The sequence below is a fragment of the Micromonospora sp. CA-269861 genome, from assembly GCF_050948505.1.
In the GTDB taxonomy this organism is placed as follows: Bacteria; Actinomycetota; Actinomycetes; order Mycobacteriales; family Micromonosporaceae; genus Micromonospora.
In genome coordinates this window covers 2,168,688-2,284,030 of sequence record NZ_CP192014.1, presented here as the reverse complement: position 1 = coordinate 2,284,030, position 115,343 = coordinate 2,168,688, and the positions used below count along the sequence as shown (strand labels likewise).

Sequence of the window (115,343 nt, the reverse complement as noted above, 5' to 3'; positions counted from 1 at the left end):
CCCAGAAGAAGAGCTGGACCACCGGGTCCCAGCCGTTGACCGCGTACAGCAGGATGACCAGCAGGCCGAGGATGCTCTGCGCCACCGAGGCGGCCCGCGGCGCCCCGGTACGGGCCGAGGTCTGCCCGAACACCGCCGGCAGCACCCGCTCCCGACCGAGCGCGAACGTGTAGCGGGCCGTGGTGTTGTGGAACGAGATCATCGCGGCCAGCACCGAGGTCAGGAAGAGCACCTGCCCGATGGTGACCGCGGTGTCGCCGAGCTGCGCGGCGGCCAGGTTGAAGATGAGCCCGACACTCTGCTCGCCGGCCTCGGCGACGATCTGGTCCTGCCCGACGGCGACAGTCATGGTCCAGGACGACAACGCGTACAGCCCGGCGATGATCGCGACCGAGAGGTAGGTGGCCAGCGGCACCGTCCGCTTCGGGTCCTTGCTCTCCTCGCTGAAGACCACCGCCGACTCGAAGCCGACGAAGCCGAGGACGGCCAGCACCAGCACCGCGCCGACGCCCGGCACGAAGAGGTTGTCGGGCGAGAACGAGGCGAAGCTGACCTCGCCGCCGGCCGGGTTGCCGATCTGGCCCAGGTCGAAGATGAGGACCACCACGATCTCGGCGACCAGCAGCGCGGCCAGGACCATGCCGTTGAGGTCGACCCGGAGCAGGCCGAGCAGGCCGACCAACGCCCACGCCACCAGGGCCACGACGGCCCAGTGCGGGTGCCCACCGAAGAGCCGGTCGAGCACCGGCTCGGCCGCCACACCGATGGTGCCGTACAGCCCGACCTGCAGCGCGTTGTAGGCGATCAGCGCGACCCAGGCGGCGCCCACGCCGGCCGGTCGGCCGAGGCCCCGGGAGATGTAGGCGTAGAAGGCGCCGGCGTTCTCCACCCGGCGGGACATCGCCACGTAGCCCACCGAGAACAGGGCGAGCACCGCGGCGATCAGCAGGAAGGCCAGCGGGATTCCGGTCACCCCGATGACGCCGTAGCCGGTGGTGACGACGCCGGCCACCACGGTCAGCGGCGCGGCGGCGGAGAGGACGAAGAAGATCACCGAGGGGATGCCGAGACGGCCTCGGGCCAGGGCTTCGGAGACGTTGCTGGGTCGGTCGACTGTCGATGTCGGGGGCATACGACTACTCCGATTGTCGAGGGGAGGGTTGGGGGTTACCGGGGGATCAGGGGATACCGCGGAGCACGGCGGCGCCGACGGCGGCCTCGGTGTGCCCGACGAGTTCCTTGAGGGGTGCCGGCAGCGCGGGGATGAGGACGTTCAGCCGGTGGTGGGCGCGGGGGCCGGCGCTCCACAGCACCTCGCGGGTCAGCCCCGCGGCCACGACCAGACCGAGCAGCAGCGCGTCCGGCACGCCTGGCGGATCCGGCCGCTCCAGCAGTGCCCGCAGCCGGGTGGCAGGCCACGCCACCGCGTTCAGGTCGATCGGCAGGTAGCTGACAGTGGTACGCAGCAGCCGGCGACTCTCCTGGCGGCGCAGCACACCGGCGCGGGCCAGCCGCTCCCCGACCGAGGCTGTCGCGCTCTGCGCCAGGAAGCTCAGCCAGGTGCGCAATTCCCGGTGCTGGGACTCGCCTACCAACTGGTCAAGCACTGTGTGCGCCAGCGCGTCGGCGGGTGGACGCCTGTCGATGACGCTGACCTGCCCGGCCATGACCGTGATGTGTCCATAGAGGATCAGTTCGCCGAGGAGCCCACCGGCGAGCCCGAGCCCGGTCGCCGCCGGGTGCAGCTTGGCCTTTCCACGACTGTCGTTGTGTGCGATCAGGAAGAACTCGTCGGCGATGAGCAACGGTCCTCCCGCACAGGTGTGTCCACAGTGATCGCGACCGGGAAAGGATGCACCGACAGCTACTGCAACGCAACTCCCAGATTTGAAAGTTGCACTCCGTGCAGGCGCGACCTGCGGATCTTGTCGTGGCAGACTCGGACGGTGACCGCCACCCCCACCATCCGACCCGCCGCCAGCCCGACCGTTCGGCGACGCCGCATCGCACGGGAGCTCCGCCAACTCCGGGAACGCGCGGGCATGACCCTCGATGTGGCCGCCCGTCAGCTCGACATGTCGAAGAGCAACCTCTCCCGGATCGAGACCGCGCAGATCGGGATCAAACCGCGCGACGTCCGGGCCGCTCTCGCGCTGTACGAGGTCACGGGTTCGGATGCCGAAGCGCTCATCGAGATCGCCCGGGGGGCCCAGCAGCGCGGTTGGTGGCAGAACTACAGCGACGTGCTCCCCGAGTGGTTCGAGTTCTACGTCGGTCTGGAGGCCGAGGCGGCTGCGCTGCGCACGTACGAGGCCGAGTCGGTGCCCGGGCTGTTGCAGACCGAGGCGTACGCCCGGGAAATCTTCCGGCGCACCGCCGGCGAGGACGGCCTGGAGCGCAAGATCGCCGCCCGGCTGCGCCGGCAGGAGGTGCTGCGCCGCGACAACCCGGTCGACCTGTTCGTGGTGATCAATGAGGCCGTGCTCCTGCGCCCGGTCGGCGGGGCCGCGGTGATGGCCGAACAACTGGTCCACATGAGCCGGATCGCGCAACTACCCAACGTGACAATTCAGGTACTTCCGTTCGCGGCCGGCGGGCACCCGGCGATGAGCACCCCGTACGTGATCCTCAACTTCGCCGATGCCGCCGACGCCTCCGTGGTTTACCTGGATAACCTCACGATGGGGCTGGCTCTGGAGGAAGCCGATCATGTGCTCGGGTATAGCCTTCTGCACGAGGAGCTGTGCCGGATGGCGCTCGATCCGACGGCGTCGTTGACCCGTCTTGAGCATGCTTCTCGTAACTTTGCGTGACCGCTTCTGCGGCACGCCGACGCAGACGAGAGGTACCGCGGATGACGGCGTACGACCTGACCCGAGCGGACTGGCGCACCAGCACGCGCAGCAGCGGCAACGGCAACTGCGTGGAGGTCGCGACAGTCGACGGTCAGGTCGCCGTCCGGGACAGCAAGGACCGCTCCGGCCCGGTGCTCGCCTTCGGCGCAACGGCCTGGCGGGCCTTCGTGCTCGGCGTCGGCGAGGTCCGTCGCTCCTGACGCACCCGCGCCGGTGCGAGACTGGGCCGTGCTCTCCGACGTAACACTTGACCTGCCGGTCCGTCCGGTGCTGCCGGCGCTGGTCGCGGAACTCGACGCGGCCGGCGCCGGTGTCCTGGTGGCCCCGCCGGGCACCGGCAAGACCACCCTCGCGCCGCTGGCCGTGGCCGACCGGGTGACCGGTCGAGTGGTGATCGCCCAACCCCGCCGGGTGGCGGCCCGTGCCGCTGCCCGGCGAATGGCCGAACTGCTCGGCGAGCGGGTCGGTGAGCGGGTCGGCTACGCGGTGCGCGGCGAGCGTCGGGTCGGCCCGGCCACCCGGATCGAGGTGGTCACCACCGGCCTGCTGGTCCGACGGCTGCACCACGACCCGGAGCTGCCCGGCACGGGCGCCGTGCTGCTCGACGAGTGCCACGAACGCCAACTCGACGCCGACCTCGCGCTGGCCTTCACCGTGGAGGCGCGCGCCACCCTGCGGCCGGACCTGTGGCTGCTGGCGATGTCGGCGACCCCGGACACCGACCGGTTCGCCGCGCTGCTGGGCGGGCCGAGCCCGGCCCCGGTGGTGCGGGCCGACTCGGCGTTGCACCCGGTGCAGCGGATCTGGACGCCCCGGCACGCCCGATCGCCCCACCCGGGGCCGGCCCGGTGGACCGGGCCCTGCTCGACCACGTGGCCGCCACCGTCCGGCGGGCGCTGCGCGAGCACGACGGCGACGTGCTCGTCTTCCTGCCCGGGGCCGGCGAGATCGCGGCGGTCACCGGCCGCCTGACCGACCTGCGGGACGCTGTCGCGCTGCTGCCGCTGCACGGCCGTCAACGCGGCACCGAGCAGGACGCCGCGCTGCGTCGCGCGGACCGACGGCGGGTGGTGCTGGCCACCGCGCTCGCCGAGACCAGTCTGACCGTCCCGGGCGTGCGGATCGTGGTGGACGCCGGGCTCTCCCGGGTGCCCCGGATCGACCTGGCCCGCGGGCTGGGCGCGCTGGTCACCGTGCCGGTCTCCCGCGCCGCCGCCACCCAGCGGGCCGGCCGGGCCGGCCGGGAGGCCCCGGGTACGTCTACCGCTGCTGGTCGGCGGCCACCCACGAGCGGTTGCCCGCCCGCGCCGAGCCGGAGATCGCCACCGCCGACCTGACCGGTTTCGCGCTGGAACTGGCCGCCTGGGGCCGACCGGACGGCGTCGGGCTCGCGTTGCCCGACGCGCCGCCGGCCGCCGCGATGACAGTGGCCCGGGACACCCTGGAGACCCTGGGCGCTGTCGACGCCGACGGTCGGATCACGGCGCGGGGGCGGTCGATCGCCGCCGCCGGGGCGCACCCACGGCTGGCCCGGGCCCTGCTCGACGGCGCTGGCCGGGTCGGCGCCGACCGGGCCGCCGAGGTGGTCGCCCTGCTCGCCGAGGAGAGCGCGGCCGGCCCCGGTGACGATCTGGTCGCCGGCTGGCGTCGGCTGCGCACCGGCGTGGACGCGGGCGCGACCGCCCGCTGGCGCACCGAGGTACGCCGGCTGCGGGCCGCGCTGCCGACCGGCGCACCACCGAAGGGCAGCGCCGACGCCACCGGCCGCACCGGTTCGGGTGGGCTGAGCGACGATCTCGCCGCCGGGCTGCTCGTCGGTCTGGCGTACCCGGAACGGTTGGCCCGGGTGCGGCGGCCGGGCGGTTCGGCGTACCTGATGACCGGCGGGACCGCCGCGGAGCTGGCCGCCGGCTCGGGGCTGGCCGGTTCCGACTGGCTGGCGGTCGCTGTCGCGGACCGCACCCCGGCGCGCCGTCGGCCCGGATCCGCCGGGCCTCCCCGGTGGACGAGGCGACGGCCCGGAGGCGGCCGGTCCGTTGCTGCGCACCGGCCGCGAGGTCGGCTGGTCCGACGGGGACGTGGTGGCCCGGGAGGTGACCCGGCTGGGCGCGATCGAGCTGGTCCAGCGGCGACTGGACCGGCCGGACCGGGCGGAGGTGACCGCCGCGTTGCTGACCGGCCTGCGGCAGGACGGGCTGGGACTGCTGCCCTGGACGCCAGCGGCACGGGCGCTGCGCGAGCGGCTCGCGTTCCTCCGGCACCACCTGGGCGATCCGTGGCCGGAGGTCGGCGACGGCCCGTTGCTCGACGCCGCGCCGAGCTGGCTGGGCCCGGAGCTGGCCGCCGCGCGACGCCGGGCCGACCTGGCGCGGGTGGACGTCTCGTCGGCGCTGCGTCGGCTGCTGCCCTGGGCGCAGGCCGCCCGCCTCGACGAGCTAGCCCCGGAGCGGATCGAGGTGCCGAGTGGTTCGCGGATCCGGCTGGACTACAGCGACCCGGGCGCGCCGGTGCTCGCCGTGAAGCTCCAGGAGACCTTCGGCTGGTCGGCGGCCCCGCGCATCGCCGACGGCCGGGTTCCGGTGCTGCTGCACCTGCTCTCCCCCGCCGGCCGGCCGGTGGCGGTCACCGCCGACCTGGCGTCGTTCTGGCGTACCGGCTATCCGCAGGTCCGCTCCGAGCTGCGGGGGCGCTATCCCCGGCACCCGTGGCCGGAGGATCCGGGAACGGCGACACCCACCCGGCACGCCACGCCGCGTCGGCGCTGAGCGCCGGGCCTACTCCTCGACGACGTCGGCCACGACGACTGTGACGTTGTCCGGCCCGCCGGCGTGCAGCGCCAGGTCGATCAGCTTGCCGGCGCAGGCGTCCCGGTCCGGATAGCCGCTGAGCACCTCGGTGAGGGTGTCCGGTCGGACCACGTTGGAGAGGCCGTCGCTGCACAGCAGCCAGCGGTCGCCGGCCCGGGGCACCATCGTCGCGTACGACGGGGAGACCTCGTCACCCTGCAACGCCTGGGTGACCACGGCGCGGCGCGGATGGCTGCTGGCCTGGTCCGCGGTGATCACGCCCTGATCCACCAACATCTGGACGAACGTGTCGTCCCGGGTCACCTGCTTGAGCACGCCCTCGCGGAACAGGTAGGCCCGGGAGTCGCCGACGTGCGCGAGGGCCAGGCAACTGCCGGTACGGGCGAAGAGCAGGGCGGTCAGTGTGGTGCCCATGCCCTGGCGCTCGGGATCCTCGGCGACCGCCTGTCGGATCCGGGAGGTGGCCAGCGCGATGCCACCCTCGAGTGCGGCCACCAGAGCGTCCTCGGGTGTCTCCAGGTCCAGCGGGGCGACCGCGTCGATGGTGAGGGCGCTGGCCAGGTCGCCGGCGGCCATCCCGCCCATGCCGTCGGCGACGGCGACGAGCCAGGTGCCGGCGTGCAGGGCGTCCTGGTTTCCGCTGCGGATCAGCCCACGGTCGCTCGTTCCCACGGAACGCAGCTTCAGGGTCATGGGAGGCAGCCTGCCAGGCGAAGGGCGCAGTTGTCTCTAGGAGATCAGGACGACGGCGCGTGGCGCGGCCAATCTCACGTCCGGGGGGCGGCGCGCCGGAACGCGCCCGTCGGACCGACCGCCCTCGTCGGACGCCAGAACCCATCCAACCAGATCAATTGACATGGCGTACCGGCACTGGAAACATCGAGCCGATACCTGGGAGCGCTCCCAGCATGTGCTGCCACCACCGTCCCCATTCCCGTCCCGGAAGGACTCCCCGTGACGCCATCCCGACGCCGCCTCCTGTTGGCTGCGGCGACCACTCTGGCCCTCACCGGCGCGGGCGCCGGCGCGGCCCACGCCGACCCGCCACCGGACGCCCCCGAGCAGATCGACAACGGCGACTTCAGCGCCGGGGTGAGCCCCTGGTTCTCCTTCGGCACCGGCCCGCTGGCGGTCACCGACGGCCAGCTCTGCACCACAGTCCCCGGTACGCTGGCCAACCCGTGGGACGCCGGCATCGGCCAGGACGGCGTGCCGCTGATCGCCGGCGCCGAATACACCCTCGGCTTCGCGGTCTCCGCCACTCCCGGCGCCGCGGTCAAGGCCGTCCTGCAGCTCGGCAGCGCCCCGTACACCACGTACGCGGCCGTGGACGCCGCCGCGACCGGCACCCTCCAGCGGGTCGAGCAGACCTTCACCGTCCCGGACGACAACCCCAACGCCCAACTGATCTTCCAGGTCGGTGGTTCCGCCCAGGCGCAGACCATCTGCCTGGACGACGTCTCGCTGCGCGGCGGCGAACCACCCGAGCCGTACGTGCCGGACACCGGGCCACGGGTGCGCGTCAACCAGGTCGGCTACCTTCCCGGCGGCCCGAAGAACGCCACCGTCGTCACCGAGGCCACCACCGCGCTGCCCTGGCAGCTGCGCAACGCCGCCGGCGTCGTCGTGGCCAGTGGCACCACCACCGCTCGCGGTGTCGACGCCGCCTCCGGGCAGAACGTGCAGACCGTCGACTTCTCCGGCTACCGCACCCCCGGCACCGGGCTCACGCTCACAGTGGACGGCGAGACCAGCCACCCGTTCACCATCTCCGGGTCGCTCTACAACCAGCTGCGCTCCGACTCGTTGCAGTTCTTCTACGCCCAGCGCAGCGGCATCGCCATCGACGGCGACCTGATCGGCGACGAGTACGCCCGACCCGCCGGCCACCTCGGCGTCGCACCCAACCAGGGCGACACCAACGTGCCCTGCCAGCCGGGTGTCTGCGACTACTCCCTCGACGTGCGCGGCGGCTGGTACGACGCCGGCGACCACGGCAAGTACGTGGTCAACGGCGGCATCGCCACCTACCAGCTGTTGAACACCTTCGAGCGCACCAAGACGGCGGCCACCGCCGGCGGCGGCGCCGGGCTCGCCGACGGCACGCTGCGGGTGCCCGAGCGCGACAACGGGGTGCCGGACATCCTCGACGAGGCCCGCTGGGAGTTGGAGTTCCTGCTGCGTATGCAGGTGCCCGCCGGCAAGCCGCTCGCCGGCATGGTCCACCACAAGATCCACGATCAGAACTGGACCGGGCTGCCGCTCGCCCCGCAGGACGACCCGCAGCCGCGTGAGCTGCACCCACCGTCGACCGCGGCCACCCTCAACCTCGCCGCCACCGCCGCCCAGTGCGCCCGCCTCTTCGCCCCCTACGACGCGGCGTTCGCGGCCCGCTGCGGCACTGCCGCGAAGACGGCCTACACCGCGGCCAAGGCCCACCCAGCGGTGTACGCCAGCCCGACCGACGGCACCGGCGGCGGCGCGTACGACGACAGCAACGTCACCGACGAGTTCTACTGGGCGGCGGCCGAGCTGTACCTGACCACCGGGGCGCAGAACTACCTGGCCGACCTGACCGCGTCGCCGCACCACACCGGGAACGTGTTCGAGGCACGGGGCTTCGGCTGGCAGAGCGTCGCCGCGCTGGGCCGCCTCGACCTGGCCACCGTGCCGAACGGGCTGCCGGCCGCCGATCTGACCCGGGTCCGCGCCTCGGTCACCGCCGCCGCCGACACGTACCTCGCCGAGCTGCGCCGGCAGGCGTACGGGCTGCCGATGCCCGGTGACGCCAACAGCTACTTCTGGGGTGGCAACAGCAACGTCATCAACAACGCCGTGGTGCTTGCCACCGCGTTCGACCTGACCCGCAACCCCGTCTACCGCGACGGCGCCGTGCAGGCAATGGACTACATCTTCGGCCGCAACGCCCTGAACATCTCCTACGTCACCGGGTGGGGAGAGCACGCCGCGCAGAACCAGCACAGCCGGATCTTCGGCCACCAGCTCGACCCGAGCCTGCCCCGCCCGCCGGCCGGATCGATCGCCGGTGGCCCGAACGCGGCCCTCCAGGACCCGTTCGCGGCGCAGTTGCTGGCCGGCTGCGCGCCGATGTTCTGCTACGTCGACGACATCAACTCGTACGCGACGAACGAGGTGGCGATCAACTGGAACTCGGCGTTGGCCTGGATCTCCTCGTTCCTGGCCGACCAGGGTGACTCCGGCGCGGTGCCGGCCACCACCTGCTCGGTGAGCTACACCAACTACGGCGCCTGGCAGGGCGGCACCGGGTTCACCGCGCAACTGACCATCCGGAACACGGGTGCCGCGGCCGTCAACGGCTGGAGCGTGCGCTTCGCGTTCACCGGTGACCAGCGGGTACGCGACGCGTGGCTGGCGAAGGTCACCCAGTCCGGCGCGACGGTGACCGCGCGCAACGAGTCGCACAACGCCAAGATCGCACCCGGCGGCACGGTGATGTTCGGCTTCAACGCGACGACAGCCGGCGGCGCCAACCCGAGCCCCGGCCTGGTCACCGTCAACGGAGCGGCCTGCTCACTGGCCTGACCAACCCTCGTCGAGGTGGTGGCCTCCCGCAAGGGAGACCACCACCTCGGCTGGACCCGCGCGCCTACCATCGCGAGCATGAACGGTCCGATGTGGATCCTGGTTGGCGCGGCGGTTGTACTGCCCGCCACGCTGTTGGTCCTCGCACGGCGACGACGTCGTATCCGCGCCATCGGGGCTGACGAGACGATGCGCCGAGCCCGCCAGGCGATCAGGGAAAGCGGGCACCAACAGCACCGTCAGCGCCGCGGCAGCTTGCGCGGCAAGGGGTACGGCGGGAACGAGGGCCAGGCCAGCGATGCCGGCGTCACCAGCGACTCCGGCGGCATGCCCTGACGTCCGGTAACCACGACGCCGACCAGTGCTCACGCTGGCGACGCTCAGGTCTGCTCCGCGCTGCTGGGAAGCTGGCCACCTGCCGCGTTGTGCTTCGCGACAAGGCTCGGAAGTTCGTCCAGCGAGTCGATCCGAAACAGGCACCGCTCGGCCACGGTGGAGGGGTCGAGGATGTGCCCCCACGGGCCACGCCGGATCAGACACGTCTTCATGCCAGCCTCCAGGGCTGGCCGTACGTCGTTGTCGGGTCGGTCACCGACGTACAGGATGGACGACGCGACACCACCGCCAGCCTCGACGACCCGCTCGAAGAACGCCGGTGCCGGCTTCGCCACGCCCCAGCCGTGCGACGTGCCGATCACGTCCACGGGGAGGTCGAGAGCGTGCAGGGTCGCCTCGGCATGAGCCGGCTGGTTGCCGGCCAGGCCCACGAACAGGCCCTGGTCCTTCAAGGACTCCAGGCAGCCTCGCGCGTCCGGGTAGAGATCCTCCTCGGCGAAGGACTCCGGCTGGCCAGCGGCCACCCGACGCTCCAACTCGGCCGCGAGATCGAAATCTGGCCGGAAGACCCGGAACGTCTCCTGATAGTCCAGACCCCTGGCGATCACCGCGCCGAAGACCGCCGAGAACGTGTGCCGGGGAACGCCGAGCCAGTCGGCCCAGGCCGCGAACTCGTGAGATTCGTCGAGGATGGTCCCACCGACATCGAAGATGACCGTGTCAATCATGCCCGTCCCCCGTGACGCCGACGGTCAGCCGATCTCCTCGTCGACGAAGCACCAGCGCCAGGCCTCGCCCGGCTGCGCCGAGCGGATGACCGGGTGGCCGGTGGACGCGAAGTGCTTGCTGGCGTGCTGGTTCGGCGACGAGTCACAGCAGCCGACCTGCCCGCAGCTCAGGCAGGTACGCAGGTGCACCCAGTAGGTGTCGCCGATGGCGACGCAGTCCGCGCACTCGTCGGGGGTGCGGGGCTCGGCGGCACCGGCCTCGGTCAGGTGCTGACAGCTCACTTCTCTACCTCTCGCAGCAACGACTCTTCCAGGTCCAGGTCACGATAGGCCTGCACCAACACCTCTTCGGGAATCCGACCGGAGTCCCGGGCCGCCCGGAAAACATCCCGCTCGGCGTCGATCATCTCCTGTCGCAGCCGACCGTACGCCTGCGACGGGGTCTCCCGCTCGTCGCCGCCGAGCCGTTCCCACGCCATGTTGGTGCGGTCCTCCACCGCTCGGCGCAACCGGTCCACCACCGCGTCCGGGGCGCTGTCGGCCAACTCGTCGAGGCGGTCCTGGGCGGCCTTGCTGGCCTGCTGTTGCACGCCGGCCGCGGAGAGCGCGTCCTGCACCGGGTCGTCCTGCGGCAGCTTCAACCAGCGGGCGACCAGGGGCAGGGTGGCGCCCTGGCCGACCAGGGTGAACACGATCACGGCGAAGGCCAGCCAGATGAACAACGCCCTGGGGTACGGCTCGTCGCCGGCCAGGGTGAGCGGCAGGGCCAGCGCGGCGGCCAGGGTCACCACGCCCCGCATGCCGGCCCAGCCGATGATGATCGGGAACTTCGGTGACGGCCGGGCGTCACGGCGGCGGACCCGGGGGACCAACCGGGCCAGATAGGTGGCCGGGAAGAGCCAGACGAACCGGGTCAGGAAGACGGTGGCGAGCACCGCGAAGGTGATCAGGACGAGCGAGCCGATCGGCTCGTCGAGGTCGCGCAGCACCTCCCGCAGTTGAAGCCCGACCAGCAGGAAGACCAGGCCCTCCAGGAGGAACCGGACAAGCCGCCAGAACGCGCCGACCTGCAACCGGGACGCCGCCGACAGCAACTGGGGCAGCTTGTGCCCGAGCACCAGACCGGTGACGACCACCGCGACCACCCCGGAGGCGTGCAGGTGCTCGGCGGTGAACACCACAGCGAAAGGGATGATCAACGACAGCGCGTTGTCCAGCAGCGGGTCGCTGATCCGACGGTGCAGGAAGCCGAACACCACCGCCCCGAGCGCCCCGATCAGGATGCCGCCGCCGGTGGACCGCAGCACCTCGATCGCGATCTCGCCCGTGCCGACGGCGGAGCCGATGGTGGCCATCGTCGCGACCCGCAGCAGCACCAGCGCGGTCGCGTCGTTGACCAGGCTCTCGCCCTCCAGGATGGTGACGACCCGGCGGGGCAGCCCGACCCGGCGGGCGACGGCGGTGGCGGCCACGGCGTCGGGTGGGGCGACCACCGCCCCGAGGGCCAGGCAGATCGCGAACGGCAGCTGCGGCAACAGCAGGTGCAGCACCAACCCGACCACGAACGCGGTAAACAACACCAGGCCGACCGCGAGCAGCAGGATCGGCCGGATGTTGTTCTTGAACGCTGGCACCGAGGTCTCCAGCGCGGCCACGTAGAGCAGCGGCGGCAGGATGCCGACCAGCACCAACTCCGGGTCGAGTTCCACCTGCGGGAAGCCCGGCACGAACGAGAGCGCCAGGCCGAGGACGACCAGCACGATCGGCGCGAGCAGGCCGAGCCGGCGGGCCAACGCGGCGCCCAGGGTGGCGATCGCCAGGAAGACGACGACCGGAAACAGGCTTTCCATGGGGTACGAGCCTAGGGGTACGCCTGTCCGGCCTCGATCACCCGCCCGGGCGCAGCTTCGGCAGCACCTCCGCGCCGAACGCGTCGATGAAGCCGCGCTGCTCCTGCCCGACGTGGTGCAGGGCGATCTGGTCGAAGCCGAGCTGCGCGTACCCCTCCAGCCAGCCGACGTGCCGGCCCAGGTCCGCCGACACGTTCACCACCTCGGCGACCCGCTGTGCCGGCACGTCGGCGGAGACCGCGTCGAAGTGTTCGACGGTCTCCAGGTCCCAGCAGACCGGAGGGGCGAAGACGTTGCTGCGCCACTGGTCGTGGGCGATCGCCTCGGCCTGCGCCTGCTCCGGCGCCCAGGAGACGTGCACCTGGAGGTGCAGCGGCCCACGCCCGCCGGCGTCCCGGTACGCGTCGATCATCTCGCGGAGGTGGGCCACCGGGGCGTTCACGGTGATCAGCCCGTCCGCCCACTCGGCGCACCAGCGGGCGGTGGCCACGCTGACGGCGGCGCCGACAAGCGCCGGCGGCTGCTCGGGGCGGGTCCACAGCCGGGCGCGGTCGACCCGGACCAGGCCGTCGTGGCTGACCTCCTCGCCGGCCAGCAGGGCGCGGATCACGTCCACGGACTCGCGCAGCCGGGCGGCGCGGACGTCCTTGCGCGGCCACGGGTCGCCGGTGATGTGCTCGTTGCTGGCCTCGCCGGTGCCCAGGGCAGCCCAGAACCGGCCCGGGTACATCGCGCCGAGGGTGCCGATGGCCTGCGCGATGATCGCCGGGTGGTATCGCTGACCGGGCGCGTTGACCACACCGAACGGCATGCCGGTGGCCTGCAACGCCGAGCCCAGCCAGGACCAGGCGAAGCCGGACTCGCCCTGCCGGGCGCTCCACGGGGAGAAGTGGTCGGAGCACATGGCGGCGTCGAAGCCGGCCCGTTCGGCGTGGATCACCGCCTCCAACAGGGCGCGCGGACCGATCTGCTCGTGCGATGCGTGAAATCCGAACGACGTCATGGGCACACTTCCTACCCACGACGGCACCGGCTGACGCGTACCGCGCCCCGAACTACTCGGCGTGTGCGCCGGCGCCGGCCGAGGCGGCGCCCTCGCCCACCCAGACCGTCTTGGTGTTGCAGAACTCCCGCATGCCCAGCGCCGACAACTCCCGCCCGTAGCCGGAGTTCTTCACACCGCCGAACGGCAACTCCGGGTAGGAGGTGGTCATCCCGTTGACGAAGACGTTGCCGGCGTCCAGGTCGGTGGCGAAGCGCTCCTGCTCGGCCGGGTCCCGGGTCCAGGCATTCGAGCCGAGCCCGAAGCTGGTGCCATTGGCGATCTCGATGGCCTCCTCGTACGACGAGACCCGGAACAGGCCGGCGACCGGGCCGAAGACCTCCTCGGACCACATCCGCATCTGCGGGGTCAGGTCGGTGACCACTGTCGGCGGGTAGAACCAGCCGTCGCCGGTCGGTGGCTCGCCGCCGCACAGCACTGTCGCGCCGTTGTCCACCGCGTCGCGGACCTGGGCGTGCACCTCGTCGCGGCCACGTTCGCTGGCCAGCGGCCCGACGTCGGTGTTCGGGTCCATCGGGTCGCCGACGCGCAGCGCGGCCATGTTGGCGGCGAACTTCTCGGCGAAGGCGTCGAACACGTCGGTGTGCACGATGAACCGCTTAGCGGCGATGCAGGACTGGCCGTTGTTCTGGCAGCGGGCGGTGGTGGCCACCTCGGCGGCCCGGTCCACGTCCGCCGAGGGCATCACCACGAAGGGGTCGCTGCCGCCGAGTTCGAGGACTGTCTTCTTCAGCTCCCGTCCGGCGATCTGCGCGATGGACCGGCCGGCCGGCTCGCTGCCGGTGAGCGTCGCGGCGCGGACCCGGGGGTCGCTGAGGATGTGGTCGACAGCCTCGGAGTCGACAAGCACTGTGGTGAAGGCGCCCTCGGGGAAGCCGGCTCGCCGGAACACGTCCTCCAGCAGCAACGCGGTCTGCGGCACGTTCGAGGCGTGCTTGAGCAGGCCGGTGTTGCCGGCCATCAGCGCCGGGGCGGCGAAGCGCATCACCTGCCAGAGCGGGAAGTTCCACGGCATCACCGCGAGCACCACGCCGATCGGCTGGTACCGGATGAACGCCCGGGTCGCCTTCACGGCGTCGGCGTCGGCCGGCTCGTCGGCGAGGAACGCGGGGGCCTTGTCGGCGTAGAAGCGGGCGGCCGTGGCGCACTTGGTCACCTCGGCCTGCGCCGCGACGTACGTCTTGCCCATCTCCGTGGTCATGATCCGCGCGATCTCGTCGCGCTCGGCGTCCAGCAGGTCGGCCGCGGCGTTCATCCACCGGGCGCGCTCGTCGACAGTCGTCTCCCGCAGCTGCCGGAACGCGAGGTCGGTGCGCTCGATGGCATCGTCGAGTTGCTCGGTGGACATCGCCTCATAGGTCTTGAGCACCTGTCCGGTGGCGGGGTTGGTGGTGGCGATGTGGGGCATCTCGTCCTCCTGTCACTCGAACAACGAGTGTCGTACGCCCGGCTCCTCGCGGCGCCGGGCGGCGCGGCGGCGCTGGATCACGACCAGGTCGACCACGGCGACCACGGCGAAGATCGCGCAGACCACGCCGAGCCAGGCGATGCCGGCCCAGAACGCCAGCACCGCGAAGAGCACCATGATCACCAGCCCGAAGCCGGCGAGAGTGAGCCGGAGGTTCAGCGCGCTGTTGGCGTGGCCGACCGTGCCACGGGCGCGCCGGGGCTGCGATCTCGTCATACCCACCGACCTACCCCCGATCGGCCGGGTTAACCGGTGCTGCGCGCCTCCACACCCGCGGGCCGGTGTGCTCCGGCACATCCGTTCGCGCTGCGGCCCCGCTCGACCGCAGGATGGGCGCATGTCAATGACCCTCGCCGTGCCGGTGACCGTCTCCATCGCCCGCCGCGTCGACCCCGGCCGGGCCAGCGAGATGGTGGCGTGGATGCGGGCCGGCACCGCGCTGGCCGAGGCGTTCCCCGGGTTCCTCGGTGCCGGCTGGGTGCAGAGCGGCCCCGGTTCGCCGGAGTGGCACATGCTCTACCGCTTCGCCGACGCCGAGACGCTGCGCCGGTGGGAGGAGTCCCCGCAGCGGCACTGGTGGCTCAGCTCGGCGCAGGGCATCGTCGAGCACGCCCGGGTCGAGCGGCGTACCGGGATCGAGGGCTGGTTCGACAGGCCGCTGGAGCACTCGGTGGACCCGGTGGAGCCGGTCCCGCCCGCGTCGCCGCCCCGGTGGAAGCAGGCGGTGACCATCTGGCTGGCGTTCTTCCCACTGAGTCTGACCGCCACCCTGCTGACGAGCCGCTTCCTCGACGCGGTGCCGCTGGCGGCCCGGGTGCTGCTGATGACGCTCTGCCTGACCCCGCTGATGACCTATCTGGTGCTGCCCCGGATCACCCGGGCGTTGCACTGGTGGCTGCACGGCCAGCCGGCACCCTGGCGGGGCGGTCAGCCGGCCCTCCGGCGGGACGCATAGCACCCCGACGGCCCTTGTGTCGGCGCTCTGCCGCATACCCGACAGCAACTTCCCGGTAAACCACGTCCTGCGCATAGAGTTACCGCGCTGTCGCTCTGTGCTGCGGGAACGGGAGACGTCATGCCTCGACGCTGGGTCGCCGCCCTGGCCTGTCTCGCGGCGCTCGTCGCGCTGGCCTGCGAGGGCGGCAACTCAGCGACACCCCGCCCCACCACGAGCGCCCCGCCGTCGAGCGGGCCCGGTGGCATCGCCGCCCTCGGCGACTCGATCAGCACCGGCTTCGCCTCCTGCCTGGTGCTCACCTCCTGCGAGCGCAACTCCTGGTCGACCGGGGACGGGCTGCGGGTGCAGAGCCACTACCGGCGGCTGCTCGAACAGAACACGGCGATCCGCGACCGGACGTACAACCACGCCCGTCCCGGCGCCCGCGCCGACGCCCTGGAGGGTCAGGCCCAGGCGGCGGTACGCGACCGCCCCGACTACGTCACAGTGCTGATCGGCGCCAACGACGTCTGCCGGGGCGGGCTGGACGCGATGACACCAGTGGCGCAGTTCCGTTCCGACGTCGACCGGGGGCTGCGGGTCCTGCGGACCGGCCGGCCGAAGGCCCGGGTGCTGGTGGTGAGCATCCCGGACCTGTACCGGCTCTGGGAGGTCGGGCACGACGACGCGCGGGCGACCCGCGCGTGGCGGCGGGGCGTCTGCCCGGCCCTGCTGGCCGACGCGACCTCGACCGCGCCCGCCGACCGGGCGCGTCGGGCGGCCGTCCGGGACCGGATCGGCGCGTACAACGCCGAGTTGAAGGCGGCCTGCCGGGCGTACGGGTCACGGTGCCGCCACGACGGCGGCGCGTTGCACAAGGTCCGGTTCACCCTGGACCTGCTCAACCCGCTGGACTGGTTCCACCCGAACGCCACCGGCCAGGGCCGCATCGCCGAGGTGACCTGGCGCTCCTCGGGCCTGGCCACCTGATCCGGCCTGGCCGACCGGCGACCCCGGACGGGTGGACCGTCAGGGCTGGCGTGGCTCCGGGACGGCGTTGCCGCGGGAGCGGTAGAGGGCCCGGGACCGCTGGGCGAGGTCCTTTGTAGCCGACGAGTTGGCCCAGGTGCCGAGCACGATGGCCGCACCGGGGACGATCTTGGCGACCATCCGCTTCGCGGCCCGGACGCCGGCCATCTGGGCCAGCCGGATGCCGAGTTGCAGCATGACCCGACCGAGCGGACGCTGGCCACCCAGGCCGAAGAGCGCGTCGGCGCGTTCCCGGCCGGCGGCCACGCCGAGCGCCAACCGGGCGCTCTCGGCGACCTTGTGCACCCGCTGGAGCACCAACAGGTCGGTGGCCCGGTCGTGGTGCAGGGGGTCGACGTCGTACGCGGCGGCGATGTGCAGCACCATCCGCGCCTGGGTCCAGGCCAGCACGCCCACGTCGATCACGGCGCCGGGCAGCCCGGCCGCGCCGGAGACCGCGCCGGACAGCCGGGCCAGGTTGACGAACTTGCGGGCCGCCTGGTCGGCCAGCACGTCGGCGGAGACCCCGGGCTGCTCGGCCCGGGCGCGACCGACCCACTGCACGGCCTCCGGCCCGAGGCGGCGCACCGCCTCCAGGGCGAGGTGCTCCGGCGCGTACTGCGGGTCGTCACGCATCCGGTCCCAGAGCCGGGCCGGCGGACCCTCGGGGGCGTCCGCCGGCCCGGCCGGCAGGTCGACGGACGGCTGCGGAGTAGGTGCGGCGGGCTGACCGCCGACGGGCGGGGTGTCGGTCACCAGGTCTCCCCAGGTGTGGGAACGGTGGACAGGGCGGCCGATGGAGCGGTCAGCGGCGGCGGTTGGACAGTCGGGCCGCCAACCCCTTCAGCTTCTGCTGGTTGCCCGGCTTGGCCATCTCGCGACGACCTCGCTCGACCAACTGCTGCCCCTTCGGTGATCTCAGGAACGTGGTGATCCGCTGCATCAGTGACATGGCGTCCTCCTGTCGATGATCCCTTAGTCATGTGTACCCCGAACCCGCAACACATGTACCCGGGATGCGACAGCCTCAACCCTGACCGTCCATAGTGGGCGGTAGGTTACCGCCCCGCCGGCACGATGGCGTCGACGACCCGGGTGGCCCGCCACTCGTGCTGCTGGTAGTGCTCGGGGTACGCGGAGACCTGCACCGCCTGGGCGGCATCGGTGAGCCGCATCCGCTGCCAGCCGGGCACCTGCTCCAGCGCGGTGAGGAACTGCCGGGTGGCGAACTCGGGGTCCATCAGCCGCCCCACCGGGCCCCAGCCGCTGCTGGAACGCTGCTGGAACAACCCGACCGAGTCATGGTCCCAGCCGACGCCCTGGTGCGGATAGTCCTGCGACTCGGGCAGCACGCCGCTGGCGACGTTGTAGAGATTGCTCTCCTGCATGGCGGTGGCCACCGCGATCACCAGGCCCCTGCGCGGCACCCCCATCTTGCGGCCGGCGCGGACGATCGCCTCGGCGTTCTCCATCTGGTCCTCGTCCAGCCCGGCGACGGGCGCCGGGTCGGTCGGGCGAGCCGGGGCGACCTTGCGGGCCGACGCGGTGGTGTCCGGATCGCTCGGGCGCGCGGACGGGGCAGCGGTGGAGGTGCTCGGGGCCGCCGTGCGGTCGAGGGATCGGGAGGCGCGCTGCTGCTCGGCGCGCTGGGCCAACTCGGAGCTGGAGAGCGAACCACCCCGGGTCGCCGCGTCGGCGTCCCCGTTGCGAACCTGGACGACGGCGGTCAGACCGAGGCAGCACACCACACCGGTGGCCAGCGCCACCTGCGCCCGGCGTCGACCGGTCAGGTCCCGGGCGTACGCCCGGAGCCGGCTCGCGGCAGTTGTCCGTTCGGTTGAGGTGCCATCCTCCGTATCGGCAGTGGGGCTGCTCGGGGCGTACGGGTCGTCGAGGGTGCCGTCGTCACGCATCAACCGAGGCTAGGCAGGTGAAAACCCTGATCACGCACGGTGATCACGTGGTGCTCGACACAGATCGGCCCCGTACTGGTGGACGACCCGGTCGGGTCGACCCGCCCGGGGAACGGACCTCGCGTACCGGATGAAGCTGGCGTCGCACGCGGACCGGCACGGCCCGTGACAGGGCCGGACATCCGACCTCCGAGCCTGACATGATCGACAAACTCGGCCTTTGGGCCGAACCACCCCTCGGCCGATCGGCCAATCGGCTCGGCCTGGTGGCGTAAACAGGCGATTAGTCCGGTCACGCCCACCACCCGGCCAACGGATCGCCCGACGCAGGAATGCACCAGGATGGCGGGTACGTTGCCCGAACGGGTGCCCTCCGTCGCGACGGCACCCCGCAGGCACATTTCAGGGAGGTCCGCACCGGTGCTCGACCCACACGAGCTCTACGAGCTCACCGACGATCTGCCCGACCTCGGGCAGCCGGTCCTCATCCAGGCCCTCACCGGGTTCGTGGACGCCGGAAACGCCAGCCGACTGGCGCGTGAGCAGCTACTCACCTCGCTGGAGGGTCGGCCGATCGCCACCTTCGACGTCGACCAGCTGTTCGACTACCGATCGCGACGACCGGTGATGACCTTCGTCGAGGACCACTGGGAGAGCGTCGACGCGCCCAAGCTGGAGCTGCACCTGCTGCGCGACGACGACGAGACGCCGTTCCTGCTGCTCACCGGCCCCGAACCGGACCTGCAGTGGGAGCGTTTCGTGGCCGCCGTCGCCGGGCTCGCCGCCCGGCTGGACGTCCGGCTCACAGTGGGGCTCAACTCGATCCCGATGGCGGTCCCGCACACCCGACCGACCGGGGTGACCGCGCACGCCACCCGCCCCGAGCTGATCGGCGGCTACGAGCCCTGGCTGCAACGCGTCCAGGTGCCCGGCAGCGTCGGCCACCTGCTGGAGTTCCGCCTGGGCGAGCAGGGCCGCGACGCGCTGGGCTTCGCCGCCCACGTGCCGCACTACGTGGCGCAGACCGAGTACCCGGCCGCCGCCGAGGTGCTGCTCACCTCGGTGTCGCGCAGCACCGGCCTGCTGCTGCCCGGCGACGGGCTGCGCTCGGCCGCCGAGGTGGTCCGGGTGGAGATCGACAGGCAGGTCGCCCAGACCGAGGATGCCGCCGCCCTGGTCCAGGCCCTGGAGGAGCAGTACGACGCGTTCGCCCGGGGTCGGGGCGAGAAGAGCCTGCTCGCCCCGGACGCCGGCCCGCTGCCCACGGCCGACGAACTCGGCGCGGAACTGGAACGGTTCCTGGCCGAACAGACCCGTCCCGGCGACACCCCGGGCAGCTGACCCGACGTCACGGCGGCGGATGCGGCAGGCTGGGGGCATGCGCCTGGCGACCTGGAACGTCAACTCGGTGAAGGCCCGCCTACCCCGGCTGCTCGAGTGGCTGGCCGACACCGGGCCGGACGTCGTCTGCCTGCAGGAGACCAAGTGCCCGGACGGCGCCTTCCCGGTGACCGAGGTGGGCGAGCTGGGCTACACCGTGGCCAGCCACAGCGACGGCCGGTGGAACGGGGTCGCCATCCTGTCCCGGGTCGGGCTGGGCGACGTCCGGGTCGGGTTCGCCGACGAGCCCGGCTTCCCCGAACCCGAGGCCCGGGCCATCTCCGCCACCTGCGACGGGGTGCGGGTCTGGTCGGTGTACGTGCCCAACGGCCGGACGCCCGACGACCCGCACTACGCGTACAAGTTGGCCTGGTTCGCGGCGCTGCGCGACGCGCTGGACACCGAGCTGGCCGGCGGGTTGCCCCTGGCGGTCTGCGGCGACTTCAACGTCGCCCCGACCGACGCCGACGTCTGGGACCCGGCGGTCTTCACCCACTCCACCCACGTCACCCCGGCCGAGCGGGCGGCCCTCGCGGCGCTGCGCGACCTGGGGCTCAGCGACGTCGTGCCCACCCCGATGAAGGGCCCGCACCCCTTCACCTACTGGGACTACCGGGCCGGCATGTTCCACCAGAACAAGGGCATGAGAATCGACCTGGTGTACGCGTCCGCGCCGTTCGCCCGAGCGGTCCGCTCCGCGTACGTGGACCGCGAGGCCCGCAAGGGCAAGGGCCCCTCCGACCACGCGCCGATCGTGGTCGACGCGGACCTGGTCCCGGCGGTCGAGACGTTCTGAGTGGCTAGGGTGGGCAGATGGCAGTCGTGAAGATCAACGCAATTGAGGTCCCGCCCGGTGGCGGCGCGGAGCTGGAGAAGCGGTTCGCCGCACGGGCCGGCACGGTGGAGAACTCCCCCGGCTTCCTCGGCTTCGAACTGCTCCGCCCGGTGGCCGGCGAGACCCGCTACTTCGTCTACACCAAGTGGGAGAGCGAAGACGCCTTCCAGGCGTGGGCCGCCGGCCCGTCGCGCGCCGCCCACGCCGCAGCCCCCGGCGACAAGCCCCGCCCGCCGGTCTCCAGCGGAGCCAGCCTGCTGGAGTTCGAGGTGGCGCTACACGTCCCTCAGCCCTAGCCACCTCCCCGCCGCGTCGAGGCGGGTGTGGAGCGGCAGCCCGCGCCTTGATCGTGCTCGATCCATGATGTAGTCCCCTCCGGGCGGCGCGAGGCCACTACATCCTGGATCGAGCACGACCTTGATCCGGGGCCGGACGCGGCGCGGCGGGGCGCGCCAGGGGCAGGGGGCGTGATGTGCCGAGGATGCCGCACCACAGCCGAATCGCACCCGGGCCGGATGTCTCCGTTGATAGCGTCGAGACGGGCCGAGCGGTAGCCGGTCACCAGTCGCCCTACCTGCCATTCCAGGCCGTTCGCTCGGGCGCAGCCCAAGGTGCGGGGGGATTCTGGCCATGTTCGACGGCTTCGAAGAGTTCGACATCGAGACGCCCGGCGCGACGATCCACGGACGCCGAGGCGGAAGCGGGCCGCCCGTCCTGCTGCTGCACGGCATCCCCGAGACGCACCTCATGTGGCACCAGGTCGCGCCACGGCTCGCCGAGAACTACACAGTCGTCGCCACCGACCTGCGGGGCTGGGGCGACAGTGGCAAACCGCCGAGCACAGCGGATCACGAGCCGTACAGCATGCGCGCCATCGCCCGCGACCAAATCGCGGTGATGCGGAGTCTGGGTCACGAGCAGTTCCGACTCGTCGGCCACGATCGTGGGGCCCGCTGCGCGTACCGTCTCGCGCTTGACGAACCGGACGCCGTCACCCGACTGGCCGTCATGGACGTGGTGCCCATCGGGGACGTCTACAACCGCGCCGACAAGACATTCAGCCTCTCCTACTGGGTCTGGTCCTTCCTGGCGGCGCCGGCTCCGGTGCCCGAGCAGTTCATCAAGGCGGCGCCCGCGGTGCTCGTCGACTTCATGCTCGACACCTGGCCCAAGGTCAAGGACGCCTTCCCCGCGGAGGTGCGGGCGGCGTACGTCAAGCAGTTCAGCGACCCCGACACGGTGCACGCGATCTGTGAGGAGTTCCGCGCCGCCGCGACGCTCGACTACCAGCAGGACGAGGCGGACCGGGGGAAACGGAAGATCGCCTGCCCGGTGCTGTTCCTCTGGAGCCAGGAGGGCCAGGTCGCGAAGCTCTACGACGAGCCGCTCGCGATCTGGCGGGAGTGGGCCGACGACGTACGCGGCGAGCCGGTCCCGGTCGGGCACTTCATCCCGGAGGAGGCCCCCGACGAGACCACCCGCCAGCTCCTGTCCTTCCTGAGCTGACGCCGGGCGGGCGAGAGCTGCCGCCGGGCGAGAGCTGCCGCCGGGCGAGGTCGGTTTCAGGGCTTGCGGGAGGACTGGAGGGTGGCGAAGGCGATGACGTTGTCGGCGTAGCCGGTGCGGCCTCCGATGAACTGGCCACCGCAGGTGATCAGTCGCAGCCCGGGTGGCCCGTCATGGCCGTAGATCCGCTCGGCGGGCAACTGGTCCTTCGGGAAGTGTTCGACGGTGTCGACCCGGAACACCACCACCGACTTGTCCGCCCGGGCCACCTCGATCAGGTCGCCGGGGTGCAGCTTGCCCAGGTCGTAGAAGACCGACGGACCGGTCTTGGTGTCCACGTGCCCGACGATCACCGCCGGGCCGGGCTCACCGGGTGTGGGCCCGCGGTCGTACCAGCCGGTCTCGTTGTGCCGTTCCAGCGGCGGTACGGCGATCGAGCCGTCCCGGGCCTGCCCGACGGGCGCCACCGGCGCGGCCACCTTGATCGCCGGCACCGAGAGGCGCACCGGACGGCTGGCCGACAACCCGACCGACTCACTGCGGGCCGGTCGGTCACCGCCGGTCGGGGCCAGGTCGAACGGGCCGACCGAGCGGCCCAGCCCCGCCCCGGTGGCGAAGACCCCGGCCAACACCAACACCACGGCCAACGGTACGGACCAGGGGCTGCGGCCGGACGGACGACGACTACGCCGAGGGGCGACGGCGGTCGGCGGGCGCGCCGCGACCGACGGGCGCTCGGGATCCGGCCGGCGCTGGGGATCCGGCGGGCGGTCGGAGCCCGGCCAGTCGTCGTCCAGTCGCGCATCATCTGGCGGCGACGCGGGACGGCCGGCGAACGGCTGGCGGGAACCGGGCGGCGGTGGCGTGGGGCGGAAGATCTCCATGGCGGGCTCAGCGACGCGCGGCGGCTCGGGGACGGCGCAGCGCCATCACGGCGAGGATCAGGCCGGTGATGGTCAGTGCCGCGCCGCCGGGCACCAGCAGCTTGCCCGTCATCCCGCCGCTGCCTCCGCCGAAGCCGGTCGCCGGACCCCGACTCGGCTGGTTGGGGACCTTCTTGACCACCTGGAGCATTGTCGAGGCGGTCTCGCCGTCGCGGCACTCCAGCTTGACCCGGTAGTTGCCGGGGCGGGTGCGCTCGCGCACCATCGGCGCGGCGGTGAGCACGCCGCGCTGCGGCTGCACGCCGACCTCTCCGAAGGCGTCGGAGACCACGGTTGCGCCGACTGAGTTGTCCCGACAACTGGCCCGGATGCCGACCAGGTAGCCGGGCTGCACCGTGCTGGGGCTCACCTCGACGAAGATGTCCACCGACGGCGCCGGTTGGGGCGCGCCACCGGGCGGCCCTCCCGGCTGCGGCGCCGGTGCGGCAAGGGCAACGGCGGCACCCTCGGGCGCGGCGAGGGCGGGCGTGGCGGCCAGCAGGGGGCCGGCGAACACTGTCACCAGGGACAGGGCCACGACGCCGCGGGTCACTCTCACGATGCCCCCTCTCCGACGCCGTGCGGCCGTGTCGGGCAGTGGAGCAACCGACCTGCCGTACCAGTTGGATCCTCTCATTTCCGGTCGCACATCACATCCGATCCGTCGGCGGCGTCGCGTAGGCTCGGGTCGCTGTGACCGCCACCGACCATGACCCCGCCGTCCCGCCCGCGAGCCGGCCGATCCGCACGTTCCACCCCCGCCGGGGTCGGATGAGCGACCGGCAGACCGACGCGCTGAGCCGGCTCTGGCCCGCGTACGGCCTGGACGTGCCGGACGGACCTGTCGTGCCCGTCGACCTGGCCGACCTGTTCGGTCGCCGGGCGCCCGTCGTGCTGGAGATCGGCTCGGGCATGGGCGACAGCACCGCCGCGATGGCTGCCGCCGACCCGGATCGAGATTATCTGGCGGTCGAGGTGCACACGCCGGGAATCGCCAACCTGCTCGACCTGGTGGAGCGCGGCGGCCTGCGCAACGTCCGGGTGGCGGAGGGCGACGCGTTGTCCCTGGTCAGCGGCCTGCCCGAGGGTGTGCTGGATGCCGTGCACGTCTTCTTCCCGGACCCGTGGCCGAAGTCCCGCCACCACAAGCGGCGGATCATCCAGCCGACGCACGTGGCGCTGCTGCGGTCCCGGCTGCGGCCCGGCGGCATGCTGCACTGCGCGACCGACTGGGCCGAGTACGCCGAGGCGATGCGGGTGACCCTGGAGTCGGACCCGGAGCTGGTGGACGCGTACGGCGGCTTCGCGCCGCGTCCGGCGCACCGGCCGGTGACGAAGTTCGAACGGCGGGCGATCACGGCCGGTCGCCCGGTCGCGGACCTGTTGTACCGCCGACGGTGACCGGCGAAACGCCCGAACCGGCACGCGGCGGGGCGTTCGGGATGCCCGGACGGGGGTCCGGTGCGGGCCGGGTTGGCGTACCGGGGCATGATCCAGGCACCATGGACAGGCTATGACGCTCACCGCCGCGCTGCCGACAAGCGCCGACCCCGACACCCTCTTCGACGCGTTCGCCGGCTGGGCGAAGGAGCGCGGCCTCGACCTCTACCCGCATCAGGAAGAGGCGGTCATCGAGATCGTCTCCGGCGCCAACCTGATCATGAACACGCCGACCGGCTCGGGTAAAAGCCTGGTCGCGATCGCCGCGCACTTCGCGGCCCTCGCCGACAGCCGGACGACCTTCTACACCGCGCCGATCAAGGCGCTGGTGTCGGAGAAGTTCTTCGCGCTCTGCGAGGTCTTCGGCGCCGAGAACGTCGGCATGCTCACCGGCGACGCCAGCGTCAACGCCGACGCCCCGATCATCTGCTGCACCGCGGAGATCCTGGCCAACCTGGCGCTGCGCGAGGGCACGAAGGCCGACGTCGGCCAGGTCATCATGGACGAGTTCCACTTCTACGCCGAACCCGACCGGGGCTGGGCGTGGCAGGTGCCGATCATCGAGCTGCCGCAGGCCCAGTTCATCCTGATGTCCGCCACCCTGGGGGACACCACCCGCTTCGTCGACGACCTGACCCGGCGCACCGGGCGGCCGACCGCCGTCGTGCGCACGGCGGAGCGGCCGGTCCCGCTCATCTTCTCGTACGCGATGACTCCGCTGCACGAGACGCTCGAGGAGCTGCTGGAGACCAAGCAGGCCCCGGTGTACGTGGTGCACTTCACCCAGGCCGCCGCGCTGGAACGCGCCCAGGCGCTGACCAGCGTCAACGTGTGCACCCGCGCTGAGAAGGACATGATCGCCGAGGCGATCGGTGGTTTCCGGTTCACCGCCGGCTTCGGCAAGACGCTCTCCCGGCTGGTCCGGCACGGCATCGGCGTGCACCACGCCGGCATGCTTCCCAAGTACCGCCGCCTGGTGGAGACCCTCGCCCAGGCCGGCCTGCTCAAGGTCATCTGCGGCACCGACACCCTCGGCGTCGGCATCAACGTGCCGATCCGCACCGTGCTGTTCACCGGCCTGTCCAAGTACGACGGGGTTCGTACCCGGCTGTTGAAGAACCGGGAGTTCCACCAGATCGCCGGGCGGGCCGGCCGGGCCGGCTACGACACCATCGGCCGGGTCGTCGTGCAGGCCCCCGAACACGTCATCGACAACGAGAAGGCCCTCGCGAAGGCCGGCGACGACCCGAAGAAGCGACGCAAGGTGGTCCGCAAGAAGCCACCGGAGGGCTCGATCGGCTGGGGCCAGCCCACCTTCGACCGACTCGTCGACGCCGAGCCGGAGCCGCTGACCTCCAGCTTCCAGGTAAGCCACTCGATGCTGCTCAACGTCATCGGCCGGCCCGGGGACGCGTTCACAGCGATGCGGCACCTGCTCACCGACAACCACGAGGAGCCCGCCGCGCAGCGCCGGCACATCCGCCGGGCGATCGCCATCTACCGGGCGCTGCGGGCCGGCGGGGTCGTCGAGGAGCTGCCCGAGCCGGACGAGACCGGCCGGCGGATCCGGCTCACCGTCGACCTCCAACTCGACTTCGCCCTCAACCAGCCGCTCTCCCCGCTGGCCCTGGCCACCATCGAGCTGCTCGACGCCGAGTCCCCGTCGTACGCCCTGGACGTCCTCTCGGTCATCGAGTCGATCCTCGACGACCCCCGGCAGATCCTCTCCGCGCAGCAGTTCAAGGCGCGCGGCGAGGCGGTCGCCGCCATGAAGGCCGAGGGCATCGAGTACGAGGCACGCATCGAACTGCTCGACGAGGTGACCCACCCGAAGCCCCTGGCCGAGCTGCTGGAGGCCGCGTACGAGATGTACCGGCAGGGGCACCCCTGGGTCGCCGACCACCAGCTCTCCCCCAAGGCCGTCGTCCGCGACATGTACGAGCGGGCCATGACCTTCACCGAGTACGTGCAGTTCTACGGGCTGACCCGCTCGGAGGGCCTCGTCCTGCGCTACCTGGCCGACGCGTACAAGACGCTGCGGCAGACCGTGCCCGAGGACGCCAAGACCGAGGAGCTGATCGACCTCATCGAGTGGTTGGGCGAGCTGGTCCGCCAGGTCGACTCCAGCCTCATCGACGAGTGGGAGCGACTGCGCAACCCGTCCGACGTGGCCGAGGTGGCCCAGGCGCACGCCGCTCTGACGGATCGGCCACCGGCGGTGACCCGCAACGCGCGGGCGTTCCGGGTGCTTGTGCGCAACGCCCTGTTCCGCCGCGTCGAGCTGGCCGCGCTACGCCGCTGGGACCTGCTCGCCGAGCTGGACGCCGAGGACGGCTGGGACTACGACGCGTGGGCCGACGCCCTCGGGCCGTACTTCGAGGCGTACGACTCGATCGGGGTCGGGCCGGACGCCCGCGGCCCGGCGCTTCTCATGATCGAGCAGGGCCGGGAACGGTGGACCGTACGGCAGATCTTCGACGACCCGGACGGCGACCACGACTGGGGAATCAGCGCCGAGATCGACCTGGCGGCCTCGGACGAGGTCGGCGCCGCGGTCGTGCGGATCACCGACGTCGGCCAGCTCTGACCTGCCGGTCGGCGCGGTGCCGACCGGCAGCGCCCGGCCGCAGGCCCAACAGCGTCGGAGCACGCCGGGCGGCCACGTCCTCGATCCAGCCGAACAGCAGCACCGCCCCGGCGGTCAGGAGGCACACCCCCGCCAGCCGCAGCGCGATCGAGGCCACCGAGTTGTACGGGAGCACCGGCGCGAGCAGCAGGAACACCCCGAGGCTGGCCGGGATGTGCCACAGGTAGATGGTGACCGCCCGCGCGTTGACCACCTGGAGCGTGCGGCCCAGCGGCACCCGGCCGACGAGCCGGGGCTGCACTCTCAGCAGCACGGCGACGAGGGCCATCGACCACAGCGTGGTGCCACCCGCGATGTGGTTGAGGTCGACGGCCCGGCCGGTCACCATGGCGGCCACCACCCACGTCCCGCCCGCCCCGGCGAGCCCGGCGACGAGACAGCCGTACCAGCGCCACGGGACGCGGCGCAGCAGCCGGTCGTGGTGGGCGAAGCCCAGCAGCCAGCAGGACAGGTAGGCGGCGACGAAGTAGCCGGCGCGCACACCGGCGAGGTGCATCCCGATGGGCAGCGCGGTGGCGACGCCGAGGCTGGGCCATGGCCAGCGGCGGAACAGCCACAGCAGGACCGGCGAGAACAGCACCAACCACAGATAGGTGACGACGTACCAGAGCCCGATGTGGAACGCCCACCCCCAGGACTGCCCACCCACCGGCGGCACCCGAAGGGGCAGGACCCACCAGAGCAGTTCACCCCAGCCGGCCACGCCGTTCGGCAGCGGACGCCACCCGACGGACAGCACCGCCAGGGCGATCGCGCCGAACGCCCAGAACGGCAGCAGCAGCCGGCGCAGCCGCCGGAGCACTGCCGACGGACCCTGCCGGTCCAGTGACGCCGCCATCAACGAACCGGCGATGCCGAACATCAGACCCATCGCCGGCACCAGCAGGCTCAGCCAGATCCAACCGGTGACGTGGAAGAGCACGACGCGGACAAGTGCGATCGTCCGCAGCAGGTCCAGGTAGCGGTCACGGTCGGTTGCGGCGTCGACGGACCGGACGGCCCGCACCGCCGCACTCCGGTCAGGGGTGGTGACCCTGGACGCCGCATCAATGACCACAAGGCACAATAACGCCACAAGTTCGACAATTTGCCAGCATCGCGAACGCGAGCCGGGGAGCGGCCGAGCCCCCAGGCGGCTGTCTCCCCGATCAGCCAGCTTCCTCGACAAGCGAGCCGGCGGCAGTGGCAATGACACCCGCCCGACCGAGCGAATCGTCCGGCCGCCGGGACGTGGTCCAGCCCCCGACTTCGCTGGGCAATGTCAGACCTGTCGATTAGAATGTATGTACTAATCAAGATCCTGACCTGGGAGGACGCCCGTGACCGCGCCCGCCTCCACGCCCCTCACCCCCTACGCCACACTGCTCGGTTTCACCCGCTACGTCGACCGCACCGGCCCCACCAAGGCGACCTTCGTCGGCGGGCTGCGCAAGCAGCGCGCCAGCCGGTCCGGCTTCAACCCGCACGGCCAGTTCGTCAAGGCGCTCAAGGCCGACATCGCCTTCCACACCGGCGGCACCCACCTGGCCGGGGTGGTCGACATCGTCAAGCCGCGATGGCGCCCGCTCTACCAGTCGCTCGTCCCCGGCGCCACGACCTGGCTGCACTCCCTCGGCGAGCCGGCCGCCGTCGACCTCGCCCAGACCCGCGACGCCCTGGCCATGCTGGGCGACCTGCCCGTCAAGATCAACCCCCACTTCGGGGTACGCCACGCCGACGGCCGCGCCGAAGCGGTCCGCCTGCACTTCGACGAGGCTCCACCGAGCGAGGAATCGGTGCTCGCCACACTGCACCTGATGGCCCGACACATGGACGCGGTGCTCCCGCACGCCGAGCCGGTCCTGGTCGACGTCCGCCGCGGCCTGGCCCACCGCATGCCCACCGACGCCAAGCCCGACCAAATCGAACGATGGCTCTCCGGCGAAGCCGCCGCCTTCCGCGCCATCTGGTCCACCGCCGCCTAACCCACCACCCCCCCCACCCCCTCGACGCCCCTCCACCCTCCATCCTCTCCGCGCCTCCGCCCTGTCCGCGCCTCCGCCCTCTCCGCGCCTCCGCCCTCCCTCCCCGCCCTCTCCCTCCCCACCCCCACACCTCATCCGCCTACCCAACCCACCCGCCCGCGCTCCAACCGCCCAAGATCCGCGCAACTTCAGGGATGCTGCTGTCTCGCATGGCGAGGAGGCAGCAAGAACACCGGAGTTGCGCGGATCTTGGCGTTCCGGCCCTGTCACAGGGTTATCCACAGGGGCTGCGGGCGAAGGCGAACGCCGGTCATCGTGGCTGTCATGCCTGTTTCCCCACGACGGCCGACGAGTCTGCAGGGACGCGTCTTTCGTGGTTCCCGTGTCGTTGCCCAGGGTCTGCTGACCCGGGCGGAGCTGCGCAGCACGGCATGGCGTCCGCTATTTCGGGATGTCTACGTCGATGCCAGGCTGGCGGTCACTCACCGCACTCGATGTGCCGCCGCAGCGCGGTGGGTTCTGCCAACAGGGGCAGCAATCGCTGGCCGCAGTGCGGCGGCGCTCTACGGCGCGGCGGCGGTCGCCGATCACGAGCCCATCGACGTGCTCGTGCCCGCTGGCCAGCGGTTCGGTCCGGTTTCGGGGCTCGTTGTGCACACCGGCGCGATCGCCACGACCGACGTTGCGGTACGTCAGGGCATCCCGCTGACCACGCCGACGCGCACCTGTTGGGACCTGGCCCAGTGGCTGCCAACGGAGGACGCCGTCGCCGTCGTAGATCGCCTCGCCAGCCAACGGCTGGTGGCGCTTTCTCGACTGCGCGCAGCCACCCGAGCCTCGATCGGCAACCGAGGTTGGAAACGAATGGCACGTGTGGCTGAGCTGGCCGATGCGGGTGCGGAGTCGGTCCCAGAGTCCCGGCTCCGCGTGCGGATAGTGCTCGCCGGGGTGCCGACGCCCGTGACGCAGTTCGTGGTCGAGCGTGATGGGAGGTTCATTGCCCGTCTCGATCTGGCGTGGCCGCATCTCAAGGTCGCCGTCGAGTACGACGGGTTGTGGCATGACGACCCCGAGCAGTTCCACCGAGACCGACGCCGCCTCAACCGACTGCTCGGTGAGGACTGGATCGTCCTGCACGTGACCGCGAAGCGGTTCCGCGAGGACTTCGACGGCTTCCTCGCCGAACTTCGTCACGCCCTCCGGTCCCGCTCCCGCTGACGCTGTCTCGGCGCCAGGCCCACATGCGCCAAGATCCGCGCAACTTCAGGGATGCTGCTGCCTCACGAACTGTTGAAGCAGCAGTTTCCCCGAAGTTGCGCGGATCTTGGGACGTTGGTGCCCCGGTGCGCGGGAGGCGCGCCCGGTGCGCGGGAGGCGCGGGGTCAGGCTGCGGGGAGGTACTTGGTCAGGTCGTCGAGGATCTTGTTGGCGGCGCCGACGCCGATGCCGGTCATCCAGACCTCGTCGGAGACCGGGTACGCCTTGCCGGCCTTGACCGCGCCGAGGCCCTTCCACAGCGTCCCGCCGGCGACCTTGGTCTGCTCGGCGGCGGCCTTGTCGCCGTACGCGGTCACGAAGATGACGTCACCGTCGACCTCGTTGATCCGCTCGGGGCTGACGAGGTCGAAGCGCTTGTCCTCCTTGTTGGCGAGCAACTGCCGCTCGGGGCGGCCCAGGCCGGTGTCGCCGATGACGATGCCGGAGAACGAGTCCGGGCCGTACACCCGGATGTTGCCGGGCAGGAACCGCACGATGGAGACCTTGCGCGCGGCGGCGTCGCCGAGCGTCGCGCCGAAGTCCTTGGCCCGCTTCTCGTACGTGGCGAGCAGATCCTTGGCCTGCTGCTCGCGGCCGAGCGCCTTACCGTCGAGGAGGAGGTTCTCCTTCCAGGTGATGCCCACCTTGTCGGTGAACACGGTCGGCGCGATGGCGGCCAGCTCGTCGTAGAACTTCTCCTGGCGGAACTTGCTGCCGAGGATGAGGTCCGGCTTCAGCGCGTTGATCGCCTCCAGGTCGGGCTCGGTGAGCACCCCGACCTCCTTGATGCCGGCGAGCTTGTCCGCGCCGAAGTACGTGGGCCAGCTCTTCGCCTCACCGGCGGTGGCGGCGCCGACGGGCGTGATGCCCAGCGAGAGCGCCGTGTCGATCTTGTCGGTGTCGAGAACGACGACGCGCTTGGGCTCGGCCGGGACCTTGGTGGTGCCCATGGCGTGGGTGATCTCCCGGGTTTCCCCGGTGGTGGAGCCGGCGACCGGGTCGCTCTCACCGCAGGCGGTGAGTCCGACGCCGAGGGCGGCGGCCGCGGCGAGTACTGCGACGAGACGACGCATCAGAGTCCTTTCGAGGGGTGCGAACCGGCGAGCGGGTTGGCCGCGTCGCCGGTGGAGGGTCGGGCGTCCGGCACGGACACCGTCGACGACGAGGGGTCTCCCGCGCCAGCGGACGCGTCGACCGGGCCACCCGGCGAAGCGACCGGGCCGGCAGCGGCAGCGAGTGGGGCGGCGTTGCCGCCGGTGTACGCGGGCACCACCAGCGGTGCGCCGGTCACCGGGCAGGGCACGACCACGCAGGCCAGCCCGAAGACGTCGCGGACCAGGTCGGCGGTGAGGATCTCCCGGGGTGGTCCGGCGGCGACCACGGCACCGGCGCGCATGGCGACCAGGTGGTCGGCGTAGCGGGCGGCCTGGTTCAGGTCGTGCAGCACGGCGACCACGGTGCGGCCCCGCTCGGAGCGCAGCCGGTGCAGGAGGTCCAGCACCTCCACCTGGTGAGCCAGGTCGAGGAAGGTGGTCGGCTCGTCCAGCAGCAGGGCGTCGGTGTCCTGGGCGAGTGTCATGGCGATCCACACCCGTTGCCGCTGACCGCCGGAGAGGCTGTCCACCGGCCGGTCGGCCAGGTCGGTGACGTCGGCGAGGGCCATCGCCTGGTCCACCGCCGCGCCGTCCTCGGACGACCACTGCCGCCACCACCGCTGGTAGGGCTGCCGGCCACGCCCGACCAGGTCTGCCACCGTGACGCCCTCGGGCACCAGCGGGCTCTGCGGCAGGACGCCGAGGCGGCGGGCGACCTCCCGGGTCGGCAAATCGCGGATGGCGGTGCCGTCCAGCAGCACCGTGCCTCGGCGGGGGGTGAGCAGGCGGGCCATCGTGCGCAGCAGGGTGGACTTGCCGCACGCGTTGGGTCCGACGATCACGGTGAACGCGTCGGTGGGCAGGTCGAGATCGAGCCCGTCGAGCACGGTCCGCTCGTCGTAGCCGGCGACCAGGTCGCGGGTGGAGAGCATCACACGACTCCTTGTGGCGTCACGACGACCGCCGCCGGCCGCGCAGCAGCAGGAAGATCAGGTACGGGCCGCCGATCGCGGCGGTCAGCACACCGGCGGGGAGCTGGGTGGGTGCGAACAGTCGCCGGCCGGCCAGGTCGGCCAGCACCAGCAGGAGTGCGCCGAGCAGCGCCGCGCAGACCAGCGGTGGTCGTTCGGCGCGGACCAGTCGACGGGCCACCTGCGGGGCGACCAGCGCCACGAAGTCGACGGCGCCGACCTGGGCGGTGACCATCGCGGCGACGAGTACGCCGGTGCCGGCGAGGCCGATCCGGCGGGCCACCGGGCGCAGCCCGACGCCCCGGGCGGTGTCGTCGTCCAGGGCGGTGCTGTTCAGCGCCCAGCCGGCCCACGCCAGCACCGGCAGCAGCACCAGCAGCGTGCCGGCGATCCACGCGGCCTCGGTCCAGCCCTTGCCGGCCAGGGTGCCGATCAGCCAGATCTGCGCGCGCAGCCCGTCGATCGGGTCGGCGGTGAGCATGACCACCTCGGTGAGCGCCCGGAAGCCGAACGCGACGGCCACCCCGGCGAGCACGAAGCGCTGTGCGGCCAGACCGTGCCGGGCACCGAGGGCGAACAGCAGCACCGCCGCGAGCAGCCCGCCCACCAGCGCGGTGGGCGCCACCAGCACGGCGGCCATTCCGCTGGTCAGGGCCACTGTCGCGGCGAGGCCGGCGCCCTGGGTGATGCCGATGACGTCCGGGCTGGCGAGCGGGTTGCGGGCCACGCTCTGGATCAGCGTGCCGGCCACGCCGAAGGCGGCACCGGCCACGGCCGCCAGCACGACCCGCGGCAACCGAAGATCAAAAACCACGAGGTCGTACGGGGTGCCGGCACCGGAGAGGGCGCGCAGCACGTCGGCCGGGGCGACGTACGGGGTGCCCAGCGAGAGGCTGAGCACAACGGCCAGCAGGAGCAGCACGGTCAGCGCGGCGGCCACCAGCACCGCGCGTCGGCGGATCAGCAGGCTGACCGGGCCGATCCGCAGCAGCGAGCGCCCCGCAAGCCGGGCCTGCCCGGCCGGCTCGCCCAGCCCAGCCAGGCCGGAAGCACCAGTCGCGCCAGCCGCACTGGTCGAGCCGGTCGCGCCGGTCGCGCCGGTCGCGCCGGCCGCGCCGGCCGCGCCGGTCGCGCCGGTCGCGCCGGAGGAACCTGGGGGGCGGTGCGCGGTGGTCACGCGGTCACCACCCGGGCGCGGCGGACCAGCACGGCCAGCAGCGGCGCGCCGATCAGCGCGGTGACGATCCCGGCGGGGATCTCGCCGGGCGGGGCGACGAGCCGACCGACGATGTCGGCGGCGAGCAGCAGCGCCGGACCGAGCAGCGCGGAGACGGCGAGGGTCCAGCGGTGGTCCGCCCCGACCAGGGCGCGCGCCAGGTGCGGCACTGCCAGCCCGACGAACGCGACCGGGCCGGCGGCGGCCACGGCGGCACCGGTCAGCAGCACGGCGGCGAGGCCACCACCGAGGCGGACCAGGCCGATCCGGTGGCCGAGACCACGGGCCACGTCGTCCCCGAGGGCCAGCGCGTCCAGACCCCGGGCCACCAGGGCGGCCAGCACCAGCCCGGCGAGGACGAAGGGCAGCACCTGCGCGGCGACCGACAGGTCCCGGCCGGCCAGCCCGCCGACCACCCAGAAGCGGTACTCCTCGAAGGTGCGGGCGTCGATGCTGAGCAGCGCGTACACCCCGGAGGCCAGGCTGGCGTCGAGCGCCGCGCCGACAAGCGCGAGGGTGACCGGGCTGGCGCCCTCGCGGGCGCGGGTGGCGATGGCGAAGACCAGCAGCCCGGCGATCAGGGCGCCGGCGATGCCGAACCAGACGTACCCGGCGAGCGTGCCGACGCCGAAGACGGAGATCGCAAGCACCACTCCGAACGACGCGCCCGCGCTGATGCCCAGGATGCGCGGCTCGGCGAGGGGGTTGCGGGTGAGCGCCTGGAACAGCACCCCCGCCACCGCGAGCGCGAGCCCGACGGCGAGGCCGAGCGCGGTCCGCGGCATCCGCAGCTCACGGACGATGGTGCTGGCGTCGCCGCCGTCGGGGGCGACGAGCGCGTGCCACACCTGGTCGACGCCGAGTTGTCGGCTGCCGAGCGCGAAGCTGGCCAGCACGGTGAGCAGCAGCACCAGCGCGGCCCCGACGGTGACGGCCACCCGGCGGCCGGTGTGGGTGCCGGACCGGCTGCGGGCCGGGGTCGGCCGGGTGGCGAGGGTGGTCACGAGTCTCCTGCACGTTCACGCTTAGGTTCGCCTAACCTTAGCCGAGCTGCGGAAAGAGGCCTAACCGGCGTCTGTCGATGCCGTACCGGGCTCCACCGGCCCGCCCGAAGCGCCACCGTCCGCGGCCGACGCCCCACCGCGCGGCAGCACGTTCAGCGGTCGCATCATCTCGTTGTCCTCGTGCTCCAGCAGGTGGCAGTGCCAGGCGTACCGACCCGGCAGGTCGAAGTGCGCCTTGATCCGGGTCACCTCCCACGGGTACGCGAGCACCGTGTCCATCCACCCCCGCTCCCCCGGGTCGGGCTGCGTTCTGCCCGAGTGCCCCCGGCCGAGCAGCTCGAACTGGACCTGGTGCAGGTGGACCGGATGTACGTGGCGGGTGAAGTTGCGCACCTCCCAGACCTCGGTGTCGCCGAGGGTGGGCTGCTCGGTCACCGGGTCGCTCCAGCGCAACGGCAGACCCCGACCACGCTCGTCGAGGACGCCGAGCAGCATGATCATCGACCCGCCGGACCTCCGCTCGTTGAGCGACAGCCGGCGTACCCGCTGGGCCGGTCCGAGCCGACGGTGTGACGGCAGCCGCAGCTGCTCCGGTGGGACGCTCGGGTCGACGCCGGCCGCGTCGGTGACCACGAAGCGCAGAACCTGCCCGGTGGTGTGCGGGTCGGCGGGGTCGAAGTCCACCCCGGGCCGACCGCCGCCGTACATCCCGTCCGGCCCTTCGTTGACGAGGTACAGCTCGGTACCGACCGGAACGTCGGTGAAGTCGACTATCGCGTCGACCCGCTGGGCGGGGCCGAGTGCCACCCGTTCGTGCGGCACCGGCTCCGGCAGGAAGCCGCCGTCGCTGCCGATCTGCCAGACCGGCAGCACCGGCCGGGCCGGCCGGGCGGTGGCGTTCGCGGCCACGCTGAGCAGCAGGAACCGACTGTTGCAGCCGTTGAGCAGCCGGAACCTGTAGCGCCGGCGCCGCACTGTCAGCGTGGGCCAGGTGCGGCCGTTGACCACGATGGTGGAGCCGGAGAACCCGGGTACCCAGGTCGGCGGCCCGTCGCCGCCGGTGGAGTACCGCTCCGGGTAGCGCAGCTCCCCGTCGGCGGTGAAGCTGCGATCCTGGATCATCAGCGGAATGTCGTGGTACGAGGTGTTCGGCCGATCATCGCGGCTCGGTGCCGGCCCGGGCAGCACTGCCTCCGGCAGCTCGTCCCCACCGCCGAGCAGGTAGAACCCGGCGGGTCCGGCGTACACGTTCTCACGGGTGAGCCCGAGCGTGTGGTCGTGGTACCAGAGGGTGCACGGCCGCTGGTCGTTGGCGTACTCGAAGGTGGCCGAACCCGGCGCCCAGCGCAGGCCGGACCGCTCTGCGAACCGGGACCGGAACTCGCGGTACGCGCTGCCGGACACGGCGAAGTCGGGCGGCAGGTCCCGGGCCGCCGGCAGGTACCACGCTTCGGAGTGCCCATCGCTCTCCTGGGAGCTGTGTGCACCGTGCAGATGCACCACCTGGGGCACCGGCCCGCGATACCCCTGCGGACTGCCGTCCCACTGCCCATGGTGGTCCCGGTGCTCGATGCCACCGGCCGGGTTGGCCCAGTGCAGGGTCGGGTCCACCGGCAGCAGGTGCGGGAGGTAGTCGCCCCGATCGTCGACGAGCTGATTGATCCAGGTCACCCGGACCGGTCGACCCACCCGCGCCACGATGGTGGGCGCCGGACAGCCGAAGCTGCCGGGGTGGGCGGTGGAGCCGTAACCCCACACGGTGGTGCGCGGCCACGGTGGCGGCAGGATCTGCTGGCGGAACTGTCGCACCGCGATCGCGTACGTGTCGCGCTCGGGATCGGTCGCCACTGTCGGCATGGCCGGGGGGATCCGCAGCGGGGTGACGTACTTCGGGATGTCACGGGCGTCCACCGGCGCTGCCGCGGCGAGCGCCCGGCCCGGTACCGCCCAGCCCGCCGGGATCAGCGCCGCCGCGCTGCCGGTGGCACCGGCCGCGAGCAGTCGACGTCTGGTGACCATGCCGCACCCCCGATCGCTGTGAACCTCGGTATGAGAATGAGATTCGCGAACGACCACACGACGGGCAGATGGCCGATGACACCCAGAAGAGGGACATTCGCGCCATAGGGTGTGGACATGCGATTCGACCAGCACACGGTCGTCCTGCTGACCCGACCGTCGGATCCGCCGGAGTTGCCGCAGGACGCGATCGACAGGTTGCAGAACGCGCACCTGGCCCACCAGGCGGGTCTCGTGCAGCAGGGGCTGGTGCTCGCGGCCGGGCCGTTCCTGCACCCCGACGACGGGCACCTGCGGGGCTTCGTGGTGTTGTCCATCGCCCCGGACGAGGCACGCGCGCTCTTCGCCAACGACCCCGCCGTACGGGCCGGTCGCCTGGTCGCGCGGGTCACGACGTGGCTGCTGCCGGAGGGCAATCTGCGGTTCGAGGGCGTAGCGGTGCCGCAGTCGATGCTGGAGGCGGCCGCCGGCGACTGACGCGCCCGGTCAGTCGGCCGAGGCGGTCCCGGCCTCCGCCGGCAACTCCCCGAGTGGAACCACCCGCAGGTCGTCCATCGGGCCGACGATCACTCGCAGCTCCGGAAAGTAGTCCCGCAGCACCTGCCGGCAGCTGTCACAGGGCGCGACGACCTCGCGGCCCCGGTCGGCGACCGTGACGATCGTCTCCAGCGCCGTGATGCCCTGCGTGGCGGCCGTGCCGATCACGACCAGCTCGGCGCAGGCCCCTCCGGTGGCGTGCTGGACGTTCACGCCCGTGAAGACCCGCCCGTCCGCGGTCCGGGCCGCCGACGCGACAGTGTGGTGCGGGCTGCGGCAGCGCAGCTTGGAGACCGCCGTGGCGGCCTGCACCAACGCGCGGTCGGTGTCGCGCATCTCCATCCCGGCTCCCCCAGCGCTCGACGTCGGCCGCCAACTCTAGGTCCCGCTTTTTGCCGTCAAGAGACCGGAGGTGGCCCTTCGCAGAGCCGGCCGCCGGGTAACCCAGGGGCGGTGGGCGGCCGGGCTGCCTATCCTTGGGCACGACATGCAGAATCCAGACGCCTCCGTCGCGACCGATCCCGTTCGCGAGCTGCACCGCCGCCTCACACCCCTGATGTTCCGCGACCAGCGCCGGCTCCAGCGGCGGCTGGACGGTGCCCGCAAGCTGCGCGACCCGCAGCGCCGGGAGGCGGCGCTGACCGAGATCACCGCCGACCTGGTCCGGGCCGAACAGCGGCTCGCCGCCCGCCAGGCGGCGGTGCCCGTGATCACGTACCCGGTGGGTCTGCCGGTCAGTGAGCGCAAGGACGACATCGCCGCCGCCATCCGCGATCACCAGGTGGTGATCGTGGCGGGCGAGACCGGCTCCGGCAAGACCACCCAGATCCCCAAGATCTGTCTGGAGTTGGGGCGCGGGGTGCACGGCCTGATCGGGCACACCCAGCCCCGGCGGTTGGCCGCCCGGACGGTGGCCGACCGGATCGCCGACGAGCTGGGCACCGAGTTGGGTGACGTGGTCGGCTACAAGGTGCGCTTCACCGACCAGGTGAGCGAGCGCAGCCTGGTGAAGTTGATGACCGACGGCATCCTGCTGGCCGAGTTGCAGACCGACAGGATGCTGCGCCAGTACGACACGCTGATCATCGACGAGGCGCACGAGCGCAGCCTCAACATCGACTTCATCCTCGGGTACCTGCGGGAACTGCTGCCCCGACGACCCGACCTCAAGGTGATCATCACCTCGGCGACCATCGAGACCGACAGGTTCGCCCGGCACTTCGCCGGGCCACCCACGGCCGACGAGCCGGAGGGCGTGCCCGCGCCGGTGGTCGAGGTGTCGGGCCGCACCTACCCGGTGGAGGTGCGCTACCGGCCCCTCGTCGAGCTGGCCGAGGGCGAGGAGGACGCCGACGAGGAGAACGTCCGCGACCAGGTCCAGGCGATCGGCGACGCCGTCGAAGAGTTGGCCGCCGAGGGCCCGGGCGACATCCTGGTCTTCCTCAGCGGCGAGCGGGAGATCCGGGACACCGCCGACGCGCTGGGCAAGCTTGTACAGACGAAGCGCTCGCTGCTCGGCACCGAGATCCTGCCGCTGTACGCGCGGCTGTCCAGCGCCGAGCAGCACCGGGTCTTCGCCGCGCACACCTCGCGCCGGGTGGTGCTCGCCACCAACGTCGCGGAGACCTCGCTGACCGTGCCGGGGATCAAGTACGTGGTGGACCCGGGCACCGCCCGCATCTCCCGCTACTCCAGTCGGCTCAAGGTGCAGCGGCTGCCGATCGAGCCGGTCTCCCAGGCGTCGGCGAACCAGCGCAAGGGCCGCTGCGGTCGTACCTCGGACGGCATCTGCATACGCCTCTACGACGAGCAGGACTTCCTCGCCCGGCCCGAGTTCACCGACCCGGAGATCCTGCGGACCAACCTGGCGTCGGTCATCCTCCAGATGACCGCGATCGGGCTCGGCGACCTCGCCGCGTTCCCGTTCATCGACCCGCCGGACAAGCGCAACATCACCGACGGCGTCAACCTGCTGCACGAGCTCGGCGCGTTGGACCCGACCGAGGCCGACCCGGCGAAGCGGCTCACCGCGCTGGGCCGGCGGCTGGCCCAACTGCCTGTCGACCCACGGCTGGCCCGGATGGTGGTCGAGGGCGAACGCAACGGCTGCGCCACCGAGGTGCTGGTGATCGCCGCGGCGCTCTCCATCCAGGACCCCCGGGAACGGCCGGCGGAGAAGCAGGCCCAGGCGGACCAGGCGCACGCCCGGTTCGCCGACAAGGAGTCGGACTTCGTCGCCTTCCTCAACCTGTGGCGTTACTTGCGCGAGCAGCAACGGGAGCTGTCCTCCAGCGCGTTCCGCCGGATGTGCAAGGCGGAGTACCTGAACTACCTGCGGATCCGCGAGTGGCAGGACATCGTCAGCCAACTGCGGCAGGTGCTGCGTACCCCACAGGAGGGCGACCGGCGTGGCGGGCGGCCGGCGCGCGACACCTCGGCCGACGCGGACGCCGGCCGGGGTGCGGGCCGCCGTGGTGGCGCGGACCTGCCGGAGGAGATCGACACCCCGAAGGTGCACCAGTCGCTGCTGCCGGGTCTGTTGTCGCACATCGGCCTGAAGGACGCCCAGAAACACGAGTACCTGGGGGCGCGGGGCGCGAAGTTCGCGCTCTTTCCCGGGTCGGCGTTGTTCAAGAAGCCGCCGCGCTGGGTGATGGCCGCCGAACTGGTGGAGACCTCCCGGCTGTGGGGTCGCATCGCCGGCCGGGTCGAGCCGGAGTGGGTCGAACCGCTGGCGCAGCACCTGGTCAAGCGCAGCTACAGCGAGCCGCACTGGGAGAAGAAGCAGGCCGCGGTGATGGCCTACGAGAAGGTGACCCTGTACGGCGTCCCGCTGGTCAGCTCCCGCACTGTCAACTTCGGGCGGATCGACCCGACGCTGAGCCGGGAGCTGTTCATCCGGCACGCCCTCGTCGAGGGCGACTGGCAGACCCACCACCAGTTCTGGGCGGACAACAAGCGGTTGCTCGCCGAGATCGAGGAGTTGGAGAGCCGGGCCCGACGCCGGGACATCCTCGTCGACGACGAGACCATCTTCGGCTTCTACGACCAGCGGATCCCGGCCGACGTGTCCTCCGGCCGGCACTTCGACAGCTGGTGGAAGAAGACCCGCCGCGAGCAACCCGACCTGCTCACCTTCACCCGTGACCTGCTGGTCAACGACGGTCGACCGGGGGTGGACGAGGACGACTACCCGGACGAGTGGCAGGCGCACGGGGTGAGCCTCCCGCTGACCTACCGCTTCGAGCCGGGCACGCCGGACGACGGCGTCACAGTGGACATCCCGTTGCCGCTGCTCAACCAGGTGCCGGCGGAGAGCTTCGACTGGCAGGTGCCGGGGCTGCGCGAGGAGACGGTTGTCGCGCTGATCCGGTCGCTGCCCAAGGCGATCCGCCGCAACTTCGTCCCGGTGCCGGACTACGCCCGGGCCGCCCTGGCGGCGATCACTCCCGGCGAGGAGTCGCTGCTGGACGCGCTCACCCGGCAGCTGCGCCGGATGACAGGTGTGACGGTGCCCCGCGACGCCTGGGAGCCGGACAAGCTCCCGGCACACCTGCGGGTGACCTTCCGGGTCCTCGGCGACGACGAGAAGCCGGTCGCCGAGGGTAAGAACCTGCCGGCGCTGCAACGCCAGCTCCGCCAGGAGGTACGCCAGGTGGTGGCGGCCGCCGCGCCGGAGGTGGCCCGCACCGGGCTGCGCGAGTGGAGCATCGGCACGCTGCCCCGAACGATCGAGCAGGTCCGCGCGGGGTACGCGGTCACCGCGTACCCGGCGCTGGTCGACGAGGGCGCCACGGTCGGGGTGAAGGTGTTCGACTCCCCCGCCGAGGCGGAGGCGGCGCACTGGGCCGGTACCCGCCGGCTGCTACGGCTCACCGTGCCGTCCCCGGCGCGGTTCCTGCAGGGGCGGCTCGACAACGCCGCGAAGCTCGCGCTGAGCCGCAACCCGCACGGCGGCGTACAGGAGTTGATCGAGGACGCGGCGGGCGCGGCCATCGACCGGCTGATCGGCGCGGCCGGCGGGCCGGCATGGGACGCCGACGGCTTCGCGGCCCTGCGCGAGAAGGTCCGCGCCGACCTGGTCGACACCGTCGTCGAGGTGATGGACCGGGCCCGCCGGGTCCTCGCCGCCGCGTACGCCGTCGAGCAGCGGCTCGGCGCGACCCGCAACCTCGCCGTGGTGGCGGCGCTTGCCGACATCCGCAACCAGCTCGCCGGGCTGGTGCACGCCGGTTTCATCACCGAGGCCGGGTACGCGCGCCTGCCCGACCTGCTGCGCTACCTCACCGCCATCGAACGTCGCCTGGAGCGGCTGGGCGGCAACCCGCAGCGGGACCGCCAGCAGCAGGACCGGATCGCGGTGGTGCAGAAGGAGTACGCCGACCTGCTCGCCAACCTGCCGCCGGCCCGCCGGCAGGAGACGGCCGTCCGGCAGATCCGCTGGATGATCGAGGAGCTGCGGGTGAACGTCTTCGCCCAGGCGTTGGGCACCCCGTACCCCGTCTCCGAGCAGCGGATCTACCGCGCGATGGACGACGCCGAGGGCCGCTGAGCCCGACCCGGGCCGGTCGCGAAGGCGGCCGGCCCGGCCTCGGTCGGGTCAGGTGAGTGGCTCGACGCCGGGGGGCAGTTCGCCGAGGTTGATCGCCGACTGGATGTAGTCGAGCAGGATGCGCCGCAGCTCCCGACCGGCGTGGGTGGGTACGACGTCACGCCGACGGGCCACCGCGATGGTCCGCCGCACCCCGGGCGGGGCGAGGGGGGTGATCCGCACGCCCGGCCGGCGAGCCAGCACGATGCCCGGCACGAGCGCGATGCCGAGCCCCGCCTCGACGAAGCTGAGCACCGCGTCCATCTCGCCGCCGTCCACAGCGAAGGTGGGTTCGAAGCCCGCCTCCCGACACGCCTGGATGGTCGCGTCGCGCAGGTCGTAGCCCTCCCGGAACATCACCATCGGCTGGTCCCGCAGGTCGGTGATGCGCAGTTCCCCGGTCGCCGACGCGGTCGCCACCTCCCCCACCGAGGCCACCACCAGGCTCTCCCGCAGGATCGGGTCGACCCGCAGCCCCGGGTCGGCCCCCTGCGCCGGCATGATGATCAGGGCCAGGTCGAGGTCGCCGCGGAGCAGGTCGCGGACGAGGTCCTGGGAGCCGCCCTCCTCGACGCGCAGATCGATGGTGGGGTGCGCGTCGCGGAACCGGCGCAGCACCGGCGGGGCGAGTGAGGTGGCCAGGCTGGGGGTGGCCCCGAGCCGGACCCGGCCCCGGCGCAGCCCGACCAACTCCTGGACCTCCCGGGTCGCGGTCTCCACGTCGGCGAGGATCCGGGTGGCCAACGGCAGCAGCACCTCACCCGCTGCGGTGAGCGCGATGTTGCCCCTTACCCGCTCGAACAGCGGTGCTCCCAGGTCGGCCTCCAGAGCGTGAATTTGCTTACTGAGCGAGGGCTGCGTGATGCCCACGATGTCGGCGGCTTGGGTGAAATGTCGTACTTCGGCCACCGCGACGAAGTACCGGAGCTGATGGAGCTGCATCTAAATAGCCTACGGCAATCAACACTGCGAGTTTGATGCATTGGACGACTGATCGAAGTGCTCCTAGCGTCGGTCGTGTGGTAATCACGAAAACTCGGTCGCCCATCCGCTCGAACGTCGGCCTCAAGGCCGTCATGGCGGTGACGGGCATCCTGCTGGCGCTGTTCCTGATCGCCCACATGCTCGGGAACCTGAAGGTGTTCACGGGGGAGACCTCGTTCGACCACTACGCGCACTGGCTGCGCGACATCGGCAAGCCACTGCTGCCCGGCGTCTGGTTCCTGTGGATCCTGCGCACCGTGCTGGTGGTGGCGGTCGTCGCCCACATCGTGGCCGCCACCGTGCTGGCCCGGCGTGCCCGCGCTGCCCGCCCGGTCAAGTACGCCCACCGCAAGAAGGTCAACGGCAGCTACGCGGCCCGCACGATGCGCTGGGGCGGCGTGATCATCCTGCTCTTCGTGATCTACCACCTCCTGGACCTGACCACCGGCACGCTGAACCCGGTGGGCGACGAGAGCAAGCCGTACGGCAACGTCGTCGCCGACTTCGCGCCCGAGCGCTGGTACGTCACGCTCTTCTACACGCTGGCCATCCTCGCGGTGGGCTTCCACCTGCGCCACGGCGCGTTCAGCGCGTTCCGCAGCCTCGGCCAGCAGACGCCGCGCGGCGAGCGCAGGGCGCGTACCGCAGCTCTGATCTTCGCCGTGCTGCTCTGCGCCGGGTACCTGGTGGTCCCGTTCGCCGTACTCACCGGATTGGTGTCCTGACATGGAACTCTTCACCGAGGGCGACCCGATCGCCGACACCAAGGCTCCCGCCGGCCCGGTCGAGAAGCGTTGGGAGACCCGGCGCTTCGAGGCCAAGCTGGTCAACCCCGCCAACCGCCGCAAGATGACGGTGATCGTGGTCGGCACCGGCCTGGCCGGCGGCTCTGCCGCCGCGACCCTGGCCGAGCAGGGCTACCACGTCAAGTCCTACTGCTACCAGGACAGCCCGCGCCGCGCGCACTCCATCGCGGCGCAGGGCGGTATCAACGCCGCGAAGAACTACCGCAACGACGGCGACTCCGTGCACCGGCTCTTCTACGACACCGTCAAGGGCGGCGACTTCCGCTCCCGCGAGTCGAACGTGCACCGGCTCGCCGAGGTGTCGGTCAACATCATCGACCAGTGCGTCGCCCAGGGGGTGCCGTTCGCCCGCGAGTACGGCGGCCTGCTGGACACCCGCTCCTTCGGTGGCGCCCAGGTGCAGCGCACCTTCTACGCCCGGGGCCAGACCGGCCAGCAACTGCTGCTCGGCGCGTACCAGGCCCTCGAACGGCAGATCGGCCTGGGCAACGTGGAGATGAACGCCCGGCACGAGATGCTGGAACTGGTCCTGGTGGACGGCAAGGCCCGGGGCATCGTCGTCCGGGACCTGGTCACCGGCGAGATCAGCACCGAGATGGCCGACGCCGTGGTGCTCGCCTCCGGCGGCTACGGCAACGTCTTCTACCTCTCCACGAACGCCAAGGGCTGCAACGTCACCGCCACCTGGCGCGCGCACCGCAAGGGCGCGTACTTCGCCAACCCGTGCTACACGCAGATCCACCCGACCTGCATCCCGGTCTCCGGCGACCACCAGTCGAAGCTGACCCTGATGAGCGAGTCGCTGCGCAACGACGGCCGGGTCTGGGTGCCGAAGACCAAGGGTGACGACCGCAGCCCGAAGGACATTCCGGAGGACGAGCGGGACTACTACCTGGAGCGGATCTACCCCTCCTTCGGCAACCTGGTCCCCCGCGACATCGCCTCCCGCGCCGCGAAGAACGTGTGCGACGAGGGTCGGGGCGTCGGGCCGACGAAGCTCGGCGTCTACCTCGACTTCGCCGACGCGATCAACCGGCTGGGCCGCAAGGCCATCGAGGGCAAGTACGGCAACCTCTTCGAGATGTACGAGCGGATCACCGGCGAGGACCCGTACGAGGTGCCGATGCGCATCTACCCCGCCGTGCACTACACGATGGGCGGCCTCTGGGTCGACTACGACCTCCAGTCGAACATCCCCGGCCTGTTCGTGATCGGTGAGGCGAACTTCTCCGACCACGGCGCGAACCGGCTCGGCGCCTCGGCGCTCATGCAGGGCCTCGCCGACGGCTACTTCGTGCTGCCCACCACCATCGCCAACTACCTGGCCTCCGGTCCGCTGGAGAAGGTCGACGCCAGCCACCCGGCGGCGGTCGAGGCGCGCACCGACGTCGAGGACCGCGTCCAGCGACTGCTCGCGGTCAACGGCGACCGGACCGTGGACTCGTTCCACCGGGAACTGGGCCAGATCATGTGGGAACACTGCGGCATGGAGCGCAGCGAGGCCGGGCTGCGCAAGGCGATCGGCGAGATCCGCGACCTGCGCGACGCGTTCTGGCAGCGGGTCAAGGTGTCCGGCACCGGCGAGGAGCTCAACCAGTCGCTGGAGAAGGCCGGCCGGGTGGCCGACTTCTTCGAACTGGCCGAGCTGATGTGCATCGACGCCCTGCACCGCGAGGAGTCCTGCGGTGGCCACTTCCGGGCCGAGCACCAGACCCCCGACGGTGAGGCGCAGCGCGACGACGACCGGTTCGCGTACGTGGCGGCCTGGGAGTTCACCGCCACCGGTGAGCCCTCGGTGCTGCACAAGGAAGACCTGAATTTCGAATACGTCCACCCCACGCAGCGGAGCTACAAGTGAACCTGACCCTGCGCATCTGGCGCCAGAAGGGCCCTGAGGACAAGGGTCGGATGGTGACCTACCCGGTCGACGACGTGTCCCCGGACATGTCGTTCCTGGAGATGCTCGACGTACTCAACGAGCGGCTGATCCTCGCGGGCGAGGACCCGGTGGCGTTCGACCACGACTGCCGCGAGGGCATCTGCGGCATGTGCGGCCTGATGATCAACGGCGACGCGCACGGGCCGCAGCGCGGCACCACCGCCTGCCAGCTGCACATGCGGCAGTTCAAGGACGGCGAGACGATCGACATCGAGCCGTGGCGGGCCAGCGCGTTCCCGGTCGTCAAGGACCTGGTCGTCAACCGCAGCGCCTTCGACAAGATCATCGCAGCCGGCGGCTACGTCACCGCCCCGACCGGCAGCGCGCCCGAAGCCCACTCCACCCCGGTGGCCAAGGCCAACGCCGACGCCGCCTTCGAGTCGGCGGCCTGCATCGGCTGCGGCGCCTGCGTGGCGGCCTGCCCGAACGGCTCCGGCATGCTCTTCACCGCCGCCAAGCTCACCCAGCTCTCGCTCCTGCCGCAGGGCCAGCCCGAGCGCTACACCCGGGTGATCGGCATGGTCGACGCGCACGACGAGGCTGGCTTCGGCGGCTGCACCAACGCCGGCGAATGCACCCCGGCCTGCCCGAAGGGCATCCCGCTGAACACCATCGGCCGCCTCAACCGTGACTACCTCACGGCCACCGCGAAGGGCGCCAACAACACCCCCGGTTCCTGACGTCCACCAAGACCGCCGTATCCCGCGTTCCGGGGTACGGCGGTCTTGGCGTTTGCCCTCCTGGCGGTCTGGTCTCTGGTCGCAGCGACAGGCCCGAGGCAGGAGCACGAGACAAGGCCGAGAGGCAACAGCGAGACGGACAGGCAGCCGGTTCAAGTGCCCGTGCCCGGGTAGCAGTCTTGCGAGACGGCAGTGAGAGGGGACGAGGGACATGAAGGCGCTCACCTGGCAGGGCAAGCGAGACGTACGGGTCGAGGACGTCCCGGATCCCCGGATCGAGGAGCCGACCGACGCGATCGTGAAGATCACCTCGACCGCGATCTGCGGGTCCGATCTGCACCTGTACGAGGTGCTCGGGCCGTACCTGAAGCCGGGTGACGTCCTGGGCCACGAACCGATGGGCATCGTCGAGGAGGTCGGGTCCGAGGTGACCGGGCTCAAGCCCGGCGATCGGGTGGTGGTGCCGTTCAACATCGCCTGCGGCAGTTGCTGGATGTGCGAGCGGCAGCTCTACGCCCAGTGTGAGACCACCCAGGTCACCAGCGAGGGCAAGGGCGCTGCCCTGTTCGGCTACACCTCGCTCTACGGTTCGGTGCCGGGCGGGCAGGCCGAGTTCCTGCGCGTCCCGCAGGCCCACTTCGGGCCGATCAAGATCCCGCAGACCGGCGCTGACGAGCGCTACCTCTACCTGTCCGACATTCTGCCCACCGCCTGGCAGGCGGTGAAGTACGCGGACACCCCACCGGGCGGCACCCTGGCCGTCTTCGGGCTGGGCCCGGTGGGGCAGTTCTGCGCACGGATCGGCCGTCATCTCGGCGCGGGCCGGGTGATCGGGCTGGACCTGGTGCCCGAGCGGCTGGAGCTGGCCCGCCGGCACGGCATCGAGGTGCTCGACGTCAGCAAGCTGTCCGATGTGCCGAACGCGCTCATCGACCTGGTCGACGGGCGCGGCCCGGACGCGGTGATCGACGCGGTCGGGATGGAGGCGCACGGTTCACCGGTGGGCAAGCTCGCCCACGCTGCGGTCGGGCTGCTGCCGGACAAGCTGGCCCAGACGATGACCGACCGGGCGGGCATGGACCGGCTGTCGGTCCTGCACGCCGCGGTCAAGGGGGTCCGCCGCGGCGGCACCGTCTCGGTCTCCGGGGTGTACGGCGGCGAGGCCGACCCGATGCCGCTGATGGAGATGTTCGACAGGGGCATCCAGCTGCGGATGGGGCAGTGTCACGTGCGCCGGTGGACCGACGAGATCCTGCCGCTGCTCGCCGGTGACGACGATCCGCTGGGCGTGGAGGACCTGCGTACCCACCGGGTGCCGCTGGCCCGGGCGCCGCAGGCGTACGAGATGTTCCAGAAGAAGGACGACGGCTGCATCAAGGTCGTGCTCGAACCATGAGCGCCGCGAGCCGGGTGGTCGTGATCGTCGGCGCGAGCAGCGGGATCGGCCGGGCGGCGGCCCGGGCGTTCGCCGAACGCGGCGACCGCCTGGTCCTCGCCGCCCGCGCCACCACGACCCTGGCCGAGGTACGCGCGGAGTGCGCCGACGTCGACGTGCTGACCGTGCCGACCGACGTGACCGAGCCGGGTGCGCTGGACGCGCTCGCGGGCGCGGCGATCGACCGTTTCGGCCGCATCGACGTGTGGGTGCACACGGCGGCGGTGATGGCCTACGGGCGCTTCGACGAGCTGCCCGGGCGGGTCTTCGACCAGGTGGTACGCACGGATCTGCTCGGCGCGGCCGGCTCGGTGCGGGTGGCGCTGCGGCACTTCCGGGCCGTCGGGGCCGGCACGGTGATCCTCACCGGTTCGTTGCTCGGCCACGTCACCGCGCCCTACATGGGCGCGTACGTGGCGAGCAAGTGGGGATTGCAGGGGCTGGTCCGGACGGTGCAGCAGGAGTTGCGCGACAGCCCGGAGATCCGGCTGTGTCTGGTCAACCCGGGCAGCGTGGACACTCCGGTGTACCAGCAGGCGGCCAACTATCTGGGCCGGATCGGGCGACCTCCGCCGCCGGTCACCACTCCGCAGCGGGTGGCCCGGGCCATCGTGGACTGTGTGGACCGGCCCCGCCGGGAGGTCTCGGTGGGCCGGCTCAACGTGGTGCTGCGCGCCGGCTTCACCGTCCTGCCGGGGGTCTACGACGTCCTCGTCGGACCGTTGATGCGGCTCGCCGGCCTGAGTGGACGCTCAGTAGCCGCGCACGACGGCAGCGTCTTCGCTGCGAACCCGGCCGGCGAGGCGGTACGCGGGGGACACCTGCCCGACCTGCGGAAACTGGTGATCCGACCGGTCGGTGCGGTGAGCGCGGCACTGCGCCGACGGCTCGACTGACCTGTTCGGACTTGTTCGGAACACACTCCGGGGGCATCATGCGTCGATCAACTCGCCTAGGGTGGTGGGCTGGCAAGCGCTCCGGCGCACCACGATCGGGGAGACGATTCACGATGCGATTGAACCGCAGGACCGCACTCGGGTTGGGCACGGTGGCCACCGCCGGCACGGTGCTGGGCGCCGCCGCCCCGGCGAGCGCCGCCGAGACCACCGAGGCCGCGCCGACAACCCCCGCTCGGGCCGCCCGTCGGGTCGCCTCCGTCTTCACCAAGCACAGCGCCGAGGCCGGCGGCAACTGGCAGGCGTACGTCAGCGTCGCCGACCCGGCGGGCACGCCGGTGGTCGCTGTGGAGGCCGACGCGGACCGGCGGATCGAGGCGTACAGCGTCAACAAGATCGCCGTCGCAACGGCGGTGCTCGACAAGGTCGACCGGGGGCTGCTCACCCTGGACCAGCAGGTCGAGGTGAGCGCGGCGATCGTCGTTCCGGGCGGCGACGGCATCTTCAGTCTGGACGGCGCGTACCCGAGCCTGGTGACCATCGGGCACGTGCTGGCCAACCTGCTGACCGTCTCGGACGACACGGCGGTGCGGCTGTGCGGGCTGGTCGCCCCGGCCGCCGAGATCAACTCCATCCTGGTCGCCAAGGGCTTCCCGAACACCCAGGTCCAGCCGGTGGCCAACCCGAACCGGTTCTTCCTCGGCACCAGCACCCCCCGGGAGACCCACGACCTGCTGCGCGCCCTGGTCGCCGGCACGCTGCTCTCCCCCGCCTCGACGACGTACCTGCTGGGCATCCTGCGCTCCCCGGTGGCGTTCACCGACGGCATCCGGCGCACGATGTCCTCCGACGAGCGGGCCCGGATCGCCACCAAGGCCGGCTGGTACGGCGACGCCCGGCACGAGGCCGGTGTGATCTTCGACCGCTCCGGCGCGGCGGTGCTCACCTACGCGCTCTTCGCCGACGGGCAGGCCAACCCGGAGGACTTCGGCGCGACCCACCCGGCGGTGCAGGCCCGGGCCGCCATGGGCCCCAGGTTCCTGGCCGCCGTGGACCGGATCGCGGGCGTGGGCAAGACGTTCCGGATCACCGCCCGACGCCCCAGCAACGGCGGCTGAGGCACGCTCTGCGTCCCGTCCCGGGTCGGTCGCCGTTGCTGGCGACCGACCCGGCGTGGCGACCACCGAGGCACGGGTCGGTCCGGGTGACTACCGTGTAGGGCGGACACGTCGGAGGGACGGCAATGGCACGAGCGCAGAGCACGGACGTCGAACGGTCGCTCGGGCGGCGGATGCGGGGCGCGGCTGGCCTGGCCGCACTGGCCGGCCTGGCCTGGGTCGCCCGGGATGTGCCGGCGGCGCTGGGTGGCCGGCTCAGCGGGGCGCGGGCCGAGCGGGCGGCCCGCTCGCCGCAGTTCCGCGAGGGCACCTTCCACAACCGGGCCGGCACCCGCACGATGATCGCCGAGCCGGGGCGCAACCTGCTCCGCGAGCTGATCTTCGGCAAGCAGAAGCGGCGTCCCACCGCGGCCGTGCCGCTGCTGCGCCCCAGCGCCGGCGCGCCGGAGGCCGCCGACACCGCCGACGAGCTCAACATCGTCTGGTACGGCCACGCCTCGATGCTTGTCGAGATCGAGGGCCGGCGGGTGCTGCTCGACCCGGTGTGGAGCGAGCGGTGCTCGCCCTCGGGCCTGGTCGGCCCGCGCCGGCTGCACGAGCCGCCGGTGGGCATCGACGAGCTGCCCCCGCTGGACGCCATCCTGATCTCGCACGACCACTACGACCACCTCGACATGGCCACCGTGCGGGCGCTGCTCGTCGGGCAGTCCGCCCCGTTCCTGGTGCCGCTCGGCGTGGGCGCGCACCTGGACCGCTGGGGCGTACCCGCCGAGCGGATCATCGAACTGGACTGGTCCGAGTCGCACCGGGTCGCCGGCTTGGAGATCACCGCCACCGCGGCCCAGCACTTCTCCGGTCGCGGGTTGCGCCGCGACGGCACGCTCTGGAGTTCGTGGGTGGTGGCCGGGGCGCGCCGCAAGGTCTTCTACACCGGCGACTCCGGCTACTTCGACGGGTACGCGGAGATCGGCGCCGAGCACGGGCCGTTCGACGTGACGCTGATGCAGATCGGCGCGTACGACCGGGCCTGGCCGACGATCCACATGTTTCCGGAGGAGGCGGTCAGCGCCCACCTCGACCTGCGCGGCGGGCTGTTCGTGCCGGTGCACTGGGCGACGTTCAACCTGGCCCTGCACGACTGGTCCGAGCCGGTCGACAGGTTGTGGGCCGAGGCGAAGGCCCGCGACGTGCGGCTCGCCGTGCCCCGCCCGGGCGAGCGGGTCGTGGTCGACGAGCCACCCGCCGTCGACGGTTGGTGGCAGGCCGTCGCCTGACTCACGCCGGCGCCTCAGTCGGGTCAGAGCACGAACGCGTCGGTCCAGAGCGCGCCGGACCGGCCGGAGAGCGCGTCCAGCATGGCCACCGCCTGACCGTCGGTGAGCTGGGCGACGAAATCCACGATGGCCCGCCCCCGGGCGCGACCGATCCGGTCCGGGGTACGCGGGTGCAGCTCCGCCTCGGCCAACTCGACAAGGTCGTGCAGCCGGCGGGGCAGCCGGGACTCCTCCTCCGGGTCGAGCAGCCACTCCCAGAGCGCCTCGACCAGGGTGCCCAGCAGTCGGGCCTGGCCGCGCTGGTGCAGGGCGAGATCCGGGCGGGCCAGCACGAACCGGTGGTGGACGAACTTGAGCACCTGCACCTCGTGCCACTGCGCGCAGCCCAGCAGCACGTGCCCGGAGCGCACCGACGGCTGGTCGGTGACCGTGATCGCCTCGACGAAGCGGGTGGACCAGCGGGCGGAGAACCGCGCCACGTACTGCTCGGCCTCGATCGAGCCGTCGAACGGCATCGCGAGCAGCCCGTCCACCAGCTCCTCGCGGACGTGCTCGACGGCGGCGGCGAACGCGTCGTCGTCGGCGATCCAGGCGTCCTTTCGGTGCAGCTGCCGACGCAGCCGCTCGATCGCCGCCCCGGGTCGCCGGGCCGCCGTGACCAGCGCCGCGTCGGTGATCGCCCGGAAGTGCCCGCTCTCGCGCTGCCAGGCCATCAACTCCGCGGAGACCGAACCCTGCTGGAGCACACCGACCCGGTAGAAGTCCTCCACGTCGTGGATGGCGTACGCGATGTCGTCGGCGGTGTCCATCACGGACGCCTCCACGGTCTGCTGCCAGTCCGGGATGCGACCGGCGAACGGCTCGCGGGCCTGCCGCAGGTCGTCCAGCTCGGTCCGGTACGCGCCGAACTTCGACGAGCCGCTGTCCGGGTCGTCCGGTGGTGGGGTGGCGCCGCGTGGCGGCGGGTCCATGGTGCGCGGGTGCGGGTCGGGATGGTCCAGGCGGGTCCACGGGTACTTCAACATGGCCGCGCGGACCGCCGCGGTCAGGTCCAGCCCGGTGGTGGCCGCGCCGCGGATCTCGGTGCTGGTGACGATCCGGTACGACTGGGCGTTGCCCTCGAAACCGTCGGGAAGGCCGAGGCGCTGGCGGGCCAGCCGGTCCAGCACCCGCTCCCCCAGGTGCCCGAACGGTGGGTGGCCGAGGTCGTGGGCGAGCGCCGCCGCCTCCACCACGTCGGGGTCGCAGCCGCCGAGCTTGTCCAGCAGGTCCCGCCACCGCTCGTCGTCGTTCAACCGCTCGGCGACCGCCCTGGCCACCTGGGCGACCTTGAGGCTGTGGGTGAGCCGGTTGTGCACCAGCAGCCCGGAGCCGACCGGGCTGATCACCTGGGTGACACCGCCGAGGCGGGCGAAGAACGGCGAGCCGACGATCCGGTCCCGGTCGGCGCGGAACGGGTTGGCCGTGAGGTCGCCGAGGGCCCGGGCGCTGCCGCCGAAGAGCCGTCGGGCGCGCGGCTCCGCAGCAGATTCCATGATCGCCACGCTAGCGCAGGCGCGGCGGGGCCGTCCCGGGCTCGTCCCGGCCGGGCGCGGCGACAGCGGCCGGGGTCGCCCGGCACAATGCAGGGCGGTACCCACTCCCAAAGGCGGATCGAGATCGTGACCCAGTCTGTTCATCAGCGGATCGCCGACGAGCTCGGCGTGGCCGAGCGTCAGGTGCGGGCGGCCGTGGACCTGCTCGACGGCGGCGCCACAGTGCCGTTCATCGCCCGCTACCGCAAGGAGGCCACCGGCCTGCTCGACGACACCCAGCTGCGCACCCTGGAGGAGCGGCTGCGTTACCTGCGCGAGCTGGACGAGCGGCGGGCCGCGGTGCTGGAGTCGATCCGCGGCCAGGGCAAGTTGGACGAGGCCCTGGAAGCGCAGATCATAGCCGCCGACTCGAAGTCCCGGCTGGAGGACATCTACCTCCCGTACAAGCCGAAGCGGCGGACCCGGGCGCAGATTGCCCGCGAGGCCGGGTTGGCCCCGCTGGCCGAGTCGCTGCTGGCCGACCCCACCCAGGACCCGCGTGCCACCGCCGCCGGGTTCGTCGACGAGGAGAAGGGTGTCGCCGACGCGGCAGCCGCGCTGGAGGGCGCGCGGGCGATCCTCATCGAGACCTTCGCGGAGGACGCCGACCTGATCGGCACGCTGCGCGAGCAGATGTGGTCGCGAGGCCGTCTGGTTTCCCGGGTACGCGAGGGTCAGGAGGCGGCCGGCGCCAAGTTCGCCGACTACTTCGACTTCTCCGAGCCGTACCCGAAGCTGCCCTCGCACCGGATCCTGGCGATGTTCCGGGGCGAGAAGGAGGGCATGCTCGACCTGACGATGGAGTCGGAGGAGGCGGGCGAGGCGGACGCCGTACCGACCGGCCCGACCCGGTACGAGGCGGCCATCGCCGGCCGGTTCGGGGTGTCCGACGCGGGCCGCCCGGCCGACCGCTGGCTGGCCGACACGGTCCGCTGGGCGTGGCGTACCCGGATCCTCATCCACCTCGGCGCGGACCTGCGGATGCGGCTGTGGCAGGCGGCCGAGGAGGAGGCGGTCCGGGTCTTCGCCACCAACCTGCGGGACCTGCTGCTCGCCGCGCCGGCGGGCACCCGGCCCACCATGGGCCTCGACCCGGGCCTGCGGACCGGCGTGAAGGTGGCGGTGGTCGACGCCACCGGCAAGGTGGTCGCCACCGACACCATCTACCCGCACGAGCCGCGTCGGCAGTGGGACGCGTCGGTGGAGACCCTCGCCCGGCTGGCCGGGGCGCACGGGGTGGAGCTGATCGCGATCGGCAACGGCACCGCCTCCCGCGAGACCGACAAGCTCGCCGGTGACCTGATCGCCCGGCACCCGCAGCTCAACCTGACGAAGGTGATGGTCTCCGAGGCCGGCGCGTCGGTCTACTCCGCGTCCGCGTACGCCTCGCAGGAGCTGCCCGGGATGGACGTGTCGCTGCGCGGCGCGGTCTCGATCGCCCGCCGCCTCCAGGACCCCCTCGCGGAGCTGGTCAAGATCGACCCGCGCTCGATCGGGGTCGGTCAGTACCAGCACGACCTGTCCGAGGTGAAGCTGTCCCGGTCGCTGGACGCGGTCGTGGAGGACTGCGTCAACGCGGTCGGGGTGGACGTCAACACCGCCTCCGCGCCTCTGCTGACCCGGGTCTCCGGGATCGGCGCCGGCCTGGCCGAGAACATCGTGCTGCACCGGGACGCCAACGGGCCGTTCCGCTCGCGTACCGAGCTGAAGAAGGTGGCCCGGCTCGGGCCGAAGGCGTTCGAGCAGTGCGCCGGCTTCCTGCGCATCCCCGACGGCGACGACCCGCTGGACTCCTCCAGCGTGCACCCCGAGGCGTACCCGGTGGTGCGCCGCATCCTCTCCACCACCGGGCAGGACCTGCGCTCGGTGATCGGCAAGAGCGGCATCCTGCGCGGGCTGCGGGCCACCGACTTCGTCGACGACCGGTTCGGCCTCCCCACCGTCACCGACATCCTCGCCGAGCTGGAGAAGCCGGGCCGGGATCCCCGCCCGGAGTTCCGCACCGCCACCTTCGTCGAAGGGGTGGAGAAGATCGGCGACCTGACGCCCGGCATGGTGTTGGAGGGCGTGGTCACCAACGTGGCCGCGTTCGGCGCGTTCGTCGACGTCGGGGTGCACCAGGACGGTCTGGTGCACGTCTCGGCGATGTCCCGGACCTTCGTGAAGGACCCCCGCGAGGTGGTGAAGTCCGGCGACGTGGTCAAGGTCCGGGTGCTCGACGTGGACGTACCCCGCAAGCGGATCTCGCTGACCCTGCGCCTGGACGACGAACCCCCCGCCGCTGGTGGTGGCGGCAGCCGGACCGGCCAGGAGGGTCGGGGCCCGGCACAGCGCGCGCCGCAGGGCGGTCGAGGCGGCCCCGGCGCATCCGGCGGCCCGCAGGGTGGTCGCAGCGCCGGACAGGGCGGTCGCGGCGGACAGCAGGGCGATCGCGGCGGACAGCAGGGCGGTCGCGGCGGACAGCAGGGCGGTCGCGGCGGCGGACAGCGGCAGGGCGCACCGGCGCCGGCCAATGACGCGATGGCGGAGGCCCTGCGCCGGGCCGGATTGGCCTGACCGGGACGCCCACTCAGCAGATCTTGGACAGTTTCCGTTCTGGCGGAACGGAAACTGTCCAAGATCTGGAGCGATCGGGGCGGCGCGGGAAGCGGCCGGCGCGGAACGCGGAGACATCCGCTCGCGTGGCGGTGTGATTCCTCGACCGAGTGCTGTCGCGTACCGTGGCTGCCGTGGCGGGCGACGACCAGGACTGGCGGGATCGGCGGGAACGGGCGGTCCGCGCGCACGCCGACGCGGACGCTCGGGTCCGCGCCGCCGAGCAGGCCACGGCGGCGACGTTGGTGGCACGGTTCGCCGCCGAGGCGACCGGGCGCGGGTTGCGCCCGGTGCGGCTCAGCGCGACGTCCTACGACGGCCGGCACCACTACCGCACCGGCCTCACCGGTTGGTACGTCGATCGGACCCGCACCCGGGCGGTCGACACCCGGGGGCGCTTCTACCTGCTGACCGTGCCGGCCAGCCTGCGTTCGCTGCTGCTCGGTGCGGCACCCGAGCCGTCCCCACCGCCGCTGGTGATCGGCCGGGGTGGCCGCGACGGTGAGTCCATGCCGCTGGAGGCGCTGCTGAGTCAGCGCCTCGCGGCGGGCGACGACTGGCGTTGACCAAACATCCCGGTCAGCGCCTTCGGTGGCTCTCCACCGCCTCGCACAGCGCCCGCTCGACCCGCTCGGCGCCGGCGGCGACGGAGAAGACCCGGTCGTAGTGCTCCCGACCGGCCTGACCGAGCAGTTCAAGCTTCTCCCGGCCCAGGTCGCAGAGTTCCCGCAGGGCGTCGGCGATCGAGTCGGGGTCACCTGGTCGGGCGGTGATGCCGGCACCGCTGTCCCGCGCGACGGCGGCGGCGTCCCCCTCCGCGGCGACCAGCAGAGCCCGCCCGGCGGCGAGGGTGGCCTGCACCTTGCTCGGCATCGTGTACGCCGACATGCCCCCGGGTCGCAGGCTCACGTAGTGCGCGTCGCCGGTGGCCATCAGCGCGGGCATCCGCTCCCGGGGCACCCGTCCGAGGAAACGCACGTGTGTCGCGTTCGCCTCCTCGGCCCGCCGTCGGAGCCGCTCCTCGGTGGTGCCGGAGCCGGCGATCAGGCAGACCAGCCGCGGGTCGCGGATCCGGGCGCAGGCCTCGATGAGCGAATCGAGCCCCTGCGCCTCGCCGAGCGTGCCGGCGTACACGAGCACCACCTGGTCCGCGCGGAGCCCGAACTCCGCGCGGAGATCGGCGGCGCCCGTCCGCGGCGTCTCGTCGGCCCACACCGGAATGTGGACGAGCTTCTCCCGGGGTACGCCCCGGCTGGCGAGCAGGTCGGCGGCGCCGGGCGAGACGTACGCGATCCGGCCGGCGCTGCGGTACATCCCACCGCACCAGCCGGCCATCCCCCGCTCGATCATCCGCGACACCCGGTCGGTGCCGATGAAGCCGCTGGCCAGCGCACTGTCGGGCCACAGGTCCAGGACGTGCAGCAGCACCGGCACCCGCTGCACGTACCTGGTGAACCACATCGGCAGGGCGACGCTGATCGGTGAGTTCCCGACCCAGAGCGCGTCCAGGCCGCGCAGCGCCGACGTGCCGGAGACCAGCGCGGAGGCGGCGAAGGAGCCGTAGTTCGCCATCCGGCGCAGCGCGGAGCGGTCATGGCTGGGATAGAGGGCCACCCGGCGGATCCGGGTGGTCCCGTCGACCTCGTCGAGGCGGCGTGTCACCCGGTAGCCGGGGGCCAACTCCCCGGTCGGATAGTTGGGGAAGCCGGTCAGGACCTGGATCTCGTGTCCGCGGCGGGCGAGGGCCCGGGCGAGCATCCCGGGGAGCGCGGCAGCACCCGGCTCCGGGTCGAACCACTGGGTGAGCAGGCCGATCCGCATGGGCCTCACCTCGCCGCTGAGCCGGCGACGGAGCGGGCGGACTGTGCACCGTCCGCCTGCCACAGCGTGGTCAGCGACTCACCGAGGTCGTACGCGGGCGCCCACCCGAGCACCCGGTTCGCGCGCTCGATGTCGGCGCACATCCAGGGCACCGCGGCCGAGCGGCTGGCATCCGGCGCGAAGCTGCCGTCCCGGATGCCACCGGTGAAGCCGGACACCTCGGCCAGCAGCTGGACGACGTCGCGCGTCGCCACCGCCTTTCCGCTGCCCACGTTGAAGACCCGCGCGGGCCCCGGCCGGCAGCGCGCCGCCGCGAGGACCGCCGCGGCGACGTCCCGCACGTCGACGAAGTCCCGGTACGTGTCGTGCAGGCCCACGGCGATCTCCCCCGTTCCGGTGGCGACCGCCGACCTCACCATCGCGGTCACCCGAGTGAGCACGTTGCCCGGCGGCATTCCCGGCCCGACCGGGTTGAAGATCCGCAACACCATCGTGTCGAGTCGGCCGGCCCCGCCCGCCAGCTCCGCCAACCGGGTGGCGGCAAGGTGGCTGAGCCCGTACTCGCTGACGGGTGTGCCCGGGTACTCCTCGTTGACGGCGAGGCCGTGCGGCACGGTGCCGTACTCGGCGGCCGAGCCGATCCGGATCAGGCGGGCTCCCGGGGCGGCGGCGGCCACCGCCTCGATCAGTTTCGCGGTCGCGACGACGTGCGCCTGGACGAAGTCGTACCCGGACCCGACGATCCGACCCGCCGCCGTCACCACCACGTCCGGTCGCTCGCGGGCGACAAGCGCGGTCAGGTCACGCAGCTCGATCCGGACCAGGTCACACTCCGCGCGGGTGATCGACCGGACGGTGGTGTGGGCGGCCAGCGCCGTCCGGATGTGCCCACCGAGGAATCCACCGGCGCCCAGGAGCAGGACCCGGTTCATCGCCGCTGGGCGGAGTCGTGTTCGGCGGTCGCCTGCGCGGGCCGGTTGCCGGTGAACTCGTGCCAGGTGGCCGCGCCCGGCGCGGAGATTCCCTGGCGGCTGAGCACCACCCAGACCGTGGTCAGGACGATCCTCAGATCCAGCAGGAAGGACCGACGGTCGACGTACTCGACGTCGTAGGTGAACTTCGCGCCCCAGTCCAGCGCGTTGCGGCCGCGCACCTGGGCCAGCCCGGTGATGCCCGGTCGCACGTCGTGCCGTCGGGCCTGTTCGGGGTTGTAGAGGCTGAGGTAGCGGACGAGGTGCGGGCGGGGGCCGACCACGCTCATCTCGCCCCGCAGCACGTTCCAGAACTCCGGCAACTCGTCGAGGCTGCTGGCCCGCAGCCAGCGGCCCACCCGGGTCAGGCGATCCGCGTCGCTGACCAGCCCCCGGTCCGGGTCCGGGTGGCGCATGGTCCGGAACTTGACCACGTCGAACAGCTTGCCGTGCAGCCCGGGGCGGGTGTGCCGGAACAGCACCGGACGCCCGTGCGCCAGCAGCACGACCAGGGCCACCAGAGCCAGCACGGGAGCGCCGAGCAGCAGGACGAGAAGAGCGCCGACGACGTCGAGGAGCCGCTTCCAGCGATCGTACGGTCGCCGTGTCGAAGTGCCGTCCCGAGGTGTTTCCCGACCGGTCGTCAGGCCGGAAGCACCAGCGCGCGTGTGCGCCGCGTGGAGAGCAACTTTTGGCATGGAGTACGCATACCACCTTTCCTGAGCACCAACTCCGTCTTTAGCGCTAACGACTGTCGGCGCGTCGACAATGGGGGGCCGAACGGCTACTTCGGCAACGCCGAGCGATGTTCGCGTATTTGTCGACAAGGCATCCATGAATATCGAACGCGACCCGAATTCCTTTTAGCGGAAGAGGTCACGGCGTCTCTTGTGCAAGCGTAGGGTCGCGTTCGACGAGAATCCGATTCCCGAGGATGGCGCCCCGGGAAACAGGCAGGAGAAGATGTGGTTTCCTCGCTTTCGGACCGGCGATTCCTGATCACCGGTGGCACCGGATCCTTCGGCCAGACGATGGTCTCCCGACTGCTCGACGCCGGGGCCGCCGAGGTGCGCGTACTCAGCCGCGACGAGTCGAAACAGGACGCGATGCGGCACCGCCTCGGTGACGACCGGGTCCGCTACTACGTCGGCGACGTCCGGGACTACGACAGTGTGCTCAAGGCCGCGCGGGGAATGGAATTCGTCTTTCACGCCGCGGCTCTCAAGCAGGTCCCCTCCTGTGAGTTCTTCCCGCTGGAGGCCGTCCGCACCAATGTGCTCGGCAGCGCGAACGTGGTGGACGCCTGCGAGCGTGTCGGCGTCGAGGCGCTGGTGCTGTTGAGCACCGACAAGGCGGTCTATCCGGTCAACGCGATGGGCATGACCAAGGCCCTCATGGAGAAGGTCGCGCAGGCGCACTCCCGCAACAATCCCGAAGCCCGTACCCGGGTCTGCTGCGTGCGCTACGGCAACGTCATGTACTCGCGCGGATCGGTGATCCCGCTGTTCATCGACCAGATCCTGCGGGGCGGGCTGCCGACGGTCACCGAGCCGTCGATGACCCGGTTCCTGATGTCCCTGCCGCAGTCGGTCGACCTGGTGGAGCACGCCTTCCGGTACGGCCAGCCGGGTGACGTCTTCATCCGCAAGGCCGACGCCTGCACCATCGGCGACCTGGCCACCGCGCTGTGCAACCTGTTCCGGGTCCCGGCGAAGTTCAACGTGCTCGGCATCCGGCACGGGGAGAAGCTGTACGAGACCCTGGCCAGCCGCGAGGAGTTGGCCCACGTCGAGGATCTCGGCGAGTTCCTCCGGGTGCCGGTGGACAGCCGCGACCTCAACTACTCCCTCTACTTCGAGGAGGGCGACGTCGAGAGCGGCAACCTGGCCGACTTCCACTCGCACAACGCCCGGCGGCTGTCCGTACCGGAGATCGAGGCGCTGCTGCTGACGCTGCCCGAGGTGCGGGCGCAGGTCGAGGCCGCAGCGGCGGCGGTCGTAACGGCATGAGCACCGGTACCGCCGGCCGGCGGCCGGAGCTGGTCCCCCGCCGACGCAGCGGCCCCGGTGAGGAGGAGCCGCGCCCGGCGCGACGGGTCCTCGTCGTCGGCGTCACCGGCATGCTCGGCCACGCGGTCATCCGTGAGTTGAGCGACGATCCCGACCTCGACGTGCACGGCGTCGCCCGGAGCATCGAGGACCGCGCGGGGTGGTATCCCCAGCGCCTGCTCGCCCGGATCACCCCGGCCGTCGACGCGACCCGGTTCGGTCAGGTCCGGCAGCTCATCGACGACCTGCGACCGGACGTCGTGGTCAACTGCGTGGGTGTGATCAAGCAACGGCCGGATGTGCAGGACGCGGTGCAGACGGTCACGCTCAACGCGCTCTTCCCCCATCTGCTCGCCGACGCCTGCGGGGAACTCGGCAGCCGCCTGATCCACGTCAGCACCGACTGCGTCTTCTCCGGCCGGCGGGGCGGCTACGTCGAGGACGACCTGCCGGATCCACCCGACCTCTACGGGCGGTCCAAGCTGCTCGGTGAGGCGCGCGGGGTCTCGGCGCTCACCCTCCGCACGTCGATCATCGGCCATGAGCTGGTCACGAACCGCTCGTTGGTGGACTGGTTCCTCTCCCAGCGGGGGCAGGTCCGCGGCTTCACCCGGGCCATCTACAGCGGCGTGACGACAGTCGAGTTCGCCCGACTGCTCCGTACGGTCATCCTGCCCCGGGCGGAGCTGACCGGGCTGTACCACGTGGCCGCCGAGCCGATCGCCAAGTACGACCTGCTCCGCCTGATCGCCGAGGTGTACGGGTGGCCCGGCGACATCGTGCCGGACGACGAGTTCGTCTGCGACCGCTCGATGAACGCGGACGCCCTCGCCCACGCCACCGGGTACCGACCGCCGAACTGGCCGGACATGATCCGGGCGATGCACGCCGCCAGGGCCCGCTGGGCTGTCGAACCGGCCCATCCGGGCCTACAGGACGCGCCTCGCTGAGGGCGGTCCACCCGACGACCGCCGGCAACGCCTGCGGCCGGACTTCGAAGGGCATCACGTGGGAAACCGGATGGGCCAACTGGGCCTGCTCGTCGGCGCGACGTGTCTCGTGGTGGTCACCACCATCGCCGCCATCAACGTCCCGTTGGTGGCGACCGGGTTGGTGGCGCTGGTGCTGCTGCTCGCCTTCAGCCGGCGGGTGGACGGCTGGCGGTGGATGCTGGCCCTGACGATGGGCCTCCTGGTGTGCGCCTCGTCCAACGTGCCGACGCTGGTCGAGGCCAGCTTCTATCCCCGGTACGCGGCCGTCGCCGGCCTGGTCCTCTGGGGGCTCTGCCTACCGGGCCGGACGCCGGCACGCACCGATGTCTGGACCCGCGTGTTCGTCGCCGCGCTCTGGGCGATGGGCGGCCTCGCCACGGTGAGCTTCGCCTGGTCGGTGGTTCCGATGGAGACCATCCAGCGGGGCGTGGCGCTGCTGCTGCTGGCTGCCCTGGTGCACGTACTCATCCGGCGTCGGTGGCCCGATCGTGCGGTCATGATGGCCGACCTGCGCGTGGTCTACCTGGTCCTCACCGCGTCCATCGTGGTCAGCCTCGGCATCGGGTTCGCCGACGGCACGCTCATGGCCGCGACCTCCAGCGTCACGCGGTTCCAGGGTCTCTACAACAACCCGAACATGCTCGGCATCGTCTGCGCCCTGGCGATCCCGCTGGGCTGGGCGGTCTACCGGCAGTCCCGGCGGCACGTCGCTCTGCTCGGCATGGTGCCGGCCGCCGCCAGCCTCCTGCTGTCCCAGTCGCGCACCGCGCTGATCGCCGTGCTCGTCGGGGCGCTCTGGCTCGTGCTGCGCTACGGGCTCGGCCGGATGGTCCGCCTGGCCGCCGGGGTGACCGCCCTGCTGCTGGTGGCACACCTGCTCAACCTGCTGCCCACCATCTTCGCCGCGCCCTGGATGCGCCAGTTCGTCCTGCGCTTCACCGACCCCACCGGCGGCGACCTGTCCAACGGCCGGACCCAGATGTGGCAGGCGACAATCGACCTGTGGTGGCAGAACCGACCCACGCTGGGCTTCGGGTACGCGTCACGCAACCACCTGTTCGAGCTGGCCAGCGCCGACGAGTTCTTCGGGACCGTCGGCGTCAGCGTGGTGCACAACAGCTACCTGCAGCTCCTGCTGGAGCTGGGCCTCGCCGCGGTCGTGCCACTGGTGCTGCTGCTGGTGGCCGCCGGGCGGGTCGTGCTGCGGGCCCCGGTGCGCCGGGCCGACGCGGGTCTCGTCTGGCTCGTCGTCACCGGCCTGCTGATCCAGGTCACCGAGTCGGCCATGTTCGGTACGGGCCAGACCTACCCGTACGTGTTCTGGACCGTGGTCGCCGCCGCGCTGCTGCACCTGCCGAAGAAGCGGGAGCCGGCCGACCGGAACGTCGCCGCCCGCGCTGACCTGCCCCACGCGGAGGCACGCCAGCAGCGGGCCGGTGTGTTCGACGACGGCGTGCCGCGCCGACCCGCGGCCCTGCTGCGCTAGAGCCCGCCGACGGCGGCAACCGGGAACGGCCTGCCGCGCGAACCCCCGGCCGACGGGCGTCGGCTCAGGTGCCCCGGCCGACGGCCGTCGGCTCAGTAGCCCCGGCCGGCGGGCGTCGGCTCAGGTGCCCCGGCCGGCCGTCACGAAGGCGCTCACCCGGTCCCGCCAGGCCCGGTGGTCGAACGACTCCCGGGCCCGCGACCGGGCCGCCCCGCTCATCGCCGTCCACTCCTCGTCCCGCAGCCGCAGTGCCCGCTCGATCGCCAACCGGACATCGTCCGGGCCGTTGCCGTCGAGCACCAGGCCCTCGACCCCGTCGTGCACGTAGGCGGACAGGTCGCTTGTGTGGTTGAGCAGCACCGGGCATCCGGCGGCCAGACTCTCCGGCACCTTCGACGGGAACCCGTTGGCCGCGTACCCGCCGGTGGGGCGGACCAGCATCGAGAAGTGCGACTCCGACAGCAGGGTCAGCACTGTCTCGCGCGGGACGCGACCGAGGAACCGCACGTCGGCCGAGACCGCGTCCAGCACGCCGACGTCCAGGTCCGAGTGGGCGGCGGCGTCCGCGGAGCTGACACCGGCGATGGTGAGGCTCACCCGCCGCTGGTGCTCCGGGGCGAGCCGGCTGATCCCCCGCAGGATCACGTCGAGCATGTCCTTGCGCCCGGGGGTGCCCGCGTAGAGCAGGCGCAGGCCGTGGCTGATCGGGGGCGGCTGCGGCGCCCGGAACTCGTCGCAGTCCACCTGCGGCGGCACCACCAGCACGTCCAGGCCGTGGCCCGTCAGGTAGTCGGCAAGCGTGGTGGAGACCGCCGTGGCCCGACCGACGAGCCGGGTCGCCAGGAACGTCGACCAGCGATGCCGGACGAAGTACGGGGTGAGCCAGCCCCGGCGGAACTGGTGTCGATCGTGGCGCTCGCTGGCGTCCACCACGACCGGGCAACGCAGCACGAGGCGCAGGGTCGCCCAGTTGCCGAGGGTCAGCAGGGCCATCGGCAGCAGCACGACGCTCACCCCACCGCGACCCAGGCCGACGCGGCGGACGGCCCGCAGCACCCGCAGCGGTCGGGCCAGCCGGGCCGACGCGCGGGTGAGGTGGTGCCGACCCCGGATCCGCATGGTGACCAGGTCGATGCCGGTAACGCCGGGCTGCCCCGCGGGGAAGGCCACCTCGCAGGGCCAGTCGTTGACGACAAGCGTGTGCGCGCCGTCGGGCGCGGCGGAACGGGCGAGTTGCAACAGGCGGTTGGAGGTGGCATCCCCGTGCGGAAAGGCGTACGCGCCCACGAGCAGCGGACGCGCCCGGTCAGCAGGCCCGGTCGAGCGCGCGTCCGGGCGCGGTTGCCGGCCGATCACTGTTGTCTGATCGTTCATTTCTCTCCCCGTGTCGAGAAGGCCGGCGGCCGGGGTGGCACCGGGCGGTGCGGGCCTGCCGACGCCCACCGTCGGTAGATCGTCAGGTGGGTGGTGGCCGCCGTGTCGATGGCGAAGACGCTGCGCGTGAACCGTTCCGCCGCCGCCGAGGCCGAGGTCCCCTCGGTGTACGACGCCGCCGCGCACACCGCGTTCGCCCACCGCTGCGGCGCGGCATCGGTGTCGACGATGCTCACGCCGGGCAGGTGCTCGTCGATGAAGCGCACGCCCGGGAGGTCGGCGGCCACCGTGCCGACGCCCAACGCGACGGGCTCCAGCACGCCACCGGGCAGCCCTTCCAGGCAGGAGGGGTGCACCACCACGTCGGCCTGGCTCAGCAGCCCGCCCACGTCGTCGCGCGGACCCAGCAGGTGGACCCGGTCGGCGACACCGGCGGAGACTGCCGCCGCCCGGACACGCTCGTCGTCGGCGTCGTCGCCCGGCCCGACGAGGACGGCGTGGGCCTGCACTCCCCGGGCCCGCAGCTCGGCGAGGATCGGCGGCAGGAGCCAGCGCCGCTTCTCCGGCGAGGCCCGGCCGACGCTGACGCAGACCAACTCGGCCGGGCGTGCACCGATCAGCTCCCGTAGGTCGTCCTGGCTGCTGCGGCGCAGCCGGTCCAGGTCGAGTCCGTTGAGGACCACCTGGCAGCGGGGGTCGTCGCGCCAGTGCGGATCGTAGGCGAAGGTGAGCGAGCTGGGCGAGACCCCGAGGATGTCGGTGGCGGAGATGCGCAGCAGCCGCTTGCAGATCCAGCGGAAGACACGTCGGCGCAGGTTGCGGTGCTGGTTGTCGTCCCCCCGGAAGTGGGCGACGCGACCGCGCACACCGCACAGGGCGGCGAGCACGAGCAGCACCCCGGAGAAGTTGGCGCAGTCGACGTGCACCACGTCCGGCCGCAGCCGCCGCAGCAGGCGCAGGAAGCGGGTGGCGAAGCGGAGGTCGAGCGGTATCGGGGTGACCGAGCCGCCGTGCCGGCCGACCACGCCGGCCAGCGGGCCGGGACCGACCCAGTCGCTGAGCGTCACCAGGTGCACCTGGACGCCGGCCGCGGACAGCCGGGGCAGCAGTTCGGCGGTCCGCATCTCGGTGCCGCCGAAGTTCAGCTCGCCGACGACCCGCAGCACCCGGCACTGCCCGGTCACGTCGACGCTCCCCCGCGGAGCGCCCGCCGGTACCCCACCAGCACGGCAGGCCACATGGTGAGCACGTACGCGACGCAGGCCGCCGCCGGCAGACCGGCGAGCCCGAACTGCCGCAGCCCCCAGATCTTGAGCGCGGTCGCCAGCAGCAGGAACGTGGCCCAGCCGACGAACTGTGGCCGGAGCAGCCCGATGCTGTTCTGCACCAGGATCAGCGGGGAGGCGACCGCGATCAGGAGGGACCAGATCGCCAGGCCGATCAGGACGGTGACCGGGATCTCCGTGCGGTCGATGCCGCCCACCCAGAGGTCGATCAGCCGATGGCCGTAGACAACGAGCACGACCCCGACCGTCCCCACGATCACCCCGTAGAGCAGCACCATGCGACGCGTGTTGCGACGCACCCAGGCCACCTCGCCCCGCGCCAGGGCGGCGCCGTTGACCGGCCAGACCGTCATGCCGACCAGCCCGACGAAGATCGAGAGGACGCCGAACAGCTTCCCCACGACCGCGTAGTGCGCCGCCGTGGTGGGGCCGAGGACGTTCGCGACAAGCGGGCTGTCCACGTTCAGCGCGATCGCCGACATCGTGGTGAGCGCGAAGAACCGCAGACCCAGCCGGAGCAGACCGACGGCGGTGGCCCGGTGCACGAGTTTCGGACCCGGCCGCCGCCCCCGATCCTGAAACCAGAAGTAGGTCACGCAGTTGAGCAGGTTGGTCACCGGCACGGCCAGCACCGCGCAGGCGATGACCGCCAGTGGCCGCCACCCGGCGGCGATGGCGCCGAGCACGGCCGCCATGGCCGCCAGCGCCCCGGCCGACTGCCAGACGTTGCTCTGCACCACCTGGCCACGGGCGTACTGGATCCGCTGGATCAGCGAGAGCGGGATGTTGACCACGAAGGCGCCGAAGCACAGCAGGACCAGGGCGGACGCCTCCGCGGCGACACCCGGATCACTGACGTTGAACAGCGCGGCCCAGGGCACCACGGGGACGACGAGCACGAGAGCCGCCAGCAGCGCCACCGCGACCACCCCGAGGGTGGCGAGCGCGCTGGAGACCTCCCGGGCCTGTTGCCGGGGGTCGTCGGCCAGGTGACTGAGCCGGGTGAGCAGCCCGTTGCCCAGCCCCAGATCGGCGAACCACGCCATCCCGGTGAGGGCGGTGACCGCCATCCACAGGCCGTACCGTTGGTCGCCGAGAAACCGGAAGCACACCGGGGTGATGACCAGGGGGGCGGCCAGGCCGATACCCTTCGCCACCATCGCGGCGGCGATGCCCACCGTGACCGTGCGGTCCCGGTCCTTCGACGCCTCCGGGGCCGCCGGGGCCGGCGCGACGGGCGCGACAGTGGTGCCGGCAGGTGGCGCGGCGGCCGGGACCGCCGCCACCGGGGCCACCGGCTCCGGTACGGCCCGACTCGCTGCCCGGGTCACCGAGGTGCGGCGGCTACGGCACGCTCGGCGTCCAACCGGCCGGCCATCCACTCGACTGTCGCGCGCAGGCCCTCGGCACGGGCGACAGGCGCGACGTCCGGGAACAGGTGCCGCAGCGTGGCGTTGTCGGCCAGGGAGTGCGCGACGTCGCCGGTCCGCGGCGGCGCGTACTCGCGGGCGATCGGCCCGCCGCACAACCACTCAAGCTCGTCGAGGACCCGCAACAGGCTGGCCCTGGCGCCGAAGGCGAGGTTGACCGGGTGCGGATGGTGTACCCGGCGGCGCAGCGCGTCGATGATGACGTCGCAGACCGTGCCGACGTAGGTGAAGTCGCGCGACTGCGTCCCGTCGCCGTGCACCACAGCGGGTTCGTCGCGCAGGGCGGCGTGCACGAAACGGGGGATGACTGCCGCGTACGCGTGGTCGTGCCGCTGGCCCGGGCCGAAGACGTTGAAGAAGCGGAAGGCCAGTGTCGGCAACCCGAACGACGCCTGGTGGGCAAGTGCGTACGCCTCGGTGGCGAGCTTGCTCGCCGCGTACGGGCTCATCGGTCGGGTCCAGGTCAGCTCCGTCTTGGGCAGCGCCGGGTTCATGCCGTACACCGACGACGAGGAGGCGACGAGGACGTGCGCGACCCGGTGCCGCCGCGCCGCCTCCAGCACCATCAGAGTCCCTGTCGCGTTGGCGTGGTGGGAGGCCAACGGGTCGCTCAGCGAACGGGGAACGCTGGGCAGCGCGGCCAGGTGGACCACCGCCTCGCGGCCCGCCATCGCGGCGTCCAGGGCGGCCGGGTCCAGGATTGAGCCCTCGATCAGCTCGACGTCCAGACCGTCGAGGTTGGCCCGCAGCCCGACCGAGAGGTCGTCGAGGACGGTGACCCCACCGATGGTGGGCTCGACCATCGCGGCGCGGGCCAGGTTGGACCCGATGAAACCGGCTCCGCCGGTGATCAAGATGCGCATGAAACCCCCCGTTTACGCCAGAACACCTGTTCATCGAGTGAACACGTGTCGCGTGACGGCGACGGCGGCAAATTCACCCTGTCCGAGTGCTGACCGAAAATGGCCACCCCCGCCCCGACGGCCCACAGTGAGGTTCGTCGTCAGTGCGTTCGCGGTGGAGGTGGACCATGCCCGAGCTGATCGTCTACCGGTTCAACGCTCTGATGTCCGTCAGGTCGCGCTTCGACAGCACCCGTGACCTGGTCATGCCCGCCAACCTCGCGTACGCCGAGGCGATGGTCGGCATGTGGCACTCCGGTCTCCCCCAGGTCACCCTGGTGCCCTCGACCGCGACCGACGCCCAGGTGTGGCCGGTGATGTCCGCCGTCGGGACGAAGATCCACGACACCTCCGACGACAACTGCCCGATCAACACCGGCTGGTCGTACGTCGGCGGCAACCACGGCTACAACGTCGGCAACCAGATCGTCGTCACCAACCACGGCAAGACGACTGTCGACGTCGGCTCGCAGTGGACCGACGGGACACGCACCTTCACCCTGCTGGCCATCACCAACGCGGACAGTTTGCTCTTCGGCAACCCGTACACGATCGTCGACGGCATCGCGCAGGGCGCCCGGGTCAAGCCGGCCGCGCCACTCACCCACCTCTCGGGGGCGACCCACACGACCACAGTGCCGATCACGGGCCTGACGCCCGACGTGCAGATCCGCCCGGCCACCCACTCCCACACGGTGGCTGTCGAACTCGACGGACGGCCCCTGCCGGACGGCCGGTTCACCGGGCAGGAGCTGACCATCCGGGAGTCCTACCTGATCCCGTCCTACCAGGGAATGATCGACACCGCCCGGGCGAACATCGGCACACCGATCGCCACGATCATGTCGCGGATCCCGTCCCTGTGCCGCGTCTCGAACGTCTACCGCTGGTCACAGGGCGGCCTGCTGGTCAAACAGACGGTGGCCGCGCTGGAGCGGTTCACACTGAACGCCGGGGTGACCCAGTGCCATCCGCTCACCCCGGTGGCCGGCGGCACCCGCCGGCAGTTCATGCCGAACGTGGGCACGGCCGGCGGCCTGAACTGGTCGGTGTGGGCGAACATCGACACGCTGCCCGCCCTCACCGACATCACCCCGGCGACCCTCACGAACAGGTTGACGCCGGCGAGCAGCATGACCCAGTGGGTGGTCAACAGCAGCCAGGTCCAGCAGTGGGGCATCGCCGTCGGGTTGCTGCCGGTCGCCGACGGCGTGCCCGAGATCCGGGCCCGGCACACCACGGCCAAGGGCTGGTTCATCAGCTCCAGCCTGAAGAAGAACTACCCGCAGTTGGTGTGGGGCCGCACCCTCGAGGCCGGCGAATCCGTGACCGGCACCGCCTACCGGCGCTACCTGGCACCGCCGTCGACGGCCACCGAGATCGTCGTGTCGGACTCCACCCACGACTTCGTGATGATCGAACGGGTCGACGCCGTCGCCCAGACCCAGATGGCGGCGCCCCAGCTGTTCCACCGGCTGCTCGTCCCGGCCGGCCCGACGAACCTCACCGTCCCGGACCGGGTCGCCGTCACCGGAATCTCGTACGGCATGACGGTCCCCACCGGGTACGGGATGTGGCGCGCCGAGCCCGGCCCGGCACGGGTGGGGCCGCTACCCGGGGCGACCTGCCCGCGCGGCAGTTACTTCCTCCCCCTCGCCGGGCCGACCCAGGACGTCACCTACACCGGCGCCTACCAGTCGCTCCTGCTGCACCCGGTGTACCTGGCGGAGCCCACCCCGGTCGACCGGGTGTGCGTCGAGGTCACCGTGGCGGGCACCGGGGTGATGCGGCACGGCGTCTACGCCCACGATCCGGCGACCGGTCGTCCCGCGGTCCTCGGCCCGATCGCCGACTTCGGCAGCGTCGGCGTCACGTCCGTGGGCGTCCAGGAGTCGGTGTTGACCGTCCCCGTGGTGCTGCCCGCCGGCTGGCACTGGTACGGGCACGTGTGGCAGACGGACGGTGTCACCCCGCCGACGTTGCGGGCCAGCAGCACCGGCGTCGCCACCAGCCTCAACCTCGGCACCAGTTCGGCGGCGATGACCGGGGACCGGTTCGGTTACGAGGTGACCGGGACGACGGGCGCGTTGGGGGCGATCACCATCGCCGGCGTCCACCAACTGCCGCCACCACGTGTCGCGTACCGCCGGGCCTGAGTGGGCGGTCGCGGCCGGCGCGCGGGGGTCAGACGGTGGTCACCCCGTAGATCCTCTTCATCGCCTCGTGCTTCTCCGGGACGGGAAGGTGGCCGATGCCCAGCGACTTGGCCTGCAACCGTTCGAGGTACTCGTCGGTCGTTCGCAGCGGTCGTGCCGGGACACCGGCCGCCACCGTGTTGTCCGGGATGTCGTGCGTGACGATCGAACCCGCCCCGATGACGCACCGGTTCCCGATGGTGACGCCGGCCAGGATCATCGACCGCATGCCGATGTAGACGTCGTCGCCGATCGTGATCGGGGCGGTCCAGTCCAGGTCGGGGTGGTCCTTGCGCAGGATCAGGGTGCCGCCGTCGTGGGTCACGAACTGCACCTCGGAGGTGATGTAGACGTTGTCTCCGATAGTGATCAGCCATGGCTCCGAGCCGAACATCGCCCGGCTGATCCCGTAGAACCTGACCCGTCCGGTCAGGTTCACCCCCAGGGACCGCGCGAACGCCTCGGGGTCACGGGTGGCGGCCAGGTGGTCCTGGACTCGTCGGACCATCGTACGAAGGCGACTGGGCACGTGCTTCCTCGCTCGTCGGGCCTGGCGGGGTGGCGGATGACGGACCCACCCACGCGGGCCCCGCTATTGCAACGACCCAGGTCCAGCCCGGGTGACGCGGTCACGGCGAGCCGGATCAGTGGCAGGTCGCGGCCCGCCGGATCACGCGCAGAACCGCCGGGCGTGGTCCAGCACGTTGAGTTCCCTGAGCTGCTGCCGCCAGAGCCGGTACCGCCGGCCCGCGGTCTCCTTCGCCTCGGCGCGCTCCCCGGCCGACCGGTCGGCCAGCCGGTCGAGGGCCTCGCTCAGCGCAGCCGCCGTCGCCGGCCGGACCACCGCTCCCCCGCCGGTGGCGATCAGTTCGCTGAACGGCGTCGCGTCGGAGCAGACCACCGGGCAACCGGACGCCAAGCTCTCCAGGATGACGTGTCCGTAGTTCTCGCCGAGCGTCGGGAAGAGGAAGGCGTCGTATCGGCTGAAGGTCGTCATCACCTCGTCCGCCTCGAGTTCCCCGAGGTAGCGGACCCGGACATGGTCGGGCATCGCGTCGATGAGGCGTCGGCAGCACGTCCAGTACTGCTCGTCCTCCCGCGGACCGTAGATGTCGAACTCCAGCGGGTGCGTGGCGCCTGCGACCGCCTCCAACGCCCTGGTGAGGTTCTTCATCGGGGAGATCCGGCCGACGAACACCAGGCGCAGCGGCCCGTCGTGGGCGACGGCCCGGGGCGCCGGCTGCTCCGGGATCGGGCACTCGTTGCCGTTCACCATGATCTGCGCCCATGGCATGTTCGCGCGGATCTGCTTCTCCTCCAGCCAACTGCACGCCTGCCAGCGCACGTCGAGGCGACGCAGGAGCGGGGCCCAGACCGCCAGGAAGAGCCGCTTCTTGCGCGTCTTGATGGCGAGCGCGCCGGGCGAGAGTTCGCCGCGCGGGGCCAGCATGATCGCGCGGACGCGCACCAGTCGCAGTGCCACCGCCAGGATCGGCAGCACCGAGAAGAGCGACCAGAGGCTGTTGACGTAGATCAGGTCGACTGGGCGGGTGCGGATGTGCCGCGCCAGTCGGACCCAGTGCCGCAGGGCGAATGGGCCGAGGTAGAAAACGGCGCAGCGGTCGTCGCGCCGCACCAGCCGCCCGGACAGGCCCGGGTAGGGTGTCGACGAGGAGAGGTCCCGGTCTCCGGTGACCAGGGTGACGTCGAGGTCATCCGGCAGGGTGTCGAGGATGAACCGCAGGGAGCGGATCGGCCCGCCGCCACGGAACCCCGGCTCGAACACGCGAGCGGTGGCGAGCACCCGGTACCCCGCGGTGGTCGTGGATGGCGCCGTCCCCCGCGGTGTCCGGCTGCCGTCGGGCAGACGCGTCCTTGCCAGCTCGTTCACCTTCGACTCACCTTCCAGACTGCTGTCCCGGCGTCGGCGCGCGGGCACACCGGCACCTGGACGCGCGAGGATTGACGGGAGCGCCAGCACGCACCCGTCACCAGCGGCACCGGTAACCGGTTCAGATGACGGAGAGCGGCAAGCGTTCTCCGTGGCCGAGGGAGCGCGGTTGACGACCGACGTAGTGATCGTAGGCACGGGTGGGATGGGCCGTGAGGTATATGGGGTTATTCGCCTCTTGAACACCATTTCGGACAATGCGCCGCCCTGGCGGGTGCTGGGCTTCGTCGACGACTACCCCACCGAGTCCAACGTCGAGTCGGTACACCGCCTCGGCGTTGCCTTCCTCGGCCCGACCCGGTGGCTGGCCGCACAACCGAGCAGCACCCACGTGGTGCTCGGTGTCGGTCATCCGAGGCTGCGGCGCGAGACCGACCAGACCATCGCCCGGTACGGCCTACCGGCAGCCACTGTGGTGCATCCGGCCGCCGAGATCGGCCCCGACTGCGTCCACCAGCAGGGGTTGTTCGCCGCCGGTGGTGCCCGGGTGACGACGAACGTGCTGGTGGGGCGCCACGTGCACCTCAATCAGAACTGCACGGTGGGGCACGACACCGTGCTCGGCGACTACGTCTCGGTCAACCCGCTCGCCGCGGTCTCCGGATACTGCCGACTGGAGGACGGCGTGCTGGTGGGCACCACGGCAGCGATCCTGCCGAAGCTGACGGTTGGCCGGGACGCCACCGTCGGCGCCGGCGCCTGCGTGACCCGCGATGTCGCCCCTGGCCTCGTGGTGACCGGTGTGCCGGCCCGGCCCGCAGCCCGGTCAGCGGCGGATGCCCGCCCAGTCGTGATGGCGGCGCACGGTCGACAGGATGAAGTCGACCACCCGGCGTGACGTGTCGGGGACCTGGTAGTCGAGCGGACAGGCGACCGAGCCGTCGGCCACCTGCGCCACCACCACCCGGATGGCCTCGACGACCCCGTCGGGCTCCAGGCCGGTCATCACGATCGCCCCGCTGTCCAGTGCCTCCGGACGCTCGATGGACTCCCGCAGGGTCACCGCGGGGAAGCCGAGAATCGCGGCCTCCTCGCTGACGGTGCCGCTGTCGGAGAGGGTGCATCGGGCATGTCGTTGCAGGGTCACGTAGTCGAAGAAGCCGAACGGCTCGTGGAAGGCCACGCCGTCGAGGTGCAGGCCGTCGCCCGCGAGCGCCTCCAGCCGTTTGCGGGTACGCGGATGCGTGGAGACCAGCAGCGGCAACCGCCACTCGTCGCGGACCACCCGCAGACATTCCAGCAGCCGACGGAGCCGGTCCGGGTGGTCGACGTTCTCCTGCCGGTGCGCGCTGACGACGAAGTAGCCGCCCGGTTCGAGTTCGAGTTGAGCCAGCACGGTGGACCGCTCGATCTGCGGCCGGTAGTGGTCGAGCACCTCGCGCATGGGTGAGCCGGTGTGCAGGATGCGGCGCGGGTGCAGCCCCTCAGCGAGCAGGTTGCGCCGGGCGTGCTCCGAGTAGACCAGGTTGAAGTCGGCGATGTGGTCGACCATGCACCTGTTGGTCTCCTCCGGCACGTTCAGATCGAAGCAGCGGTTGCCGGCCTCCATGTGGTACACCGGCACGTTCATCCGCCTGGCCATCAGCGCCGAGATCGCGCTGTTGGTGTCACCGAGCACCAGCAGCGCGTCCGGGCGCAGCTCGGCGATCGCCTTCTCCGTGCCGACCAGGACGGCGCCGAGGAGGCTGGCGAGCGATCGGGTGTCGGCCCGCAGGAGGAGATCCGGGGCTCGGACCCCCAACTCGCTGAAGAAGACGTCGGAGAGGGACGGGTCCCAGTTCTGCCCGGTGTGCACCAACGTGTGGTCCACGGTCCGGTCGAGTGCGTCGATCACCCGGGCCAGCCGGATGATCTCCGGCCTGGTCCCGACGACTGTCATCACGCGGGTCACTTGACGCCTCCTGGTGGCAGATGTGCGGGTGCGGCCCGCCGGGCGGGCCGTGGTGGGCGGAGCTGGGCAAGGCTCACGGGGTCCGCCCCTGCGGCGGCACCCGGTACGCCGGGTCCCGAATCACCCGCCACGCCTGGTCGAGGACGCTTATCGGATCCCTGCTCGCCCGCCAACGGCGGTAGGCGGCCCCCGCCTCGACCCGGGCCGCATGCCGCTGCTCGGGGGTGGCGGTCGCCACCTGTGTGACGAGGGCGCCCAACGCCGTCGCGGTCAGCTCGGTGAGGACCAGTCCGCCGCCGTCGCGCAGCACCGCCGTCCAGGGTGTCCGGTCGGAGCAGAGCACCGGGCAGCACGCGGACAGGCTCTCGGCGATGGCGTTGCCGTAGTTCTCCCCCCGGGTCGGCATGACGAACGCGTCGTAGCGGGCGAAGGTCGCGCGGACCTGGTCGGGTGGCAGCTCCCCCCGGTAGCTGACGGCGACCGAGTCGGGCAGCTCCGCCAGGTGCTCCCGGCAGCGTCGCCAGTACGCCTGGTCCTCCACCGGGCCGTAGATGTCCAGCCGCACCGGCACCGGCACGAGGGCGAGCGCGGCCAGCACGAGGTCGAGGTTCTTCATGGGGGAGATCCGCCCGATGAAGACCAGCCGCGCGTGATGGGTCGCGGGCATCGCGACAGGCGCCTGCTCCGGCTCGGGGCCCCTGCTGACCGCGACGACACCGATCCGTGCCCGGGGCAGCACCCGCCGGATGTCGTTGGCCTCGACCGGTGTGGTGGCGTGCCACAGCACCCGACGGTCGAGCAGCATCCACCGCCAGGCGGCCAGGAAGATCCGCTTACGGAGCCGGTGCACCCGCAGAGCGGCCGCGCCGAACTCGCCCCGGGGAGCGACCAGGACGCGGCCCACCCGCAGCAGACCGAGCCGGGCCGCGACCATGGGCAGGATGGAGAAGGTCGACCAGACGCTGTTGACGTAGAGCAGATCGAAGCGGCCGGCGCGCAGCGAGCGCCAGAGCGACCGCCAGTGCCCCGGCCGACGCACGCCGAGATAGAAGACGTTCGTCCGGCCGACCCGGGCCCAGCGACCGGAGAGCCCCGGATAGGGTTCGCGGCAACCGAGGTCGCGGTCACGGGTCAGCATGGACGTCTCAATGTCGTCACTGGCCAGGGCGAGCACTTCGGAAATGGACCGAACCGGCCCTCCGGCCCGCCAACCGGGAGCGAAATAGCCGGCAGTGACAAGGACGTGGAATTTGTTCTCGTCGACAGTCGCCGGTCTTTCTCGGGTGTCCGCCGCGGGGGTGGGGTCGCCGGCCATCCTCGCTCCTCGCTCGTGCCACAGGATCGATTCACCTAACGATCGGCTGCTCGATCCGTGACTGAGCCCTTTTCTCAACTGAGCTGCGTCAACTGGTCGCGCAGATGGGCCGCGAGGAATAAATTCCGCCAGTTACATGAAACCTCAGAAGTGCCGACCCCGAGAGCGATATAAGGATCCGGCGGGGAAAATTGGCCAGCAGGAGAGGGACTTCATGTCACGAGTGGCACTCATATCCGGCATCACCGGTCAGGACGGCAGTTACCTGTCGGAGTTCCTGCTCGACAAGGGATACACGGTGCACGGCATCAAACGGCGGTCGTCCTCTTTCAACACCGAGCGGATCGACCACGTCGACGTTCATCCGCGCAGCGGCGACGCCCGCCTCTTCCTCCACTACAGCGACCTGTCCGATCCGGCCTCGCTGACCGCGCTGATTCGGGACATCCGCCCGCACGAGATCTACAACCTGGGCGCGCAGAGCCATGTCCGGGTGTCCTTCGACATCCCCGGCTACACGGCGGACGTCACCGGGCTCGGTGCGCTGCGCATGATGGAGGCGGCCCGGTCCGCCGACGTCGGCTGCCGGTTCTACCAGGCGTCCTCGTCGGAGATGTTCGGCTCGACCCCGCCCCCGCAACGCGAGGAGACCCCGTTCCACCCGCGCAGCCCGTACGCGTGCGCCAAGGTGTACGCGTACTGGTCGGCGGTGAACTACCGCGAGTCCTGGAACATGTTCTGCGCCAACGGCATCCTGTTCAACCACGAGAGCCCGCGCCGGGGTGAGAACTTCGTGACCCGCAAGATCACCCGTGCGGTGGCCAGGATCGAGGCGGGCATTCAGGACAAGCTCTACCTGGGCAACCTGGACGCCGTCCGGGACTGGGGCTACGCGCCGGAGTACGTCGAGGCGATGTGGCTCGCCCTCCAGCAGGACACCCCTGACGACTACGTGGTCGCCACCGGCGAGGGCCACACCGTGCGCGAGTTCGTCGAGGCCGCGTTCGACCGGGTCGGGTTGGACTGGCAGCGGTACGTGGAACTGGACCCCGCCTACTTCCGCCCGGCCGAGGTCGATGCCCTCATCGGCGACTACTCGAAGGCTCGACGCACACTGGGGTGGGCGCCGAAGACGCTCTTCAGCGACCTGGTCCGGGTCATGGTCGACGCCGACCGGCAGCTCCTCGAGGACGAGCGGATGGGGCGACTGATCCGGGTGGACCGGTGAGGTTCGCGGTCGACGCCGCACCCATCCGTCCCGGTCACGCCGCGGGGCTCGAGGCCTTCACCTACGGACTGTTGACCGGAATGGCCGCCGACGACTCCTGCGACCTGCGGGTGAACGTCCTGCGTGGCACTCTGGCCCAGTGGCAGGGTCAGGTGCCCGACGCGCGGATCGCGTGGACCGAGGTGGCGCAGCCGCTCCGCTCCGACAACCCCACCGGCCAACTGCTGCGGCGCTGGACGCCGAGGGCGATGCGCAACTCCCGCACGGTTCGTACTGCCGTCAACGCGGTCCGGCAACGGTCCGTCGTGCGGCACGCCGACACCGACGTCACCCTGTTCCCGGTGCACGGCGCTCCGATCGGGGCGGGCACCTCGGTCGTCGTCCTGCACGACACCCGCCACCTGCGGGCCGACTTCCACGCCCCCGGCTATGCGGCGGTGATCCGGGAGAACGTGGCCCGCGCGGCGGCGATCGTGGTCACCTGGCCCCACCCGTACCGGGAGACCCTGCGCCTCTTCCCGGAGGCCGCGGAGCGGACCGTGCTCATTCCGACCCCGGCGTTCCAACCCGCGCCGGAGCGCGCGCACGCGCGGCCCGAACCGGGGCTGCTGGTCTACCCGTCGTCCACAGCGGAGCACAAGAACCACGCGACCCTGCTGGAGGCGATGGCGCTGCTGCCCCACTGCCGCCTGATCTGCCCGGGGCCGCTCGTCGAGCCCGAGGCGAGCCGGCTGCTCGCCCGCGCCGCACAACCCGACCTGCGCGGCCGGGTGTCCTTTCCCGGCTTCGTCAGCCTGGAGGAGCTGAACGCCATCTACGCCCGAGCGGACGCGGTGGTCGTACCGTCACTCTGGGAGGCGGCCAGCGGCGCGATGCTGGAGGCGTTCACCTGGGGTCTCCCGGTCGCCTGCGCCGACGTCGAGCCGTTGCGCGACCAGCTGGAGTTCAACGGCGCCGAGGCGGCCGTCTTCCGGGCGCGGGATCCGCGGTCCCTCGCCGACGCGGTGCGGCACCTGCTCGACGAGCGGGAGCGCTACGCGGCCGCCTCCCGGCGGGCGAACGACCGACTGTCCGGTCGCACCTGGGCGGCCACCGGCCGCGACTACCTGGACGTCCTCGGCTGGGCGGCGCGGGGCGGATCGGGTCCGGTGCCACGGTCCCCGTTCGTCGCGGAGGCCGCGAACGACGCCGTCGCCGGCAAGGGAGATGGATCATGAGTATCGCCGACGAGACCTATCCGGTGGCCCGACCGAGCCTCTCCACGTTGGAGGAGCGGTACGTGGTCGACGCGCTGAGGAGCGGGTGGATCTCCTCACAGGGCCCGTACCTGCGTGACTTCGAGGAGCGGTTCGCCAGTCGCTGCGCCGCCGACACCGCCCTGACGACCAGCAACGGCACTGTCGCGCTGCACCTGGTCCTCGCGGCGGCCGGCATCGGCCCGGGAGACGAGGTGATCGTCCCCGCGCTGACCTACGTGGCGACGGCAAACGCCGTCGCGTACTGCGGCGCGCGTGCCGTCTGTGTGGACGTCCTGCCGGAGAGCTGGTGTGTCGACCCGGCAGCGGTACGCGCCGCGATCGGTCCGCGTACCCGGGCGGTCATCGCCGTCGACCTGTACGGGCACCCGGCCGACTACACCGCCCTGCGCCAACTCTGCGACGGGCACGGTCTGCTCCTGGTCGCCGACGCGGCGGAGTCGTTCGGCGCCACTGTCGACGGGCGACCCACCGGCTCACTCGCCGACGTCACGACCTTCTCGTTCTTCGGCAACAAGGTGCTCACCTCCGGCGAGGGTGGCTGCGTGACCACCTCCGACGCGGCGCTGGCCGATCGGATGCGCCTGCTGCGCAACCAGGGCATGGACCCGCAACGGCGGTACTACTTCCCGGTGCTGGGCTACAACTACCGGATGACGAACCTGTGCGCGGCGCTGCTCTGCGCCCAACTGGAGCGGGCCGACGAGATCATCGCCTCCCGGGACCGGGTGATCGCCGGTTACGAGGAGCAGTTGGCCGACGAGCCGGCGCTGTCGGCGCAGCCGGTGGCCGCCGGAGTTCGTCGCGCGCCCTGGATGGCGGCCTTCCTCGTCGGGGCCGAGGGGGACGCGACGTCCCGGGACGCACTGGCCCGTGCGCTCGCCCGGCTCGGCGTGGAGACCCGCCCGTTCTTCGTGCCGATCCCGGACCTACCCGCACATCGTGATCCGGGCGCGAACTGTCCGGTGACCGAGGACCTGAGTCGGCGCGGCATCAACCTGCCCACGTACGCCGATCTGACCGAACCGGCGGTCAAGGCCGTGGTGGAGCGCGTCCGCGCCGCCCTGGCGACCATCGCTTGACCCGCCGCCGGACCCGCGCCGACCCCGTCGGCGCGGGTCGGGGGTCAGGGCGTGTGGACCGCCGGTGGGTGGTCCGCCGCGCGGTCCCGCAGTAGCAGGAGATAGCTGCCGCCCCAGGCGACCGCGCTGACCAGGGCCAGCACGACGAGCGCGCCGGCCGCTCCGGGCGCACCGAACAGGACCGCCCCGGCGACGACCGCCGGAACGCGGAGCCCGCCGAGCAGGATGCCGAGCAGGATCGCCCGCCGGCTCGCCTGCTCCACCCGCAACCCTGCGAAACCGATCGTGGCTGGCACCGCCAGCAGGCTCTCCAGCGCGAGCAGCACCAGCAGGCTCCGGGCGACGGTCCAGTTGGCGCCGAGCAGTTCCTTCCCCACCGCGTCCGGCAGCAGGGCGACCGCGACGGTCAACGGCAGGACGGCGGCGGCCACGAGCAGGGCGAGCCGGACAGCCGCCCGCGTCCGCACCGCGCGGGACTCGGCGCGGGTGCGGGCCAACTGCGGGAGGATCAGCGTGGCCGCCGTCGACAGCACCAGGTTGACCGGCCCCAGCAGCGTGCGCCCGGCGCTCAACGCGCCGACCACCGCCGTGCCGGCGACGAGCGCCACCGCGGTCAGCGCGAGCTGCGCCGACCCGGTGGTGAGCAGGAACTGTGCACCGAACCCCGCCGCGACGCGGGTCTCGGCTCGTCCCACGCGCCAGCCGGGCATCAGCGCGTAGCGGCGCCGGGCCGCGACGACCACACCGATCAAACCGCCGCCGACGGCCCACACCGCGAAGACGTACGGCGTGTCGATCAGCCGGAGCAGGCCGGCCAGTGCGGCGCACCCGGTGAGCGCCGCCCAGGCGATCTCCTGGGCCATCGCCGCCGAGGGAGCGCCGATGCCGACGGCGACCGCCTTGGTGTAGTCGTAGAGGACCAACCCGGGCAGGGCGAGGCCCGCGAACAGCAGGTAGAGCGAGCCGTACGCCGCGCCGGCCGCGCAGACCAGGCTGCCACCGACGAGCCCGAGCAGGATCGCCCGCCGGGCCGCCGACGCGACGACCCCGACCCCGGTGGCCAACACGGTGTCGGTCACCGTGCTCCGCACCAACCCGGAGCCGACGATGTAGAACGAGAAGGCCAGGGCGAACTGACCCAGCCCACTGACCGACTCCAGTCGGGTCACGGTGATCGCCAGCAGCAGGTTGCCGCCGCTGGAGAGCCCGCCGACGATGAGCGCGAGCAGAGCGCGGCGACCGGTGCGTGGACCGGTCGGGCCGCCGGCCCGGCCGACGGCCTGATCGCCGACCGCGTGCCTGCCGACCCCTACGGTCACCGGGTAGCGCCCGGTGCGGTGGGCAGCCGGCCGGTGTCCGAACGCGCCTCGGTTGCACCGGTCGCCCCGCCGGGGTCGAGGGCAGCCCCGGGCCAGGTCATTGCGCGCGCCCCCTTTGGCATGTGGTTGGTCGCTCCTGGCCCAACGAACCAACCGGCCGGGCGAAACGCCCTTGCGTACGGGGTCGTTGCGCGTAGGCCCGTGCCGGGCGCCCAAACTGTGATGAGCTGGGAACATGGAACGGTTCCGGCTCGGGCTGGTGCTCCATCCCACCCGGGACGTGTCCCCGGTGGTGGGCACGATCGCGGCCTGGGCCGCCGAGCACCACGCCGCCCTGGCGGTTCGCGAACAGGACCGGCACCGGGTGCCCGAGCCGGTCCGGGCGGTGCCGGAGGAGGAGCTGGCCCCCGGGTCGGACATGCTGGTCGCCATCGGCGGTGACGGCACGATGCTGGGCGCGCTGCGGATGGCCGTCCGCGACCCGAAGCCGGTGCTCGGCGTACACCTGGGCAAGCTGGGGTTCCTCGTGGAGGTCGAACCGCCCGATCTGCCGGCGGCGCTGGCCCGACTGCTGACCGGGGAGTACACCGTCGAGGCACACAGCTGCCTGGCCTGCACGGTGTGCGGGGACGATGTCGTCGCGTTCAACGACATCGCGCTGGTCCGCCATCCGGGGCAGGGTTTCGTCAGCGCGAACCTGAGCGTGGACGGGCAGCAGTACGGCTACTACCGCTGTGACGCGGTGGTCGTCTGCACCCCGACCGGATCGACCGCCTACAGCTACGCCGCCGGTGGACCGCTGATCTCGCCGGCGACGCGGGCCATGGTGGTGACGCCGAGCGCTCCGATGGCCGGCATCTCCCGGTCGGTGGTGCTCTCGCCGGAGGAGACCGTGCGGCTGGACCTTCGCCCCGGGTCCGGGCCGGTCGCCGTGGAGGTGGACGGGCGGGTGATCCGCGACGAGTCGACGACGGGCGCGGTGGAGGTGCACTACCGCCACGACGCCGGCCTGGTGGTCCGCCTCGATCCGCGCCGCCACCAGGAACGCAACCAGCTCAAGCTGGGACTGCTGGATCTGCCCCTGTTGCCGGAGCAGCTCCGCGAGCTGCTCCCCGAGAGCCTGCGTCGCCAGCTCGGCCGCCGCGAGGAGCCTCGCCGGTAACGGCACTCTCATCGAATTTCCCGACACTAAATCAGACAACCGGCCATAGAAACGTGAAAACCGGATTCGGGGGCGCATATTCCGCTAAGCAGTTAGGGGACGTGCGTGGCCCCCTGACCTGCCCTGGGTCACTGCCGGCCACGGACAGGACAGGGAGTCGTAGATGCCGCCGGAGATACAACGGGTTGAGCCAACGACATCAACAGCAACCGGCCGGGCCAGGGTGAGTCGTCGTCGGACCGCCATCTTCCTCGCCGCCGACGCCCTCGGCTGGGTCGGCGGGTTCACAGTCGCCGGCTGGGCGAGGTACGAGCTAGCTCTCACCGTCGATCAGGCGGTCAACGCGGTACTGCTCGGCGGCGGGGCCGCCGTGCTGCACGTCGGCGTCAGCGCACTGCGCCGTATTCGTTCCGGTCGTCAGCCCCTCGGCACCGTCGAGGAGGTTCGTGGCCTCGCCGGCACCACCGCCAGCACGGCGGCGATCGTCCTCGTCGCCCTTCTCACGCTGGGCGAGCGTCCGGTGCCGGCCAGCACCCCCGTGATCGGTGCCGCGCTGGCGCTGCTGCTGATGCTCAGCTGCCGTCTCCTGCACCGCCACCGGCGGGACCGTGCGATGCGACCGGACGCCCGCTCGGCGACCCCGGTGCTGCTCTTCGGTCTGGGCGAGGCCGGGCAGGGGCTGGTACGCGCGATGCTCAGCGACCCGAAGGGCCGCTACCTGCCCGTCGGAGCGCTCGACGACGACCCGGGTAAACACGACCTCCGCATCGCCGGTGTCCCGGTGCTGGGCAGCCGGCAGCACCTCGTCGACGTCATCCGCCGTACCGGCGCCACCACCGTGATCTTCGCCGTGGCCAACGCCGACGCCACGCTGATCCGCGAGGTACGGGAGGCGACCCTGCGCACCGGCGCGGCGTTCAAGGTCCTGCCGCCGGTCCGGGAGCTGGTGGATCACCGGATCACGGTCAGCGACGTGCGGGACGTCCAGATCAGCGATCTGCTCGGCCGACACCAGGTGGTCGGTGACCTGACCCTGGACGACAACGGGCTCACCGGTCGACGCGTTCTGGTCACCGGCGCCGGAGGTTCGATCGGCTCGGAGCTGTGCCGGCAGATCATGCGCGCCAACCCCGGTGAGCTGATGATGCTGGACCGGGACGAGTCGGCACTGCACAGCCTCCAGATGTCGCTCACCGGTCGCGCGCTGTTGGACGGTCCCGAACTCATCCTCGCCGACCTGCGGGACGACGAGGGTATCCGACGCATCATGCGCGAACGCCGCCCCGAGATCGTCTTCCACGCCGCCGCGCTGAAGCATCTGACCCTGCTGGAACGTCACCCGGGCGAGGCGGTCAAGACCAACGTCTGGGGGACGCTCACCGTCCTGGAGGCGTGCCGGGACGTCGCCCGCTTCGTCAACATCTCCACCGACAAGGCAGCCGACCCGATCAGCGTGCTCGGCTACTCGAAGCGCATCACCGAGATGCTGACCGCGCACGCGGCGGCGACCTACCCGGGCACCTTCCTGAGCGTCCGGTTCGGCAACGTCCTGAGCAGCCGGGGCTCGGTGGTGACCGCCTTCCAACGCCAGATCGAGGCGAGGCAGCCGCTGACCGTCACCGACCCCGACGTGACCCGGTACCTGATGACGGTGCAGGAGGCGGTGCACCTGGTCCTCCAGGCAGCCGCCATCGGCCGTGACGGGGAGGCCCTGGTGCTCGACATGGGCGAGCCGGTCCGGATCGACGACCTGGCCCGCCGCATGGCCGAGCAGGCGGCCAGCCCGGTCCCGATCGTCTACACCGGGCTACGCCCCGGGGAGAAGCTGCACGAGGACCTGCTCGGTCAGGGCGAGGCCGACCACCGACCGCTGCACCCGCTGATCTCGCACGTGACCGTTCCGGCCCTGGACCCCCTTGAGGTCAGTGGACTGGATCCGTTCGACGAACCCGCCAAGGTCGTCGACCAGCTCGCCCGGCTCTGCGGCATCCTGCACGGCCCGCTCCCGCAACGGCGCGGGGGCATACCGCTGGCCCGCTGACCTCGCTGAAACGGGGCCGACGCCTTCCGGCGTCGGCCCCGTTCGCATGTGGAGAAGAAGCCCGGCCGCTCAGCCGAGAACCTGCGTGACGAGGTCCTGTGCTTCCTGCTGGAGACGGCGGAGGTGCTCCGGACCCTGGAACGACTCGGCGTAGATCTTGTAGACGTCCTCGGTGCCGGACGGGCGGGCGGCGAACCAGCCGGACTCGGTGGTGACCTTGAGGCCGCCGATCGGCGCGCCGTTGCCGGGGGCTGTGGTCAGCGTCGCGGTGATCGGCTCGCCGGCGAGCTCGGTGGCGGTGACCTGCTCCGGGGAGAGCTTGCCGAGTACGGCCTTCTGCTCCCGGGTGGCCGGGGCGTCGATCCGGGCGTACGCGGGAGCGCCGAAGCGCTCGGCCAGCTCGGCCCAGTGCTCGCTCGGGCTGCGGCCGGTGGTGGCCTGGATCTCGGCGGCCAGCAGACAGAGCAGCAGGCCGTCCTTGTCGGTGGTCCAGGTCGAGCCGTCGCGGCGCAGGAACGACGCTCCGGCGCTCTCCTCGCCGCCGAACCCGACCGAGCCGTCCAACAGGCCGGGCACGAACCACTTGAAGCCGACCGGCACCTCCAGCAGCGGTCGACCCAGGTCGGCGGCGACCCGGTCGATCATCGACGAGGAGACCAGGGTCTTGCCCACCGCGGCGGCCGGCCCCCACTCGGTACGGGTACGGAACAGGTGACGGATCGCCACCGCCAGGTAGTGGTTGGGGTTCATCAGCCCGCCGTCCGGGGTGACGATGCCGTGCCGGTCGGCGTCGGCGTCGTTGCCGGTGGAGATCTGGTAGTCGGCACGGGCGGCGATCAGCGACGCCATCGCGTTCGGCGAGGAGCAGTCCATCCGGATCTTGCCGTCGCCGTCGAGGGTCATGAACCGCCAGGTCGGGTCGACAGTCGGGTTGACCACTGTCAGGTCCAGACGGTGCCGCTCGGCGATCTCACCCCAGTACGCCACGCTCGCCCCGCCCAGCGGGTCCGCGCCGATGCGGATCCCCGCATCGCGGATAGCGTCGATGTCGATCGCCGCCGGCAGGTCGTCGACGTAGTTGGCGAGGAAGTCGTACTCCCCGGTGGTGTCGGCGGCCCGGGCACGCGCGTAGGTGATCCGGCGGACCTCCTTGAGCCCGGCGGCGAGGATGGCGTTGGCCCGGTCCTGGATCCAGCGGGTCACGTCGGTGTCGGCCGGCCCGCCGTTCGTGGGGTTGTACTTGAAACCGCCGTCGTCGGGTGGGTTGTGTGACGGGGTGATGACGATGCCGTCGGCGAGCCCGCTGGTCCGCCCCCGGTTGTGGGTGAGGATCGCGTGCGACAGCGCCGGGGTCGGGGTGTAGCCGTCGCGGCTGTCCACCAGCACGGTGACCCCGTTGGCGGCGAGCACCTCCAGGGCGTCCACCGCTGCCGGCGCGGAGAGGGCGTGGGTGTCCCGGGCGAGGAAGAGCGGCCCGTCCAGCCCCTGCTCGCGTCGGTAGTCGCAGAGCGCCTGGGTGACCGCCAGGATGTGGTCGGAGTTGAACGCGTTGCGCAGGCTGGAGCCGCGGTGGCCGGAGGTGCCGAAGGAGACCTGCTGGGCCGGGTCCGCGGGGTCCGGATGCTCGGCGTAGTAGGCGGTCACCAGGCGCGGCACGTCGACCAGGTCGGCGGGCTCGGCGGGCTGGCCGGCACGGGGGTGGGTCACTGCGGGATCCTCCTCGGGGAGTGCCTGTCGGTCACGGCACGACCTTCTGGCCCTTGCCGATCACCACGATGCCGTTGTCGGAGACGGTGTAGCGCTGCCGGTCCTTCTCCAGGTCGACGCCGATCTCGACGCCCTCCGGGACGAACACGTTCTTGTCCAGGATGGCCCGCCGGACCACCGCGTGCCGGCCGATCTGCACACCCTCCATCAGCACCGAGCCCTCGACGTGCGCCCAGGAGTGCACCCGGACCTTCGGCGAGACGATCGAGTTCTCCACCAGCGAGCCGGAGATCACCACACCCGGGGAGACCATCGAGCCGACCGCTCGGCCGACCCGCTCACCCCACTGGTGGACGAACTTCGCGGGCGGCCACGGCGGCTGCTCGGTGTAGATCGGCCAGTCGAAGTTGTACATGTTGAAGACGGGGTGCACGTTGATCAGATCCATGTGCGCGTCGTAGAACGAGTCGAGCGTCCCCACGTCCCGCCAGTAGCCGCGGTCGCGGTCGGTGCTGCCCGGCACCTCGTTGTCGCGGAAGTCGTAGACGTTGGCCTCGCCGCGCTCGACGAGCATCGGGATGATGCTGCCGCCCATGTCGTGCTTGCTGGTCTTGTCTTCGGCGTCGCGCTCGACCGCCTCGCAGAGCGCCCGGGTGGTGAAGACGTAGTTGCCCATCGAGGCGTAGATCTCGTCCGGTGCGTCGGGCAGGCCGACCGCGTCGGTGGGCTTCTCGCGGAACGCCCGGATCTTCCGGCCGTCCTCGCCGACCTCGATGACGCCGAACTGGTCGGCGGTCGACAGCGGCTGGCGGATGCCGGCGACGGTCACGGCGGCGCCGGAGGCGATGTGGTCCTCCACCATCTGCCGCGGGTCCATCCGGTAGATGTGGTCGGCGCCGAAGACGATCACGTAGTCAGGCTGCTCGTCGTTGATCAGGTTGAAGCTCTGGTAGATGGCGTCGGCCGAGCCGGCGAACCACCACGGGCCACGCCGTTGCTGCGCGGGCACCGGGGTGACGTAGTTGCCGAGCAGCGTGGACATCCGCCAGGTCTTGGTGATGTGCCGGTCGAGGGAGTGGGACTTGTACTGGGTCAGCACGACGATCTTGAGATAGCCGGCGTTGGCCAGGTTGGAGAGGACGAAGTCGACCATGCGGTACATCCCGCCGAACGGGACGGCCGGCTTGGCCCGATCCGTGGTGAGTGGCATCAGGCGCTTGCCCTCCCCACCCGCCAGGACGATCGCGAGCACCTTGGCAGCCATGCCCCGACGCTATCCACCCGCGTCGCACTTCACCACTCGTACGGGGAGTCTTCTGCACTAGGGTGCGCACATGACCGACTCCTCCCCGGCCACCGGATCCCTGCGCGTCGATCTGCTCACCCGCGAGTACCCGCCGGAGGTCTACGGCGGCGCGGGCGTGCACGTCGAGTACCTGGCTCGGGAGTTGCGCCGCCTCACCGACGTACGCGTGCACTGCTTCGGTCTCCCGCGCACCGAGCCGGGCGTCACCGCGTACGCCGAACCGCCCGGCCTGACCGGCGCGAACGCCGCGCTGCGCACGATGGGCGTGGACCTGGAGATGGCCGCCGGCACGGCCGGCACCGACGTGGTGCACAGCCACACCTGGTACGCCAACCTGGCCGGTCACACCGCGAAGCTGCTGCACGGGGTGCCGCACGTGGTGACCGCGCACAGCCTGGAGCCGCTGCGGCCGTGGAAGGCCGAGCAGCTCGGCGGCGGTTACGCGCTCTCCTCCTGGATCGAGCGCACCGCGATGGAGGCCGCCGACGCGGTCATCGCGGTCAGCGGCGGGATGCGCACCGACGTGCTCACCGCGTACCCGCAGATCGACCCGGACCGGGTCCGGGTGGTCTACAACGGCATCGACACCATTCAGTACGCCCCGGACCAGGGCACCGACGTGCTCGACCGGCTCGGTGTCGACCCGTCCCGCCCCAGCGTGGTCTACGTGGGCAGGATCACCCGGCAGAAGGGCCTGCCGTACCTGCTGCGGGCCGCCCGAGAGTTGCCGGCCGACACCCAGCTCGTCCTGCTCGCCGGCGCGCCGGACACCGCCGAGATCGCCGCCGAGGTGGAGGAGCTGGTCGCCGAGCTGCGGGCCAACCGCTCCGGCGTGGTCTGGGTGGCCGAGATGCTGCCCAAGCCCGAGGTGATCCAGGTGCTCACGCACGCCACGGTCTTCGCCTGCCCGTCGATCTACGAGCCGATGGGCATCGTCAACCTGGAGGCGATGGCCTGCGAGACGGCCGTGGTGGCGACCGCGACCGGTGGCATTCCGGAGGTCGTGGCCGACGGCGAGACGGGTCTGCTGGTGCCGATCGAGCAGGTCACCGACGGGTCGGGTACGCCGTTGGAGCCGGAGAAGTTCGTCGCCGACCTGGCGACGGCGATCAACACGCTGCTCGCCGACCCGGCACGCACCACCCGGTTCGGCCAGGCCGGCCGCCGGCGCGCCGTGGAGCACTTCTCCTGGGACGCCATCGCCCGGCAGACGCTGGAGGTCTACCGCTCCGTCGGCGCGGCCTGAGGGGACGAACGCCATGCGGTACGACGAACTCGAAGCGGCGATCCTCCAGTTGGTCAGCGCGGCTGGCGAGGCCGATCTGCACGCCTTCGGCCTCGAAACCGTCACCCGGCTCGTCCGGAGCGACCTGCTCGACACCGCCGCGGACGACGAGTTGGACGAGGACGCGTGGGCGGCGCTGGCCAGCGCCCGCGAGAACGTCCGGACGGCCGGCGCGGCCGAGCTGCGTGCACAGCTGACCCGGATCGACGCGGGCATCCTCGCCGACGGCGACCTGGATCAGGGGCTCCTGATCGTCATCACCGCCCTCGAACACTGGACCACCTACCTGGAGGAGGACCGACGCGGGGAGCTCTACGAGCTGGCCATCCGCTCCGTCGAGGAGGTCGACTTCCAGGTTTCGGGCGATCTCGACGACTTCCTCGCGACCCCGGAGATGGCCGCCGAGTACGCCCGGATCCGGAGCCTGCTCAGCGGCGGCCCACGCCCGCCTCAGATCGCCGTTCCCGACGGGGACTTGAGCAACGACGCCGCCTCGGCGGAGTGACCACCGCGCCCGTCGCGAAGCGCGCTGGCCGCGATGCGGATGAGGTCGATGTTGACCCCCGCGGCACCACTCGGGTCGTGCACCTTCAGCTTCACGTCGAGGCTCACCGCTGTCTCACCCCAGCCCTGCGCCTCAAGGTTGAGGTGAGCCACCTTCTGCGACGCGAGATGCGGCAGGTATCCGAGCGGAGCCACCGCAACGGTGCCCGCAGCAGCGTTGCCGGTTGCCGCGTTGCCGGCCGCAGCGTTGCCGGTTGCCGCGTTGCCGGTTGGCGACAGGGCGTTGAGCTTGGACTGGCGCTTGGTGTTGGGATTCTCGACCAGGTTGCGGAAGTCTTCGGTGCCGCCCAGATTGACCTGGTAGGAGCTGACCAGGGTCAGGCCCCGCTCCTCGAGTAACCGCAGCAGCGCGTTGTGCAGCACCGAGGTGCCGAACTGGCTGGCCAGGTCATCGCCGAGTAGCGGCAGCCCGGCCGCTTCGAAGCGCGCCATCAGCTCGGGATCGCGGGCGACCGGGTCGGAGGTGGTGTTGACGAAGGCGACACCCGCTCGGAGGGCGGCCCCGGCGTACGCCCTGGCGGTCTCCGGTCGGCCACTCGGCGCCGAGTAGAGCAGCACCTCCGCCCCGGCCAGCGCCGCTGCCACCCGGTCGATTTCGGTCGCGTCGACAAGCCCCTTGGTGACGGCGACATCCGCGCTTGGCAGGTCGCAGTTGAGCCGGGGAAAGTTGTTGGGCGGCAGGAAGATCGCCTCGGTCACATCCCTGCCGATCTTCTCCGGGGACGTGGCGAAGGCCGCCACCACGTCGATGTCGCCCACCCCGAGTCCGTCGATCACGGGCTTGCGGATTCCGACCAGGCTGCCGCTGTGGCGGTAGAGGGCAAGCCCCTGCACCAGTGCCGACGTGTTGTTACCGACACCGACAACCGCGACCTTCACCCGTTCGATCATGGCGGCAGGCTACGTCACCTCCGGCTCGGTCATCAGCCCCGACAGGACCGGCAACGGCGCCGGATTCGACGTCGGCCGGCAACGCCGTCTCATCAGCGGTCCACTCCGACGCGTCCTGGTGCTGCGCGACCGCGGCTGCACGTTCCCCGGCTGTGACCGCCCGCCCCGCTGGTGCGACGCCCACCACATCCGGCACTGGGCCGACGGCGGTCCGACCTGCCTGGCGAACGCCGTGCTGCTCTGCGGCCACCACCACCGACACCTCCACCACGGCGACTGGGCCGTCCAACTCGGTGGCGACGGCCACCCCGAATTCGTGCCACCCGCCTGGCTCGACCCCGCACAGATCCCCCGCCGCAACCAGTACCACCGACGCAGATAGCGCCCCCCTGGCTTGAGTCGGGCGACGCCGAGGGTGGCGGCGAGCTGGGCCAGACCGGGCCAACTCGCCCTGGTTGACCTTTACCAACACCAGCGCGATGAGCGCGTACACCGACACCAGCAGCGCGTCCGTCGCTCCGGGGTGCGCTGCGTGCGCTTCGCGGGCGGAGTTGAGCAGGTCGGGCAGCAGGGCAAGCAGCACCGGGTACCTGGCATGCCAATAGCTCTGCTCCGCATGCTCCAGCCGGGCGCGCAGCTCCTCGACCAGGGGCGGGCGGGCCGAGCGACGAACACCGGCTGGGGCGCGGGGCCCCCGTCCGACCGTGGGCACTACAGGTGATCTCACCGCACCTGCACCACGAAGATCCGCGCAACTTCGGGGAAGTTGCTGCGTCCACGACGCCTTGAGGCAGCAACTTCCCCGAAAGTGAGCGGATCTTGTCGCGCGTTCCCAGGTGTGGGGCGGACCGGCAGGCTTGGCCGCGCGCGAACGGATCTCGCGCAGTAGGTTGGCGGGGTGACTGGACGGTTCCCGATCGAAGACGTCTCCCCCGTCGTCTCGTGCGGGCGGTACCCGGCCAAGGCGGTGGTCGACGAGCCTGTTCCGGTGTCGGCGCGCGCCTACCGGGAGGGGCACGACGCGCTGGGCTGCAACGTGGTGTGGGCAGGCCCGGACGGCGCGAGCCGGCCGTTCACCCGGATGCGCCCCGGCGAGCCCGGCCAGGACCGCTGGCACGCCACGATCGCACCGGACGCCGTCGGCTCGTGGACCTTCTCCGTCGAGGCGTTCCAGGACCCGTACCTGACCTGGCAGAACGCGGTGACCAAGAAGATCGCCGCCGGGCAGGGGCCGGAGGACCTGGCCAACGACCTGGCCGAGGGCGCGCGAGTGCTCGCCGCCGCCCGGGGCCTCGTTCCGGCCGCCGACCGTCCCCGGGTCGCCGACGCGCTCACCGCGCTCGTCGACACCGACAGGCCGTTGGCGCAGCGGGTCGACAGGGCGCTGGCCCTGGCCGACCTGCTCTGGGAGCACCCGGTACGCGAGCTGGTCACCGCCGGTGACACGTACTCGATCTGGGTTGACCGCAAGCGGGCGCTCTACTCGGCCTGGTACGAGTTCTTCCCCCGCTCCGAAGGGGCGGCGGGCGGCCGGTCCGGCACCTTCGCGACGGCCACCGAGCGGCTGCCGGGTGTGGCCGCGATGGGCTTCGACGTGCTCTACCTGCCGCCGATCCACCCGATCGGCCGGGTCAACCGCAAGGGCCCCAACAACGCGCTCACCGCCGGGCCGACCGACGTGGGCTCGCCGTGGGCGATCGGCGCCGCCGAGGGCGGCCACGACACGATCCACCCCGACCTGGGTACGCCGGCAGACTTCCGGGCCTTCATCCAGGCGGCGGCGGCACAGGGCCTGGAAGTGGCGATGGACCTGGCGTTGCAGTGCGCGCCGGACCACCCGTGGGTCACCGAGCACCCGGAGTGGTTCACCACCCGGGCCGACGGCAGCATCGCGTACGCGGAGAACCCGCCGAAGAAGTACCAGGACATCTACCCGGTCAACTTCGACAACGATCCGGAGGGCATCCGGGCCGAGGTGCTGCGGGTGGTGCTGCACTGGGTCGGCGAGGGCATTCGGATCTTCCGGGTGGACAACCCGCACACCAAGCCGTTCGACTTCTGGCACTGGCTGATCGCCGAGGTGAAGGCGGTCGACCCGGACGTGCTGTTCCTGGCCGAGGCGTTCACCCGGCCGGCCATCATGCACGGCCTCGGCAAGATCGGCTTTACGCAGTCGTACACCTATTTCACCTGGCGCACGACGGCCGCCGAGATGCGGGCGTACTGCGAGGAGTTGATCGAGGCGGCCGACTACATGCGGCCGAACTTCTGGCCGAACACGCCGGACATCCTGCACGAGTCGTTGCAGCACGGCGGTCCGCCGATGTTCAAGATCCGGGCGGTGCTGGCCGCGCTGCTCTCCCCCTCCTGGGGTCTGTACGCCGGTTACGAGCTGTTCGAGCACGTGGCCCGGCCGGGCGCGGAGGAGTACCTGGACAACGAGAAGTACGAGCTGCGTCCCCGGGACTGGGCCGGCGCCGAGGCGCAGGGCCGCTCGCTGGCACCGTTCCTGGCCACCCTCAACCGGGTACGCCACGACAACCCGGCCCTGCACCAGCTCCGCAACCTGCGGTTCCACGAGATCGACAACCCGGCGCTGCTCTGCTGGTCCAAGCACGACCCGGAGACCGGCAACACGGTCATCGTGGTCTGCTCGTTCGACCCGCGCGTGGTGCAGTGGGGCAACACCACCCTGGACATGCCGGCGCTCGGCTTCGACTGGCACGAACGGTTCACGGTGCACGACGAGCTGACCGGCACCAGTTACGACTGGGGTCAGCGCAACGCGGTACGGCTCGACCCGTACCTGCAACCCGCGCACGTGTTGACCGTGCGCCGCCCGACCCCGCCGAGCGTGCCGGAGCCGGCCGGGGCCGAGCCGGCGGACCTCACCGTCGCCGAGGTGCCGGACGACCTCTCCGGCGGCACCGCGCCGACGACCCCGGCCACGACGGCTGCGGCCGCGACGACGCCGGCCACGACGACCCCGGCCACTGTGGCGTCCCGGCTGGCCGCCGCTCGTTCGGCCGCCGCCCGCTCGTCCCGCTCCGCGCCTACCGCTCCCGCCCCGAAGGACGCCCGATGGACCAGCTGATCTCCGGCGCGACGCACGACCCGCACGCGCTGCTCGGCGCGCACCCCGCCGACGGCTCGACGACGATCCGCACGATGCGCCGGGGCGCCGGCGACGTCGCGCTGCTCGTCGGCGACGAGCGGCACCCGATGAAGCGGGTGCACGACGTGGGCGTCTTCGAGGCACAGGTCGACGGCACAGTGCTGGACTACCGGGTGGAGGTCGACGGCACCGCCCACGACGACCCGTACCGCTACCCGCCGACCCTCGGTGAGCTGGACCTGCACCTGATCCGCGAGGGCCGGCACGAGCGACTGTGGGAGGCGCTCGGCGCCCGGGTCTTCGACGAGGGCGTGGCGTTCAGCGTCTGGGCGCCCAACGCCCGTGGGGTGCGGGTGATCGGCGACTTCACCGGCTGGGGCCCCGACGACGGCTGGCCGATGCGGTCGCTCGGTTCCAGCGGGGTGTGGGAGCTGTTCGTGCCCAACGCCCGGGTCGGGGCGCGCTACAAGTACCGGGTGCTGGGCGCCGACGGGCAGTGGCGGGACAAGGCCGACCCCCTGGCCGCGTACGCCGAGGTGCCGCCGGCCACCGCCTCGGTCGTGCACCACTCGACGTACCGGTGGAACGACGCGGACTGGCTGGCCCGCAGGGCCGAACGGCAGCCGCACCAGGAGCCGATGAGCGTCTACGAGGTGCACCTCGGCTCGTGGCGGCCCGGCCTGAGCTACCGCGAGCTGGCCGAGCAGCTCACCGCGTACGTCACCGAGTTGGGCTTCACGCACGTGGAGTTTTTGCCGGTGATGGAGCACCCGTTCGGCGGCTCCTGGGGCTACCAGGTGACCGGCTACTACGCGCCGACCTCCCGGTTCGGCGACCCGGACGAGTTCCGCCACCTCGTCGACCGGCTGCACGCCGCTGGCATCGGCGTACTCCTGGACTGGGTGCCCGCGCACTTCCCCAAGGACGAGTGGGCCCTGGCCCGGTTCGACGGCACCCCGCTCTACGAGCACCCCGACCCGCGCCGCGGCGAGCACCCCGACTGGGGCACGTACGTCTTCGACTTCGGCCGCAACGAGGTACGCAACTTCCTGGTCGCCAACGCCCTCTACTGGTGCGACCAGTTCCACGTCGACGGGCTGCGGGTCGACGCGGTCGCCTCGATGCTCTACCTGGACTACTCCCGCAACCACGGCGAGTGGGCCCCGAACAAGTACGGCGGCCGGGAGAACCTGGAGGCCATCGCGCTCATGCAGGAGGTGAACGCGACCGTCTACAAGCACCACGCCGGCGTCGTCATGATCGCCGAGGAGTCCACCGCCTGGCCGGGGGTCACCCGCCCCACCGCGGACGGCGGGCTGGGCTTCGGCTTCAAGTGGAACATGGGCTGGATGCACGACACCCTGCTCTACACCTCGAAGGACCCGATCTACCGCCAGCACCACCACCACCAGCTCACCTTCTCCCTGGCGTACGCCTGGAGCGAGAACTACGTGCTGCCGATCAGCCACGACGAGGTGGTGCACGGCAAGGGCTCACTGGCCGGCAAGATGCCCGGCGACACCTGGCAGCGGCTGGCGAACGTGCGGGTGCTGCTGGCGTACATGTGGGCGCACCCCGGCAAGCAACTGCTCTTCATGGGCTCCGAACTGGCCGACGACCGGGAGTGGAGCGAGGAGCGCGGCCTCGACTGGTACCTGCTGCACGACCCGGCCCGCGCCGGTGTGCAGCGGCTCGTCGGCGACCTCAACCGGGTCTACCGGGACACCCCGGCGCTCTGGGCACAGGACACCGAGCCGGCGGGCTTCCGCTGGATCGCCGGCGACGACGTCGCCAACAACACCGTGTCGTTCGTCCGGATCGCCCCGGACGGCTCGACGCTCGTGTGCGTGGCGAACTTCTCCGCCCAGCCGCTGCACGACTACCGGATCGGGTTGCCGGCCGGCGGCACGTGGACCGAGGTGCTCAACACCGACGCGCACCACTACGGCGGGTCCGGGGTGGGCAACCTGGGCGCGGTGCACGCCGAGGACGTGCCGTGGCACGGGATGGTCGCCTCGGCGGCCCTCCAGATCCCCCCGCTGGGCGCCGTCTGGCTCCGCCGAGGCTGACGCCCGGCCGGGCGGTCAGACCAGGCCGGCGTCGCGCATCAGCTGCCACAGACCAGCGCCGTCCGGGGCGGACAGCCACTTCTGCCCCACCGGCCCCGACGACGGGCGACCGGCCGGGGCGGGCAGGGTGCCGGCCAGCACCGACTGGGTCGGGGAGAGCCGGCGGATCGCCACCCCGGCGACGTTCTCCGGGTGGGCGGCGGCGAACTCCCGGTAGATCTCCTGGTCGTGCTGGCCGTCGTCGCCGACGAGCAGCCAGCGCACGTCGGGGAACTCCCGGGCCAGCCGGGCCAACGTGACCCGCTTGTGTTCCATGCCGCTGCGGAACCAGCGGTCGGCGGTCGGGCCCCAGTCGGTGAGCAGCAGCGGCCCAGCCGGGTAGAGGTGCCGGGACAGGAAGCGGGTCAGCGTGGGCGCCACGTTCCACGCCCCGGTGGAGAGGTAGAAGACAGGTGCGCCGGGGTGCGCGGTGACCAGCCGCTCGTAGAGCACCGCCATGCCGGGCACGGCCGCGCGGGCGTGCTCGTCGAGCACGAACGTGTTCCAGGCGGCGAGCAGCGGCCGGGGCAGCGCGGTCACCATCACCGTGTCGTCGATGTCGGAGATGATGCCGAACTTGACCTCCGGGTCGAGGATGCGCACCGGGGCGTCCACCGGCTCGGCGTCCGGGACACTGAGCCGGACCGTACCCCAACCGGGCGGCAGGTCCGCCTCGACCAGGGTGTCGACGAAGCCGCTGCGGTCGGCCCGCGTCTCGTGGCACACCCCGCCGGCCTCGATGGTCACTGTGACGTGCTTGGCGGGCAACGTGGTGAAGCTGCGCCAGCCACGGACCTTGTCCAACCGACCCCGCTGGCGGGTGTCCGGACGGCCCAGCAGCACCCGGCACATCACCCGCACCCAACCCGGCGCGCCGTAGCCGGTGTACGCGACGATGTTGACCCGCCAGCCTGTGCGCCGCAGCCGACGCTCGACGAGCTGGTGCACGGCGTCCTCGATCCGCGCAGCCCGGTGCAGGTTCGGAACGGCCAGCTGGCCGGCGGGAGTGGGTGGCACGCGCCAACCCTGCCACACGTCGACAGCCACGGCCACGCGAGCCGACCCCGGCTGCGCCGATCCACCTCGGCGGCCCTGCCGAACGTGAAACACTCCGGTCGGGACGACGACGGGGGCGTTGGTCGTGTCGCATCCAGAGCAGCACCGCGGGCGATGGCGCCCGCGACTCGACCGGCCGGCGCTCGTCGCGCTGCTGTTCGGGCTCGCCGGTGTCGTCTACCGGCTGGTCCTGACGCTGTTCACGGTGCCGGTGTCGAACAGCGACGAGGCGACCTTCGGGCTCGCCGCGCTGCACATCGGGCAGGGTCGGGAACACCCGGTCTTCCTCTACGGCCAGCACTACATGGGGGTGTTGGAGTCGTACCTGGCCGCTCCCCTGGTGGCGGTGGCCGGGCCGAGCTGGCCGGTGCTGCGCCTGCCGATGCTCGCGCTGTACGCGGTCTTCCTCTACCTGATCCACCGGCTGACCCGCCGGCTCTGCACACCGTGGTTCGCCGCCTTCGTGGTCGGTCTGCTCGCGCTCGGGCCGGAGCGGGTGGTGCGCGACCAACTCACAGTCGTCGGCGGGCGGCCGGAGGTGAAGCCGGCGGTGCTGCTGATGCTGCTGATCACCGTGGGGCTGGCCGCCAGCACGGTCCACCGCCGACGGCTCGCGATCGGCCTGTTCGGGCTGCTCGTCGGGCTGGCCGTCTGGTCGGACTGGCTGATCCTGCCGTACCTCGCGGTGGCCGGGCTGGCCCTGGTGTGGGCGGCGCGGCGGGAACTGCTCGGCTGGTCCGGTCTGCTGGTGGTGGCGGGGGTGGTCGTCGGCGGGGCCCCGATGATCGTCGACAACCTGCGGGCCGGGCCCGGTGAGGACTCGCTGTCGGTGTTCCGGGAGGTCAGCACCAAGGCCGGGCCGCTGCCGCCGTGGTCCGACCGGATCCGGGGCGGCCTGCTGGAGGGGGTGCCACTGGCGCACGGGCTCTGCCCGGTGGACGGCTGCGGACGCTGGCAACAGTGGTTCGGCGTGCTGTACCCGGTCCTGCTGGTGGCCGGCGCGGCACTCGCGGTGCTCGCGTACCGTCGCGCGGCCGGGGCGCCGCGCGGGGAGCGGGTCGGGCCGGTCGTGCAGCTCGCGCTGATCGCCGGCGCGGCGTTGACACTGCTGTCGTACGTGCGCAGCCCGCTCGCCGCGACCAGCCCGCTGGACAACGCCCGCTACCTGTCGGTGCTGCAACTGTCGCTGCCGGCGGTGCTCTGGCCGCTCTGGGTGGCGGCACTGACCGCCTGGCGGGGCACCAGCAGCGTGCTGGGGCGGTTCACCGGCGCGCTGTCCGCCGCCGTGCTGGCCGCGCTGACCGTGGCCATGCTGGTGATCACCGTGCTCTTCGCGGCCACCGGCACCGCGGCGTCGCGGACCGAGGAGCGTCAGGCCCGGGAGCTGGCCGCCGCGCTGCGCGCCGACGGACCCCACGAGGTGTACGGAGACTACTGGACCTGCAACCGGTTGATCTTCAACACCGACGAGTCGGTGGTCTGCGGGGTGCTCGACGGGGACCTGTCCCCGGGGCAGAACCGCTACCGGCCGTACTGGCGGCAGGTGGGGCGGGCCGAGCGGCCGGGCTACGTCGTGGAGATCGACTCGCCGATGGACCGACGGCTGCGCGGGCTGCTCGCCGACCGGGCGGACGCCGCGCCGGTACGGGAGGTCGGCGGCTATCGCGTGTACCACCCGGACACCCCGGTGCGGCCCTGGCGGTAACGGCGGGTCGTACGCTGGCCGGGCCGGCGCGTGGGGCGCCGCCGTTTCACCCGTCGAGGAGACCGATGCTCATCCTGCTGCCGCCCTCGGAGGGGAAAGCCGACGCCGGCACCGGACGCCGCTGGGCCCCGGACCGGCTCTCGCTGACCGAGCTGAACCCGGCCCGCGAGCGGGTGTTGGACGCCCTGGTGGCGCTGTGCGCCGGGCCGGACGAGGAGGCCGCACGGGCGGCGCTCGGCCTCAGCGAGGGCCAGCGGGGCGAGCTGCGACGCAACGCCCGACTGCGGGAGGCGGCCACCGCGCCGGCCGAACGGCTCTACACCGGGGTGCTCTACGAGGCGCTGGACCTGGCCTCGTTGCCGGCCACGGCGCAACGGGCGGCCCGCCGGTCGATCCTGATCAGCTCCGGGCTGTGGGGCGCGGTCCGGCTGGCCGACCGGATCCCGCCGTACCGCTGCCCGATCGGCGCTCGCCTGCCCGACGTCGGGGCGTTGTCCGCGTACTGGCGTCAGGAGCTGACGCCGGTGGTGGACGCCGCCGCCGGGCGCGGCCCCGTGCTGGACCTGCGCTCCGGCGCGTACGCCGCCACCTGGACGCCGCGCGGTGAGCTGGCCGAGCGGACCGTCACCGTGCGGGTGCTGCACGAGCGGGAGGTAAACGGCGTACCGGTCCGGTCGGTGGTCAGCCACTTCAACAAGGCGACCAAGGGGCGGCTGGTCCGGGACCTGCTCGTCGCCGGCGCCCGGCCGCGCACCGCCGCGGAGCTGGTGGGCACCCTGCGGGAGTTGAAGCACACGGTGCTGGAGCAGGCCACCGCCACGGGCCGGGTGCGGCAGGTGGATCTGGTGGTCACCGACCTGTAGCGGCACGGCAGCCGCAAGATTTGCTCAAGGCTGGGCCGGAGGAGTTCCGTAACGGCGTGCCAGGGGCCACGGTAGGGCAACCCAGACTCCGACAAGGGAGCCTCCGTTGACCCGCGAACCCGCCCTGCTCGACCGGCCTCACTCCCCGACGCCCCCATCCCCGCTGGGCTGGTTGACACTCGGCGACGCGTTCGAGGCTGCCTGCCTGCTGCGTTGCACACCCCCGCCGACCGCCGCCCGGCCGAGCGCGGTACGCGCCGAGCACACGCCGGGGGTGGAGTTCAACCGGGAGGACGCCGCGCAGCGGATGCGGCAACTGCTCGCCCGGCTGGACATCCCGGTCACCCACGAGGTGGCCGTCGGTGGCCTGCGCCGCCGCTACGAGCTGCACCGGCTGTGGGTGCCCCGGGAGCACCGGGACGCGTACACCCGGATGTTGGACGCGGGCTGGCGGCAGGGGCGGCGTGAACTGCTCGGCGGGCCGCTGCCCGGCGCCTCGCCGGCTCGCCGGCGGTTGGTGACCCGGCTGGCGGAGGCGGCCTGGCGCTCGGCGCTGCTGGCTGCCGGCCGGCACGTCCGCCGGCACATCCTGGGTGTCCGGCTCACCGACCGGGAGCTGGCCGCGGTGCTGATTCGGGGCGCGACCGTGCTGGACGTGCCGGCGCGGCTCCGCCCGGGCACCGGCTGCTTCCTGGTCAGTGTTGCCGACGGCCCGGACCGGCAGCGGATCCTGCGCAGCGCGGCGTTGGAGCCGGCGCGCGGCCCGATGGCCCCACCCGGGACGACGTCGGCGCGCGGGGTCACCCCGGCGTCGGCGCGGGGTGCGGTAGTGGCCCCGGTGGGTCGCGCGGTCTGCTGATCGGGCTCCGATCGGCCGGGACGTCGGCGACCGGGCTTGCGCGCACCGGCCCGACGGCGCACAGTGCACCGCGTGAGTCGTACCTCGTCCAGCCGTGCCCGCCTGGCCGCCCTGTCGACGGTGCTGCTGATCGCGAACCTGGCCGTCGCCGGCTGCCGGGACGCCCCGACCGAGCCCACCTCGATCCGGATCGCCACCGGCAGCCCCACCGCTGTCTACTACGCGTTCGGGCAGTCCCTGGCGGCCATCCTCAACCGGGAACTCCCCGACGTACGCGCCAGCGTGGTGGTCACCGCCGCCTCGGCGGAGAACGTCCAGCTGGTCGGCTCCGGCGGGGCCGAGCTGGGCTTCACCCAGGCCGACGTGCTGCCCGCCAGCACGGCCGGAAGCCCCACCGTCGACGCCGTCGCCCGGGTGTACGACGACCAACTGCACCTGGTCACCACGAGCGGCGGCCCGGTCCGCACGGTCGCCGACCTGCGCGGCCGGCGGGTCTCGGTCGGCGCTCCCGGCTCGGGCACCGAGATCACCGCGATCCGGCTGTTGGAGGTGGCCCGCCTCGGTGGCGACGAGGTGCGCCGCGAACGGCTCGGTCTGGACGACTCGGTGACGGCGCTGCGCTCCGGGCGGATCGACGCGTTCTTCTTCTCCGGCGGGTTGCCGGTCCGGGGAATCGAGGAGTTGGCCGACTCCAGCGCCATCCGGATAGTGGACCTCAGCGAGTGGACCGAGCCGCTGCGCTCGCGCTACGGCCAGGTCTACGTCTCCCGGGACATCCCCCGGTCGGTGTACGGGGTGGACGCGGTGACCACGGTGGCCGACCCGAACTACCTGATCGTCCGGGCCGACCTGCCGGAGCCGTTGGTTCACGAGGTGACCCGGCTGCTGATGGAACGCCGGGCCGAGCTGGCCGCCGCCCACCCGGCGGCGGGTCGGATGAGCCCCCGCTCGGCGATCGTCACCGCGCCGCTGTCGCTGCACCCGGGGGCCGCCGCCTGGTACCGCGCCACCAAACCGTGACGGCCGGGCCTCACCGCGCCGGGGAGGGCCGCAGGTCGGCGGCCGGTTCCTCCTCCGCCGGCTCCACCGCCACGGCTGGCGTCGGGAACCACAGGGCGGCGATCAGCCCCCGCGACTCCCCCGGCCGCATGGTGAGCCGCCCGTCCGACGCGTCGACGAGCACGGCGGCGATGGTCAGGCCGAGCCCCGCGCCGTCCACGTTCTGCGCGTCCGGGGCACGCCAGAACCGCTCGGTCGCCTGGCCGAGCTGACTCTCGGTCATGCCGGGGCCGGAGTCGCGAACCTCCAGCGCCACCCCGCCGTCGCGGCGGGCCACCGTCACCGTCACCGCCCCGCCCGCCCCGCTGAACTTCACCGCGTTGTCGATGAGCGCGTCCAGCGCCTGGTCGACGGCCGTCGGCACGGTCTGCGCGTACGCCGGGGCGTCGGTGGTGGCCAGCCGCAACGCGACCGACCGGTGCCGGGCCAGCGGCGCCCACGCGGCCACCCGGGAGGCGGCCACCGCGGCGGCATCCACTGTGACGCGCTCGTTCTCCTCCCGTTCGGCCCGGGCGAGGGTGAGCAGCGCGTCGAGCACCAGGGCGAGACGGTCGGTCTCCTCCAGGGCCAGCCGGTGCTCGGACCGGCCGTCCGGGTCGGTGAGGCTGGGCCCCAACTCCTCCACCCGCAGCCGCAGCGCGGTGAGCGGGTTGCGCAGTTGGTGGCTGGCGTGCGCGACGAAGGCGCGCTGCCGGTCCATCACGTCGGAGACCACGTCAGCCATGTGGTTGAAGCTGGCCGCGAGGCGGCGCAGCTCCGGCGGCCCCAGCCGGTGCTGCACACGGGCGCCCCGGTCGCCCTCGGCGATCTCGTGGGTGACCGCGTCCAGCTCGGTGACCGGGCGCAGCACCCAACCGGCCAGCCCGAACGCGGTGAGCACGCAGGCCAGCACGGCGAGCAGACCGGCCAGGGCGAGCAGCAGCCACCACGCGACGACGGCTCGGCGGATCGGGCCGGCCGGGGTCACGATCACCACCGCGCCGAGCACCTCGCCGCCGTCGTTGATCGGCACCGCCACCACCACCGGGTCGGACGTCCAGGGCCAGACCGATTCGGGGGCGCTGGTCTGCTGCCCGGACAGCGCGACGTCCAACACCGTCGCGGTACCCGGGCTGGGCTCCCACCTCGGCGACGAGACCGGGATGTTCCGATCCCGGTCGACGATCGCGGCGCCTATCGCGTACAGGTCGTCGTAGCTGGTCAACTCCGACTCGATCGGGCCGGGCCCGCCGTCGCGCAACGCCGGCCCGGCCAGCGAGGCGAACCGGGTGGCGTCGGCCAGCCGGTCGGCGCGGACCCGCTCGGTCTCACGGCTGGCCATGGTGGCGGCCAGTGGGGTCTCCAACGCGATGAGGACGAGGACCATCAGCAGCAGATAGCTGATCACCAGGCGACGGCGCACGTCAGCTCCTCACGCGTCGCGCAGCCGGTAGCCGACGCCGCGCACGGTCTCCACCAGGCGGGCGTCGCCGAGCTTGCCGCGCAGCGACCCGACATGCACCTCGACCGTGTGCCGGTCGGCCCAGGTGGTGCCCCAGGCGTCGAGCAGGATCCGATCGCGGGGCACCGCCACCCCGGGCTGGCGGGCCAGCGAGAGGAGCACGTCGAACTCCTTGCGGGTCAACGTGACGGCACGGCCTTCCACTGTCACCGTCCGCGCCGCCACGTCGATGCGTACCGGCCCGGCCTCGATGAGGTGCCGCTCAGGCGCGGCGTTCGCGGCGCGGCGCAGCACCGCCTCGATCCGGGCCTGCAACTCCACCATCGAGAACGGCTTGACCACGTAGTCGTCCGCGCCGAGGCGCAGACCCAGCACCCGGTCACGTTCCTCACCCCTGGCGGTCACCGCGATGATGCCGAGCTGGCTGCTGCGCCGACGCAGCTCCCGGCACAGGTCGGTGCCGTCGCCGTCGGGCAGGGTCAGGTCGAGCAGCACAAGGTCGCAGGGGGCGGCGGAGAGCGCTGCGGCGACGGTGGCCGCGTGCTCAACCTCGTACCCCCGGCGGGTGAGGGCGGAGGACAGCGCAGCGGCCACCCGGCGGTCGTCCTCCACCAGCAGGATCCGCACCCGTGCCCCCGTCCGTCGCAGCGCTGTTCTGCGAATGGTGGCAGAAGCGCGCGCGGACCGGGAGTCCGCCCGCCCGCGCCGGGCGGGCTACCGGCCGCTACAGGCCGAAGACGTCGTCGGCGGTGGCGTCCCGGACGCCGTCGGTGAACCCGCGGAAACCCGGGTCCTCGTGGCTGGCCGGCACGCTTGTGACGTTGACCCCGCTGGCCTGGGTGACCGCGTCGACCAGGGGCGGATAGTCGATCTCGGCATCCTGGAAGGCGTCGTCGTCCGCCTCGGCCAGGTTGATCACGTGCTGTACGTCGTCCGACGGCGTGTCCGGGTCCTCGGCCCACTCGCCGCCGGCCCGGTAGCACTCGTCGTACAGCGCGCGCTGGCTGTCGGTCCAGTCATCGTCGTAGCTCTGCATCGCCCATCCCTCCGCGGCCCTTGACCTGAGCATGCCCGGCGGGGGGCGACGGGCGCGGCGGTACCGGGGAAACCGGGCGGGCGCGCCGACGGCGGCCCCGTACGCTGCTCTGGTGATCTACAAACTGCTGTCGAACGCCGAATGGGACGACGCCGTCGCCGCCGGCGCCTTCGCCGGCTCCGCCGTGGACCGGCAGGACGGCTTCATCCACCTCTCCGGTGGCGACCAGGTGGTGGAGACGGCGCGGCGGTACTTCACCGGGACGACCGGGTTGACCCTGCTCAGTGTCGAGGAGGAGCGACTGGGTGACGCGCTGCGGTGGGAGCCGTCACGCGGCGGGCAGCTCTTTCCGCACGTGTACGGCCCGCTGCCGGTCGCGGCGGTGGTGGCGGCGCGGGCGTTGCCGGCGGACCTCCCGGCCGCCGACGCGGTCGCCGCCCTGCTGGGCTGACCCGGTGGCCGCTCTGCCGGGCTGACCCGGTCGCCGCTTCGCTGGGCTGACCCGGTCGCCGCTTCGCTGGGCTGACACGGACGCGCCCGACCCGACAGTGTCGGGCCGGGCGCGATGCCGTGGAGACGGAGCTCAGTGGCAGAGCCGCTCGATCTCCTGCTGGAACCGGTCCATCGGGTTCGCCTCGGCGGGGCCGAGCAGGTAGGTCTTCAGCTCCCGGCGGGCCTCGGTCATCGGGTCGTCACCGGCCCGGGTGACCGTCACGATCTTCTCCAGCTCGCCGCAGTCCTTGGAGAGCAGGTACGCGGCCCGAGCCGTCGGGTACTCGCGGCGGAAGTCGTCCTCCGACAGGCCTGCCGGGTTGGCCACCACGTACGGCCGCTGACTCTGCACGAAGTCGGACACCACACTGGACACATCGCTGATCAGCAGGTCGGTCTGGTTGAAGCAGTCGAACAGCCCCGGCGTACGGCCGGTGACCACCAGGTGCGCGGTCCCGTCCAGCGAGGACGCGTCCGGATTGCCGCCGGCAGCGCGGATCGCCGCGACCACCCGCTCGTGCACTGCCTTGGCCGCCTTGGACCGCGACCCGGTGAGCGGGTGCGGCTTGTAGATCAGGCGGACCCGGGGATTCGTGGCGAGCAGCCCCTTGACGATCCGCTCACCCATCAGCACCAGCGAGGTGTGGTACGGGTCGTCGTCGAGCCAACCCTCCCAGGTCGGCGCGTAGAGCACTGTGAACGGCCGGTCCACCGACTCGGCGCCGAAGGTGTGCACCCCGGCGAGCTGCGGCCGGCCGATCTCGACGATGTCCGAGTCGAGCACTCCCACGCCGGCCCGCGCGTAGCGCTCCCGGCCGGCCAGGCCGGCGACCCAGACCTCGTCGTACACCTTGCTGTAGGGGTTGACGCTCGCCTGCTTGTCGCTGTCGCCGTGCCCGACGAAGACGTGCGTCGTGCCCGGCTCGCGGAGCATGTGGATGTTCGCGCCGACGTTGGCGGAGTAGAGCGCCGCCCGGATGCCGCCGAGGTCGAGGTTCATGAAGTCGACCCCGGCCGGTACGCAGATCACCGGCAGCCGGGTGTCGGCCAGCTCCAGGAACGCCTCCCGGCTACGCATCAGCACCACCGCGCGCTGCTGCAGCGCCTCGGTCGGGGCGAGCCACATGTTCGCCTGGTAGACGTCCTTGGCCGGGCCGGCGAAGTAGAGCGCCACCTCCGGCCGGTAGGTGTCCAGCCACCGCTGGACCGCCGGCAGCAGCGGGCCCTGCCCCGCGCCCCGCCCCCGCAGCCAGGTCAGCGCGATGATGGCACCCACCAGACCCGTCGCCACGACCGCCACCGCGGCGGCCACGAAGAACGGCGTCGGATCGTGCTGCACCGCGGCGGCCACGCCGGCCGGCACCAGCAGCAGGTTGAGCAGGGGCATCCGGTCACCGGCGACCGCCGCCGCCCAGGCGGGCGGCTGGGGGGCGCTGGACAGTGGACCCAGCTCGATGTTGCGCACCATGGCGGAGAGCGGGTTACGACGCTCGATCATGGTGGAGAGCGCCCCGGCGAAGACCGACACGACCCACACCGCAGCCGGCAGCACGAGCAGCAGGGTCAGCTCGCCGCTGCTGAGCCGCACCTCGGCGGCGACCAGCAACACGGCGGAGAGGTCGCGGGTCAGCTGTCGGTACGACCAGTGCAGGCCCACCTTCTCCAACAGGAGGTGCGACGGCGGTGACCAGCGGGCGACGGCGAACTCGCCGAGGATGGCGGCCAACCCGGCGACGGCGAACAGGCCGACCCAACCGAATACGCCACCGAGGAGCATGACCAGGTAGGCCAGTACCAGTAGCGCACTCTGGGCGGCCACTCCGAGGCGTCCTGTCAACGTGCCGAACAAACGAGTTCGCTCCCTACAAGAATTCGTTGCGGGCGGTGCCCGTGATGGACCGACGTCACTCCCCCGTCGCGCAGCGGCTCAGTCGCGGCCGGCTGCGTGTGACTGCGACCTTAACGCGAGGGGACAGCTCGGTGTCGCTCGGGTATCCGGCACCATTTCGGGCAAAGTTCCGCACCGGGACACGCCCGACCCCGGCACGGGGTCGGGCGCGCGGTGCGGGCAGAGCGCTCAGTCGGCCCGCCGGAAGCAGGTCATCGCGCCGGGCGCCTTGCGCTTGGCGAACTCCTGGTAGCCCAGCTGAGGCGCGGTGTCGCGGGCGTACTGGTTGCCGTTGTAGACGCAGATGGTGCCCACATCCAGGCGGTCCAGTGCCGGCGTCAGCTCGGCCGGCGTCGGGCTGGCGGTGCCGTCCGCGAAGCCGGCGAGCAGCAACCGGTCCTTGGCGAACTGGGAGCTGAGGTCGTACTCGACGAGGTAGAAGTCACGAGGCAGGACAACCCGGACCTCGCTGGTGACGATCGGCGTGGTGCGCATGATCGTCTTCGGGGCGAGCAGCAGACCCTGCGGGCGGTCCAGGCCCTTGATCCAGAACGCGATCGACTGACGCTGCTGCGGAAGCTTCCAGGTGGGGCGGTCGTGCACGTCGACCCAGCTCTTCGGCGACCACATCGGGGTGGCGAACAGCGCGAACGATGCAACAAGCAGCACCGCGATCCCACCGGACGCCGCCCGGCGCAGCGCCGGGGTCGGTGCCGGCACGCGCACGGTGCAGAGCAGACCGATGAGCGTCGGCAGGGCGAGCAGCCACGGCACGCGCCAGAGCACCACCGAGATGCCGCTCAACGCGCTCAGCACCTCCAGCACGCCGGGAACGAACAACACGCTCAACGCCAGGGCGGCACCGGCGGCGAGCAGCGCGGGCGTACGCCGACGGGCGAGCAACGCTCCGCACCACAGCGCCAGGCCGCTGATCACGCCGACCACACCGAACAGCAGGGTCCGCTTGTAGGTGTACGCCGCGTCGAAGAAGGCGTCGTCCGCGCCGGTAGCGGCCATCCCGCCGAGCACCAGGCGGGAGACCACCAGCGAGCCGATCGGGTACGCGAGGGCGGCGACCGCCGCGACGATGGCGGCCTTCCACCGGCCGACCAGCAGCATGGCGAAGCCGGCGGCGCCGACGAGCATCGGCAGGATGATCGCCGCGGTGTTGGTGAGCCCGATCGCGGTGATCGAGAGCGCCACGATGAGCAGCAGGCTGCGCCGTGACCTGTTGTCGAACCACTCGGTCAGGTAGAGCCACATCAGCGGGATGACCGCCGAGACGAACATGCCCTTGCCCTCGTGGAGCCGGGGAAGGTGGAACGTGCCCAGTGCGGCGTCCCCGCCCGCGACGAGGTAGAGGTACGCGATCGCCACGGTGAAGGCGAGCATCGGACGGCGCGGGGCCCACCGGTGCGTGAGCCGCCACAGCGCGAGCGCCGCGAGCACCGCCATGATCGGCAGCAGCACGTACCAGAGGGCCGAGCTGGCGTGGATGCCGACGACGTTGGCGAACGCGCCGTCGAAGACCTCGATCGACGGGATGGGCGGCTGCGAGCCCATGGCCGGCAGCACGTTCTCGGAGAACAGGAAGTCGTTGAGCGGGATCAGGTCACGCTCGGCGATCCACACCGACTTGCCGACGTAGTAGACGTCGTCCGGGGTGTTGCGGGCCAGGAAGAACGAGGAGATGCCGACCAGGATCGAGACGACAAGCGCGTACGCCGACTGCGTCGCGGTGGGTGCCGGGGCGGCCGGGCCGGGCACCGGGCCGTTCAACCAGGCCTGGCGCACCAACAGGAGCCCACCGACGGCCGCGAGCAGGCCGGCCACGGCAGGGATCCACCAGGAGACGCTGACGCTGGTGCCGGCCACACCCGCGGAGACGGCGGCCACGGCGGCGGCGACCAGGACCCCGATCAGGAGGCGGCGGTCGGCGGCGGGCCGTGCGCGGACGGGGTCCTCCGGAGCCGCCGGCGCGGTGCCGGCCGGGGTGCTGTCGGCCGGGGTGCTGTCGGCCGGGGTGCTGTCGGCCGGGGTGCCGGTGCGGCGGCGGGCGCGCAGCACGGCCACGACCGCGAGCACCACACAGGCCAGCAGCCAGATCCGGAAGGTCACCGACGGACGCAGGTCCCCCAGGAAGGCCAGGTGGTAGAGCACTGTGAAGAGCGCGAACGCGATCACGGCGCCGTCGGTGAGCACCGCCGGGGCGACGGCCACCAGCGCCCGTGCCCGGGACAGCCCCGTGCGAGCGTTCGCGGGCCGGGATGCCTGCCCGGTCCGCGGCGTCGGATCCGGTTCGGTGGGCGCTACGGCGATGCTGTCGACGTTGGCCACGGGCGTCCTTACTCGTCAGGCGGATGAGGGGCATCGGCACGGTGACGGCCGGGTGTCAAGGGGGCAGCGTAGCGGAATCGGGCACGAGGGCCGCCCCTACCGGCGGCCGAGTGTCGGGGTGCTCGTCAACCCGATATCGGAGCCGCCCGGGGACGGGGCAGAACGCTGTCGGCGCCGAGCCCGGCGGCCACGGATTCGACCAGGTTGTCGAGGTAACCCTCGGTGAGCGGGAGCCGGGCGATGGCCAGCCGCCAGTAGAGCGGCCCCACGATGAGGTCGATGGCGGCGTCCAGCTCGGTGTCGGCGGGCAGCTCGCCACGCTGCACGGCACGGGTGACCAGGCGACCGCCGATCTCCTGCTGCCGGGCGTGCAGCACCTGACGCAGGGTCGTGTCGATGCTGGGGTTGCGGGCGGCCTCGGCCAGCAGGTCCGGGATGATCTGCGACGCCAGTGGGTGCCGGAGCGCGTGCGCCACCGCCTGGAACAGCAGCGCGAGATCACCGCGCAGCGTGCCGGTGTCCAGCGCGGGGAGCTTGCCGTGTGCCGCCGCGGCGACGATCTCCAGCACCAGGTCGACCTTCGAGCTCCACCGTCGGTAGATCGCCGTCTTGCTGACGCCGGCCCGCCGGGCCACCGCCTCGATGGAGAGCCGGCCGTAGCCGACCGCGGCGAGTTCCTGCATCAGCGCGCGGCGGATCGCCGTGGTGATCTCGTCGCGCAGCACCGCCGCGCCGGCCGGCGCCCGCCTCTTTTCGGTGGTCATCGAGGGCTCTTATCGCAGGTCACGCCGGACAGCGTAGCGCAACGACGGTACGGTTGCGTCCCGACGTGTTTCGGACTACTGTCCTCGCAGCGACGAGGCGGCGCCCCGCGCAAATTTCCCACTAGGATTCGATCGTCGCGAGCAACCCCCGTCTGCACGAAAGATCGGAGCGCCATTTCCATGGCCACCACCGCGCTGGTCGACCCCGACACGGGCCTGACCCAGGCGCAGCTGGCCGCTCGACACGGGCTACGGGTCGCCGGTGAGCGACCAAGCCTCGTCGAGTACAGCCGCCGACTATGGGCCTACCGGCACTTCATCGCCGCGTACGCCAATGCCAAGCTCGTCGCCTCGTACAGCAACGCCAAGCTGGGTCAGCTCTGGCAGGTGCTCACCCCGCTGACCAACGCGGCGGTCTACTACCTGATCTTCGGGGTGGTGCTGGCACAGAACAGCATCCCGAACTACATCGCCTACCTGACCGCTGGGTTGTTCATCTTCAACTTCACCCAGAGCGCGGTCCTGGCCGGCACCCAGTCGATCAGCAGCAATTTGGGGCTGATCCGGGCGCTGCACTTCCCCCGGGCCAGCCTGCCGCTGTCCACCACGATCACCCAGTTCCAGCAACTGCTGGCCTCGATGGTGGTGCTCGTCGGCATCGTGCTGGCCACCGGCGAACCGCTCACCTGGGAGTGGCTGCTGCTGGTGCCGGCCCTGTTCCTCCAGGCGGTGTTCAACGCCGGCGTGGTGCTGATGGTGGCCCGGCTGGGCTCCAAGTCGAGCGACCTGAAGCAGGTCATGCCGTTCATCATGCGGACCTGGATGTACGGCTCCGGCGTCCTCTACAGCGTCAGCCTCTTCGAGCGGCTGCCCGGCTGGGCGACGACGCTTGTGCAGTACAACCCGCTGCTTGTCTACATCGAGCTGGCCCGGTACGCGCTGCTCGAGGAAGCGCCGCTGCTCAACGAGTCGCTGACCCAGCTCTGGCTGGTCGGCGCCGGGTGGGCGCTGGTGGCCGGCATCGGCGGTTTCATCTACTTCTGGCGCGGCGAACAGGAGTACGGCCGTGGTTGAGCAATTCGGCGCCGCCCCCGAGGCGAGCGCGACGATGACCCGGACGCAGGAGCGCATCCCGACAGTGGTCGTGGACGACGCGCACATCATCTACCGGGTGCACCAGGGCGCCGGCGGTGGCACCACACCGGTGGCCGCGCTGCGCCGGCTGGTCAAGCGCACCAACGCGCCGAACATCCGGGAGGTGCACGCGGTCAAGGGCGTCTCCTTCACCGCGTACCGGGGCGAGGCGATCGGGCTGATCGGCAGCAACGGCTCCGGCAAGTCCACCATCCTGCGGGCCATCGCCGGCCTGCTGCCGGTCAACCGGGGCGCGATCCACACCCAGGGGCAGCCGTCCCTGCTCGGCGTGAACGCCGCCCTGCTCAACGACCTCTCCGGGGAGCGCAACGTCGTCCTCGGGTGCCTGGCCATGGGCATGCACCCCGACGACGTGGCGAAGCAGGCCGCGGGGATCATCGACTTCTCCGGGATCAACGAGCGGGGTGACTTCGCCAGCCTGCCGATGCGGACGTACTCGTCAGGCATGGCGGCCCGGCTGCGGTTCTCCATCGCCGCCGCCAAGAAGCACGACGTGCTGCTCATCGACGAGGCGCTCGCCACCGGCGACAAGGGCTTCCGCAAGCGCAGCGAACAGCGGGTGCGGGAGCTGCGGGAGGGCGCGGGGACGGTGTTCCTGGTCAGCCACCAGCTCTCCTCCGTACGGGACACCTGCGAACGGACGATCTGGCTGGAATCGGGCCTCATCCGGATGGACGGCCCCACCGACGAGGTCATCCGGGCCTACGAGGCGTACGCGAACAGCAAGTAGAGTTCCGGCGAACGTCCGGCATCGACACGACACCTGAGGACCGCGTCGCCCGCGTTGGGGCGGCGCGGTCCGCGCGTTAAGGTTCATTCCGTCGCCGCTCGGGCGGAACCTTCCGTTAACGCATCCCTGAGAGTGAGGATCCGGCAATGACGCAGGACCAGACCACTGGCCCGGACGCCGAAGCGGAGACCCCGACGCCGTGGCGGCCCTCGCGGACAGTGGCGGTGGTCCTGGCCGGAGGCACGGGGACGCGGCTGGGCCTCGGCATCCCGAAGCAGCTGCTGAAGATCGCCGGTAAGCCGATCATCGAGCACACCCTGGCGGTCTTCGAGGCGGCACCGGAGATCGACGAGATCATCGTGCTGATGGCCACCGGCCACGTCGAGGACGCTCAGCAGATCGTCGAGAAGGCCGGCCTGCGCAAGGTCACCAAGGTGATCGAGGGCGGTGACACCCGCAACGCCACCACCCGCATCGCGCTGGACGCGGTCGGCCCGGAGGACTGCAACATCCTCTTCCACGACGCGGTGCGCCCGCTGCTCAGCGGCCGGATCGTCCGCGAGTGCGTCAACGCGCTCTGGAGCTACGCCGCCGTGGACGTGGCCATTCCCTCCGCGGACACGATCATCCAGGTCGACGACAACGACTGCATCACCGACATCCCGGTGCGCTCCCGGCTGCGCCGGGGGCAGACCCCGCAGGCGTTCCGCTCCCCCACGATCCGTGAGGCGTACCGGATCGCCGAGGACGACCCCGACTTCGCCGCCACCGACGACTGCGGCGTGGTGCTGCGCTACCTGCCCGGCACCCCGATCAAGGTGATCGACGGCTCGGACGAGAACATCAAGGTCACCCACCCGGTCGACGTGCACCTGGCGGACAAGCTCTTCCAGCTCGCCGCGGCGCAGGCCCCCCGGCTGACCGACCACCGCAGCTACAGCGAGGAGCTGACCGGCCGCACCATCGTGGTGTTCGGCGGCAGCTACGGGATCGGCCACGAGTTGACCGAGCTGGCCCGGCGCTACGGCGCCCAGGTCTTCCCGTTCAGCCGTTCCAGCACCGGCACCCACGTGGAGCGGGCCGAGGACGTCGCGGCAGCGCTGACGACCGCCTTCGAGGCCACCGGCCGGATCGACCACGTGGTGGTCACCGCCGGCATCCTGGAGAAGGGCGCCCTCGCCGAGATGGACGAGGAGACCATGGACCGGCTGCTCCAGGTCAACTTCGTCGGCCCGGTGACCATCGCCCGCCAGGCTCTCCCGTACCTCCAGCAGACCAAGGGCCAGCTGCTGCTCTACACCTCCAGCTCCTACACCCGGGGCCGGGCCCGCTACGCGCTCTACTCGGCCACCAAGGCCGCCCTGGTCAACCTCACCCAGGCGCTCGCCGACGAGTGGGCCGACGTCGGCGTCCGCGTCAACTGCATCAACCCGGAGCGCACCGCCACCCCGATGCGGACGCGGGCCTTCGGCGAGGAGCCGGAGCACACCCTGCTCGCCGCGGAGGCCGTCGCCCAGTCGTCGCTGGACGTGCTGATCTCCGACCTGACCGGTCAGGTGATCGACGTACGCCGGGCGCCCGGCGACGGGCCCACGGCCACCGTGCCGACCCAGTCCGGGTCGGGTCGGGCCGGTGCACCGGCCGGCGCGACGTCCACGAACTGACGCTCACGGGCTGCGGAACCACGAACGGAGCGACATGCGCGGCGACCTGGTCCGAAAGCTGGCCGCCCGGTGCCTGACCACCGGGTTGGCCGTCCTGGCCTTCGTCGTGCTGGCGCTGACCGGCGCCACCGGCTGGGGGCTGGCGCTGGCCGTCGCCGCGCTGGCCGCCTCGGCCACCGAGCAGCGGATCCGGCCCGGCGCCGACCTCGTGGCGGAGACCACCTTGATCGCCGCAGCGGTCCTGGTCGGCTACTCCCGGCGGCTGGACGACGGGCTCAACCTCGCGCTGGTCGCCACCGGGCTGGTCCTGCTGGGGCTGGTGCTGCTGGTGGGGCCGCTGCGCACCGCCGGCAGCCTGGAGATCCGGGCGGCCAACCTGCCGGTGCGCGCCTGGACGCCGCTGATCGCCGACCGGCTCGGTACGGCTCTGCTCGGGCTGCTCGCGGCCCTGGCGCTCGCCGCCGCGCTGGCCCTGCCCGCGGGTGTGGCGCTCGCCGTAAGCCTGCTGGTCGGCGCGGGCGCCGGCGCGGTGGCCCTCGACCTGGCCCGGCGGCGGTTCCGGCCGAGGGCCGGCGGTGGGGCGGTGGCCGCCGCGCTGCGCCGGCACCAGCCGGAGTTCCTGCTCTACTTCTCCGCGCCTCCCGGGTCGGAATACCAGGTCACCATGTGGCTGCCGTACCTGGAACGGATCGGCCGGCCGTTCCTGGTCGTGCTGCGTGAGCCGGAGTTCCTGGCCCCGATCGCGGCGGCCACCGACGCTCCGGTGGTCTACTGCCCCACCCTGGGGGCGATGGACGAGGCGTTGGTGCCGAGCCTGCGGGCGGCGTTCTACGTCAACCACGGGGCGAAGAACAGCCACTGCGTCCGCTTCACCCAGCTCACCCACGTCCAGCTGCACCACGGCGACAGCGACAAGGCGCCGAGCGCCAACCCGGTGTCGGGGATCTTCGACCGGATCTTCGTGGCCGGGCAGGCGGCGATCGACAGGTACGCCCGCGCCGGGGTGCAGATCCCGGCGGACAAGTTCGTGGTGGTGGGTCGCCCACAGGTCGAGTCGATCGAGGTACGCCCGGAGCCCGCGCGCGGGTTGGCGCATCCGACGGTGCTCTACACCCCGACCTGGACCGGGCACCACGCCGACGCCGACTACTGCTCGCTGCCGGTGGCCGAGAAGCTGCTGCACCGGCTGCTGGAGCGCGGTGCGACGGTGATCCTGCGGGCCCACCCGTACACCGCGCAGAACCCGGCATCGGCCCGCCAGCTGGGCCGCCTGACCGAGCTGCTCGTCGCCGACCGGGCCCGCACCGGCCGCCAGCACGTGGTCGGCGCGGCGGCTCGGGAGCTGAGCCTGACCGACTGCGTCAACTCCTGCGACGTGCTGGTCTCCGACGTGTCCGGCGTGATCTCGGACTTCCTCTACTCCGGCAAGCCGTACGCGGTCACCGACATGGGCGACGAGGGCGACCGGTTCGTCGAGCGGTTCCCGCTGGCCGGGTCCGGTTACGTGCTGCGCAGGGACATGTCCAACGTGGATGATGTGCTGACCGCGCTTCTGGACACCGACCCGCTGGCCGAGGCCCGCTGGGCCACCCGCCGCCGCTACCTGGGTGACTTCCCGGCCGAGTCGTACGCCGACGCGTTCCTGACCGCCGCCCGCCGGGAGTTGGCGCCGGTCGAGACCCTGACCGCGTCCACACCGGCCTAGCCGGCCGAGCCGGTCTGACCCGCCGAGCCCCTGACCGCGTCATCCGCACCCGCATGGCCGCTCAGCGGTACGGGTCGAGCAGCGCCAGTACCGCCGCCGGGTCCTCCACGTGCGCGTTGTGCCCGAGACCGGGCAGCGTGGCGACCGGTACGCCGTACTCCTTGAGCTGCTCGTCGGTGACCATCGGGTCGTTCTCTCCACGCGCCAGCACCACCGGCACGTCGGTCGCCGCCAGCAGCGCGGTCAGGTCGGGCTCGCCGACGGCGAAGGCGGTCGGGTCCATGGCGAGGCGCCACCGGCCGTCGACCTGGCGCAGCCCGGCGTCCACCACCGGGTGGTCCGGCGGGACCAGGCCGGCGAGTCCGGCAACGCGCAGGTAGCGGCGCGCCGCCTCGGCACGGCTGGCGAACCAGCTCACCGGGCGGGCGGCGACCTCGGCGGCCCGGCTCAGCTCGGTGGGTGACCAGAGCGCCTTGATGCCCAGGCCGACCACCGCGTCGACAGGCGTCCCGGCGGCGCGGGCGGCCAGCGCCAGGCCGACTACCCCGCCCAGCGAGTGCCCGAGCACGACCAGCCGGTCGTCGGGGGCGAGGGCCTGCGCGATCCGCTGGGCGAAACCCTCGAAGGAGTACGACGGCAGCGGCGGTGCCCAGCCGTGACCGGCGAGGTCCGGTGCCAGCCACCGCCCGGGCCAGTGCTGCTCAAGGTACGGGGCCCAGGGCAACCAGACGTCCCCGGTCGCCCCCATGCCGTGCAGCAGCAGCAGGACCGGCCTGCGGCCGGCGTGACCACCCGATTCATCCACCACGGCCGCAGTCTCCCACGGTTCACGGCCTGGTACGAGAGTCGTCACCCACGCCACCCCCGGGACCTGAAGATCCACTGTAGAGTTCGGCGTCTGGCGGGCACGGCCATCTGTCGATCCCGTCGTGGAGAGGAGTCCACCTTGCTCACGAGGCACCGATCAGCACTTGTCGCGGCCCTGACAGCCGTTGCGCTCGGCACGACGCTGAGCGGACCTGCGCTCGGCACGACGCTCAGCGCCCCCGCGCTCGGCACGCCCCCGAGCGGACCTGCGCCGAGCGCCGAGGCGGTCACGGCGGCCGACCGGGTCCTGCGGGTCTACAACAACAACATCGAGAACCTGGTGGTGAACAACTCCGACGGAAGCTGCACCCGGATCTCCGGTCCGGACCACCTGAGCTCGATCCTGGTCGACGACGCCGGTCGCACCGGCACCAGCGGTGTGCTGGCGCCCGACATCCTGATCGTGCAGCAGGTGCGCGGCACCGGCCAGGCCGAGGCGTACGCCGACCAGCTGTCGGCGAAGTTCGGCTACCCGGCGGGCAGCTACGGGGCGATTGTGGTGTGGGACGACCCGGAGCCGTGGGGCAGCACGCACAAGTGCAGCTCGCAGTCGCTCGGGGACCTCAAGAAGAAGCAGACCAACGCCATCGTCTGGAACAAGCGGACGCTCAACCTCGCCAGTGGCGACATCTCGAAGTACTGGAGCGCGGGCTGGCTCAAGCCGGGCACGGCGTACGCCGACGGCGCCGGGTGCACGCTGTACAAGCCGCCGAACAGCGACCCGGACAGCACCGACTACTACAAGTGGAAGCGGACCAGCGCCATCGCGGCCCGCTTCACCATCAAGGCGACCGGCACGAGCGTGTTCGCCGCGACCATGCACCTGCCGCAGGAGAACCGGCAGAACGCCTGCGCCGGCGACGGCGACCGGGGCATCGCCAACAGTGGCATCCACCTCGGTGCGGACGCGACCGCGCTGCTGAACGCGTCCACGATCCGCGTGGTGGGGATCGACGCGAACCGCACCGGCATCGCCCCTGGCACGCTCAGCGGCTACGGCATGACCGGGTACGGATCGGCAGCCACCAGCGGCTCCAGCAAGATTGACTATTTGTTCGTCAAGGGCAGCGTGCAATCGTCCGCCGTCGACCACACGGTCGTCGGGACGAAGTCGAACCACAAGGCGCTGTACAGCTTCATCACGTACTGACCCGTCGACGAAGACACCGCGGGCGCCGTCTCCTCGTGAGAGACGGCGCCCGCGGTGGTCAGCGTGCCCGGGTCAGGCGGAGTAGCCCCGGCTGGTGATCCAGTTGGCCAGGTCGATCGTGGTGATCCAGTACGACGGGTCGGCCGGGTTCGCCGAGTCGGCGATCCGCACGGTGCGACCGTTGTCCTTGTAGCCCACGACGGCGATGTAGTGCCCGCCGCCGTAGGAGTGCCAGCCGCCGTCGGTGTCGGAGGCGTCCCCGACGACGTTGGCCACCACGCCGCGGCCGTCGGTGATGGCCTTCACGACGTCGGCCTGGAGCCGGTCCATCTGCGCCGGGCTGGGCGCGCCGGGGAACATCCGGGTCCGGTACGGGGAACCCTTCACCTCGGCGTTGAGCACCCGGGTGGTGTCCTCGGCCGAGTTGGTGCCCATCTCGGTGGTGCCCAGCTCGGCGCCGAGCTCCTCCTGCGTGCGGTCGACGCCGGCGGCGCTGAGCGCGTTCCGGGTGGCCGCCGGCCCGCAGTTGTAGTAGGTGTTCTGCGCCTCGTAGTCGTAGTCGAGGACCTTCGTCGCGGGGGGCTTCGGCGGCGTCGGCTTACGGGTGAGGT

Annotated in this window: 96 protein-coding genes and 2 pseudogenes (2 of these 98 cut by a window edge); 51 read left to right on the top strand and 47 right to left on the bottom strand. The window is 71.9% G+C overall.

Translation table 11 applies throughout. The features are described from left to right. Both ACQP0U_RS10455 and ACQP0U_RS10450 read right to left on the bottom strand, forming a co-directional pair. A protein-coding gene (locus ACQP0U_RS10455) for an APC family permease (RefSeq protein WP_433317920.1) crosses the window boundary here: on the bottom strand, window positions 1-1,132 show its 5' portion. The gene continues 380 nt to the left of window position 1, outside the view; the window shows 1,132 of its 1,512 coding nt (coding positions 1-1,132); the start codon lies at window positions 1,130-1,132; its stop codon lies beyond the left edge, outside the window. A gap of 46 nt (window positions 1,133-1,178) precedes the next feature. Further along, window positions 1,179-1,805, bottom strand: coding sequence for a GOLPH3/VPS74 family protein (locus ACQP0U_RS10450; RefSeq protein ID WP_433317918.1), 627 nt, complete (start codon window positions 1,803-1,805; stop codon window positions 1,179-1,181). A 237-nt stretch (window positions 1,806-2,042) separates the two neighbouring features. Between ACQP0U_RS10450 and ACQP0U_RS10445 the strand changes: the two genes are divergently transcribed. The 3 genes and pseudogenes from ACQP0U_RS10445 to hrpB all read left to right on the top strand — a co-directional run bounded on the left by ACQP0U_RS10445 (window position 2,043) and on the right by hrpB (window position 5,620). Further along, window positions 2,043-2,813 (top strand): helix-turn-helix domain-containing protein, encoded by a 771-nt coding sequence (locus ACQP0U_RS10445; RefSeq protein ID WP_433320752.1) that lies wholly within the window; start codon window positions 2,043-2,045, stop codon window positions 2,811-2,813. A 41-nt stretch (window positions 2,814-2,854) separates the two neighbouring features. Next, window positions 2,855-3,055 (top strand): DUF397 domain-containing protein, encoded by a 201-nt coding sequence (locus ACQP0U_RS10440; RefSeq protein ID WP_112678514.1) that lies wholly within the window; start codon window positions 2,855-2,857, stop codon window positions 3,053-3,055. Window positions 3,056-3,083: 28 nt separating this feature from the next. Further along, window positions 3,084-5,620: pseudogene (gene hrpB, locus ACQP0U_RS10435) on the top strand (ATP-dependent helicase HrpB). Between the two features lie 9 nt (window positions 5,621-5,629). On the opposite strand, the gene ACQP0U_RS10430 reads toward hrpB, so the two are convergent. Next, window positions 5,630-6,355 carry a PP2C family protein-serine/threonine phosphatase gene (locus ACQP0U_RS10430; protein WP_433317916.1) on the bottom strand — a complete coding sequence of 242 codons (726 nt, stop codon included), beginning with the start codon at window positions 6,353-6,355 and terminating at the stop codon, window positions 5,630-5,632. Between the two features lie 261 nt (window positions 6,356-6,616). On the opposite strand from ACQP0U_RS10430, the gene ACQP0U_RS10425 reads away from it, so the two are divergent. After that, the gene (locus tag ACQP0U_RS10425; protein WP_433317914.1) at window positions 6,617-9,226 is read left to right on the top strand and encodes a glycoside hydrolase family 9 protein; all 2,610 of its coding nucleotides are present in this window, start codon (window positions 6,617-6,619) and stop codon (window positions 9,224-9,226) included. A 78-nt stretch (window positions 9,227-9,304) separates the two neighbouring features. After that, the gene (locus ACQP0U_RS10420) at window positions 9,305-9,562 is read left to right on the top strand and encodes a hypothetical protein (protein WP_433317912.1); all 258 of its coding nucleotides are present in this window, start codon (window positions 9,305-9,307) and stop codon (window positions 9,560-9,562) included. A 44-nt stretch (window positions 9,563-9,606) separates the two neighbouring features. Here the strand turns inward: ACQP0U_RS10420 and ACQP0U_RS10415 are convergent, their stop codons facing one another. The 6 genes from ACQP0U_RS10415 to ACQP0U_RS10390 are packed head-to-tail and all read right to left on the bottom strand — an operon-like array spanning window position 9,607 to window position 14,887. Continuing rightward, window positions 9,607-10,290 (bottom strand): HAD family hydrolase, encoded by a 684-nt coding sequence (locus ACQP0U_RS10415; RefSeq protein WP_433317910.1) that lies wholly within the window; start codon window positions 10,288-10,290, stop codon window positions 9,607-9,609. Between the two features lie 24 nt (window positions 10,291-10,314). Then, window positions 10,315-10,572, bottom strand: coding sequence for a UBP-type zinc finger domain-containing protein (locus tag ACQP0U_RS10410; protein WP_091401591.1), 258 nt, complete (start codon window positions 10,570-10,572; stop codon window positions 10,315-10,317). Further along, the gene (locus ACQP0U_RS10405; protein ID WP_433317908.1) at window positions 10,569-12,140 is read right to left on the bottom strand and encodes a Na+/H+ antiporter; all 1,572 of its coding nucleotides are present in this window, start codon (window positions 12,138-12,140) and stop codon (window positions 10,569-10,571) included. Before ACQP0U_RS10405 ends, ACQP0U_RS10410 begins: the two co-directional genes overlap by 4 nt. A gap of 37 nt (window positions 12,141-12,177) precedes the next feature. After that, a complete protein-coding gene (locus tag ACQP0U_RS10400; RefSeq protein ID WP_433317906.1) occupies window positions 12,178-13,143 on the bottom strand; it encodes a TIGR03885 family FMN-dependent LLM class oxidoreductase in 966 nt (321 codons plus the stop codon). Between the two features lie 52 nt (window positions 13,144-13,195). Beyond that, window positions 13,196-14,611, bottom strand: a complete 1,416-nt coding sequence (locus ACQP0U_RS10395) for an NADP-dependent succinic semialdehyde dehydrogenase (RefSeq protein ID WP_433317904.1) — start codon at window positions 14,609-14,611, stop codon at window positions 13,196-13,198. A 12-nt stretch (window positions 14,612-14,623) separates the two neighbouring features. Then, window positions 14,624-14,887 (bottom strand): DUF6343 family protein, encoded by a 264-nt coding sequence (locus ACQP0U_RS10390; RefSeq protein ID WP_433317902.1) that lies wholly within the window; start codon window positions 14,885-14,887, stop codon window positions 14,624-14,626. Window positions 14,888-15,008: 121 nt separating this feature from the next. On the opposite strand from ACQP0U_RS10390, the gene ACQP0U_RS10385 reads away from it, so the two are divergent. Together ACQP0U_RS10385 and ACQP0U_RS10380 are read left to right on the top strand one after the other, a co-directional pair. After that, complete coding sequence (locus ACQP0U_RS10385; protein WP_433317900.1) at window positions 15,009-15,626, top strand: antibiotic biosynthesis monooxygenase; 618 nt, start codon at window positions 15,009-15,011, stop codon at window positions 15,624-15,626. Between the two features lie 120 nt (window positions 15,627-15,746). Beyond that, window positions 15,747-16,598, top strand: coding sequence for a GDSL-type esterase/lipase family protein (locus ACQP0U_RS10380; protein WP_433317898.1), 852 nt, complete (start codon window positions 15,747-15,749; stop codon window positions 16,596-16,598). 39 nt (window positions 16,599-16,637) lie between these two features. Here ACQP0U_RS10380 and ACQP0U_RS10375 read toward each other — a convergent pair whose 3' ends face one another. The 3 genes from ACQP0U_RS10375 to ACQP0U_RS10365 form a co-directional block, all read right to left on the bottom strand. Beyond that, entirely contained in the window at window positions 16,638-17,393 is a 756-nt protein-coding gene (locus tag ACQP0U_RS10375; protein ID WP_433317896.1) for an EcsC family protein, read from the bottom strand. A gap of 49 nt (window positions 17,394-17,442) precedes the next feature. After that, a complete protein-coding gene (locus ACQP0U_RS10370) occupies window positions 17,443-17,589 on the bottom strand; it encodes a hypothetical protein (RefSeq protein WP_167457721.1) in 147 nt (48 codons plus the stop codon). A gap of 106 nt (window positions 17,590-17,695) precedes the next feature. Then, window positions 17,696-18,550 carry a peptidase M23 gene (locus ACQP0U_RS10365; protein ID WP_433317894.1) on the bottom strand — a complete coding sequence of 285 codons (855 nt, stop codon included), beginning with the start codon at window positions 18,548-18,550 and terminating at the stop codon, window positions 17,696-17,698. Between the two features lie 420 nt (window positions 18,551-18,970). On the opposite strand from ACQP0U_RS10365, the gene ACQP0U_RS10360 reads away from it, so the two are divergent. The 4 genes from ACQP0U_RS10360 to ACQP0U_RS10345 all read left to right on the top strand — a co-directional run bounded on the left by ACQP0U_RS10360 (window position 18,971) and on the right by ACQP0U_RS10345 (window position 22,271). After that, window positions 18,971-19,891, top strand: coding sequence for a proteasome assembly chaperone family protein (locus ACQP0U_RS10360; RefSeq protein ID WP_433317892.1), 921 nt, complete (start codon window positions 18,971-18,973; stop codon window positions 19,889-19,891). A 37-nt stretch (window positions 19,892-19,928) separates the two neighbouring features. Beyond that, window positions 19,929-20,726 (top strand): exodeoxyribonuclease III, encoded by a 798-nt coding sequence (locus tag ACQP0U_RS10355; protein ID WP_433317890.1) that lies wholly within the window; start codon window positions 19,929-19,931, stop codon window positions 20,724-20,726. A 17-nt stretch (window positions 20,727-20,743) separates the two neighbouring features. Beyond that, window positions 20,744-21,061, top strand: coding sequence for an antibiotic biosynthesis monooxygenase family protein (locus ACQP0U_RS10350; protein WP_433317888.1), 318 nt, complete (start codon window positions 20,744-20,746; stop codon window positions 21,059-21,061). A 334-nt stretch (window positions 21,062-21,395) separates the two neighbouring features. Continuing rightward, a complete protein-coding gene (locus ACQP0U_RS10345; RefSeq protein WP_433317886.1) occupies window positions 21,396-22,271 on the top strand; it encodes an alpha/beta fold hydrolase in 876 nt (291 codons plus the stop codon). A 56-nt stretch (window positions 22,272-22,327) separates the two neighbouring features. Here the strand turns inward: ACQP0U_RS10345 and ACQP0U_RS10340 are convergent, their stop codons facing one another. Together ACQP0U_RS10340 and ACQP0U_RS10335 are read right to left on the bottom strand one after the other, a co-directional pair. After that, a complete protein-coding gene (locus ACQP0U_RS10340) occupies window positions 22,328-23,068 on the bottom strand; it encodes a class F sortase (protein ID WP_433320749.1) in 741 nt (246 codons plus the stop codon). Between the two features lie 94 nt (window positions 23,069-23,162). Then, window positions 23,163-23,756, bottom strand: coding sequence for a hypothetical protein (locus ACQP0U_RS10335; protein ID WP_433320746.1), 594 nt, complete (start codon window positions 23,754-23,756; stop codon window positions 23,163-23,165). A 131-nt stretch (window positions 23,757-23,887) separates the two neighbouring features. On the opposite strand from ACQP0U_RS10335, the gene trmB reads away from it, so the two are divergent. Both trmB and ACQP0U_RS10325 read left to right on the top strand, forming a co-directional pair. Continuing rightward, a complete protein-coding gene (gene trmB / locus ACQP0U_RS10330; RefSeq protein WP_433317884.1) occupies window positions 23,888-24,595 on the top strand; it encodes a tRNA (guanosine(46)-N7)-methyltransferase TrmB in 708 nt (235 codons plus the stop codon). A 112-nt stretch (window positions 24,596-24,707) separates the two neighbouring features. Continuing rightward, window positions 24,708-27,221: a DEAD/DEAH box helicase gene (locus ACQP0U_RS10325; protein WP_196922129.1), complete on the top strand. Its 2,514-nt coding sequence runs from the start codon at window positions 24,708-24,710 to the stop codon at window positions 27,219-27,221. On the opposite strand, the gene ACQP0U_RS10320 is transcribed toward ACQP0U_RS10325, so the two are convergent. Further along, a complete protein-coding gene (locus ACQP0U_RS10320) occupies window positions 27,199-28,287 on the bottom strand; it encodes an acyltransferase family protein (protein WP_433317882.1) in 1,089 nt (362 codons plus the stop codon). The genes ACQP0U_RS10325 and ACQP0U_RS10320 overlap by 23 nt on opposite strands. A gap of 313 nt (window positions 28,288-28,600) precedes the next feature. On the opposite strand from ACQP0U_RS10320, the gene ACQP0U_RS10315 reads away from it, so the two are divergent. Next, window positions 28,601-29,245, top strand: a complete 645-nt coding sequence (locus ACQP0U_RS10315; protein ID WP_433317880.1) for a hypothetical protein — start codon at window positions 28,601-28,603, stop codon at window positions 29,243-29,245. Between the two features lie 315 nt (window positions 29,246-29,560). Continuing rightward, on the top strand, window positions 29,561-30,463 hold the full coding sequence (locus ACQP0U_RS10310; protein WP_433317878.1) for a hypothetical protein: 903 nt from the start codon (window positions 29,561-29,563) through the stop codon (window positions 30,461-30,463). Window positions 30,464-30,627: 164 nt separating this feature from the next. On the opposite strand, the gene ACQP0U_RS10305 is transcribed toward ACQP0U_RS10310, so the two are convergent. Genes ACQP0U_RS10305 through ACQP0U_RS10285 form a run of 5 tightly spaced genes read right to left on the bottom strand, consistent with a single transcriptional unit; the run spans window position 30,628 to window position 36,806 of the window. Then, window positions 30,628-31,575 carry an ABC transporter substrate-binding protein gene (locus ACQP0U_RS10305; protein WP_433317876.1) on the bottom strand — a complete coding sequence of 316 codons (948 nt, stop codon included), beginning with the start codon at window positions 31,573-31,575 and terminating at the stop codon, window positions 30,628-30,630. Beyond that, on the bottom strand, window positions 31,575-32,528 hold the full coding sequence (locus ACQP0U_RS10300) for an ABC transporter ATP-binding protein (protein ID WP_433317874.1): 954 nt from the start codon (window positions 32,526-32,528) through the stop codon (window positions 31,575-31,577). The genes ACQP0U_RS10305 and ACQP0U_RS10300 overlap by 1 nt, the downstream gene beginning before the upstream one ends. 19 nt (window positions 32,529-32,547) lie before the next feature. Beyond that, entirely contained in the window at window positions 32,548-33,744 is a 1,197-nt protein-coding gene (locus tag ACQP0U_RS10295) for a FecCD family ABC transporter permease (RefSeq protein ID WP_433317872.1), read from the bottom strand. Next, window positions 33,741-34,787: a FecCD family ABC transporter permease gene (locus tag ACQP0U_RS10290; protein WP_433317870.1), complete on the bottom strand. Its 1,047-nt coding sequence runs from the start codon at window positions 34,785-34,787 to the stop codon at window positions 33,741-33,743. The genes ACQP0U_RS10295 and ACQP0U_RS10290 overlap by 4 nt, the downstream gene beginning before the upstream one ends. Before the next feature lie 60 nt (window positions 34,788-34,847). Beyond that, window positions 34,848-36,806 (bottom strand): multicopper oxidase family protein, encoded by a 1,959-nt coding sequence (locus ACQP0U_RS10285; RefSeq protein ID WP_433317868.1) that lies wholly within the window; start codon window positions 36,804-36,806, stop codon window positions 34,848-34,850. Between the two features lie 117 nt (window positions 36,807-36,923). Between ACQP0U_RS10285 and ACQP0U_RS10280 the strand changes: the two genes are divergently transcribed. Continuing rightward, the gene (locus ACQP0U_RS10280) at window positions 36,924-37,283 is read left to right on the top strand and encodes a YciI family protein (protein ID WP_433317866.1); all 360 of its coding nucleotides are present in this window, start codon (window positions 36,924-36,926) and stop codon (window positions 37,281-37,283) included. Between the two features lie 9 nt (window positions 37,284-37,292). Here ACQP0U_RS10280 and ACQP0U_RS10275 read toward each other — a convergent pair whose 3' ends face one another. Further along, window positions 37,293-37,685 (bottom strand): cytidine deaminase family protein, encoded by a 393-nt coding sequence (locus ACQP0U_RS10275; protein ID WP_433317864.1) that lies wholly within the window; start codon window positions 37,683-37,685, stop codon window positions 37,293-37,295. Window positions 37,686-37,830: 145 nt separating this feature from the next. Between ACQP0U_RS10275 and hrpA the strand changes: the two genes are divergently transcribed. Further along, window positions 37,831-41,895: an ATP-dependent RNA helicase HrpA gene (hrpA, locus tag ACQP0U_RS10270; RefSeq protein WP_433317862.1), complete on the top strand. Its 4,065-nt coding sequence runs from the start codon at window positions 37,831-37,833 to the stop codon at window positions 41,893-41,895. Window positions 41,896-41,943: 48 nt separating this feature from the next. Here hrpA and ACQP0U_RS10265 read toward each other — a convergent pair whose 3' ends face one another. Then, complete coding sequence (locus tag ACQP0U_RS10265) at window positions 41,944-42,876, bottom strand: LysR family transcriptional regulator (RefSeq protein ID WP_433317860.1); 933 nt, start codon at window positions 42,874-42,876, stop codon at window positions 41,944-41,946. Between the two features lie 134 nt (window positions 42,877-43,010). On the opposite strand from ACQP0U_RS10265, the gene ACQP0U_RS10260 reads away from it, so the two are divergent. The 7 genes from ACQP0U_RS10260 to ACQP0U_RS10230 all read left to right on the top strand — a co-directional run bounded on the left by ACQP0U_RS10260 (window position 43,011) and on the right by ACQP0U_RS10230 (window position 51,066). Continuing rightward, complete coding sequence (locus ACQP0U_RS10260) at window positions 43,011-43,643, top strand: succinate dehydrogenase cytochrome b subunit (protein WP_433320743.1); 633 nt, start codon at window positions 43,011-43,013, stop codon at window positions 43,641-43,643. A 1-nt stretch (window position 43,644) separates the two neighbouring features. Then, window positions 43,645-45,582: a fumarate reductase/succinate dehydrogenase flavoprotein subunit gene (locus tag ACQP0U_RS10255; protein ID WP_433317858.1), complete on the top strand. Its 1,938-nt coding sequence runs from the start codon at window positions 43,645-43,647 to the stop codon at window positions 45,580-45,582. Further along, window positions 45,579-46,343, top strand: a complete 765-nt coding sequence (locus ACQP0U_RS10250; RefSeq protein WP_282307401.1) for a succinate dehydrogenase/fumarate reductase iron-sulfur subunit — start codon at window positions 45,579-45,581, stop codon at window positions 46,341-46,343. Before ACQP0U_RS10255 ends, ACQP0U_RS10250 begins: the two co-directional genes overlap by 4 nt. A 211-nt stretch (window positions 46,344-46,554) precedes the next feature. After that, window positions 46,555-47,739: a zinc-dependent alcohol dehydrogenase gene (locus ACQP0U_RS10245; protein ID WP_433317856.1), complete on the top strand. Its 1,185-nt coding sequence runs from the start codon at window positions 46,555-46,557 to the stop codon at window positions 47,737-47,739. Continuing rightward, window positions 47,736-48,674: an SDR family NAD(P)-dependent oxidoreductase gene (locus ACQP0U_RS10240; protein WP_433317854.1), complete on the top strand. Its 939-nt coding sequence runs from the start codon at window positions 47,736-47,738 to the stop codon at window positions 48,672-48,674. Before ACQP0U_RS10245 ends, ACQP0U_RS10240 begins: the two co-directional genes overlap by 4 nt. Window positions 48,675-48,787: 113 nt before the next feature. Further along, on the top strand, window positions 48,788-49,792 hold the full coding sequence (locus tag ACQP0U_RS10235; RefSeq protein WP_433317852.1) for a serine hydrolase: 1,005 nt from the start codon (window positions 48,788-48,790) through the stop codon (window positions 49,790-49,792). A 125-nt stretch (window positions 49,793-49,917) separates the two neighbouring features. Beyond that, on the top strand, window positions 49,918-51,066 hold the full coding sequence (locus tag ACQP0U_RS10230) for an MBL fold metallo-hydrolase (protein WP_433317850.1): 1,149 nt from the start codon (window positions 49,918-49,920) through the stop codon (window positions 51,064-51,066). Between the two features lie 23 nt (window positions 51,067-51,089). On the opposite strand, the gene ACQP0U_RS10225 is transcribed toward ACQP0U_RS10230, so the two are convergent. Next, window positions 51,090-52,601 (bottom strand): deoxyguanosinetriphosphate triphosphohydrolase family protein, encoded by a 1,512-nt coding sequence (locus ACQP0U_RS10225; protein ID WP_433317848.1) that lies wholly within the window; start codon window positions 52,599-52,601, stop codon window positions 51,090-51,092. A gap of 87 nt (window positions 52,602-52,688) precedes the next feature. On the opposite strand from ACQP0U_RS10225, the gene ACQP0U_RS10220 reads away from it, so the two are divergent. Together ACQP0U_RS10220 and ACQP0U_RS10215 are read left to right on the top strand one after the other, a co-directional pair. Further along, complete coding sequence (locus ACQP0U_RS10220) at window positions 52,689-55,196, top strand: Tex family protein (protein WP_433317846.1); 2,508 nt, start codon at window positions 52,689-52,691, stop codon at window positions 55,194-55,196. A gap of 173 nt (window positions 55,197-55,369) precedes the next feature. Next, the gene (locus tag ACQP0U_RS10215) at window positions 55,370-55,801 is read left to right on the top strand and encodes a hypothetical protein (protein ID WP_433317844.1); all 432 of its coding nucleotides are present in this window, start codon (window positions 55,370-55,372) and stop codon (window positions 55,799-55,801) included. A 13-nt stretch (window positions 55,802-55,814) separates the two neighbouring features. On the opposite strand, the gene ACQP0U_RS10210 is transcribed toward ACQP0U_RS10215, so the two are convergent. From ACQP0U_RS10210 to ACQP0U_RS10200, 3 genes are read right to left on the bottom strand one after another with little or no spacing between them, the layout of a single operon-like run. Next, complete coding sequence (locus ACQP0U_RS10210) at window positions 55,815-57,056, bottom strand: glycosyltransferase family 4 protein (protein WP_433317842.1); 1,242 nt, start codon at window positions 57,054-57,056, stop codon at window positions 55,815-55,817. Window positions 57,057-57,061: 5 nt separating this feature from the next. Beyond that, window positions 57,062-57,988 (bottom strand): NAD-dependent epimerase/dehydratase family protein, encoded by a 927-nt coding sequence (locus ACQP0U_RS10205; RefSeq protein ID WP_433317840.1) that lies wholly within the window; start codon window positions 57,986-57,988, stop codon window positions 57,062-57,064. After that, window positions 57,985-58,557 (bottom strand): sugar transferase, encoded by a 573-nt coding sequence (locus ACQP0U_RS10200; protein ID WP_433317838.1) that lies wholly within the window; start codon window positions 58,555-58,557, stop codon window positions 57,985-57,987. Before ACQP0U_RS10200 ends, ACQP0U_RS10205 begins: the two co-directional genes overlap by 4 nt. Before the next feature lie 435 nt (window positions 58,558-58,992). Here ACQP0U_RS10200 and ACQP0U_RS10195 point away from each other — a divergent pair, with 435 nt between their 5' ends. The 3 genes from ACQP0U_RS10195 (at window position 58,993) to ACQP0U_RS10185 (ending at window position 62,553) form a co-directional block, all read left to right on the top strand. Further along, window positions 58,993-60,036: a polysaccharide biosynthesis protein gene (locus tag ACQP0U_RS10195; RefSeq protein ID WP_433317836.1), complete on the top strand. Its 1,044-nt coding sequence runs from the start codon at window positions 58,993-58,995 to the stop codon at window positions 60,034-60,036. Beyond that, window positions 60,033-61,025 carry a dTDP-4-dehydrorhamnose reductase family protein gene (locus tag ACQP0U_RS10190; protein WP_433317835.1) on the top strand — a complete coding sequence of 331 codons (993 nt, stop codon included), beginning with the start codon at window positions 60,033-60,035 and terminating at the stop codon, window positions 61,023-61,025. Before ACQP0U_RS10195 ends, ACQP0U_RS10190 begins: the two co-directional genes overlap by 4 nt. A gap of 70 nt (window positions 61,026-61,095) precedes the next feature. Continuing rightward, entirely contained in the window at window positions 61,096-62,553 is a 1,458-nt protein-coding gene (locus ACQP0U_RS10185) for an O-antigen ligase family protein (protein ID WP_433317833.1), read from the top strand. 120 nt (window positions 62,554-62,673) lie between these two features. On the opposite strand, the gene ACQP0U_RS10180 is transcribed toward ACQP0U_RS10185, so the two are convergent. The 4 genes from ACQP0U_RS10180 to ACQP0U_RS10165 are packed head-to-tail and all read right to left on the bottom strand — an operon-like array spanning window position 62,674 to window position 67,506. Next, window positions 62,674-63,927, bottom strand: coding sequence for a glycosyltransferase (locus ACQP0U_RS10180; RefSeq protein WP_433317831.1), 1,254 nt, complete (start codon window positions 63,925-63,927; stop codon window positions 62,674-62,676). Further along, window positions 63,924-65,111, bottom strand: coding sequence for a glycosyltransferase (locus tag ACQP0U_RS10175; protein WP_433317829.1), 1,188 nt, complete (start codon window positions 65,109-65,111; stop codon window positions 63,924-63,926). The genes ACQP0U_RS10180 and ACQP0U_RS10175 overlap by 4 nt, the downstream gene beginning before the upstream one ends. Beyond that, on the bottom strand, window positions 65,108-66,544 hold the full coding sequence (locus ACQP0U_RS10170) for a lipopolysaccharide biosynthesis protein (RefSeq protein ID WP_433317827.1): 1,437 nt from the start codon (window positions 66,542-66,544) through the stop codon (window positions 65,108-65,110). The genes ACQP0U_RS10175 and ACQP0U_RS10170 overlap by 4 nt, the downstream gene beginning before the upstream one ends. Beyond that, window positions 66,541-67,506 carry an NAD-dependent epimerase/dehydratase family protein gene (locus ACQP0U_RS10165; protein ID WP_433317825.1) on the bottom strand — a complete coding sequence of 322 codons (966 nt, stop codon included), beginning with the start codon at window positions 67,504-67,506 and terminating at the stop codon, window positions 66,541-66,543. Before ACQP0U_RS10165 ends, ACQP0U_RS10170 begins: the two co-directional genes overlap by 4 nt. A gap of 167 nt (window positions 67,507-67,673) precedes the next feature. Between ACQP0U_RS10165 and ACQP0U_RS10160 the strand changes: the two genes are divergently transcribed. Beyond that, window positions 67,674-69,701: a hypothetical protein gene (locus ACQP0U_RS10160; protein ID WP_433317823.1), complete on the top strand. Its 2,028-nt coding sequence runs from the start codon at window positions 67,674-67,676 to the stop codon at window positions 69,699-69,701. A 28-nt stretch (window positions 69,702-69,729) separates the two neighbouring features. Here ACQP0U_RS10160 and ACQP0U_RS10155 read toward each other — a convergent pair whose 3' ends face one another. Both ACQP0U_RS10155 and ACQP0U_RS10150 read right to left on the bottom strand, forming a co-directional pair. After that, window positions 69,730-70,248: an acyltransferase gene (locus ACQP0U_RS10155; protein ID WP_433317821.1), complete on the bottom strand. Its 519-nt coding sequence runs from the start codon at window positions 70,246-70,248 to the stop codon at window positions 69,730-69,732. 162 nt (window positions 70,249-70,410) lie between these two features. Continuing rightward, a complete protein-coding gene (locus tag ACQP0U_RS10150; protein ID WP_433317819.1) occupies window positions 70,411-71,631 on the bottom strand; it encodes a glycosyltransferase in 1,221 nt (406 codons plus the stop codon). Window positions 71,632-71,869: 238 nt separating this feature from the next. Between ACQP0U_RS10150 and ACQP0U_RS10145 the strand changes: the two genes are divergently transcribed. Then, window positions 71,870-72,529, top strand: coding sequence for an acetyltransferase (locus tag ACQP0U_RS10145; RefSeq protein WP_433317817.1), 660 nt, complete (start codon window positions 71,870-71,872; stop codon window positions 72,527-72,529). On the opposite strand, the gene wecB is transcribed toward ACQP0U_RS10145, so the two are convergent. Next, window positions 72,458-73,582: a non-hydrolyzing UDP-N-acetylglucosamine 2-epimerase gene (gene wecB, locus ACQP0U_RS10140; RefSeq protein ID WP_433317815.1), complete on the bottom strand. Its 1,125-nt coding sequence runs from the start codon at window positions 73,580-73,582 to the stop codon at window positions 72,458-72,460. The two genes, ACQP0U_RS10145 and wecB, sit on opposite strands and share 72 nt — an antisense overlap. Window positions 73,583-73,655: 73 nt before the next feature. Beyond that, window positions 73,656-74,897, bottom strand: a complete 1,242-nt coding sequence (locus ACQP0U_RS10135) for a glycosyltransferase (protein ID WP_433317813.1) — start codon at window positions 74,895-74,897, stop codon at window positions 73,656-73,658. A 214-nt stretch (window positions 74,898-75,111) separates the two neighbouring features. On the opposite strand from ACQP0U_RS10135, the gene gmd reads away from it, so the two are divergent. From gmd to ACQP0U_RS10120, 3 genes are read left to right on the top strand one after another with little or no spacing between them, the layout of a single operon-like run. After that, window positions 75,112-76,125: a GDP-mannose 4,6-dehydratase gene (gene gmd / locus ACQP0U_RS10130; protein WP_238658606.1), complete on the top strand. Its 1,014-nt coding sequence runs from the start codon at window positions 75,112-75,114 to the stop codon at window positions 76,123-76,125. Further along, window positions 76,122-77,342, top strand: coding sequence for a glycosyltransferase (locus tag ACQP0U_RS10125; RefSeq protein WP_433317811.1), 1,221 nt, complete (start codon window positions 76,122-76,124; stop codon window positions 77,340-77,342). The genes gmd and ACQP0U_RS10125 overlap by 4 nt, the downstream gene beginning before the upstream one ends. Continuing rightward, window positions 77,339-78,463, top strand: a complete 1,125-nt coding sequence (locus ACQP0U_RS10120) for a DegT/DnrJ/EryC1/StrS family aminotransferase (RefSeq protein ID WP_433317809.1) — start codon at window positions 77,339-77,341, stop codon at window positions 78,461-78,463. Before ACQP0U_RS10125 ends, ACQP0U_RS10120 begins: the two co-directional genes overlap by 4 nt. 44 nt (window positions 78,464-78,507) lie before the next feature. Here ACQP0U_RS10120 and ACQP0U_RS10115 read toward each other — a convergent pair whose 3' ends face one another. After that, window positions 78,508-79,782, bottom strand: a complete 1,275-nt coding sequence (locus ACQP0U_RS10115) for a hypothetical protein (RefSeq protein ID WP_433317807.1) — start codon at window positions 79,780-79,782, stop codon at window positions 78,508-78,510. A gap of 235 nt (window positions 79,783-80,017) precedes the next feature. On the opposite strand from ACQP0U_RS10115, the gene ACQP0U_RS10110 reads away from it, so the two are divergent. Together ACQP0U_RS10110 and ACQP0U_RS10105 are read left to right on the top strand one after the other, a co-directional pair. Then, window positions 80,018-80,944: an NAD(+)/NADH kinase gene (locus ACQP0U_RS10110; protein WP_433317805.1), complete on the top strand. Its 927-nt coding sequence runs from the start codon at window positions 80,018-80,020 to the stop codon at window positions 80,942-80,944. Window positions 80,945-81,167: 223 nt separating this feature from the next. Next, a complete protein-coding gene (locus ACQP0U_RS10105) occupies window positions 81,168-82,985 on the top strand; it encodes a polysaccharide biosynthesis protein (protein WP_433317803.1) in 1,818 nt (605 codons plus the stop codon). 69 nt (window positions 82,986-83,054) lie between these two features. Here ACQP0U_RS10105 and pgm read toward each other — a convergent pair whose 3' ends face one another. Together pgm and glgC are read right to left on the bottom strand one after the other, a co-directional pair. Beyond that, window positions 83,055-84,692 carry a phosphoglucomutase (alpha-D-glucose-1,6-bisphosphate-dependent) gene (gene pgm, locus ACQP0U_RS10100; protein WP_433317802.1) on the bottom strand — a complete coding sequence of 546 codons (1,638 nt, stop codon included), beginning with the start codon at window positions 84,690-84,692 and terminating at the stop codon, window positions 83,055-83,057. Between the two features lie 31 nt (window positions 84,693-84,723). After that, on the bottom strand, window positions 84,724-85,956 hold the full coding sequence (glgC, locus tag ACQP0U_RS10095) for a glucose-1-phosphate adenylyltransferase (RefSeq protein ID WP_433317800.1): 1,233 nt from the start codon (window positions 85,954-85,956) through the stop codon (window positions 84,724-84,726). 70 nt (window positions 85,957-86,026) lie between these two features. Between glgC and glgA the strand changes: the two genes are divergently transcribed. Both glgA and ACQP0U_RS10085 read left to right on the top strand, forming a co-directional pair. Beyond that, complete coding sequence (gene glgA, locus ACQP0U_RS10090; RefSeq protein WP_433317798.1) at window positions 86,027-87,244, top strand: glycogen synthase; 1,218 nt, start codon at window positions 86,027-86,029, stop codon at window positions 87,242-87,244. Window positions 87,245-87,257: 13 nt separating this feature from the next. After that, the gene (locus ACQP0U_RS10085; protein WP_433317796.1) at window positions 87,258-87,788 is read left to right on the top strand and encodes a hypothetical protein; all 531 of its coding nucleotides are present in this window, start codon (window positions 87,258-87,260) and stop codon (window positions 87,786-87,788) included. Here the strand turns inward: ACQP0U_RS10085 and ACQP0U_RS10080 are convergent. Beyond that, window positions 87,734-88,738: an inositol-3-phosphate synthase gene (locus ACQP0U_RS10080; protein WP_433317794.1), complete on the bottom strand. Its 1,005-nt coding sequence runs from the start codon at window positions 88,736-88,738 to the stop codon at window positions 87,734-87,736. The genes ACQP0U_RS10085 and ACQP0U_RS10080 overlap by 55 nt on opposite strands. 55 nt (window positions 88,739-88,793) lie before the next feature. Between ACQP0U_RS10080 and ACQP0U_RS10075 the strand changes: the two are divergent. The 3 genes and pseudogenes from ACQP0U_RS10075 to glgB form a co-directional block, all read left to right on the top strand. Continuing rightward, window positions 88,794-89,120: pseudogene (locus ACQP0U_RS10075) on the top strand (HNH endonuclease signature motif containing protein); the annotation flags it as partial. A gap of 516 nt (window positions 89,121-89,636) precedes the next feature. Next, window positions 89,637-91,832, top strand: a complete 2,196-nt coding sequence (locus ACQP0U_RS10070; RefSeq protein WP_433317792.1) for a maltotransferase domain-containing protein — start codon at window positions 89,637-89,639, stop codon at window positions 91,830-91,832. Continuing rightward, a complete protein-coding gene (glgB, locus tag ACQP0U_RS10065) occupies window positions 91,820-93,922 on the top strand; it encodes a 1,4-alpha-glucan branching protein GlgB (protein WP_433317790.1) in 2,103 nt (700 codons plus the stop codon). Before ACQP0U_RS10070 ends, glgB begins: the two co-directional genes overlap by 13 nt. Window positions 93,923-93,937: 15 nt before the next feature. Here glgB and ACQP0U_RS10060 read toward each other — a convergent pair whose 3' ends face one another. Continuing rightward, a complete protein-coding gene (locus ACQP0U_RS10060; protein ID WP_433317788.1) occupies window positions 93,938-94,978 on the bottom strand; it encodes an App1 family protein in 1,041 nt (346 codons plus the stop codon). Between the two features lie 124 nt (window positions 94,979-95,102). On the opposite strand from ACQP0U_RS10060, the gene ACQP0U_RS10055 reads away from it, so the two are divergent. From ACQP0U_RS10055 to ACQP0U_RS10040, 4 genes are all read left to right on the top strand, one after another. Then, window positions 95,103-96,722 carry an ArnT family glycosyltransferase gene (locus ACQP0U_RS10055; protein WP_433317786.1) on the top strand — a complete coding sequence of 540 codons (1,620 nt, stop codon included), beginning with the start codon at window positions 95,103-95,105 and terminating at the stop codon, window positions 96,720-96,722. Window positions 96,723-96,787: 65 nt separating this feature from the next. Continuing rightward, window positions 96,788-97,585: a peroxide stress protein YaaA gene (yaaA, locus tag ACQP0U_RS10050; RefSeq protein WP_433317784.1), complete on the top strand. Its 798-nt coding sequence runs from the start codon at window positions 96,788-96,790 to the stop codon at window positions 97,583-97,585. Between the two features lie 106 nt (window positions 97,586-97,691). Further along, on the top strand, window positions 97,692-98,444 hold the full coding sequence (locus ACQP0U_RS10045; RefSeq protein ID WP_433317782.1) for a hypothetical protein: 753 nt from the start codon (window positions 97,692-97,694) through the stop codon (window positions 98,442-98,444). Between the two features lie 72 nt (window positions 98,445-98,516). Next, a complete protein-coding gene (locus ACQP0U_RS10040) occupies window positions 98,517-99,464 on the top strand; it encodes a TAXI family TRAP transporter solute-binding subunit (RefSeq protein WP_433317780.1) in 948 nt (315 codons plus the stop codon). A 10-nt stretch (window positions 99,465-99,474) separates the two neighbouring features. On the opposite strand, the gene ACQP0U_RS10035 is transcribed toward ACQP0U_RS10040, so the two are convergent. The 3 genes from ACQP0U_RS10035 to ACQP0U_RS10025 form a co-directional block, all read right to left on the bottom strand. After that, a complete protein-coding gene (locus tag ACQP0U_RS10035) occupies window positions 99,475-100,905 on the bottom strand; it encodes a sensor histidine kinase (protein WP_433317778.1) in 1,431 nt (476 codons plus the stop codon). Window positions 100,906-100,914: 9 nt separating this feature from the next. After that, window positions 100,915-101,571 carry a response regulator transcription factor gene (locus ACQP0U_RS10030; protein ID WP_433317776.1) on the bottom strand — a complete coding sequence of 219 codons (657 nt, stop codon included), beginning with the start codon at window positions 101,569-101,571 and terminating at the stop codon, window positions 100,915-100,917. 97 nt (window positions 101,572-101,668) lie between these two features. Beyond that, window positions 101,669-101,980: a hypothetical protein gene (locus ACQP0U_RS10025; RefSeq protein WP_088947217.1), complete on the bottom strand. Its 312-nt coding sequence runs from the start codon at window positions 101,978-101,980 to the stop codon at window positions 101,669-101,671. Between the two features lie 112 nt (window positions 101,981-102,092). Here ACQP0U_RS10025 and ACQP0U_RS10020 point away from each other — a divergent pair, with 112 nt between their 5' ends. Beyond that, on the top strand, window positions 102,093-102,431 hold the full coding sequence (locus ACQP0U_RS10020; protein ID WP_433317774.1) for a DUF952 domain-containing protein: 339 nt from the start codon (window positions 102,093-102,095) through the stop codon (window positions 102,429-102,431). 132 nt (window positions 102,432-102,563) lie between these two features. On the opposite strand, the gene ACQP0U_RS10015 is transcribed toward ACQP0U_RS10020, so the two are convergent. The 3 genes from ACQP0U_RS10015 to ACQP0U_RS10005 all read right to left on the bottom strand — a co-directional run bounded on the left by ACQP0U_RS10015 (window position 102,564) and on the right by ACQP0U_RS10005 (window position 107,461). Further along, window positions 102,564-104,321 (bottom strand): CDP-glycerol glycerophosphotransferase family protein, encoded by a 1,758-nt coding sequence (locus ACQP0U_RS10015; protein ID WP_433317772.1) that lies wholly within the window; start codon window positions 104,319-104,321, stop codon window positions 102,564-102,566. A 228-nt stretch (window positions 104,322-104,549) separates the two neighbouring features. Beyond that, the gene (locus ACQP0U_RS10010; RefSeq protein WP_433317770.1) at window positions 104,550-106,697 is read right to left on the bottom strand and encodes a DUF6077 domain-containing protein; all 2,148 of its coding nucleotides are present in this window, start codon (window positions 106,695-106,697) and stop codon (window positions 104,550-104,552) included. A 125-nt stretch (window positions 106,698-106,822) separates the two neighbouring features. Beyond that, entirely contained in the window at window positions 106,823-107,461 is a 639-nt protein-coding gene (locus tag ACQP0U_RS10005) for a TetR/AcrR family transcriptional regulator (protein WP_433317768.1), read from the bottom strand. 180 nt (window positions 107,462-107,641) lie between these two features. On the opposite strand from ACQP0U_RS10005, the gene ACQP0U_RS10000 reads away from it, so the two are divergent. The 4 genes from ACQP0U_RS10000 (at window position 107,642) to ACQP0U_RS09985 (ending at window position 112,715) form a co-directional block, all read left to right on the top strand. Then, window positions 107,642-108,535: an ABC transporter permease gene (locus ACQP0U_RS10000; protein WP_433317766.1), complete on the top strand. Its 894-nt coding sequence runs from the start codon at window positions 107,642-107,644 to the stop codon at window positions 108,533-108,535. 34 nt (window positions 108,536-108,569) lie between these two features. After that, window positions 108,570-109,346, top strand: coding sequence for an ABC transporter ATP-binding protein (locus ACQP0U_RS09995; protein WP_433320740.1), 777 nt, complete (start codon window positions 108,570-108,572; stop codon window positions 109,344-109,346). A 146-nt stretch (window positions 109,347-109,492) separates the two neighbouring features. Further along, the gene (locus ACQP0U_RS09990) at window positions 109,493-111,010 is read left to right on the top strand and encodes a D-ribitol-5-phosphate cytidylyltransferase (RefSeq protein ID WP_433317764.1); all 1,518 of its coding nucleotides are present in this window, start codon (window positions 109,493-109,495) and stop codon (window positions 111,008-111,010) included. Window positions 111,011-111,044: 34 nt separating this feature from the next. Beyond that, complete coding sequence (locus tag ACQP0U_RS09985) at window positions 111,045-112,715, top strand: CDP-glycerol glycerophosphotransferase family protein (RefSeq protein WP_433317762.1); 1,671 nt, start codon at window positions 111,045-111,047, stop codon at window positions 112,713-112,715. Window positions 112,716-112,776: 61 nt separating this feature from the next. Here the strand turns inward: ACQP0U_RS09985 and ACQP0U_RS09980 are convergent, their stop codons facing one another. Next, window positions 112,777-113,523, bottom strand: coding sequence for an alpha/beta fold hydrolase (locus tag ACQP0U_RS09980; protein ID WP_433317760.1), 747 nt, complete (start codon window positions 113,521-113,523; stop codon window positions 112,777-112,779). Window positions 113,524-113,661: 138 nt separating this feature from the next. On the opposite strand from ACQP0U_RS09980, the gene ACQP0U_RS09975 reads away from it, so the two are divergent. Continuing rightward, window positions 113,662-114,732: a hypothetical protein gene (locus ACQP0U_RS09975; RefSeq protein WP_433317758.1), complete on the top strand. Its 1,071-nt coding sequence runs from the start codon at window positions 113,662-113,664 to the stop codon at window positions 114,730-114,732. 72 nt (window positions 114,733-114,804) lie between these two features. On the opposite strand, the gene ACQP0U_RS09970 is transcribed toward ACQP0U_RS09975, so the two are convergent. Beyond that, window positions 114,805-115,343 carry the 3' portion of a C39 family peptidase gene (locus ACQP0U_RS09970; protein ID WP_433317756.1) on the bottom strand. Its footprint extends 310 nt past the window's final position, so 539 of the gene's 849 nt are visible here — the last part of the coding sequence; its start codon lies beyond the right edge, outside the window; its stop codon occupies window positions 114,805-114,807.

Excerpts from the sequence above, each read along its gene's own strand:
- ACQP0U_RS10365 (WP_433317894.1), bottom strand. The coding sequence starts at position 18,550 with ATGCGTGACGACGGCACCCTCGACGACCCGTACGCCCCGAGCAGCCCC.
- ACQP0U_RS10180 (WP_433317831.1), bottom strand. The coding sequence starts at position 63,927 with ATGAACGATCAGACAACAGTGATCGGCCGGCAACCGCGCCCGGACGCG.
- ACQP0U_RS09995 (WP_433320740.1), top strand. The coding sequence starts at position 108,570 with ATGACCCGGACGCAGGAGCGCATCCCGACAGTGGTCGTGGACGACGCG.
- ACQP0U_RS10300 (WP_433317874.1), bottom strand. The coding sequence starts at position 32,528 with ATGCTCTCCACCCGCGACCTGGTCGCCGGCTACGACGAGCGGACCGTG.
- ACQP0U_RS10350 (WP_433317888.1), top strand. The coding sequence starts at position 20,744 with ATGGCAGTCGTGAAGATCAACGCAATTGAGGTCCCGCCCGGTGGCGGC.
- ACQP0U_RS10135 (WP_433317813.1), bottom strand. The coding sequence starts at position 74,897 with ATGGCCGGCGACCCCACCCCCGCGGCGGACACCCGAGAAAGACCGGCG.
- ACQP0U_RS10225 (WP_433317848.1), bottom strand. The coding sequence starts at position 52,601 with ATGGAATCTGCTGCGGAGCCGCGCGCCCGACGGCTCTTCGGCGGCAGC.
- ACQP0U_RS09990 (WP_433317764.1), top strand. The coding sequence starts at position 109,493 with ATGACGCAGGACCAGACCACTGGCCCGGACGCCGAAGCGGAGACCCCG.
- ACQP0U_RS10255 (WP_433317858.1), top strand. The coding sequence starts at position 43,645 with ATGGAACTCTTCACCGAGGGCGACCCGATCGCCGACACCAAGGCTCCC.
- ACQP0U_RS10240 (WP_433317854.1), top strand. The coding sequence starts at position 47,736 with ATGAGCGCCGCGAGCCGGGTGGTCGTGATCGTCGGCGCGAGCAGCGGG.
- ACQP0U_RS10120 (WP_433317809.1), top strand. The coding sequence starts at position 77,339 with ATGAGTATCGCCGACGAGACCTATCCGGTGGCCCGACCGAGCCTCTCC.
- ACQP0U_RS10390 (WP_433317902.1), bottom strand. The coding sequence starts at position 14,887 with ATGACGAGATCGCAGCCCCGGCGCGCCCGTGGCACGGTCGGCCACGCC.
- ACQP0U_RS10385 (WP_433317900.1), top strand. The coding sequence starts at position 15,009 with ATGTCAATGACCCTCGCCGTGCCGGTGACCGTCTCCATCGCCCGCCGC.
- ACQP0U_RS10190 (WP_433317835.1), top strand. The coding sequence starts at position 60,033 with ATGAGCACCGGTACCGCCGGCCGGCGGCCGGAGCTGGTCCCCCGCCGA.
- ACQP0U_RS10305 (WP_433317876.1), bottom strand. The coding sequence starts at position 31,575 with ATGCGTCGTCTCGTCGCAGTACTCGCCGCGGCCGCCGCCCTCGGCGTC.
- ACQP0U_RS10440 (WP_112678514.1), top strand. The coding sequence starts at position 2,855 with ATGACGGCGTACGACCTGACCCGAGCGGACTGGCGCACCAGCACGCGC.
- ACQP0U_RS10160 (WP_433317823.1), top strand. The coding sequence starts at position 67,674 with ATGCCCGAGCTGATCGTCTACCGGTTCAACGCTCTGATGTCCGTCAGG.
- ACQP0U_RS10415 (WP_433317910.1), bottom strand. The coding sequence starts at position 10,290 with ATGATTGACACGGTCATCTTCGATGTCGGTGGGACCATCCTCGACGAA.
- hrpA (WP_433317862.1), top strand. The coding sequence starts at position 37,831 with ATGCAGAATCCAGACGCCTCCGTCGCGACCGATCCCGTTCGCGAGCTG.
- ACQP0U_RS10220 (WP_433317846.1), top strand. The coding sequence starts at position 52,689 with ATGCAGGGCGGTACCCACTCCCAAAGGCGGATCGAGATCGTGACCCAG.
- ACQP0U_RS10325 (WP_196922129.1), top strand. The coding sequence starts at position 24,708 with ATGACGCTCACCGCCGCGCTGCCGACAAGCGCCGACCCCGACACCCTC.
- ACQP0U_RS10185 (WP_433317833.1), top strand. The coding sequence starts at position 61,096 with ATGGGCCAACTGGGCCTGCTCGTCGGCGCGACGTGTCTCGTGGTGGTC.
- ACQP0U_RS10155 (WP_433317821.1), bottom strand. The coding sequence starts at position 70,248 with ATGGTCCGACGAGTCCAGGACCACCTGGCCGCCACCCGTGACCCCGAG.
- ACQP0U_RS10210 (WP_433317842.1), bottom strand. The coding sequence starts at position 57,056 with ATGCGGATCGGCCTGCTCACCCAGTGGTTCGACCCGGAGCCGGGTGCT.
- gmd (WP_238658606.1), top strand. The coding sequence starts at position 75,112 with ATGTCACGAGTGGCACTCATATCCGGCATCACCGGTCAGGACGGCAGT.
- ACQP0U_RS10445 (WP_433320752.1), top strand. The coding sequence starts at position 2,043 with ATGACCCTCGATGTGGCCGCCCGTCAGCTCGACATGTCGAAGAGCAAC.
- ACQP0U_RS10285 (WP_433317868.1), bottom strand. The coding sequence starts at position 36,806 with ATGGTCACCAGACGTCGACTGCTCGCGGCCGGTGCCACCGGCAGCGCG.
- ACQP0U_RS10165 (WP_433317825.1), bottom strand. The coding sequence starts at position 67,506 with ATGCGCATCTTGATCACCGGCGGAGCCGGTTTCATCGGGTCCAACCTG.
- ACQP0U_RS10395 (WP_433317904.1), bottom strand. The coding sequence starts at position 14,611 with ATGCCCCACATCGCCACCACCAACCCCGCCACCGGACAGGTGCTCAAG.
- ACQP0U_RS10430 (WP_433317916.1), bottom strand. The coding sequence starts at position 6,355 with ATGACCCTGAAGCTGCGTTCCGTGGGAACGAGCGACCGTGGGCTGATC.
- ACQP0U_RS10355 (WP_433317890.1), top strand. The coding sequence starts at position 19,929 with ATGCGCCTGGCGACCTGGAACGTCAACTCGGTGAAGGCCCGCCTACCC.
- ACQP0U_RS10260 (WP_433320743.1), top strand. The coding sequence starts at position 43,011 with ATGGCGGTGACGGGCATCCTGCTGGCGCTGTTCCTGATCGCCCACATG.
- ACQP0U_RS10235 (WP_433317852.1), top strand. The coding sequence starts at position 48,788 with ATGCGATTGAACCGCAGGACCGCACTCGGGTTGGGCACGGTGGCCACC.
- ACQP0U_RS10230 (WP_433317850.1), top strand. The coding sequence starts at position 49,918 with ATGGCACGAGCGCAGAGCACGGACGTCGAACGGTCGCTCGGGCGGCGG.
- yaaA (WP_433317784.1), top strand. The coding sequence starts at position 96,788 with ATGCTCATCCTGCTGCCGCCCTCGGAGGGGAAAGCCGACGCCGGCACC.
- ACQP0U_RS10085 (WP_433317796.1), top strand. The coding sequence starts at position 87,258 with ATGCGGTACGACGAACTCGAAGCGGCGATCCTCCAGTTGGTCAGCGCG.
- ACQP0U_RS10400 (WP_433317906.1), bottom strand. The coding sequence starts at position 13,143 with ATGACGTCGTTCGGATTTCACGCATCGCACGAGCAGATCGGTCCGCGC.
- ACQP0U_RS10380 (WP_433317898.1), top strand. The coding sequence starts at position 15,747 with ATGCCTCGACGCTGGGTCGCCGCCCTGGCCTGTCTCGCGGCGCTCGTC.
- glgB (WP_433317790.1), top strand. The coding sequence starts at position 91,820 with ATGGACCAGCTGATCTCCGGCGCGACGCACGACCCGCACGCGCTGCTC.
- ACQP0U_RS10275 (WP_433317864.1), bottom strand. The coding sequence starts at position 37,685 with ATGGAGATGCGCGACACCGACCGCGCGTTGGTGCAGGCCGCCACGGCG.
- ACQP0U_RS10370 (WP_167457721.1), bottom strand. The coding sequence starts at position 17,589 with ATGTCACTGATGCAGCGGATCACCACGTTCCTGAGATCACCGAAGGGG.
- ACQP0U_RS10205 (WP_433317840.1), bottom strand. The coding sequence starts at position 57,988 with ATGAACCGGGTCCTGCTCCTGGGCGCCGGTGGATTCCTCGGTGGGCAC.
- ACQP0U_RS10000 (WP_433317766.1), top strand. The coding sequence starts at position 107,642 with ATGGCCACCACCGCGCTGGTCGACCCCGACACGGGCCTGACCCAGGCG.
- ACQP0U_RS10245 (WP_433317856.1), top strand. The coding sequence starts at position 46,555 with ATGAAGGCGCTCACCTGGCAGGGCAAGCGAGACGTACGGGTCGAGGAC.
- ACQP0U_RS10110 (WP_433317805.1), top strand. The coding sequence starts at position 80,018 with ATGGAACGGTTCCGGCTCGGGCTGGTGCTCCATCCCACCCGGGACGTG.
- ACQP0U_RS10420 (WP_433317912.1), top strand. The coding sequence starts at position 9,305 with ATGAACGGTCCGATGTGGATCCTGGTTGGCGCGGCGGTTGTACTGCCC.
- ACQP0U_RS10265 (WP_433317860.1), bottom strand. The coding sequence starts at position 42,876 with ATGCAGCTCCATCAGCTCCGGTACTTCGTCGCGGTGGCCGAAGTACGA.
- glgC (WP_433317800.1), bottom strand. The coding sequence starts at position 85,956 with ATGGCTGCCAAGGTGCTCGCGATCGTCCTGGCGGGTGGGGAGGGCAAG.
- ACQP0U_RS10025 (WP_088947217.1), bottom strand. The coding sequence starts at position 101,980 with ATGCAGAGCTACGACGATGACTGGACCGACAGCCAGCGCGCGCTGTAC.
- ACQP0U_RS10080 (WP_433317794.1), bottom strand. The coding sequence starts at position 88,738 with ATGATCGAACGGGTGAAGGTCGCGGTTGTCGGTGTCGGTAACAACACG.
- ACQP0U_RS10280 (WP_433317866.1), top strand. The coding sequence starts at position 36,924 with ATGCGATTCGACCAGCACACGGTCGTCCTGCTGACCCGACCGTCGGAT.
- ACQP0U_RS10005 (WP_433317768.1), bottom strand. The coding sequence starts at position 107,461 with ATGACCACCGAAAAGAGGCGGGCGCCGGCCGGCGCGGCGGTGCTGCGC.
- ACQP0U_RS10405 (WP_433317908.1), bottom strand. The coding sequence starts at position 12,140 with ATGGAAAGCCTGTTTCCGGTCGTCGTCTTCCTGGCGATCGCCACCCTG.
- ACQP0U_RS09985 (WP_433317762.1), top strand. The coding sequence starts at position 111,045 with ATGCGCGGCGACCTGGTCCGAAAGCTGGCCGCCCGGTGCCTGACCACC.
- ACQP0U_RS10345 (WP_433317886.1), top strand. The coding sequence starts at position 21,396 with ATGTTCGACGGCTTCGAAGAGTTCGACATCGAGACGCCCGGCGCGACG.
- glgA (WP_433317798.1), top strand. The coding sequence starts at position 86,027 with ATGACCGACTCCTCCCCGGCCACCGGATCCCTGCGCGTCGATCTGCTC.